Origin of the sequence: Bradyrhizobium sp. CCBAU 11434 (genome assembly GCF_028128895.1) — a bacterium.
Lineage (GTDB): Bacteria > Pseudomonadota > Alphaproteobacteria > Rhizobiales > Xanthobacteraceae > Bradyrhizobium > Bradyrhizobium zhengyangense.
On sequence record NZ_LBJX01000087.1, the window covers coordinates 1 to 103,599 of the forward strand.

Annotated in this window: 96 protein-coding genes and 1 pseudogene; 38 read left to right on the plus strand and 59 right to left on the minus strand. The window is 63.7% G+C overall.

The genetic code is table 11. From position 1 onward, the window contains the following. The first annotated feature begins 532 nt into the window (after nucleotides 1–532). The 4 genes from XI06_RS19905 to XI06_RS19920 all read left to right on the plus strand — a co-directional run bounded on the left by XI06_RS19905 (nucleotide 533) and on the right by XI06_RS19920 (nucleotide 4,525). Nucleotides 533–1,753, plus strand: coding sequence for an acyltransferase family protein (locus tag XI06_RS19905; protein WP_237866671.1), 1,221 nt, complete (start codon nucleotides 533–535; stop codon nucleotides 1,751–1,753). Nucleotides 1,754–2,052: 299 nt separating this feature from the next. Next, a complete protein-coding gene (gene trpS / locus XI06_RS19910; RefSeq protein ID WP_237866669.1) occupies nucleotides 2,053–3,054 on the plus strand; it encodes a tryptophan--tRNA ligase in 1,002 nt (333 codons plus the stop codon). An 80-nt stretch (nucleotides 3,055–3,134) separates the two neighbouring features. Beyond that, nucleotides 3,135–4,088 (plus strand): alpha/beta hydrolase, encoded by a 954-nt coding sequence (locus XI06_RS19915; protein ID WP_237866429.1) that lies wholly within the window; start codon nucleotides 3,135–3,137, stop codon nucleotides 4,086–4,088. A gap of 191 nt (nucleotides 4,089–4,279) precedes the next feature. Further along, the gene (locus XI06_RS19920; protein ID WP_271606243.1) at nucleotides 4,280–4,525 is read left to right on the plus strand and encodes a hypothetical protein; all 246 of its coding nucleotides are present in this window, start codon (nucleotides 4,280–4,282) and stop codon (nucleotides 4,523–4,525) included. Between the two features lie 87 nt (nucleotides 4,526–4,612). Here XI06_RS19920 and XI06_RS19925 read toward each other — a convergent pair whose 3' ends face one another. Continuing rightward, nucleotides 4,613–5,686: a TauD/TfdA family dioxygenase gene (locus tag XI06_RS19925; RefSeq protein ID WP_271606244.1), complete on the minus strand. Its 1,074-nt coding sequence runs from the start codon at nucleotides 5,684–5,686 to the stop codon at nucleotides 4,613–4,615. A gap of 1,098 nt (nucleotides 5,687–6,784) precedes the next feature. Here XI06_RS19925 and XI06_RS19930 point away from each other — a divergent pair. The 3 genes from XI06_RS19930 to XI06_RS19940 all read left to right on the plus strand — a co-directional run bounded on the left by XI06_RS19930 (nucleotide 6,785) and on the right by XI06_RS19940 (nucleotide 8,636). Then, nucleotides 6,785–7,480, plus strand: a complete 696-nt coding sequence (locus tag XI06_RS19930; RefSeq protein WP_271606245.1) for a helix-turn-helix transcriptional regulator — start codon at nucleotides 6,785–6,787, stop codon at nucleotides 7,478–7,480. Between the two features lie 60 nt (nucleotides 7,481–7,540). After that, a complete protein-coding gene (locus tag XI06_RS19935) occupies nucleotides 7,541–7,924 on the plus strand; it encodes a VOC family protein (RefSeq protein ID WP_237866433.1) in 384 nt (127 codons plus the stop codon). Between the two features lie 145 nt (nucleotides 7,925–8,069). Further along, complete coding sequence (locus XI06_RS19940) at nucleotides 8,070–8,636, plus strand: hypothetical protein (protein ID WP_271606289.1); 567 nt, start codon at nucleotides 8,070–8,072, stop codon at nucleotides 8,634–8,636. Between the two features lie 20 nt (nucleotides 8,637–8,656). Here the strand turns inward: XI06_RS19940 and XI06_RS19945 are convergent. Then, nucleotides 8,657–8,794, minus strand: a pseudogene (locus XI06_RS19945) (sulfite exporter TauE/SafE family protein); the annotation flags it as partial. Nucleotides 8,795–8,862: 68 nt separating this feature from the next. Between XI06_RS19945 and XI06_RS19950 the strand changes: the two are divergent. Both XI06_RS19950 and mdoH read left to right on the plus strand, forming a co-directional pair. Then, nucleotides 8,863–10,374 (plus strand): glucan biosynthesis protein G, encoded by a 1,512-nt coding sequence (locus XI06_RS19950; RefSeq protein WP_271606285.1) that lies wholly within the window; start codon nucleotides 8,863–8,865, stop codon nucleotides 10,372–10,374. Continuing rightward, on the plus strand, nucleotides 10,362–12,503 hold the full coding sequence (mdoH, locus tag XI06_RS19955; protein ID WP_237866435.1) for a glucans biosynthesis glucosyltransferase MdoH: 2,142 nt from the start codon (nucleotides 10,362–10,364) through the stop codon (nucleotides 12,501–12,503). Before XI06_RS19950 ends, mdoH begins: the two co-directional genes overlap by 13 nt. Before the next feature lie 39 nt (nucleotides 12,504–12,542). Here the strand turns inward: mdoH and XI06_RS19960 are convergent, their stop codons facing one another. The 5 genes from XI06_RS19960 to XI06_RS19980 are packed head-to-tail and all read right to left on the minus strand — an operon-like array spanning nucleotide 12,543 to nucleotide 16,110. After that, complete coding sequence (locus XI06_RS19960) at nucleotides 12,543–13,310, minus strand: sulfite exporter TauE/SafE family protein (protein ID WP_271606246.1); 768 nt, start codon at nucleotides 13,308–13,310, stop codon at nucleotides 12,543–12,545. Continuing rightward, nucleotides 13,307–14,560: a CCA tRNA nucleotidyltransferase gene (locus XI06_RS19965; RefSeq protein WP_271606247.1), complete on the minus strand. Its 1,254-nt coding sequence runs from the start codon at nucleotides 14,558–14,560 to the stop codon at nucleotides 13,307–13,309. Before XI06_RS19965 ends, XI06_RS19960 begins: the two co-directional genes overlap by 4 nt. Nucleotides 14,561–14,570: 10 nt before the next feature. After that, the gene (locus XI06_RS19970) at nucleotides 14,571–14,834 is read right to left on the minus strand and encodes a DUF6111 family protein (protein WP_271606248.1); all 264 of its coding nucleotides are present in this window, start codon (nucleotides 14,832–14,834) and stop codon (nucleotides 14,571–14,573) included. Further along, nucleotides 14,831–15,502, minus strand: a complete 672-nt coding sequence (locus XI06_RS19975; RefSeq protein WP_271606249.1) for a CoA pyrophosphatase — start codon at nucleotides 15,500–15,502, stop codon at nucleotides 14,831–14,833. Before XI06_RS19975 ends, XI06_RS19970 begins: the two co-directional genes overlap by 4 nt. Then, nucleotides 15,499–16,110 (minus strand): DUF1285 domain-containing protein, encoded by a 612-nt coding sequence (locus XI06_RS19980; protein WP_271606250.1) that lies wholly within the window; start codon nucleotides 16,108–16,110, stop codon nucleotides 15,499–15,501. Before XI06_RS19980 ends, XI06_RS19975 begins: the two co-directional genes overlap by 4 nt. A gap of 261 nt (nucleotides 16,111–16,371) precedes the next feature. Between XI06_RS19980 and XI06_RS19985 the strand changes: the two genes are divergently transcribed. The 6 genes from XI06_RS19985 (at nucleotide 16,372) to XI06_RS20010 (ending at nucleotide 26,181) form a co-directional block, all read left to right on the plus strand. Then, nucleotides 16,372–17,370, plus strand: coding sequence for an AAA family ATPase (locus XI06_RS19985; RefSeq protein WP_237866441.1), 999 nt, complete (start codon nucleotides 16,372–16,374; stop codon nucleotides 17,368–17,370). Further along, nucleotides 17,370–18,314, plus strand: a complete 945-nt coding sequence (locus XI06_RS19990; RefSeq protein ID WP_237866442.1) for a DUF58 domain-containing protein — start codon at nucleotides 17,370–17,372, stop codon at nucleotides 18,312–18,314. The genes XI06_RS19985 and XI06_RS19990 overlap by 1 nt, the downstream gene beginning before the upstream one ends. After that, complete coding sequence (locus tag XI06_RS19995; protein ID WP_237891719.1) at nucleotides 18,311–21,124, plus strand: DUF4159 domain-containing protein; 2,814 nt, start codon at nucleotides 18,311–18,313, stop codon at nucleotides 21,122–21,124. The genes XI06_RS19990 and XI06_RS19995 overlap by 4 nt, the downstream gene beginning before the upstream one ends. Before the next feature lie 7 nt (nucleotides 21,125–21,131). Further along, nucleotides 21,132–23,195, plus strand: a complete 2,064-nt coding sequence (locus tag XI06_RS20000) for a hypothetical protein (protein ID WP_271606251.1) — start codon at nucleotides 21,132–21,134, stop codon at nucleotides 23,193–23,195. A 157-nt stretch (nucleotides 23,196–23,352) separates the two neighbouring features. After that, nucleotides 23,353–23,763: a DUF2946 family protein gene (locus XI06_RS20005; protein ID WP_271606286.1), complete on the plus strand. Its 411-nt coding sequence runs from the start codon at nucleotides 23,353–23,355 to the stop codon at nucleotides 23,761–23,763. 150 nt (nucleotides 23,764–23,913) lie between these two features. Next, on the plus strand, nucleotides 23,914–26,181 hold the full coding sequence (locus XI06_RS20010; protein WP_271606252.1) for a TonB-dependent receptor: 2,268 nt from the start codon (nucleotides 23,914–23,916) through the stop codon (nucleotides 26,179–26,181). A 54-nt stretch (nucleotides 26,182–26,235) separates the two neighbouring features. Here XI06_RS20010 and XI06_RS20015 read toward each other — a convergent pair whose 3' ends face one another. The 4 genes from XI06_RS20015 to XI06_RS20030 all read right to left on the minus strand — a co-directional run bounded on the left by XI06_RS20015 (nucleotide 26,236) and on the right by XI06_RS20030 (nucleotide 30,633). Continuing rightward, entirely contained in the window at nucleotides 26,236–26,619 is a 384-nt protein-coding gene (locus XI06_RS20015) for a RidA family protein (RefSeq protein ID WP_271606253.1), read from the minus strand. 25 nt (nucleotides 26,620–26,644) lie between these two features. Continuing rightward, complete coding sequence (locus XI06_RS20020) at nucleotides 26,645–28,255, minus strand: N-acyl-D-amino-acid deacylase family protein (protein ID WP_271606254.1); 1,611 nt, start codon at nucleotides 28,253–28,255, stop codon at nucleotides 26,645–26,647. Between the two features lie 10 nt (nucleotides 28,256–28,265). Further along, nucleotides 28,266–29,585, minus strand: a complete 1,320-nt coding sequence (locus XI06_RS20025) for an MFS transporter (RefSeq protein WP_237870118.1) — start codon at nucleotides 29,583–29,585, stop codon at nucleotides 28,266–28,268. Between the two features lie 277 nt (nucleotides 29,586–29,862). Further along, nucleotides 29,863–30,633, minus strand: a complete 771-nt coding sequence (locus tag XI06_RS20030; RefSeq protein WP_271606255.1) for an IclR family transcriptional regulator — start codon at nucleotides 30,631–30,633, stop codon at nucleotides 29,863–29,865. A gap of 444 nt (nucleotides 30,634–31,077) precedes the next feature. Here XI06_RS20030 and XI06_RS20035 point away from each other — a divergent pair, with 444 nt between their 5' ends. After that, nucleotides 31,078–34,260, plus strand: coding sequence for a hypothetical protein (locus XI06_RS20035; protein WP_271606256.1), 3,183 nt, complete (start codon nucleotides 31,078–31,080; stop codon nucleotides 34,258–34,260). A 116-nt stretch (nucleotides 34,261–34,376) separates the two neighbouring features. Here XI06_RS20035 and XI06_RS20040 read toward each other — a convergent pair whose 3' ends face one another. Genes XI06_RS20040 through XI06_RS20060 form a run of 5 tightly spaced genes read right to left on the minus strand, consistent with a single transcriptional unit; the run spans nucleotide 34,377 to nucleotide 38,067 of the window. Continuing rightward, nucleotides 34,377–34,844 carry a DUF1801 domain-containing protein gene (locus tag XI06_RS20040; RefSeq protein ID WP_237866452.1) on the minus strand — a complete coding sequence of 156 codons (468 nt, stop codon included), beginning with the start codon at nucleotides 34,842–34,844 and terminating at the stop codon, nucleotides 34,377–34,379. A 27-nt stretch (nucleotides 34,845–34,871) separates the two neighbouring features. Continuing rightward, the gene (locus XI06_RS20045) at nucleotides 34,872–35,387 is read right to left on the minus strand and encodes a GNAT family N-acetyltransferase (protein ID WP_237866453.1); all 516 of its coding nucleotides are present in this window, start codon (nucleotides 35,385–35,387) and stop codon (nucleotides 34,872–34,874) included. 57 nt (nucleotides 35,388–35,444) lie between these two features. Further along, nucleotides 35,445–36,380 (minus strand): glycosyltransferase family 2 protein, encoded by a 936-nt coding sequence (locus tag XI06_RS20050; protein ID WP_237866454.1) that lies wholly within the window; start codon nucleotides 36,378–36,380, stop codon nucleotides 35,445–35,447. Continuing rightward, nucleotides 36,377–37,528, minus strand: coding sequence for a hypothetical protein (locus XI06_RS20055; RefSeq protein WP_271606257.1), 1,152 nt, complete (start codon nucleotides 37,526–37,528; stop codon nucleotides 36,377–36,379). Before XI06_RS20055 ends, XI06_RS20050 begins: the two co-directional genes overlap by 4 nt. 47 nt (nucleotides 37,529–37,575) lie before the next feature. Further along, on the minus strand, nucleotides 37,576–38,067 hold the full coding sequence (locus XI06_RS20060) for an NUDIX domain-containing protein (RefSeq protein WP_237866456.1): 492 nt from the start codon (nucleotides 38,065–38,067) through the stop codon (nucleotides 37,576–37,578). A 104-nt stretch (nucleotides 38,068–38,171) separates the two neighbouring features. Between XI06_RS20060 and XI06_RS20065 the strand changes: the two genes are divergently transcribed. After that, a complete protein-coding gene (locus tag XI06_RS20065; protein WP_271606258.1) occupies nucleotides 38,172–39,053 on the plus strand; it encodes a metallophosphoesterase family protein in 882 nt (293 codons plus the stop codon). Nucleotides 39,054–39,089: 36 nt separating this feature from the next. Here the strand turns inward: XI06_RS20065 and XI06_RS20070 are convergent, their stop codons facing one another. The 3 genes from XI06_RS20070 to XI06_RS20080 all read right to left on the minus strand — a co-directional run bounded on the left by XI06_RS20070 (nucleotide 39,090) and on the right by XI06_RS20080 (nucleotide 41,706). Further along, nucleotides 39,090–39,647 carry a hypothetical protein gene (locus XI06_RS20070; protein WP_271606259.1) on the minus strand — a complete coding sequence of 186 codons (558 nt, stop codon included), beginning with the start codon at nucleotides 39,645–39,647 and terminating at the stop codon, nucleotides 39,090–39,092. Between the two features lie 191 nt (nucleotides 39,648–39,838). After that, on the minus strand, nucleotides 39,839–40,048 hold the full coding sequence (locus tag XI06_RS20075; RefSeq protein ID WP_008137787.1) for a DUF4170 domain-containing protein: 210 nt from the start codon (nucleotides 40,046–40,048) through the stop codon (nucleotides 39,839–39,841). A 23-nt stretch (nucleotides 40,049–40,071) separates the two neighbouring features. Then, nucleotides 40,072–41,706, minus strand: a complete 1,635-nt coding sequence (locus XI06_RS20080; protein ID WP_271606260.1) for an isocitrate lyase — start codon at nucleotides 41,704–41,706, stop codon at nucleotides 40,072–40,074. Nucleotides 41,707–41,939: 233 nt separating this feature from the next. Between XI06_RS20080 and XI06_RS20085 the strand changes: the two genes are divergently transcribed. After that, complete coding sequence (locus XI06_RS20085; protein WP_237866460.1) at nucleotides 41,940–43,385, plus strand: helix-turn-helix domain-containing protein; 1,446 nt, start codon at nucleotides 41,940–41,942, stop codon at nucleotides 43,383–43,385. A 139-nt stretch (nucleotides 43,386–43,524) separates the two neighbouring features. On the opposite strand, the gene XI06_RS20090 is transcribed toward XI06_RS20085, so the two are convergent. Then, the gene (locus tag XI06_RS20090) at nucleotides 43,525–43,818 is read right to left on the minus strand and encodes an antibiotic biosynthesis monooxygenase (RefSeq protein ID WP_074120044.1); all 294 of its coding nucleotides are present in this window, start codon (nucleotides 43,816–43,818) and stop codon (nucleotides 43,525–43,527) included. A gap of 229 nt (nucleotides 43,819–44,047) precedes the next feature. Between XI06_RS20090 and XI06_RS20095 the strand changes: the two genes are divergently transcribed. After that, complete coding sequence (locus tag XI06_RS20095) at nucleotides 44,048–44,860, plus strand: hypothetical protein (RefSeq protein WP_237870097.1); 813 nt, start codon at nucleotides 44,048–44,050, stop codon at nucleotides 44,858–44,860. 175 nt (nucleotides 44,861–45,035) lie between these two features. Beyond that, nucleotides 45,036–45,404: a hypothetical protein gene (locus XI06_RS20100; protein ID WP_237866462.1), complete on the plus strand. Its 369-nt coding sequence runs from the start codon at nucleotides 45,036–45,038 to the stop codon at nucleotides 45,402–45,404. 13 nt (nucleotides 45,405–45,417) lie between these two features. Here the strand turns inward: XI06_RS20100 and XI06_RS20105 are convergent, their stop codons facing one another. The 3 genes from XI06_RS20105 to htpX all read right to left on the minus strand — a co-directional run bounded on the left by XI06_RS20105 (nucleotide 45,418) and on the right by htpX (nucleotide 47,598). After that, nucleotides 45,418–46,059, minus strand: a complete 642-nt coding sequence (locus XI06_RS20105; protein ID WP_237866463.1) for a tetratricopeptide repeat protein — start codon at nucleotides 46,057–46,059, stop codon at nucleotides 45,418–45,420. A 172-nt stretch (nucleotides 46,060–46,231) separates the two neighbouring features. Then, the gene (locus tag XI06_RS20110; RefSeq protein ID WP_271606261.1) at nucleotides 46,232–46,411 is read right to left on the minus strand and encodes a hypothetical protein; all 180 of its coding nucleotides are present in this window, start codon (nucleotides 46,409–46,411) and stop codon (nucleotides 46,232–46,234) included. A 254-nt stretch (nucleotides 46,412–46,665) separates the two neighbouring features. Continuing rightward, a complete protein-coding gene (gene htpX, locus XI06_RS20115) occupies nucleotides 46,666–47,598 on the minus strand; it encodes a zinc metalloprotease HtpX (protein WP_237891730.1) in 933 nt (310 codons plus the stop codon). Nucleotides 47,599–47,780: 182 nt separating this feature from the next. Between htpX and XI06_RS20120 the strand changes: the two genes are divergently transcribed. The 4 genes from XI06_RS20120 (at nucleotide 47,781) to XI06_RS20135 (ending at nucleotide 51,913) form a co-directional block, all read left to right on the plus strand. Next, the gene (locus XI06_RS20120; protein WP_237891731.1) at nucleotides 47,781–49,082 is read left to right on the plus strand and encodes a lytic murein transglycosylase; all 1,302 of its coding nucleotides are present in this window, start codon (nucleotides 47,781–47,783) and stop codon (nucleotides 49,080–49,082) included. Nucleotides 49,083–49,191: 109 nt separating this feature from the next. Then, nucleotides 49,192–49,695, plus strand: a complete 504-nt coding sequence (locus XI06_RS20125; protein WP_271606262.1) for a DUF1993 domain-containing protein — start codon at nucleotides 49,192–49,194, stop codon at nucleotides 49,693–49,695. A gap of 178 nt (nucleotides 49,696–49,873) precedes the next feature. Next, a complete protein-coding gene (locus XI06_RS20130) occupies nucleotides 49,874–50,974 on the plus strand; it encodes an alkene reductase (protein WP_271606263.1) in 1,101 nt (366 codons plus the stop codon). Between the two features lie 132 nt (nucleotides 50,975–51,106). Further along, complete coding sequence (locus XI06_RS20135) at nucleotides 51,107–51,913, plus strand: tetratricopeptide repeat protein (RefSeq protein WP_271606264.1); 807 nt, start codon at nucleotides 51,107–51,109, stop codon at nucleotides 51,911–51,913. Here the strand turns inward: XI06_RS20135 and XI06_RS20140 are convergent. The 8 genes from XI06_RS20140 to glpD all read right to left on the minus strand — a co-directional run bounded on the left by XI06_RS20140 (nucleotide 51,902) and on the right by glpD (nucleotide 60,479). Then, a complete protein-coding gene (locus tag XI06_RS20140) occupies nucleotides 51,902–52,612 on the minus strand; it encodes a hypothetical protein (protein WP_271606265.1) in 711 nt (236 codons plus the stop codon). The genes XI06_RS20135 and XI06_RS20140 overlap by 12 nt on opposite strands. A 168-nt stretch (nucleotides 52,613–52,780) precedes the next feature. Further along, nucleotides 52,781–54,562, minus strand: a complete 1,782-nt coding sequence (locus tag XI06_RS20145) for an ABC transporter substrate-binding protein (RefSeq protein WP_237866473.1) — start codon at nucleotides 54,560–54,562, stop codon at nucleotides 52,781–52,783. A gap of 75 nt (nucleotides 54,563–54,637) precedes the next feature. Then, nucleotides 54,638–54,967, minus strand: a complete 330-nt coding sequence (locus XI06_RS20150) for a DUF2160 domain-containing protein (protein ID WP_237866475.1) — start codon at nucleotides 54,965–54,967, stop codon at nucleotides 54,638–54,640. A 10-nt stretch (nucleotides 54,968–54,977) separates the two neighbouring features. Continuing rightward, on the minus strand, nucleotides 54,978–55,784 hold the full coding sequence (locus XI06_RS20155; protein ID WP_237866476.1) for a carbohydrate ABC transporter permease: 807 nt from the start codon (nucleotides 55,782–55,784) through the stop codon (nucleotides 54,978–54,980). Beyond that, entirely contained in the window at nucleotides 55,784–56,758 is a 975-nt protein-coding gene (locus XI06_RS20160; RefSeq protein WP_237866477.1) for a carbohydrate ABC transporter permease, read from the minus strand. Before XI06_RS20160 ends, XI06_RS20155 begins: the two co-directional genes overlap by 1 nt. Continuing rightward, nucleotides 56,758–57,843, minus strand: a complete 1,086-nt coding sequence (locus XI06_RS20165; protein WP_237870087.1) for an ABC transporter ATP-binding protein — start codon at nucleotides 57,841–57,843, stop codon at nucleotides 56,758–56,760. Before XI06_RS20165 ends, XI06_RS20160 begins: the two co-directional genes overlap by 1 nt. Nucleotides 57,844–57,855: 12 nt before the next feature. After that, nucleotides 57,856–58,932 (minus strand): ABC transporter ATP-binding protein, encoded by a 1,077-nt coding sequence (locus XI06_RS20170; protein ID WP_237891733.1) that lies wholly within the window; start codon nucleotides 58,930–58,932, stop codon nucleotides 57,856–57,858. Next, complete coding sequence (glpD, locus tag XI06_RS20175; protein ID WP_271606266.1) at nucleotides 58,929–60,479, minus strand: glycerol-3-phosphate dehydrogenase; 1,551 nt, start codon at nucleotides 60,477–60,479, stop codon at nucleotides 58,929–58,931. The genes XI06_RS20170 and glpD overlap by 4 nt, the downstream gene beginning before the upstream one ends. A 268-nt stretch (nucleotides 60,480–60,747) precedes the next feature. On the opposite strand from glpD, the gene XI06_RS20180 reads away from it, so the two are divergent. Then, a complete protein-coding gene (locus tag XI06_RS20180) occupies nucleotides 60,748–60,999 on the plus strand; it encodes a type II toxin-antitoxin system prevent-host-death family antitoxin (RefSeq protein ID WP_237866482.1) in 252 nt (83 codons plus the stop codon). Beyond that, complete coding sequence (locus tag XI06_RS20185) at nucleotides 60,999–61,415, plus strand: type II toxin-antitoxin system VapC family toxin (protein WP_271606267.1); 417 nt, start codon at nucleotides 60,999–61,001, stop codon at nucleotides 61,413–61,415. The genes XI06_RS20180 and XI06_RS20185 overlap by 1 nt, the downstream gene beginning before the upstream one ends. Before the next feature lie 4 nt (nucleotides 61,416–61,419). Here XI06_RS20185 and XI06_RS20190 read toward each other — a convergent pair whose 3' ends face one another. Together XI06_RS20190 and XI06_RS20195 are read right to left on the minus strand one after the other, a co-directional pair. Beyond that, entirely contained in the window at nucleotides 61,420–62,265 is an 846-nt protein-coding gene (locus XI06_RS20190) for a DeoR/GlpR family DNA-binding transcription regulator (protein WP_237866485.1), read from the minus strand. 107 nt (nucleotides 62,266–62,372) lie between these two features. Then, nucleotides 62,373–63,047 (minus strand): HAD family hydrolase, encoded by a 675-nt coding sequence (locus XI06_RS20195; RefSeq protein WP_237866487.1) that lies wholly within the window; start codon nucleotides 63,045–63,047, stop codon nucleotides 62,373–62,375. 155 nt (nucleotides 63,048–63,202) lie between these two features. On the opposite strand from XI06_RS20195, the gene XI06_RS20200 reads away from it, so the two are divergent. Beyond that, nucleotides 63,203–63,595: a nuclear transport factor 2 family protein gene (locus XI06_RS20200; protein WP_237866488.1), complete on the plus strand. Its 393-nt coding sequence runs from the start codon at nucleotides 63,203–63,205 to the stop codon at nucleotides 63,593–63,595. A gap of 124 nt (nucleotides 63,596–63,719) precedes the next feature. Here XI06_RS20200 and XI06_RS20205 read toward each other — a convergent pair whose 3' ends face one another. From XI06_RS20205 to XI06_RS20250, 10 genes are all read right to left on the minus strand, one after another. Continuing rightward, a complete protein-coding gene (locus XI06_RS20205) occupies nucleotides 63,720–63,911 on the minus strand; it encodes a hypothetical protein (RefSeq protein WP_237866489.1) in 192 nt (63 codons plus the stop codon). Between the two features lie 222 nt (nucleotides 63,912–64,133). Beyond that, the gene (locus XI06_RS20210) at nucleotides 64,134–64,544 is read right to left on the minus strand and encodes an acyl-CoA thioesterase (protein ID WP_237866490.1); all 411 of its coding nucleotides are present in this window, start codon (nucleotides 64,542–64,544) and stop codon (nucleotides 64,134–64,136) included. A gap of 7 nt (nucleotides 64,545–64,551) precedes the next feature. Continuing rightward, nucleotides 64,552–66,648 (minus strand): 3-hydroxyacyl-CoA dehydrogenase NAD-binding domain-containing protein, encoded by a 2,097-nt coding sequence (locus XI06_RS20215; RefSeq protein ID WP_271606268.1) that lies wholly within the window; start codon nucleotides 66,646–66,648, stop codon nucleotides 64,552–64,554. A 2-nt stretch (nucleotides 66,649–66,650) separates the two neighbouring features. Next, the gene (locus XI06_RS20220) at nucleotides 66,651–67,934 is read right to left on the minus strand and encodes an acetyl-CoA C-acetyltransferase (protein ID WP_271606269.1); all 1,284 of its coding nucleotides are present in this window, start codon (nucleotides 67,932–67,934) and stop codon (nucleotides 66,651–66,653) included. After that, on the minus strand, nucleotides 67,934–70,201 hold the full coding sequence (locus XI06_RS20225) for an acyl-CoA dehydrogenase (RefSeq protein ID WP_271606270.1): 2,268 nt from the start codon (nucleotides 70,199–70,201) through the stop codon (nucleotides 67,934–67,936). Before XI06_RS20225 ends, XI06_RS20220 begins: the two co-directional genes overlap by 1 nt. A 213-nt stretch (nucleotides 70,202–70,414) precedes the next feature. Next, on the minus strand, nucleotides 70,415–71,038 hold the full coding sequence (locus tag XI06_RS20230; RefSeq protein WP_237870079.1) for a flavin reductase family protein: 624 nt from the start codon (nucleotides 71,036–71,038) through the stop codon (nucleotides 70,415–70,417). A gap of 177 nt (nucleotides 71,039–71,215) precedes the next feature. Then, nucleotides 71,216–71,815, minus strand: coding sequence for a TetR/AcrR family transcriptional regulator (locus XI06_RS20235; RefSeq protein WP_237866495.1), 600 nt, complete (start codon nucleotides 71,813–71,815; stop codon nucleotides 71,216–71,218). Between the two features lie 33 nt (nucleotides 71,816–71,848). Then, complete coding sequence (locus tag XI06_RS20240) at nucleotides 71,849–74,986, minus strand: efflux RND transporter permease subunit (protein ID WP_271606271.1); 3,138 nt, start codon at nucleotides 74,984–74,986, stop codon at nucleotides 71,849–71,851. Nucleotides 74,987–75,207: 221 nt separating this feature from the next. Beyond that, nucleotides 75,208–76,314: an efflux RND transporter periplasmic adaptor subunit gene (locus XI06_RS20245; RefSeq protein ID WP_237891735.1), complete on the minus strand. Its 1,107-nt coding sequence runs from the start codon at nucleotides 76,312–76,314 to the stop codon at nucleotides 75,208–75,210. A 243-nt stretch (nucleotides 76,315–76,557) separates the two neighbouring features. Further along, nucleotides 76,558–77,889, minus strand: coding sequence for an MFS transporter (locus tag XI06_RS20250; RefSeq protein WP_237866499.1), 1,332 nt, complete (start codon nucleotides 77,887–77,889; stop codon nucleotides 76,558–76,560). A 78-nt stretch (nucleotides 77,890–77,967) separates the two neighbouring features. On the opposite strand from XI06_RS20250, the gene XI06_RS20255 reads away from it, so the two are divergent. Then, the gene (locus tag XI06_RS20255; protein ID WP_271606272.1) at nucleotides 77,968–78,411 is read left to right on the plus strand and encodes a ribosomal maturation YjgA family protein; all 444 of its coding nucleotides are present in this window, start codon (nucleotides 77,968–77,970) and stop codon (nucleotides 78,409–78,411) included. Here XI06_RS20255 and XI06_RS20260 read toward each other — a convergent pair. The 3 genes from XI06_RS20260 to XI06_RS20270 form a co-directional block, all read right to left on the minus strand. Continuing rightward, on the minus strand, nucleotides 78,396–79,556 hold the full coding sequence (locus XI06_RS20260; RefSeq protein ID WP_271606273.1) for a winged helix-turn-helix domain-containing protein: 1,161 nt from the start codon (nucleotides 79,554–79,556) through the stop codon (nucleotides 78,396–78,398). The genes XI06_RS20255 and XI06_RS20260 overlap by 16 nt on opposite strands. A gap of 115 nt (nucleotides 79,557–79,671) precedes the next feature. Next, nucleotides 79,672–79,926, minus strand: a complete 255-nt coding sequence (locus tag XI06_RS20265) for a hypothetical protein (protein WP_237891736.1) — start codon at nucleotides 79,924–79,926, stop codon at nucleotides 79,672–79,674. A 122-nt stretch (nucleotides 79,927–80,048) separates the two neighbouring features. Further along, nucleotides 80,049–80,306, minus strand: a complete 258-nt coding sequence (locus XI06_RS20270) for a hypothetical protein (RefSeq protein ID WP_237866535.1) — start codon at nucleotides 80,304–80,306, stop codon at nucleotides 80,049–80,051. A gap of 399 nt (nucleotides 80,307–80,705) precedes the next feature. Between XI06_RS20270 and XI06_RS20275 the strand changes: the two genes are divergently transcribed. Next, complete coding sequence (locus XI06_RS20275; protein WP_271606274.1) at nucleotides 80,706–81,347, plus strand: OmpA family protein; 642 nt, start codon at nucleotides 80,706–80,708, stop codon at nucleotides 81,345–81,347. Between the two features lie 63 nt (nucleotides 81,348–81,410). Here XI06_RS20275 and XI06_RS20280 read toward each other — a convergent pair whose 3' ends face one another. Beyond that, nucleotides 81,411–82,697, minus strand: coding sequence for a phospholipid carrier-dependent glycosyltransferase (locus XI06_RS20280; RefSeq protein ID WP_271606287.1), 1,287 nt, complete (start codon nucleotides 82,695–82,697; stop codon nucleotides 81,411–81,413). A gap of 191 nt (nucleotides 82,698–82,888) precedes the next feature. Here XI06_RS20280 and XI06_RS20285 point away from each other — a divergent pair, with 191 nt between their 5' ends. Both XI06_RS20285 and XI06_RS20290 read left to right on the plus strand, forming a co-directional pair. Continuing rightward, nucleotides 82,889–83,587 carry a FecR family protein gene (locus XI06_RS20285; RefSeq protein ID WP_237866505.1) on the plus strand — a complete coding sequence of 233 codons (699 nt, stop codon included), beginning with the start codon at nucleotides 82,889–82,891 and terminating at the stop codon, nucleotides 83,585–83,587. 2 nt (nucleotides 83,588–83,589) lie between these two features. Next, complete coding sequence (locus XI06_RS20290; RefSeq protein WP_271606275.1) at nucleotides 83,590–84,744, plus strand: hypothetical protein; 1,155 nt, start codon at nucleotides 83,590–83,592, stop codon at nucleotides 84,742–84,744. Between the two features lie 91 nt (nucleotides 84,745–84,835). Here XI06_RS20290 and XI06_RS20295 read toward each other — a convergent pair whose 3' ends face one another. The 3 genes from XI06_RS20295 to XI06_RS20305 form a co-directional block, all read right to left on the minus strand. Continuing rightward, the gene (locus XI06_RS20295) at nucleotides 84,836–85,324 is read right to left on the minus strand and encodes a VOC family protein (protein ID WP_237870073.1); all 489 of its coding nucleotides are present in this window, start codon (nucleotides 85,322–85,324) and stop codon (nucleotides 84,836–84,838) included. Between the two features lie 26 nt (nucleotides 85,325–85,350). Continuing rightward, nucleotides 85,351–85,779 (minus strand): VOC family protein, encoded by a 429-nt coding sequence (locus XI06_RS20300; protein ID WP_237866508.1) that lies wholly within the window; start codon nucleotides 85,777–85,779, stop codon nucleotides 85,351–85,353. Between the two features lie 124 nt (nucleotides 85,780–85,903). Beyond that, nucleotides 85,904–86,419 carry a cupin domain-containing protein gene (locus XI06_RS20305; RefSeq protein ID WP_028134790.1) on the minus strand — a complete coding sequence of 172 codons (516 nt, stop codon included), beginning with the start codon at nucleotides 86,417–86,419 and terminating at the stop codon, nucleotides 85,904–85,906. Nucleotides 86,420–86,548: 129 nt separating this feature from the next. Between XI06_RS20305 and XI06_RS20310 the strand changes: the two genes are divergently transcribed. Beyond that, on the plus strand, nucleotides 86,549–86,767 hold the full coding sequence (locus XI06_RS20310) for a CsbD family protein (protein WP_237866509.1): 219 nt from the start codon (nucleotides 86,549–86,551) through the stop codon (nucleotides 86,765–86,767). Nucleotides 86,768–86,884: 117 nt separating this feature from the next. On the opposite strand, the gene XI06_RS20315 is transcribed toward XI06_RS20310, so the two are convergent. The 5 genes from XI06_RS20315 to ggt form a co-directional block, all read right to left on the minus strand. Beyond that, nucleotides 86,885–87,349 carry an FKBP-type peptidyl-prolyl cis-trans isomerase gene (locus XI06_RS20315; protein ID WP_237866510.1) on the minus strand — a complete coding sequence of 155 codons (465 nt, stop codon included), beginning with the start codon at nucleotides 87,347–87,349 and terminating at the stop codon, nucleotides 86,885–86,887. A 60-nt stretch (nucleotides 87,350–87,409) separates the two neighbouring features. Continuing rightward, complete coding sequence (locus XI06_RS20320; protein WP_271606276.1) at nucleotides 87,410–89,701, minus strand: xanthine dehydrogenase family protein molybdopterin-binding subunit; 2,292 nt, start codon at nucleotides 89,699–89,701, stop codon at nucleotides 87,410–87,412. Nucleotides 89,702–89,703: 2 nt separating this feature from the next. Continuing rightward, nucleotides 89,704–90,720, minus strand: a complete 1,017-nt coding sequence (locus XI06_RS20325) for an FAD binding domain-containing protein (protein WP_271606277.1) — start codon at nucleotides 90,718–90,720, stop codon at nucleotides 89,704–89,706. A gap of 4 nt (nucleotides 90,721–90,724) precedes the next feature. Then, nucleotides 90,725–91,288 (minus strand): (2Fe-2S)-binding protein, encoded by a 564-nt coding sequence (locus tag XI06_RS20330; protein ID WP_377819136.1) that lies wholly within the window; start codon nucleotides 91,286–91,288, stop codon nucleotides 90,725–90,727. A 220-nt stretch (nucleotides 91,289–91,508) separates the two neighbouring features. Beyond that, nucleotides 91,509–93,095, minus strand: a complete 1,587-nt coding sequence (gene ggt / locus XI06_RS20335) for a gamma-glutamyltransferase (RefSeq protein WP_271606278.1) — start codon at nucleotides 93,093–93,095, stop codon at nucleotides 91,509–91,511. A 181-nt stretch (nucleotides 93,096–93,276) separates the two neighbouring features. Here ggt and trhO point away from each other — a divergent pair, with 181 nt between their 5' ends. Together trhO and XI06_RS20345 are read left to right on the plus strand one after the other, a co-directional pair. Then, complete coding sequence (gene trhO / locus XI06_RS20340) at nucleotides 93,277–94,044, plus strand: oxygen-dependent tRNA uridine(34) hydroxylase TrhO (RefSeq protein WP_271606288.1); 768 nt, start codon at nucleotides 93,277–93,279, stop codon at nucleotides 94,042–94,044. After that, a complete protein-coding gene (locus tag XI06_RS20345; RefSeq protein ID WP_271606279.1) occupies nucleotides 94,034–94,252 on the plus strand; it encodes a SlyX family protein in 219 nt (72 codons plus the stop codon). Before trhO ends, XI06_RS20345 begins: the two co-directional genes overlap by 11 nt. Before the next feature lie 12 nt (nucleotides 94,253–94,264). On the opposite strand, the gene XI06_RS20350 is transcribed toward XI06_RS20345, so the two are convergent. Together XI06_RS20350 and XI06_RS20355 are read right to left on the minus strand one after the other, a co-directional pair. After that, nucleotides 94,265–96,169, minus strand: a complete 1,905-nt coding sequence (locus XI06_RS20350; protein WP_237866522.1) for a diguanylate cyclase — start codon at nucleotides 96,167–96,169, stop codon at nucleotides 94,265–94,267. Between the two features lie 166 nt (nucleotides 96,170–96,335). After that, nucleotides 96,336–96,551 carry a hypothetical protein gene (locus XI06_RS20355; protein ID WP_237866523.1) on the minus strand — a complete coding sequence of 72 codons (216 nt, stop codon included), beginning with the start codon at nucleotides 96,549–96,551 and terminating at the stop codon, nucleotides 96,336–96,338. Nucleotides 96,552–96,662: 111 nt separating this feature from the next. Between XI06_RS20355 and hemE the strand changes: the two genes are divergently transcribed. Then, a complete protein-coding gene (hemE, locus tag XI06_RS20360; protein WP_271606280.1) occupies nucleotides 96,663–97,697 on the plus strand; it encodes a uroporphyrinogen decarboxylase in 1,035 nt (344 codons plus the stop codon). Nucleotides 97,698–97,834: 137 nt separating this feature from the next. On the opposite strand, the gene XI06_RS20365 is transcribed toward hemE, so the two are convergent. Then, nucleotides 97,835–98,554, minus strand: coding sequence for a dienelactone hydrolase family protein (locus XI06_RS20365; RefSeq protein ID WP_237866526.1), 720 nt, complete (start codon nucleotides 98,552–98,554; stop codon nucleotides 97,835–97,837). A 15-nt stretch (nucleotides 98,555–98,569) separates the two neighbouring features. Beyond that, nucleotides 98,570–99,547 carry a Bug family tripartite tricarboxylate transporter substrate binding protein gene (locus XI06_RS20370; RefSeq protein WP_377802771.1) on the minus strand — a complete coding sequence of 326 codons (978 nt, stop codon included), beginning with the start codon at nucleotides 99,545–99,547 and terminating at the stop codon, nucleotides 98,570–98,572. Nucleotides 99,548–99,706: 159 nt separating this feature from the next. On the opposite strand from XI06_RS20370, the gene XI06_RS20375 reads away from it, so the two are divergent. From XI06_RS20375 to XI06_RS20385, 3 genes are all read left to right on the plus strand, one after another. Further along, nucleotides 99,707–100,618, plus strand: a complete 912-nt coding sequence (locus XI06_RS20375; protein WP_271606282.1) for a LysR family transcriptional regulator — start codon at nucleotides 99,707–99,709, stop codon at nucleotides 100,616–100,618. Nucleotides 100,619–100,937: 319 nt separating this feature from the next. Beyond that, on the plus strand, nucleotides 100,938–101,891 hold the full coding sequence (locus XI06_RS20380) for an ABC transporter substrate-binding protein (protein ID WP_271606283.1): 954 nt from the start codon (nucleotides 100,938–100,940) through the stop codon (nucleotides 101,889–101,891). 304 nt (nucleotides 101,892–102,195) lie between these two features. Next, nucleotides 102,196–103,188 carry an ABC transporter substrate-binding protein gene (locus XI06_RS20385; protein WP_271606284.1) on the plus strand — a complete coding sequence of 331 codons (993 nt, stop codon included), beginning with the start codon at nucleotides 102,196–102,198 and terminating at the stop codon, nucleotides 103,186–103,188. Nucleotides 103,189–103,599: the final 411 nt, after the last annotated feature.

Genomic DNA, 103,599 nt, shown 5'->3' on the forward strand with positions numbered 1-103,599 from the left:
CGGCATCCATCAGTGCGCACATCGCGCATTGGTGCGCTCCGAACGCCCGCCCAAAAGCCTAATGCACTCTCCTGAACTGTCCTACGTCCGGACACGCAGGTCCAATCCTGTCGCCGTCACGTCTATCATCGAGCCCGACGCCGGCATTAAATCCCCATAGCGCTCGCTGCTTGGCCGGTGCTCAACTTCCCGCGACTTCGTGCCTTGGCGCTTTTTGGACGCCGGTCAGTTCGGCGTGCGGAGCCTCTTTGTCGCCGGCGTCCAAAAACCTGCACATGAGCGGACAACGCGCAGCTTTCCCATGGCTGATCCCGAATTTGATCCGGCGGTAGCCTCGGCGCCACCGTGAGAAACATCACACAGCGCGGAGGCGCGGTACGAAGCGTTCGCCAATATCTGCAAAGAATCCGAGCTTTTCGAACCATCGGCGGAGACAGCGTGACCAACGTCGCAGAGCCCGGTGAAGGGATCCAATATCTGCAACGGGATCGTTTCATGGATCGGAAGCACTCCCGTGAAGAACCATTTTGCATTGCTCGATCCGCTGCGCTTCGCCACCGCTCTCGGCGTCGCCGTTTTTCACCAGATGTTCTGGTCATGGGCCTGGGTTTCGATTGGCGTCCCGGGCTTCGAGCGCTACGTCGCCGCCGATGTCCTCTACCCGTCTGCCGCGCCCTTCACATGGTTCGGCTGGGTGGGCGTCGAAATCTTCTTCGTCATTTCCGGCTTCGTGATCGCCAATTCCGCGTGCAAGTCGTCGCCAGGCGAGTTTTTGCTCGGTCGTGCACTCAGGCTTTATCCGGCGGTTTGGGTTTGTGCCACCGCGACCCTTCTTGTTCTGCTTCTCTTCGGAAGCGGACCGGCATCCGAATTCATCCTGCCCTACATCGACGCCATGCTGATGGTGCCCAAGGGGGTCACAGGGCAGTGGCTTGACGGCGTCTACTGGACGCTGGCTGCCGAGACCGCGTTTTACGGCCTCGTGTACTGCGCGATGCTCACGAAGAAGGTCACGCTGCGGCACCTGGCTTGGGGTCTCACCATCTACAGCGCGATATTCAATGCTGTCGCGTTACTGGTGCTGTCGTGCACGACGCCGTCCGATTTGCCCTACCTCGTCATCCTGATGTTTCGGGTTCCGGCCGCGGCATTCCTGTTGAATCATGGCTGCTTCTTTGCGCTCGGCATCTGGCTGTTCATTTCTTCAAACAGAGAACTGACGAAGCTCGAGCGGGTCGCCGTTGCCGTCGCCTGTCTTTCGGGCGCCGCGGAGATCTACTATTTTGCGTCTTTCTTCCTGACCAGCATTCCCGCCATCGCGGACCAGTCTGCCCTGGTGCCGATCATGGTTTGGGCCGCCGCGGTGCTCCTCATCGCCGTGGCCGCGAACCGGAACAGGCGCGCTGCGGGTGTCGCCTCTCCTGAGGCGCCGGCCTATTGGCGAACGCTCGGACTGATCACCTATCCGCTCTATCTCAGCCACAACGTCGTCGGCACCGCGATCATTCGTGCCCTGGTCGATGCCGGGCTGGATGCCACCACGGCCGTGTGGGTCGAGCTGGGCATTCTTGTCCTGATCTGCTGGTTGATTTGCGCGAAGGTCGAGCCGGTCATCAGAGCTGCGATGACCAGAACGATCACATATTTCGGACAGCTTCCGGCAAGACTGCCGACATCGACGCGCCCGAGGTTTTCCCGGGGGCTGGGCCTTCGGCCGCCCGTGCCGGCAAAGATGATCGCTACGTTGCGATAGAAGATAGAATGCCGGAGCCATCGCGCCTTAGACCAGGCTCAGGACCCATTAGCAATGCGGGCGTAACGACCGCTCCGAGCCCTTTGCCGTCATTCACGCGGCACCATATGTTGACCCGTTTCCGCGCATAGCCTAGAGAAATTTTCATGAAACGCACGATGACCATTGTCAAACTTTGGTGGCTGGCCTGCTGACAGGGCGGCCGGACGTTTCATTGCATCTGGGGCCGCCGCAAGGGCGGCCTTTTTGTTTTGATGATCCCCCCATGCGGTGTCCCCCTCATCTCACAAGGACACCCCATGACCAGACCCGTTATTCTGACCGGCGACCGCACCACCGGCGCGCTGCACATTGGCCACTATGCCGGATCGTTGCGCAACCGTCTGCGGTTTCAAGACACCCACGAGCAGTTCCTGCTCCTGGCCGATACGCAAGCCCTGACCGACAATGCTCATGACCCCGACAAGGTGCGGCGCAGTGTGATGGAGGTGGCGCTGGACTACCTTGCCGTCGGGATCGACCCAGCCAAGACCACGATCTGCCTACAATCCCACCTGCCCGCGCTTGCCGAGCTGTCGATGCTCTATTTGAACTTCGTGACCGTCGCCCGGTTGGAGCGCAATCCCACGATCAAGGATGAGATCCGCAGCCGCGGCTTCGGGCGCGACATCCCGGCAGGCTTCCTGTGCTACCCTGCGGCGCAGGCGGCGGACATTACCGCGTTCAAGGCGACTGTAGTGCCGGTGGGCGAGGATCAGGCGCCGCTGATCGAACAGACCAACGATATCGTGCGCCGTATCAACACCGCCGCCGGACAGGCCATCCTGCTGGAAGCGCAGGCCGTCATTCCACAGGCGGGGCGTCTGCCGGGCGTGGACGGGAAAGCGAAGATGTCGAAATCCGGCGGCAATGCCATCGCTCTTTCGGCCTCGCCGGACGAGATCGCGGCGGCGGTGAAGGCGATGTTCACCGACCCGAACCATCTACGGGTCGAAGATCCCGGACGAGTGGAAGGCAACGTCGTCTTCACCTATCTGGATGCTTTCGATGAAGACCGCGCCGCGCTGGAAGGGCTGAAGGCGCAGTATCGGCGGGGAGGAACAGGCGACAGCAAGATCAAGCGTCGCCTCGACGACATCTTGCAGGCGCTAATCGGGCCGATCCGAGAACGAAGGGCGCAACTGGCCAAAGATCCCGCCTTTGTGCGCGACGTGATCCGCAGCGGTACGGAAAAGGCGCGGAGCCGGACCGAGGCAACGAAGCGGGAAGTTGTCGAAGGCCTCGGGCTGTTCATGTTGTAACCTGACATAGAAGCAGGCCGTCATTGGCTTTGATCAATGAGTCCTGACCCTAGCCTTCTGAACTCGGCGGGACGTATCGGATGAAGGTCACCAGAGAAATGGTGGATGAAGACTTGCGCGGCCGATATGCCTTTGGGCGGATCATCGCAAGCTTCGTTCACACGCGATGGTTCTCTCTGCTCGTGTTCCGCTTCTCTGCGGCGATCTTGCGGGGAAGCAACATCAGGGGACTTGTCAACGAAGAGCGACACATTCCAAGCAGGAATGGCGGGGCGCCTATTCGTGTGAGAATCTATCGGCCAACCGCGGCGATTGGGCCGCTGCCGATCATGCTCTATTTGCACGGTGGCGGTTACGTTCACGGGGTGCCCGAGCAATTCGGCTCGATCCTCAAGGACTTCATCGATACGGAGCCGTGCATCATCGTCGCGCCGGACTATCGAAAGGCCGCTCAATCCCCGTACCCGGCCGCATTCAATGACTGCTACGACACCTTGCTATGGATAAGGGATCATGCGGCCTCCCTCGGCGGAAGGACTGACAAATTCATCGTGTCGGGCCATAGCGCGGGCGGTGGGCTTGCAGCCGCCGTCTCGCTCAAGGCGACCGATACCGGCGACGCAAAAATCGCGTTTCAAATGCCGCTCTATCCAATGATCGATGACCGGCAGAATAGCGCATCTGTTGTTGGAAACGACGCACCCGTTTGGGATGAACGAGCCAACAGGCTGGCGTGGTCGCGCTATCTCGAGGGCGTGAAGACCATTACGCCCTACGCGGCTGCGGCACGCTGCACGGACTATACGAAGGTGCCGCCGACGATCACGTTTGTCGGCAGTCTCGAGCCATTTCGGGATGAAACGAAAATCTACGTCGAGAACCTTCGTCGGGCCAACATTCCGGTTGAGTTCGAAATGTTCGACGGCGCGTATCACGGTTTTGATATGATGGTGCCAGACGCTCCGATCAGCAAGCGCGCACATCGGTTCTTGATGGAAAACTTCCGGAAGTTTGCTCAGCGGTATTTCAATTAGACTTCAAAACGGTGGAGCGATGCTGCGTGGACAGACATCGCTTGAGGTCGCCAGGCAACATTTGCCAAATCGCACGACTGCTCACGCGGCCCCGCGATGCCGGGAATGTGACCCGTCGTAACGCCGTGATCCGTTGGGGCTTTGCGGTCGAAGGCTAATTAAGGGAGGCGAAGGCGTCTGGAGGAAAAGCGATGCGTTCCATTCTGGCTTTGAGCCTTTTGATCGCCCTGTGCGGCGTTGCCAACGCCGCGCCGGTGCACCATCCCCACCGCCATCCGGTTCGCGCTTCGAGCTATGCCTACGTGCCACCTCGGGAGACGCTCCGGGACCGGCCCGGCACGGCGGACTGCAACAAGCCTGAACCGTATTTCGGCGCTTGTCAGGGTTATGCGCCTGGCGAGAAGGAGCGCTTCCTCCAGAGCGTATTCAGCCCGTGAACGCTCGAAGCGGGGTAATCACGTCCATTTCGCTGGCGACCCCATTGGGACGAATGCCGTCGCGCGACGCACTTCTGACTTCGGCCCTCAATCCAGCGGAACGTTCAGACTTGTCCCTTTGACGATGATGCCGCCGCGGTTGCCGATCTCGATCGAGCCGTAGCGCTGCCTGAAGCAATCGGGCAGCGGCCGGTCGCCTTCCATGCTGAGCCACAGCCGCAACAGATGACGTTTCTGGCTGACCTCAGGCCAGTCGCGGAATCCGGTCCGATCGTGCAGCAGGGCATGATTGTAGACGAACTGCATGTCTCCCGGCTGCAGCCGCATGCCGAAATGCAGATCGGGATGGTTTGCAAGCGCGTCGAACAGATCGAGCGCCTCGACGTGATCAGGCGTCAGCCTCATCGCATCGGGAAAGCGCTGCGCACTGTCGATGTACTGGCGCTGGTAGAACCCGGTCAGGAATCCCGCGTGCCAGTTCAGCACCGGGATTTCGAGATATGGCTTTTCGTTCTCCGGCACCTCGCCGCGCCTGTCAGTCGCGATTCCGTCGAACAAGAGAGCAACAAGGTCGGGGCGTCTGGCAAACATCTCGTTGTAGATCGTCGACGTGCTGACAAGGAGAGAGTCCCCTCCCTCCATCGCCTCGCGGATGCATAGCAGCCCAACCACGTCGGACGAGTCGGTATGGAATGTTTGCCGTTCCGACGTCTGATAAATCCTGACGTTCGGATCCTTCGCGTCGGCACCGACGTCGCGGACATGACCGAGAATGTGGCCCGCTGCGTTCTGCGAACGCGCCGATCCCAAATGCGCACCCACCCCGCAGAAGATGGTCGCAGCAAACTCCTGGCTGTACTTCTCAACCGGCAGCCCGCGGATGACTTCGAAGCCGAGGCCAGTGAGCAGCGTTGTCTTGAGCTGTTCCAGGTGCGCGCCGAGTTGAGGCAACGGAAAGCTCTCCTTCGTGATCTCGGCGATCTTCCTGCTCCGCCCCAGATAGGATTCAGCCGCGTTCTCGAGCTCGGCGATCTCGCCGGCGTTGAGCGATACCAACCAACGACCGGGATTGGCCTTCATCTCGGCGCCCAGCCAGGCGGAGGGGATGTCGATCTTCCCCGGAGGGCGATTGATCGCGCGGGGTGCAGAGACATCGTTCATATGATTGGTTCCTGGGAAGTGTGGTCGTCAGACCGGGCGTCGAACAAGCGACGGTATTGTGCCGACCGCTTGTTTGCAACTTGGCGAGACCAGATGGCCGGACCTCGGTCATCATCGCAAGTCTCGCTACAGCCGCGAGCGCAGTCACCGCGATGCACCCGATGTGCGCTTCTCAACAATGCACCGGTGGACATCACTCGGTGTCACAAAAGGCCGAAAGCCGGCATTGCAATGGCGCGAGCGGAGCGACGATCTATCGGCCACCCATGTTGATTGCGCAGAAGCTTCTGCGTCCTCCGAATTGCCGCGTATCAGAATATTGTGATACAACCCTAAGTGTCGGGACGGCTGTTCCGTCCCCGATTTGGGAGGCACCTCATGAGATTCTCGTTAGGCTTCGCCGTGCCGTCAGTCGTCGCGACCTTGTCAACTGTCTTGCTGTGCAGCAGCGCGGCAATGTCGCAACCCACACCGAACTCCTCGCTTCCCGCCGTCTCGGTCGAAGCACCGAAGGCAAGACAAACCGTTGTGCCGAGGCCGGGGCCAACGACCGCGACATCCCATCACCGGACATCTGGCTCATCGACGGCTCAGAATCCGGCGTTCGCGCCGGGTACACCATTGGCAAGGCTTGCCAAGCTGGAGCGATCCGCCAGCAGCTGCAACGGTGGTTGCGAAACCAGCTATCGAGTCGGCAACGCCCCGTGGGTCGGATGCAGCTTCAGCAGCGGCTCTGAGCCGTTTACCTCTCATTTCTCGCCAACGTGCCGAGACACGCTGACCTACAATACCTACGCGCAGTGCGTCGAGACCAAGTCCTTCCTCGGCGCATCGCCCCGAGAGACCAGGTGGCTTTGCACCAGCCTGCTGGCCGGAGGCAAGCTGGCCGGCGAAAGGCAAGTCGCCGAAAGCCGCCGCTAGTCCACACCCGCAATCGGGAGCGCCGCCCGGAATGCCGGGCGGCCGCTTCTGGTCTGCCCCGCCGCGATCCCGTCAGCTGATATTGGCCGCAGCCCTCGGCGGCGTCACGGACGACGCCCAGCCGAGCTGGACGTCGATGCTGACAGAATCTGGCAGTAGCGCGTGATATCAGCCGGCATGTCGCGCGCTCAACGCCTTCTTGATGTGATCCAGCTCCTGGGCAGGCATCGTCGGCCGGTCGCGGCATGCCGGCTGGCCGAGGAACTGGGTGTCTCTCTCCGGACGATCTATCGGGACATCGAGACGCTGAAGGGCCAAGGCGCCCACATCGATGGCGAGGCCGGCATCGGCTATGTGCTGCGGCCGGGATTCATGTTGCCGCCGCTGATGTTCTCGGAAGAGGAGATCGAGGCGCTGGTGCTGGGCGGCCGGTGGGTTGCCGCACAGCCGGATGAGCCGCTCGGAAAGGCAGCCAAGAACGCGCTTGCGAAGATCGCCGCCGTATTGCCGGACGATCTGCAGCGGAGCCTGGAAACGTCAGGCCTGATGGTCGCTCGCCGCGATCCGGCGGCAGGCGACGCCGAATTGCCGATCATTCGCGCCGCCATCCGCACGGAGCGCAAATTGCGCATCGTCTACAGCGACGAACGGGACAACCGCACCAGCCGCACGATCTGGCCGATCGCGCTCGGATTCTTCGATCGGGTACGCATGGTGGCGGCCTGGTGCGAGAGCCGCGGCGACTACCGCCATTTCCGCACCGACCGGATCCTGTCGATCACGCTCACGGAGCGCCGCTACAAGCGACGCCGCACCGATTTGCTGCGGGAGTGGCGGCAGCGGGACAGCATTGGCGAGCAGCAACCATGCTGACAGAAACTGGCAGCACCTTCCTGTAAGCGTCGGCCATCGCCAGCTGAACAGGAGATGCAAATGGCCGACTTCAATCTCGTGGTGCTCTATGTCAACGATGCGCAAGCGAGCTCCACTTTCTATCAGACCCTGCTGGGGTGCCCCGTCGCGCAATCATCCCCCAAATTCGTGGTTCTTCCGCTCGGGAGCGGCGTCATGCTGGGCCTGTGGCAGCGGGACGCGGTCGTGCCGCCTTCCGCTTCGGAGGCCGGCTGCAACGAGATCTGCTCCAGCGAGATCTCCTGGGCGGTCGCGAACGCGGAGGCGGTGCGCGCGACCCACGACACATGGCTGACCCGCGGGGTGCGGATTGCGCAGCCTCCGACCGCCATGCCCTTCGGCGACACCTTCGTTGCGCTCGATCCCGACGGCCATCGCCTGCGCGTGCTGGCGACCGCCGCTTAAGGGCTGCACTGCTTCGCGTGAGAGGCTGAGCGAGGCACTGCCGCGCCCAGCCTCTCTGTAGCAGCGCCTCGGCGGGGACCCCCTATGCATGCCGATCGCCGAAGCACCAATTGCGCGGAGCGAAAAGGCTGACTAGGAAATTCGGATGAATTCCGAATCGACCCCCAGTTGGCCAGTCGTGGAGCCACCGCCCTTCCTTCCCGCGCCCCGTCGCCGGTGGCCGCTTGCGCTCGTCATTGCCGTAGTCCTTGCGCTCGCGGGGGCAGCGGCCGGTTATGTCTGGCTGAACGGGGGATTGTTCCTTCCCTCGGCGGGACGCGAGGCCGCGGATGCCGAGACCAGCGCCAATGACAAAGCTGTCATGACGGACCTGCTCGCCACGCAGCAAAAGACGGCTGACGATTTGGCCGCCATCGAAAAGGCCGTCGCCGATCAGCAAGAGCAGCTGAAGGCGATCGTCAATCAGCTTGCCAACCTGAGTTCGAAGATCGACGCGCTGAAGAGCCAGGCCCCGCAGCCAGCGGCCGCGCCGTTCCCGTCGCCGGGGCCTGTTACGTCGATGCCGCCAGCTGCAGCGCCCGCTGTCGCACCGGCTGCAGCAGCGCGCGTCGTCCCACGGCCAAAGAAGCCGCCGCGTGTCGCGACCCCGACGGGTCCGATCTCGGTCGGCGGAGCGCCGCTGAACGTTGCGCCCGATACGCCCGCGCGCTGACTGAGCAAGCCCATCTCAGCGATCAGCTGCTTCGCCGCCGCCGAGATCATCACCAGGCCGCCGGTGATCACCGCGACGTCGAGGATGGCTGCGTGGATGTGCACCGGCATCCGCTCGACCAAAGCCTTTGCCAGGAACGCGCCGGGGAGGCGGAGAGCCGCAGAACGAGGAATGGAACTCCGGGGAAATTGAGCCGTTTGCACTTGTTCCGAACCAGGAGACCAGTGTGAACCGCCGACAACTTCTTCGCGGATCGGCTGCAGTTTCAGCTGCAGCCATACTGCCGCGGGCCGCACACGCTCAGCCCAGCGCCGCCCCGCCCTTCAGCCCATCCTATGTGCGCGAGCTGGCGCGCGCGCTTGCGGCCAAGCCGTTCGCGGCTCCGGACGAGAAGCTGCCGGATGCACTGAAGAATCTCAACTACGACCAATACCGGTCTATTCGTTTCGCGCCCGAAAAGGCGCTATGGCGCGCAGAAAAGCTGCCATTCGAAGTTCAATTTTTCCACCGCGGCTTCTTCTACAAGAACAGGGTCGACATCTTTCAGGTGGTGGACAGGAGCGTCACACCGGTCTCGTACCGGCGCGATGACTTTTCGTTCGGCGAGGGCCTCGGACAATGGCCGGATGCGGACCTTGGATTCGCCGGCTTCCGCATCCACGCCCCGATCAACAAACCGGATTATTACGACGAACTCTGCGTATTCCTCGGCGCAAGCTACTTCCGGGCCGTTGCGAAAGGACAGACCTATGGTCTGTCGGCGCGGGGGCTCGCGATCGATACCGGCGAAAGCAAAGGCGAAGAGTTCCCGGTGTTCAAGGCCTTCTGGCTGGAGAAGCCGGCGCTGAATGCCTCCTCGATGGTGGTCCACGCGCTGCTCGACAGCAAGAGCGCGGCCGCAAGCTACCGTTTCACCATTCGGCCCGGCCAAACCACGGTTTTCGACGTCGAGATGGCGATCTATCCGCGGGTCGACCTCGAGCACGCCGGGCTCGGGCCGATGACCAGCATGTTCTTCTTCGGTCCGAACGATCGAAAGGATTTCGACGATTTCCGCCCCGCCGTTCACGACTCGGATGGACTTTCGATCTTCAACGGCAGAGGTGAACAACTCTGGCGACCGCTCAACAATCCGCACGATCTGCAGGTCAGCAGTTTTGCCGACGTCAATCCGGGCGGCTTCGGCCTCATGCAGCGGGAAAGGAATTATCTCGCTTATCAGGATCTGGAATCCAGTTTCGAAACGCGCCCGAGCCTCTGGTTCGAACCGATCGGCGATTGGGGCGAAGGGGCGGTAAAACTGTTCGAGATTCCGACCAAGGAGGAAGTCCACGACAATATCGCCGCGCTCTGGCAGCCGAAGCAGCCCCTGACGGCAAAGAGCGAACACATCTTTACCTATCGACTGCACTGGGGCACGGACGCGCCGAAGGCCGACGCGCTCGCACGATTTACCAGAACGGGAATCGGCAGTCGGGGAGATGACAGCAAGCTGTTCGTCCTGGAACTGATGGGCGACCGCCTCAAAGGCGTTGATCCCAAGGCCATCAAAGGGGTGGTGACCGCTGAAAAAGCCGACATCAGCAACATCGTCACGCAACCAAATCCCGTGACCGGCGGATGGCGCCTGAGCTTCCAATGTTCGGTCAAGGGGCAGGCGTCGATCGAGCTTCGTGCCTTCCTGGCGCAGAATGATGCACCGGTCTCCGAAGTATGGATCTATCGATGGACGCCCTGAAGCAATCGCAGGCGCCGCTGCGAAGCGCGCCCGCCCGCCCGTTCTTGCCGCAGGAACGCCCGCTCTCGATGCTGCCGTGTCGGCTCGACCGCGCGGCTGAAGTCAGGCAATCGCCGGTCCATAGCGGGGCCACGTTGATCGTTCGCCGTCTTTTCATCTTCGTCGGGACGGCCCTGCTGACGCTTGCAGGCGGCTACGGCATGTACGACGTGGTGAAGGTCGGCGGTGTGACATTTCTCGAGGCGCTGCTGCTTGGTCTGTTCCTCGTGCTGCTCGCCTGGGTCGCATTCTCCTTTATGTCCGCCCTCGCCGGATTTTTCGTGCTGCTGACGCGCCGGCAGCCCAATCTGCCGATCGACACGACAGGCCCGCTGCCTCACGTCACCTCGCGCACCGCGATGCTGCTGCCGACCTATAACGAGGATCCGCATCATGTCATGGCGCGGCTGCGCGCGATGTACGAATCCATCGACGCGACCGGATATGGCGAAAAATTCGATTGGTTCTTGCTGAGCGATACGACCGACCCGGACATCTGGATCAGCGAAGAGATGGCCTTCATCGAGCTACGCCGCGCCTGCGGCGGAGATCGGCTGTACTACCGGCGCCGCTCCGACAATACCGCGCGGAAGTCCGGCAACATCGCCGACTGGGTCACCAGGTTTGGCGCGGCCTATGATCACATGGTCGTCCTCGATGCGGACAGCCTGATGGAGGGTGATACGATCGTTCGCCTCGTCCACGCAATGGAACGCAACCCCTCTTGCGCGCTGATCCAGACACAGCCGGTCATCGTCAACGCCCGTACCCTGTTTAGCAGGCTGCAGCAATTTGCTGGGCGCGTATACGGCCCCCTCATCACGGCGGGCAATGCCTGGTGGCACGATGGCGACGGCAACTATTGGGGCCACAACGCCATCATCCGGCTCGAGGCCTTCGCTGCGGAGGCCGGACTGCCCGAACTGCGCGGTCGCAAACCTTTCGGCGGACACATCCTCAGCCATGATTTCGTCGAGGCCGCGTTGATGCACCGCGCCGGCTGGGCGATCTACATGGTCCCAGCCGTTCGCGGCAGCTTCGAAGAGGTCCCACCGTCGCTGCTGGACTTTGCGGGGAGAGATCGTCGCTGGTGCCAGGGTAACCTCCAGCATCTGGCGGTCCTGCCCACGCGCGGGCTGCACTGGGTCTCGAGGCTACATCTGCTCACCGGCATCGGATCCTACGTGACGGCGCCACTTTGGCTTCTGTTCCTGTTGGTCGGTCTGCTCATTTCGCTGCAGGCGCACTTCATCCGGCCGGAATACTTTCCGAAGGGCTTCAGTTTGTTTCCCACCTGGCCGCAACAGGACCCGGTGCTTGCGGCCTGGGTCTTTGCCGCGACAATGGGACTTCTGATCCTGCCGAAGCTGCTGGCTTATCTTGTGCTGATCAGCAATCGTGACGAGCGGGCCGGATTTGCAGGAAGCTTCCGTGTTCTGGCGGGAGTCGTTTGCGAGACATTTGTGGCGGCATTGCTTGCTCCCTGCATGATGATCCTCCAGACCAAGGCCGTCATGGAAATTCTCGCTGGTCGAGACGCGGGCTGGCAGGTGCAACGCCGAAGCGATGGACAGCTCGCCCGCGGTGAAGTCTATCGAAAGCTCGCCGGGCCTGCACTCTGCGGCTTGGTCCTGTCGCTGTGCGCCTATGCCGTCTCTTTGCCGCTGCTGCTCTGGATGTCGCCCGTGGTGCTGGGTCTGCTGCTTTCAATCCCGCTCGGGATCATGACGTCTTCGCGATTGAGCTCGCCCGGAGTCTTTGCCACGCCGGAGACCAACTATCCGCCTGCCGTGGTGCTCCGTGCGAACGAGCTTGCCGCATCCGAGCCCGCCGAAATGGCCGGAGCTCTGCAACAGCTCAAGCTTGACCCAAAGTTACTGGGCGAGCATTTGGACTCGCTTTCGCTTGCCAGCCCCCGCAGGTTCGGCCCCATCAACGTGCCGCTTGCGACTGCAACCGCCAAGGTCGAGGAATGCAAAAGCCTGGAGGACGCCGCGACATGGCTCGACAAGCGAGAACTACTCGCTGTTCTTGGCCATCCCACGCTGCTCAAGACAGTTCTTGAGATGCCCCCGGGCAAGCAAGATTAGCGATCCAAGCGCGAATGCCACCCAAGCCGCTATTGTCTGTCAGATCAGCTGCTTCGCCGCTGCCGAGATCATCACCAGCCCGCCGGTGATCACCGCGACGTCGAGGATCGCGGTGTGGATGTGCACCGGCATCCGCTCGACAAACGCTTTTGCCAGGAACGCGCCGGGGATGGCGATGCCGCCGATCAGCAGCGCGAAAGCGAGCACTTGCGCGGTGACGGCGCCGGCGAGGCCGAACACGGAGATCTTGATGAGGCCGGTGCCGAGCGAGATCATCGCGTCGGTCGCGATCACGGCGGCGCCTTCGAGGCCCGCGGCCATCAGCAGCGAGAGCAGGATCACGCCGGAGCCCGACGTGCCGCCGACCAGGACGCCGTAGCCGACCGATCCTGTCGCGAGGCCCGCATCTCCAATCTTGACCTGACGGCAGCGGAGCACGCGGCGCAGCGGCACGCTCAGGATCAGCATGGTGCCGATCACGATCGCGGCGCCGGCGTTGGTGAGGCGGGTGTAGCCGTAGGCGCCGAGCGCGGTCGTCACCGCCGCGCAGGCCAGCACGATCGCTGCACGGCGGCGATCGGCGTAACGGAGATAGGCAATTGCGCGGCTGGAATTGGTGAAGAGCGCCGAGATCGCGATGATCGGCACCACGGGCTCGGCGCCGACCAGGGGCACCAGCACCAGGGGCATCAGGGCGCCGGTGCCGTAGCCGGCGAGACCACCGATGATCGAAGCAAACAACGCCATCATCGCGACCAGCAGCAGCTGGAAAATCGAGATGTCGGCGAAGCCTGAGACGATGGTCAATTTTTCTCGCGAGTGGCGCGTGCTGTGGCTTGATCGGCGATGGCAGCGAGTGCGGCTTCCTCTAGTGGAAAATCCGCCGCAAGCCAAGCGTCCTCGGCGAGTGTCAACACGTGTCCGAGCGCAGGTCCTTCCGCCATGCCGCGCGCGATGAAGTCGACGGCCTTCAGCGGGAATTTCGGCGCGGTCCAGCGCTGCGGCAGCTCGGCGAGCTCGCGCCAGCGCGACGAATTCGCGTCAGCGCCGCTGCGCGCCCAGGCCAGCAACACGCGATCGTGATAGCGCTCGGGCCCCAGCCGGTAGAGCAGCCGCCGTGCACGCGCCTCGTCCATGGCGGCGAAGCGCCACCAACGATGGCCCATCGAATCAAGCGCCTTGGCTTCCGCGTTGGAGAGCCGGAGGCGCGTCGCAACACGCTTGGCGTCTTCAGTGACGGCGACGGAGAGCGCAGCGAGACGGCGCGTGCTGCTGGCCGTCAGGTCAAGCGTACCCTCGATGGCGATCATCGCTACCAGCGGCCCGGCATAGGCAACGCCGCCGATCATCGCCTGCAGCAGGCCAGCCTCGACCATCGCAAGCGCTGCGGCGGATGCGCCTTGCGCCACCAGCAATTTCAGCATTTCCATGCGCACCCGCTCGGCCGAGAGCGTGGCAAGGCCTGCGCGCCCACGGATGCAGGCGAGAGTGCCGTCGCGGTCGGGCTCGCCGGCGCCGAAGGCGGCGTGGATGCGGAAGAAGCGCAGGATGCGCAAATAATCCTCGGCGATGCGCTGGTCCGGCGCGCCGATGAAGCGAACGCGGCGCGCTTTCGCATCCGCGATGCCGCCAACATAGTCGTAGACGACGCCGCCGGCGTCGACCGACAGGCCGTTCATGGTGAAGTCGCGCCGCTCGGCGTCCTTCACCCAGTCGCGGCCGAAGGCAACCTTGGCCTTGCGGCCGAAGGTCTCGGTATCCTCGCGCAGCGTCGTAACTTCATAGGGCGCGCCGTCGATGACCAGCGTGACGGTGCCGTGGTCGATGCCGGTCGGCACACATTTGATGCCGGCAGCTTTCGCCCGCCGCACCACCTCCTCCGGCAGCGCCGTGGTGGCGATATCCATATCGCCCGGCGGCAGGCCGAGCAGCGCGTTGCGGACGGTGCCGCCGACCACGCGCGCCTCTTCGCCGTCAGCGTTGAGCAGTTGCAGGACGCGCGCGGTCCCGCCTGCAGTCAGCCAGGGCGCACCAGCAAGGATCGGCTCCGCGCTCATCGTCCGGCCCTTATCTTTCGGTGCCCGGCACGAGCCTGCCGTTCTCGACATGGGCGGGAATGTAGGTCGAGTTCGGCGCGGCGCCGGAGAAATGCGCAAGGCCAATCAGCCCGGCGATGACGAGCACGAGCGCCACCAGGATGAGGCGCGCGACGACGGTGATCGGCCAGGACGATTGCACGAACAGGCCGGACCTCGTGGCGGCCAGAAACAGCGCATAGACGGCAAAGGGAATGAGGAAGATTCCGATCTCGGTCAGAACCGGCCGGATCATGACGAATAGATCCGCTCATACAGCACACGCAGCATTCCGGCCGTGGCGCCCCAGATGTAGCGCTCCGCAAACGGCATCGCATAGTAAAACCGCTCCATGCCGCGGAATTCCTTGCTGTGGACCTGGTGATTGTCGGGATTCATCAGGAAGGATAGCGGCACTTCGAATGCGTCATCAACCTCGGAATGGTTGATCGTCAGTTGAAAACCGGGGCGCACCCTGGCGACCGTCGGCAGGATGCGGAAGCCGAACGCTGTGCCGTAGAGATCGAGATAGCCGATCGGGTCGACGAAATCCCTGCTCAACCCGACCTCCTCCTCGGCCTCGCGCAGCGCGGCATCGAGCGGGGAGGAATCGATCGCATCGATCTTGCCGCCGGGAAAGGCGATCTGGCCGGCGTGGTCGTTGAGATGCGCCGAGCGCTGCGTCAGGAGGATGGTCGGCTCGGGATGGTCGACCACCGCGATCAGCACCGCTGCGGGCCGCACCGGCTGCTCGCGCGCGACGATCTCCAGCATCTTGTCGGTGCCGGGATCGCCGGAAGCCGGGATGATGTTCGGATCGAACAGGCCGCGCGGCACGTCGAAGCTGAGCTTCGCCTTGGAGCGGGCGAAGAAATCCGGCGCGCGGAACGCGACTTGCCCGTTCTTCGCAATAGGCTTGTTCAAAGCGCGGCCCTCACCTGCTCCGCGTCGGCCATGGCGAAGAACTCGCCGGCCGACTCGACGCCAAACATCGGCTGGCCATCGACCATCCGCTCCTCGCCCATGTCAACCAGATCGTAATAGAGCGCGCGTGTGACCTTGGCCCAGAGATCGGCGCGGACATGCAAGTAAGGCGTCAGGCCGCCGTCGGCCGCCTGCTCGAAGCGCAGCCGGTGCGCGGCATCGCAGATGACCCAATCGTCGACATTGGTGCGGAAGCTCAGCACGCGATGGTTGTCCTCGTCGCGCTTCAGCATCTCGACCGCCATGAACGGCGCGTCGTCGACGACGATGCCGACCTTCTCCACGGGCGTGACGAGGAAATGCTTGTCGCCCTCCCGCTTCAAGATGGTGGAGAACAGGCGAACCAGCGCGTGACGGCCGATTGGCGTACCCATGTAGAACCAAGTACCATCGGAAGCGATTCGGATGTCGAGATCGCCGCAAAACGGCGGATTCCACAGATGCACCGGAGGCAGGCCCTTTTTGGCGCCTTCGGCATTGGCAGCACTTTTGGCGGCGGCAGTCAGCCCCTCAAGACCGCGATCGGCGCTCTGCCCTTGGTTCGCCATGGTTTGCCCTGACTTTGTCCGTTGGCACGATTGGTGCAGGTCTACGTTGTACGTAAGTCTACGGTTCCACCCCGGGTTCGTCCGGTGTGGAGGTCTCCACTTCGTGATGCCGTACATAACCCGAAGCCGATAAAGTGGGGATAGGTTAATTCAACGAATACATGGCGTTCCTGCAAGTCTAGCATAGGGGCCATGACGCAGATTGGTGCGATAAATTCGACGACGCAGAAAAGCCGCGTGGCAGGCTTGAGGAGCTAACGGATGGCAGAAAGTGTCGAGAAGCTCGAAGACGGCATCGTCCGTTCAGCCGAGCAGGTGTCCAGTCAGATTCGCGCAGCGAAGGATGCGATCGGGTCGGTGATCTTCGGCCAGGATCGTGTGGTTGAGAACACGCTCGTCACGATCCTTTCCGGCGGCCACGCGCTCTTGATCGGCGTGCCCGGCCTTGCCAAGACAAAACTGGTCGAGACGCTCGGCGTCACGCTCGGTCTCGATGCCAAGCGCATCCAGTTCACGCCTGACTTGATGCCGTCGGACATTCTCGGCGCCGAAGTGCTTGACGAGAGCACCGCGGGAAAACGCTCGTTCCGCTTCATCTCGGGTCCGGTGTTCGCGCAGCTTTTGATGGCCGACGAGATCAACCGCGCCAGCCCGCGCACGCAATCGGCGCTGCTGCAGGCGATGCAGGAGCAGCACATCACCGTCGCCGGCGCGCGCCACGATCTGCCGAAGCCGTTCCATGTGCTGGCGACGCAGAACCCGCTGGAGCAGGAAGGCACCTATCCGCTGCCCGAGGCGCAGCTCGATCGCTTCCTGATGGAGATCGACGTCGACTATCCCGATCGCGACGCCGAGCGCCGCATCCTGTTCGAAACGACCGGCGCCGAGGAGACGCTGGCGAAGGGATCGATGAATGCGGATGCGCTGATCACGGCGCAGCGGCTGGTGCGCCGCCTGCCGGTCGGCGATTCCGTGGTCGAAGCCATCCTCTCGCTGGTGCGCGCGGCGCGTCCGGGTCCTGACAGCGGCGAGGCCGGCAAGTTCATCGCCTGGGGCCCCGGCCCGCGCGCCAGCCAATCGCTGATGCTGGCCGTGCGCGCCCGTGCGCTGATCGACGGACGCCTCGCGCCCTCGATCGACGACGTGCTCGACCTCGCCGAGCCGGTGCTGAAGCACCGCATGGCGTTGACGTTCCAGGCACGCGCCGAAGGGCGGACGATTCCGGACGTGATCCGGCAATTGAAGACACGGATCGGTTGATGGCTGCAGAGACCGGGCACACGGCGAAGGAGATCATCGCAATCCGACGTGCAGATGGCGAAAGCCGCACGCTCGCAGCTTCCTTGCCGCGCCTGGTTCTCGAGGCCCGCCGCATCGCCGCCAACGTCATCCATGGTCTGCACGGCAGGCGCCGCGCCGGCTCCGGCGAAAATTTCTGGCAGTACCGCCGTTTCGTCTCGGGCGAGCCGTCGCAGAATGTCGACTGGCGGAGATCGGCGCGTGACGACCATCTCTACGTGCGCGAGCTCGAATGGGAGGCCTCGCACACGGTGTGGATCTGGCCTGATCGCTCGCCCTCGATGGCGTTCGCCTCGAAGACCGCGCGCGAATCCAAGCTGGAGCGCACGCTGATCGTCGCCTTCGCGCTGGCCGAGCTGCTCGTTGCAGGCGGCGAACGCGTCGGCATTCCCGGATTGATGGCACCGACCACGAGCCGCAGCGTCATCGACAAGATGGCGCAGGCGATGCTGCATGACGATGCCATCAGGCTGAGCCTGCCGCCGTCCTTCGTGCCCGCGGCGCTGGCCGAAACCATCGTGCTGTCGGATTTCTGGTCGCCGATATCAGAGATCAGGACGACGCTCGCCGGGCTGTCCGGCTCCGGCGCCCATGGCACCCTGGTGCAGATCGTCGATCCCGCCGAAGAGAGCTTCCCCTATTCCGGCCGCATCGAGTTCGTCGAACCGGAAGGCGCTGGCGTGATCACCGCCGGCCGCGCCGAGAGCTGGGCGCAGGATTACACCACGCGCCTTGCGCTGCACCGCGACCAGATCCGCGCCGAGACCAACAAGCTCGACTGGCTGTTCACGACCCATGCGACCGACCGCTCGGCCGCCGAGCTGCTGCTGTTCCTCCATGCCGGCATGCAGGTGAGCAAGTCGGGCGCCCGCGTCACCTCGATCAAGGCGGGGCCGGCCGCATGATGGGATTGCCGCTCGCCTTCACCGAACCGCTGCTCCTGATCGGGCTCGTCAGCCTCCCGGTGCTGTGGTGGCTGCTCCGCGTGATGCCGCCGCGGCCGCGCCGAATCGAGTTTCCGCCGACCCGCCTGCTGTTCGACATCGCGCCTCGCGAAGAGACGCCGGCACGGACACCATGGTGGCTGACGGCGCTGCGCCTGCTCGCCGCGGCGCTGGTGATCTTCGCCGCCGCCGGCCCGATCTGGAATCCGCAGGTTGGCCTTGGCGCCAGCAAGGCGCCGCTGATGATCATGCTCGACGACGGCTGGAGCGCCGCTTCGAACTGGGACACCAGGATCAGGGCCGCCGACGAGCTGATCGCCAATGCCGACAACGACCGCCGCGCGATCGCGCTGGTGCCGCTGTCGGAGCCGAACCGCGACATTACGCTGATGCCGGCGGGCGCGGCGCGCGTTGCGCTGCGGCAGATCGTGCCAAAGCCCTATTCGATCGAGCGCGTTGAAACCCTCACCGCGATCGATCGTTTCCTCAAGGCAACCGGCGATTGCGAGATTGCCTGGTTGTCTGACGGCGTCGACACCGGCCGCGGCGAGGAGTTCGTGGCTGGGCTCGGCAAGACCATAGGGGATCGCAGCTTGACGCTGTTCGAAGGCGGCACCTCTTCGCCGCTCGCGCTGGTCGCGGCGGAAAACGCGGCCGCGAAGATGACGGTGAAGGTGCTGCGCACCGACAGCGGCATTCTCGCCGGCACCGTGCGGGCCCTCGACCAGAAGGCCTCGCCGATCGGCGAGGCGCGCTTCACCTTCGGACCGCAGGACAAGGAAGTCGAAGCCGCATTCGACCTGCCGGTCGAGCTGCGCAACGATATCTCCAGGCTCGAGATTTCCGGCGAGCGTTCGGCGGGCGCGGTGCAGCTGCTCGACAAGCGCTGGCGCCGCCGCGCCATCGGCATCGTCTCGGGCTCGACCAGCGAGACCTCGCAGCCACTGTTGGCGCCGACCTTCTACCTGACGCGCGCGCTGGCGCCATTCGCCGACGTGCGGCTCGCCGACAAGGGCGCCCCGCAGCAGGGCATCACCCAGTTTTTGGACCAGAAGCTGCCGATGATCATCCTCGCCGACGTCGGCACCGTCGCGCCCGAACTGCGCGAGCGCCTCAACGCCTGGATCGACCAGGGTGGCGTGCTGGTGCGGTTTGCCGGGCCCCGCCTGGCGCAAGCCGAAGACGATCTCGTGCCGGTCAAGCTGCGCAAGGGCGGCCGCACGCTCGGCGGCAGCCTGACCTGGGAGAAGCCGCAGCATCTCGCCAGCTTCACTGCCGACGGACCGTTTGCCGGCATCGCCGTACCCAAGGACGTCACCGTGAGCCGGCAGGTGCTTGCCGAGCCCGATGCCGTGCTCGCCACCAAGAGCTGGGCCTCGCTCGAGGACGGCACGCCGCTCGTAACAGGCGAGCACCGCGGCAAGGGCATCGTCACCCTGTTCCATGTCAGCGCCGACATGCGCTGGTCGGATTTGCCGATGTCCGGCACCTTCGTCGAAATGCTCCGGCGTGTCGTCGACATGTCCGGCTACACCGCCAAGCCGGGCCCCGGCGTTGCCACCGAGACGACCGCCGAGACGCTGGCGCCGCTGCACATGCTCGATGGCTTCGGCGCCTTCGGGCCGCCGCCCGCCACCGCCAAGCCGCTGACGGCTGATTATCGCGACCGCGCCACGCCGGACCATCCGCCCGGCTACTACGGTCCGGCAGAAGGACCGCTCGCCGTGAACACGCTCGCCAGCGCCGACCGCATCGCAGCCCTCAACACCGCGCCCCTGAACGCAAGGCGCGCCACCTACACCAATGCCGAACCACGCGACCTGCGTGGCTGGCTGCTGTCGACCTCGCTGGCGCTGTTCCTGATCGACGCCCTGATCGTCGCGCTGCTCGGCGGCGGTCTTGCCGCATTGCTGCGCCGGCGTGCCGCACCCGCCATGATCCTGCTTGGCGTTCTGCTCGCCGGCATCGCGGTGCTGTCTCCGACGCCCTCGCGCGCCGACAGTGCGTCGGACGAGTTCGCGATGAAGTCGACGTCGCAGACCCGCCTCGCTTATGTCGTGACGGGCAATGCCGACGTCGATTCCATCGTCAAGGCCGGCCTGTCCGGCCTGACGCTGTTCCTGGCGCAGCGCACCGCGCTCGAGGCCGGCGATCCCGTCGGCGTCGATCCCGCGCGCGACGAGCTCGCCTTCTTCCCGCTGATCTACTGGCCGATCGTGCCGGGCCAGCCGAAGCCGCCGCAGGACGCCATCAACAAGATCGACGCCTATATGAAGCAGGGCGGCACCGTGATCTTCGACACCCGCGACGCGGTCGAAGCGCCACCCGGCGATAGCGGCGCCGCGCAGACGCCGGGCATGCAGGCGCTGCGCGAGATCCTGTCCTCGCTGGACGTGCCCGAGCTCGAGCCGGTGCCGCGCGAACACGTGCTGACCAAGACGTTCTATCTGCTGCGCGACTTCCCCGGCCGCTTCAATTCAGGCCAGACCTGGGTCGAGGCGCTGCCGCGCGAGGACGACGACGAGAGCGCACAACGTCCCGCGCGCGGCGGCGACGGCGTCTCGCCGATCATCATCACCTCCAACGACCTCGCCGGCGCCTGGGCACTCCGTCCCGACGGCCAGCCGATGCTGCCGCTCACGCCCGGCGAGCCGCGCCAGCGCGAATTCGCCTACCGCGCCGGCGTCAACATCGTGATGTACACGCTGACCGGCAATTACAAGGCCGACCAGGTGCACGCACCGGCCCTGATCGAACGGCTGGGGCAATAGGATCGATATGAATTACGGCATCGCGTTCACGCCGCTTGTCCCAGCGATCGTCCTCTGGATCGCGCTCGCTGCGATCGTCCTCATCGCCATCGTGCTGCTGGTGGCGCGGGCACGCGGCGCGGCCGTGCGCGTGGCGGCGCTGGCGCTGTTCCTGCTGGCCCTTTCAAATCCGTCCTTCACGCGCGAGGACCGCGATCCCCTCACCTCGGTCGCCGCCGTCGTCGTCGACAAGAGCCCGAGCCAGAATTTCGGCAAGCGCAACCAGGAAGCCGCCAAGGCGCAGGAGGCGCTGGTCGACGGCCTGAAGAAGATCAAGGGGCTGGAGGTGCGCATCGTCGAGGCCGGACAGGCCGACGGCGAGACCGACGGCACAAAACTGTTTGGCGCACTCGCCTCCGCGCTGTCGGACGTGCCGGTGGACCGCGTCGCCGGCGCCTTCCTGATCACCGACGGCCGCGTTCACGACATCCCGGCCAACGCCGCCGCGCTCGGCTTCCAGGCGCCGGTGCAGGCGCTCATCACCGGTCAGAAGGACGAGCGCGACCGCCGCATCGCGATCACGGCGGCACCACGCTTCGGCATCGTCGGCCAGAACCAGACCATCGGCTACAAGCTCGACGACCAGGGCGTCACCGGCGAGCGCGCCAAGGTCACGGTGCGCCGCGACGGCGAGGTCATCAACGAGCGCACGCTGACAAGCGGCCAGAGCGCAAGCGTCGACGTCGAGATCAAGCATGCCGGCCCGAACATCGTCGAGATCGAGGCCTCGCCCCTCGAAAGAGAATTGACCCCGGTCAACAACCGCGCCGTCGTCGCCATCGACGGCGTCCGCGACAAGCTGCGCGTGCTGCTGGTCTCCGGCGAGCCGCATTCCGGCGAGCGCACCTGGCGCAACCTGCTGAAGTCCGACGCCAGCGTCGACCTCGTGCATTTCACGATTCTGCGTCCGCCGGAGAAGCAGGACGGCACGCCGATCAACGAGCTATCGCTGATCGCATTTCCGACGCGCGAGCTGTTCCAGCAGCACATCAACGAATTCCAGCTGATCATCTTCGATCGCTACGCCCGCCAGGGCGTGCTGCCGATCCCCTATTTCGAGAACATGGCGCGCTATGTGCGCGCGGGCGGCGCCGTGCTGGTCTCGGCAGGCCCCGACTATGCCTCGACCAGCAGCATCTGGCGCACGCCGCTGGACTCGGTGCTGCCGGCCGAGCCGGTGGGCGTCACCGAGAAGCCGTTCTATGCCCATCTCTCCGACATCGGTAAGCGCCATCCCGTGACGCGCGGGCTGGAGGGCGCGGCATTCGAGCCGCCGCACTGGAGCCGCTTCTTCCGCACCGTCGAAACCCGCAATGCGGTCAACCCGCCTGTGATGACGGGTGCGGACGGCAAGCCGCTGCTGTTCTTGTCGCGCTTCGGCGAGGGCCGCGTTGCGCTCTTGCTGTCCGACCACATCTGGCTATGGGCGCGCGGTTACGAGGGCGGCGGTCCGCATCTCGATCTGCTCAGGCGGATGTCGCACTGGCTGATGAAGCAGCCCGATCTCGACGAGGAAGCGCTGCGCATGCAGGTGCAGGGCAAGGATCTCGTCGTGGTGCGCCAGACCATGGCCGACACCGTGCAGCCGGTGAGCGTGACGTCGCCTTCCGGCGTCTCCCATGATTTGACGCTCAGCCCCGGCGATCCCGGCGAGTGGCGCGCCAGCCTTCCGGCGAACGAGCTAGGCCTGTGGCAGGCGACCGACGGAACGCTGAAGGCGCTGATCAATGTCGGTCCGACCAATCCGAAGGAATTCTCGGAAGTCACCTCCACCACCGACACGCTGAAGCCGCTGACGCAGGCGACCGGCGGCAGCTCGTTGCGGATCGCGGATGGCGGCAGCGTCGAGCTGCCGCGCATCGTCCCGGTGCGCTCGGCGAGCGTCTTCGCCGGCGACGGCTGGATGGGCGTGCGGATGCGCGACGCCAGCATCGTGAAGGGCGTCGGCGTGCTGCCGATCTTCTCCGGCCTGATCGGCCTGCTGCTGCTGCTCGGTGCGTTTGCTGCGACCTGGGTCCGCGAAGGGCGGTGAGGCGCGACGATCGCGTTGCCCGAACGCCACATCGGATCGGCCGCCTGCGCGCGCCGGCCCCTCCCTCAGTTGACATCCGCTGACCGATCGGGCGATGTTACATTATAACATCGCAACGCCCGGTCGGCGCCTCGCGATGTGGGATGGTGTTTTCCAGATGAAGTGGTTCCGGTCGAATATCAGGCACGGTGCCCGGCTCGCGATATTCGCGATGCTGGTGCAGATAGTGCTGACCTTCGGCCACAGCCATTGGTTCGCACAAGCTGCACCGCTTGCTCAGTCCCAGCTGAGCGATCACGCCAAGACCATTGCCAAGACCATCGCATCGCCCGATAGCGCGGCGGTTCAGAAGCAGTCACCTGCAAATCCCGACCGCGAACAGCCGGGAGACGACAATTGCGCGATCTGCGCATTGGTCGCTATGGCTGGCACGGTCGTGTTCGCGACGCCGCCTCTGCTGCATTTGCCGCAGGCGGTCGAGCTGCTCTATCGCACCACCGATGCCGAATTCATCCATCTGGAATCGGCAAAGCACGCGTTCCAGCCGCGCGCCCCTCCCGCCTCCTGATCTCCATCGATTGAGCTGCCTTCGGCATCGGCCGCGCATGCGCGCCGATTGCGCTGGGCTATCCAAGATGATCCGTCGCGTGTCGACGGCGCGTGCCGCCTGCCTGTGCTCTGACGAGCTGCGACGGCGCGCGATCCGGAAATCAGGACAATGGTGTCTTCAAAAGCAATATTGGCGGGCTCAAGCCTCGCCGCACTCACGCTGTTTCATTCCGGCGATGCCGCCTTGGCGCAGACGACGGCCCCGATGACGACGCTGCCCAGCGTCGAGGTCGATGCGCCCAAGCAGACGCAGGCGCCGCGCCGTCCAAAAGTTCGTGTCGCCGTCGACAAGCGACATTCAACGTCGCAGGCCCGTCCACAGACCGAGGCGCCAGCCGCAGTCGAGGGCCAGAACAACCGGTTAGATGCCGCGCGCCAATCTGTGCTTCCACCAGGCGGGGCCACGACCCACACGCTCACGCGCCAGGCGATCGAGGCGCTGCCGCAGGGCAGCAATGCCTCGCTCGACAAGGTGCTGCTGCAATTTCCCGGCGTCACCCAGGACTCGGCGGCGAGCGGCGACCTGCATATCCGCAACGAGCACGCCAATCTGCAATATCGCATCAACGGCGTAATGCTGCCCGATGGCGTCGGCGCGTTCGGGCAGATCCTCGACACCGGCATCGTCGGTAGCCTCAGCCTGCTCACCGGCGCGCTGCCGGCGCAATATGGCCAGCGCACCGCAGGCGTGCTCGACATCCAGACCAAGGCCGACGCCTTCAACAATTCCGGCGTCGTCGGCGTCTATGGCGGTAGCAACGGCACCATCTCGACCAATATCGAATATGGCGGGACGGTCGGGCCAACGCAGTATTTCCTGTCGGGACGTTTCCTGCAGAACAATCTCGGCATCGAGAACCCGACCCCGTCAGTCAACGCGATCCACGACCGCACCAACCAGGAGAAGGGTTTCCTTTATCTGTCGACGATGATCGATCCAACGAGCCGCCTCACCTTCATGAGCGGCGTGTCAAACGCGACGTTCCAGATTCCGAACAATCCCGGGCAGGCACCCGCGAACACGGCGTTTGGCGTCTCGAATTTCGACTCGTCCCGGCTGAACGAGCACCAGAACGAATTCAACCAGTTCAACGTCGTCTCCTACCAGACCTCGAACGGCGAGTTCGACACACAAACATCGTACTTCAACCGTTACAGCCAACTCCATTTCTACCCCGATCCGATCGGCGACCTCGTCTTCAACGGCGTCTCCTCGGACGTCTATCGCCAGAGCGCGGTCAACGGCATCCAGCAGGACACCGCCTGGCGCATCGGCTATGCGCACACGCTGCGCTTCGGTCTTTCGGTGAGCGCGGAGCGAACGCTGGTGAACAGCGGGACCACGATGCTGCCGCTGGTCGATCCAAGCGATCCGACCGCGGGCACGATCGACGCGCCGTTCTCGGTGTTCGATTCCAGCGCCAAGACCGGCTGGCTGGTCGGAACCTATGTCCAGGACGAGTGGAAGATCACCAATAGCCTGACGCTCAATGCCGGCCTGCGCTTCGACCAGATGGTTCAATATGTCGATGCCAACCAGCTCAGCCCGCGCGTCAGCCTGACCTGGAAGCCGTTCGACGGCACCATTTTCCATGCCGGTTATGCGCGCAACTTCACCCCGCCCTCGCAGGTGATCGCCAGCCCCGTCAATCTTGCACTCGTGACCCCGCCCGGCGCGCCTGCCAACACGCAAACGCCGGAGGTCGGACAGAGCAGCCCGGTGCTGCCGGAGCGGTCGCACGTGTTCGACGTCGGCGTCACGCAGAAGATCCATGCGATCCCCGGCCTCGAGGTCGGCGCCGACGCCTATTACAAGAAGGCGCGCGACCTGCTCGACGATGGCCAGTTCGGCGCGGCCTATGTGCTGAGCGGCTTCAACTACGATCGCGGCGAGAATGTCGGCGTCGAGCTGAAATCGACCTACAGAAGCGGCAATTTCAGCGCCTATGCCAACCTCGCCTGGGCCAAGCAGATCGCGACCAATGTGGTCTCGAACCAGTATCTGTTCGGCGCGGACGAACTCGCTTATATCGACGGCCATTACATCTACACCGACCACGCCCAGATGCTGTCAGGATCCGCCGGCGCCTCCTATCTCTGGGAGGGCACGCGCTACAGCGTGTCGATGGTCTATGGCAGCGGCCTGCGCTCGGGCTTCGCCAACACCGATCACCTGCCCGGCTACACGCAGGTCAATCTCGGCCTGTCGCACGACTTCAACATCGTGGCGCCGAACAAGCCGACGACGGTGCGGTTCGACGTGGTCAACGTATTCGACACGATCTACCAGATCCGCGACGGCTCCGGCATCGGCGTGTTCGCTCCGCAATACGGACCGCGACGCGGCTTCTATGTCGGCGTCTCGCAGCGGTTCTAGCTGCGCGGCTTGCGTGCGTCGGGGCCTGCGGCCCCCGGCGCAGCAGGCGGCGGCTCACTTGCGATAGGCGACGCAGTCGATTTCCACCTTGCAATCCACCACCATGCTCGACACCACACAGGCGCGCGCGGGCGGATTGGCGCCGAAATATTCGGCGAAGACCTTGTTGAAGCTCTGGAAGTCCCGGGGGTCGTCGAGCCAGACGCCGCAACGGACGACATCCTTGGGCTCGTATCCAGCTTCAGCCAGGATCGCGAGCATGTTGCGGATCGCCTTGTGCGACTGCGGGATGATGCCGCCCTCGATCACCTCGCCGTTCTCCATCGGCGTCTGGCCGGAGACGTAGAGCCAGCCATCGGCTTGGACCGCTCGCGCAAACGGAAGGTGCTGGCCGCCGGTGCCGGTGCCGCCGGCCGCGCCGTATCGTTTCAACGTCATTGCATGGTGTCCTGCGTGTGATGGTTTAGGTCAGGGCACGGCCCGGCCGTGCGAAGGTGCTGCGCCCGTCCGCGACCACGGCCTCGCCGGCGACGAAGACCGCACGGATGCCTGCGGGCATTTCCGTCGGCGTCTCGAACGTCGCCTTGTCCATGATGGTCTCGTCGAACAGCGTGAGATCCGCGATCATGCCCGGCCGCAGGATGCCGCGGTCGGACAGGCCGAAGCGCTGGGCGGGCATCGCGGTCATCCGCCGTACGGCGTCTTCCAGCGTGAACCAGCCCTGCTCACGCGTCAGCCGGCCGGCGACGCGCGGAAAACTGCCATAGGCCCGCGGATGCGGCTTGGTACCGGGACGTGGGATGCCGTCGGAGCCGACCATGTGCAGGCGATGGGTGAAGGCCGCGCGCAGATCGGCCTCATCGAGCTGGAACATGATGATGCCGGTCTGGCCCTGGTCCTCCTCGATGAAGCGAACCATAAGATCGAACGGGGAGATGCCGAGCTCGCGCGCGGCATCGACCATCGACTTGCCCTCGAGCGGCTTCAACGCCGGATTTGCGGTGGCGGAAATGCGGACATTGTGCCAACCGATCAGCACGATCTTGGACTGCGCCGCATGCGGATCGGGATCGCCCTCCTCCACCAGCACGCGCAGCGCTTCGCGCTGGGCGGGATCGCGCAGCCGCGCAAGCAGCGCGTCGACGCCGCCTTCGAGCGCGGCCGGCGGCAGCAATTGCAGCATGTAGGAGCTGCCGGCGGGATAGGGATACATGTCGAAGGAGATGTCGATCCCCTCTGCGCGCGCGGCCTCCAGCCGGTCGAGCGCCTTCGGGATAGCGCCCCAGTTCGGCTTGCCCGCCGATTGCAGATGCGACAGCAGCCCCGCGGCACCTGAGGCGCGCAGGATCGCGATGAACTCGTCGATGGATTGCAAGAGGCCCGCTTCGTAGCTGCGGACATGCGCGGTGAGCAGCTTGCCATGCGCCCTGACGGTCTCTGCCAGCGCGTTGAGCTCGTTGGTATCGGCATAGGCGCTCGGCGGATAGACGAGGCCAAGCGACAGGCCGGCCGCCCCCTGATCGAGTTGCTGCGCGAGCAACGCCTGCATGGCCGCGATCTCCTCGATGCTCGCCGCGCGGCGCTCGTAGCCGAGCACGGCGAGACGGATCGCGGCGTGCCCGACCAGGGAGACGAGGTTGAGTCCCACGCCCGGCCCTTCCAGGGCTTGCCGGTAGCCGTCAAAGCTGTCGAAGACTTCGTTCGTCCTGACTTCGCCAGCGAGCCCCGAGAAATGCAAACGCAGCATCTCGGCGGAGCCGGCAGTTGCCGGATAGAGCGAGAAGCAGCAATTGCCGACCACGAGCGTGGTGACGCCCTGCAACACCTTCTCGGGCCTGTCGGGCTCGCGCAGACAAATCAGGTCGTCATGGCAATGCGCATCGATGAAGCCCGGCGCGAGATAGCATCCGCGCGCGTCGATGATGTCGGCCCCCTCCGCCGGCAGCGCGGCCCCGATCGCCGCGATGCGGCTGCCGCTGACGCGCAAATCCGCCTCGAACCACGGCGAGCCAGTGCCGTCGATCAGGCGCGCGTTGCGGATCAGCGTGTCCTTGCCGTTGGAAGTCCGGGGCATGCCCCTCTCCTCAGTGAACAGGCACGGCACCGGGCGGTGGTACCTCTTCGTAATCGGGGATCGATTCGATCCGGCCGAGCACCACGACATAGAAGAAGATGCCGATCAACAGCACCACGCCGGCGATCATGAAGGCACCGGCAAAGGATTGGGTCCAGTCCACCACGATGCCTGTGACGATCGGCGCGAGCACACCCATCATGTTGTTGGTGAAGTTAACAATGCCGCCGACACTTCCCGCACCGCCCTTAGGCGCGATCAGCGACACGATCGAGGAGCCGACGGGCGCTGCGGCCGAGAGACCCGAGATCGCGATCGACAACCACAGCAGCGCCCAGCCCGGCCTCACGGTGAACGCGGCGCCAATCACGGCGAGCCCCATCAGCATACCGACAATGATCACCGACTGGCGCACCCGCGTCGAGTCGTAGCCGCGCGCGATCAGATGATCGACCAGGAAGCCGCCGATCAACAGGTCCGACAAGGTCGCGAAGATCCAGGGGATGGTCGAATAGCCCGCGGCCGACATCAGGTTCATGTGCATGGTCTGGGCGAGATAGCCCGGCAGCCACGTGAGGAAGAGATAGAAAGTGTAGCCATAGGCGGAGAAGCCGATGGTCAGGCCCCAGACCTTGCGGTTGCGCAGGAGGTAGCCGAGCATGCGGCTCTGCCCCGCTGCAGCCGGGCCTTCCGGCGTTCCGCCGCCGGCGACGATGTAGTCATGCTCCGCCTTGGAGAGCTTCGGATCCTCGCTCGGATTGCGGTAGATGATGTAGTAGGCGATGAAATAGAGGAAGCTCAGCACCGCCGTGACGCCAAAACCCCAGCGCCAGCCGTAGAGAAAGATCACAAAGGCGACCAACGGCACGCCGATCACGTTGGAGAACTTTGCGGCGGAATCGAAGATCGCGGTCGAGCGCGCGCGTTCGTCGAGCGGAAACCAGTGGCCGGTTGCCTTCTGGCTGGCCGGAAACGCCGGCGCTTCCGCGACGCCGAGCAACAGGCGAGCGCCAGCGATGCCCCAGAGCCCGCTGGCGAGTGCGGTGATGGTGGCAGCGATGGCCCAGAGAAAGCTCGAGGCGCGGCCGACCATGGTGACGCCGAAGCGATCGAGCACCATGCCGCCGGGGACTTGCAGCAGCGAATAGGTCCAGAAGAACGCGCTGCCGAGCAAGCCGATGTCGGTGGCTGTGAGGCCGAGCTCCTTGGTGAGCTCCGGCGTCGCGGCCGAGAGGCCGACGCGATCGATGTAGTTGATGAGAATTCCAACGCCGAGGAGACAACCGATCAGCCAGCGTCGTCCAGGTACCTGTTGGGTTGCCTTCGCCATTTCGAATCCTCGCTTGGACACGCAGGATCGCGTCTTCCGCCCCAACATGGGACCGAGAGAACCTCGCCGCGCCTGCAATTATACTGTCTCTTATAGTGGACAATATTATCTTATAGCGACACGTTAGATATTGCAGCGGCATGATGTCAAGCCCGGACATTCTAGTCCCGCTCGGCACGACGCGCATTCACCGTGACGCGTTTCATTGGAACGCGCGACGACGACTCTCGAAAACGATGCGGATAAATCAGTCAGCGACGCTGACGGTCGGCTGAGTTCAGGAATGATCCGAGAGTTCCGTTGCGGTGGCGACCAGATCGTCGAGCAGCGCGGTCCTGCGCTCCTTCACCGAGTCAGCGGGAACGACGAAGCAAAGCGTCGCGGCCGCGACACCCTTCTTGTCGCGGATCGGCGCAGCAAGGCACGACGTAAAGCGATCGGACAGCGCCGTCGTCACACATTTGCCGTCGCGCCGCGCGCGTGCGACGTCCTTGATGAAATCATCGACGTCGAGCACGCGGCCATCAGGAAGACGAAAATCCTCTCTCGGCACGAACGCGCGAATCTCCGCCGGGCTCATGTGATCCAGCAGCAACCGGCCGGATGCCGTCCAGGGCAGCGGCACCTCGATGCCGACGTCCGTCGTGATCCGGAACAGGCCCGACCCGTCACGCGTGTCGACCACCACATATTTGCGGCCGCGCAGCGCGCAGAGCTGCGCGGTGGCACTGTGCTGGGTCGCGAGACGATCGAGCGCCTCGCGGCAGCGGCGATGCAGCGGATTGGCGTCCGCATAGGCGCGCCCGTAGAGATGCACCGCCTTGCCGAAATAGACCTGGCCGCCCTCGCCGACGCTCTCGAGCAGGTCCGCCTCGATCAGGCGATTCGCAATGGCATAGACGGTCGATCGCGGCGCGCCCATTTGTTTGGCGAGGTCGCTGAGCTTGGAGGGCGCGCGCAAATGCAGCAGCGCTTCCAGGAGATCGATGGTCCGATCAATCCCGTTCTGGCGTTCCGCGGGCGAGGCGCCCTTCTTCGATGCGGCCAAACTTCACAATCCTTCGTCAGCTTCGGTTTCCGGTTTTGCCACAAACCGCGCCAACGGTATAGCGCGTCCGCCTTTGCGCATTCGGAATTCAGCTTCAATGTTATCCAGTTCACAAAGCTGCAGCCGCTCAGCGACTGTTTTGCCGCAAGCGTGATCAACGCCCCTTCAAACCTGTGGTAGCATCTCCTCGTTAAGCTCTATTGGCGTGCAATTGTTTTGAGCACCATGGCAGGTTGTGATTTCAACACTGCCCGTGCCGAATTCGGCCAGCAACGATCGCATTGCTTGCGTTCAACCTGCCGGACAACTGACCCAATTTATTTGCGCGCAGGCGAGGTCAAGCGTCTGCAAGCCACAGCACCTTGAACTGCGGAATTTTCTCGAAGCCGCGCCTGCGCAAAACCAGAAGCGATCGCGAGACATTCAGTTTTAAGGAGTAGCAACATGGCCCTCAGCAGCACCAGCTTGACTGATATTGGACAAGGCGCCGGCAAGACCACCAATTTCTGGATACGATACGAGAATTCGCTGCCCGATCAGGCCAACGTCATCAACAACGCCAATTCCCTGCTCGGCAACATCAGTCCCTCGCTGAGCGTCATCGAGAACGAGTTCAACGTCACCACCGGCTGGTTCGGCACGCCCTCCTCCCAGTTCGGCACCGGCGCGCGGCAAGAGGTCCGCCTCGATCAGGCCGACTCTGCCCTTTCGGGTGGAGGCTTCTCCTTTCCCGGCGCCAGCAACAACGGCGTCGGCAATCCGATCAGCCTCGACTCGCAAAACCTGATGAGCGACGCGCCGCTGCCGGCGCAGCGCGTCGGCATGGTGTTCATTGCCGAGTGGGTCGAGGTGCTGATGGGCATCCGCGGCAACTGGAACGCCGGCGACAGCAGCGGCGAAGGCTTGTCGCATTGGTCGGCCATCACCCGCTTCCAGCAAGGCCATGACAATTACTACGGATCGTTCGTCGCGAACTGGCTGAACGGCGACGGCAACCCCAATCAGGGAACGATCCTGCCGAATCCGGCGCGCGGCGACTGGGTCACCACGACCTACACCGGCTCGACCGTGAGCGACGGCACGTTCGTCCACGGCGACGGCGATCCCGTCAGCTACGGCTGTGCGCTCGGCTTCATCTACTACCTCAACGTCCAGCTCGGCTTCAGCATCAACCAGATCATCGCGAACTACAATTCCAACCTCGCCAGCATCTATCACGCCCTGACCAGCGACAATTCCAATCCGTTCCCGATCTTCCTCGGTCTCGTCGAGAGCGTCTATCCACCCGGAGCGACCGCGTCGATTTCCGGTCCCAACCGAAACAATCCCTTCCCGATCGCCCGCGTCTCCTTCGGTGCCGGCAAGAACACATTCGGCAAGGACGAGACGCAGGACATCATCAACACGCAAGGAGGCTACGTTCCCAACGCCTTCACGATCTTTATCGAGGGTTTCAGCAAGAACTCGTTCCTGTTGCTCGGCATCACGGTCGGAAGTTTTGGCGGCTCGTTCCCAGGCCTCCCCGGCGTGGCGATCACGCCCAGTCCTACCGGCGTGCAGTTCGAGAGCGGCATCAACGACTTCACGCCGCAGCGTATCGAGATTCCCTACGATCTGCATATCGACACGCCGTTGCTGGGGCAGTTCCCCGCAAGCAACGAGACCGAATTCGACCTCACGGTCTCGCTGAACGCCTCTGCGACCGGACAGGTCAGCGGCTCGCAGGCCACGATGCAGTTCGAGCTGATTGCCGGCGCCGATCCTTACTTCACCAATTTGAACGCGGACCACAGCAACCTGCCCTATCTCAGCCAGGACCTGCGCGTCTTCACGGTCACCCCGGCGCTCAACGCGACGCCGATCCCCGGCGTGCCTGCGCTCGCAGACAGCGTCTCCGGCGCCTACACTTACATCCAGAACCTGCTGTCGCGCTGGAATTCCGCGGCCAACGGCTTCACCAATCCGAACGGTCCCGATCCGTTCACGACGATCCTGCCCGATCAGGGCGACGCCAACCAGGGCGACTCGTCCGTGAACCCGTTCACCGTGCAGATCAGCGGCACGTTCCCGCCCAATATCAGCATCGACAACAATTACAGCTTCGCCGTCGCGCGCGTGCGGCTGCGCGGCTCCGGGGGATCGCAGGCCAGCAATGTTCGGGTCTTCTTCAGGCTGTTTACCACCCAGACCAATGACACCGACTATGACGTCAACGGCGCCTACCTCTCCAACAATGATGCCGCCGGCAAGCCGGGGTCACCGAAGCTGGGCGCCGGCAACACCTCGATTCCGTTCTTCGCAACCAACAATTTTTCGAGCCAGACCGACTATTCGACCGGCCCCAACATTCAGCCGCTGACGATCCCCGACCATCAGGATCAGCTCTGGGCATATTACGGCTGCTTCCTCAATCTCTACGACAGTGGCAACGTCATCAACGGCGCGCAGGTGCAGACCTATCTGAACGGCACGCACCACTGCATCGTCGCCCAGATCGCCTTCGACGACGCGCCGATCCCCCAAGGCGTCTCGCCGCTGTCCTGGGACCAGCTGGCGCAGCGCAATCTCCAGGTCACGCGCTCCGACAATCCGGGCCCCGCGGCCGCGCATCGCATTCCGCAGACGTTTGACACGAAGCCAGGCCGCGTCGTCCGTCCGCCGCATGGGCCGAACACGATCTATCCGGACGAATTGATGATCGAATGGGGCAACGTCCCGACCGGCTCGGTCGCCTCGCTCTACTGGCCGCAGGTGCATGCCAGCGAGGTGCTGGCGCTCGCCAAGGCCTTCTACGGCGTCTCGCCGCTCGGCATGAGCGATGCCAATACGATCCGGATTCCGATCACACGCGGCGTCAGCTATGTGCCGATTCCGCCGGGCACCGGCGAAAATTTCGCCGGCCTCATTACCATCGACCTTCCCCAGGGCGTTCGCAGCGGACAGGTGTTCGACGTGACGGTCAAACGGCTCGGCACGCGCATCGGCAAGCCGCTGCCGCCGCCACCTCCACCTCCGCCGCCCGGCCCCAAGCTGCAGACCGCGCCGGCATTGCTGCATGCCGACGGCAAGACGGCACAGGTGGGAACCGCCAAGGGCAGCTCCAAACCCCATCGCACGCGGCCAACGGAGGTGGAGCGGCTGACGCAATGGCGCTACGTCGTCGGCACGTTCCAGATCCGCATTCCCGTGACCACGGGCGACAAGATCCTTCCCGCTGAAGAGACGACGCTTGCGATCATGAAATGGCGGCTGGAGCAGATGTCACCGTCCAATCGCTGGCACCCGGTGCTGGTACGTTACATCAAATACATCTCCGACCGCGTCGACGGCCTCGGCGGCAATGCGAGCGCCGTGCCGCCTTCGCTGACCTTCGTGCCGCCCTTGCCGAAGCGGCCGCATGAACCGGAGCGAGAGCGTTGCGGCAAGGTCTGCGAGGTTCTGTACGACTGTCACGGCGAGTTCACCGGCTTCATTCTCGAAGATTGCTGCGAGACGCATGTGTTCCACAGCCGAGCCAGAAACGTCGGCAGTCTTGCCGTGGAAGCCTGTCGCTACGGATTGACACTGTGCGTCTGGGTCGACGGCAAGGACCACGAGAAGATTCGCAAGCTCGCGATCAAGGCTTAGAGCTGGGGCGACGACGCGATCCCGGTCGATAGGATCGCATGACCGTGAGAGCGCAAGCTAATTCGAGAGAAAGCGCCGCGCACAAGGGCACACGCCTTTGGCGCGGCGCCGCCAGATCAGGACCCCTGCATGTAGCGAACGGGATTTTCGGGATCTGCTTCGAAGATGCCGGCAACCTCGGCGAACAGGGCCGATACGGCATCCTGCTTGAGATCGTCGAACCGCTCGAAACTGAAGTTATTGCCGCCCATGCGCAACTCGCCGAGTTTGCCGGCATAGCGGGATACGACCGGGGCGCCTTGCCTGGTTACCGTCACGTACACGCTGATGTAGTTCTTCTGGAGCGCAACACCTATCACCGGCCAATCCGTGCTTTTTCCAGACTTGATGGCGTAGCGAAACTTGCCATAGCCGATCATCTTCATGCGCATGCCCGCCTCGCCCGCCGGCGTTCCCTGATGGAAATGGCGCTTGAGCGCTGGCGCGACCGAGACGATGAGCTTGTGCAACGCGGTCAGATCGCGCTTTCGCTCGGGATCGAAATCGAGATAGGCCTGCAATGTATCGGCGGTGACGCGGAACATGTGAGCCTCGACCGGTGGTTGGGTAGGCTACCCCCGCGCCTTGCTCCAGTCCGGAGCAACGGCGCCCGAGACGCCTTCGAAGGCGCCGTCGACGAGCTCGAACACCAGGACACGCGCGGCATCGACCGGGCCCGGCATGGTGACGCGGCCCTTAGGGACCAGCTTGAAGCCCACACGGCTGTAATAGGGCTCGTCGCCGACCAGCAGCACGATGCGATGACCCTTGTCCCTGGCCTCGTTCAACGCCCGGTCCATCAGCATGCGGCCGATGCCGCGGCTGCGGAACGGCGGCTCGACGGTGAGCGGCCCGAGGAGCAGCGCCGGCGTCTCGCCGACCGTCACAGGCAATTGCCTGACGGAGCCGACCAGCAGCGTGCCGATGCGGGCGGTGAAGGAGACGTCGAGCAGGTGCTCGACATGCTCGCGGATGCGATAGGCGCTGAGAACGAAACGGCCGGGGCCGAAGGTGCGTTCGTGCAGCCGCTCGATCGCCTGGGCGTCGCCTGGAGCTTCGGGACGGATCGTGATTGAGAGATCGTTCATATTACGTTGCGGGATAGCATCTGCGCCTGTTGAGGTCCATGGGCGTCGCGCCCAACTTCAGTCGCTTTTCAGCGCCGGCTGGGACAAATAGGCCAACATCTTCATCTCCCGCCGGCCGCGCGTCACGGTATCGAGCACGAGCCCGGACGAGACCGACAGCATCGCCATGATCATCAGGCCCATCGACAGGATGGCAGTCGGAAAGCGTGGCACCAGTCCGGTCTCGATGAAAGTGATGACGATCGGGATCGCGAGGATGATCGCGACCAACGCCAGCAGGATTCCGATCACCGTGAAGAAGCGCAGCGGCCGCTCCGAGCGGTAGAGCTTGAGCATGGTGCCGAGAATGCGAAAGCCGTCGCGCCAGGTGTTGAGCTTCGAGAATGAGCCCTCGGGGCGGGCGTAATAGGGTGTCTCGACCTCGGCCACCGGCAGCGACAATTCCAGCGCGTAGACCGCAAGCTCGGTCTCGATCTCGAAACCGTCGGAGAGCACAGGGAAGGATTTGACGAAGCGGCGCGAAAAAACGCGGTAGCCGGACAGGATGTCCTTGAACTCCTGTCCGAAGGTGGATGACAGGAAGCCGGTCAGCATGCGGTTGCCGGTGCGATGGCCGAGACGGTAGGCCGCCTGCGACTGGTCGATGCGGAGCCCGACCACCATGTCGAGATGCCCGTCGAGCAGCTTGTCGATCATGGCGGGCGCGCTCGGCGCGTCGTAGGTGGCATCGCCGTCGACCAGCACGTAGATGTCGGCCTCGACGTCGGCGAACATACGGCGCACGACGTGGCCCTTGCCCTGCCGCCGCTCGCTACGGACGATCGCACCGGCCTCACGCGCGACGGAAGCGGTACGGTCGCGTGAGTTGTTGTCGTAGACATAGATCTCCGCGGCAGGCAGCGCGCTGCGGAAATTGGCGACGACAGTCGCAACCGCCGCCTCCTCGTTGTAGCAGGGCACCAGCACGGCGATGCGAGGTTGGGCCGATGTCATTGCGGTATCGCTCCGAGACTGGCCGGCTCATGCCGAGTCGATGCAGCCTCAGGCACAGCGGCAGGCTGCAGCAGCCGGGCAAACGACAGCGTCCACAGCGACAGCATCGCAATCGGCACGACATAGTACGGCGTGAAGATCGGATGGCTCATGAAGAAGCCGAGATTGACGACGAGGTTGCCCGCAACGACGAGCGCGGCCTGTCGCATATGCCCCTCGCCGGCCCGCAGCAGCCAGAGTGTCGCGCCGATCGCGAGCACGATCAGCACGAACTGCATGTCGCGCAAATACTGGCCGAACACGGCAAGATCGAACGCGGGCGCGACCACGTCGGCGCTGCCATAGGTCGTCGCCAGCGCGCTGCCGGCGTTGATGGCCTGCGCGACCAGCGTCGGCGCCATACCGACCAGCACGCCCGCACCGAAGGCAAGGCCCTGCACGAACGTTGCGAGGGAGCGCGTCCACAAAAAGGGAATGCCGAGGAACAGGAAATAGCCGGCGGCGAGCAGTGCGTTCGGCAGCCTGAAATTGACGGAGATGCCGAGCAGGAGACCTATCAACGCAATCAGCAGAACGCTGCGTTTGTCTCTGCTCAGCCAAACCGCAGTCAGGAAACCTGCAACAGCGCACACGGCCATGGTCGGCGCGATCGAATAGCTCGCCTTGGCCGGGTTGATCATGAGATAGACGGTAAGTGCGCCGAACAGGCCTGCGCCGACGACCGACGGCAGCGTCCGCGCCAGACCAATGCCTGTTAGCGCGAGGCCGCACACGACCAGGCTCGCGGCAATGTAGAGCGGCACCACCTGATGGCCTTCCGGAAACAGCGCCAGCAGGAAGCCCGTGCCCGGCGGATATTGCAGCACGATCTTGCCGCCCCGCATCGGATTGTGGCACGGCCAGCGGAGCTGATCCGTCCACTCGGGAAAGGCGATCTCCTTCATCTTGCCTTCGAAGTAGCGATCGTCGTCCCTCACCACATTGGTGTCGAGCCCGCCGGCGCCGAAGCGCTGAAACAGATGTGCCTGCCTGAGATAGCAGATGTCGTCGTAGACCCCACGCGCCTCGCTCCAGCGCGACATTGTCCAAATGTTGCTGGCGAGGATCGCAAGGCAGATCAGGCCGAAGACGAGTTTTGCAGCTTTCATCAGGTTTCCGTGGTGCCCGTGCGGACCCGTACTAGCATAGCCCGCCCTCAGCGCCACGTCGTCATCAGGGGCTTGCCATCGAGCACTTCCGCGATCCGCAGCCGCGTGCCGGGCGTTACCCCCTCCGGCAGCGCGGCAGCGTCGAAGAAGCCGCATTCGATGATCTCGCGGTTGGGCTCGGGCAACCGGTCCTGCCGGAAATGCCTGACGACGTAGACCGCGACATGGTCGCGGCGGGAGACATGGCTGTTCAGAAAGATGCCATGCAGCAGGGCCTCTCCGGTCAGGTCGATGTCGCCCTCCTCCTTGAGCTCGCGGCGCATCGCCTGTTCCATGGTCTCGCCAAAGTCGACCCCGCCGCCGGGCAGATACCAGCCGGAGACGTAGCTGTGCTTGACCAGAAACACCTTGTTGTCGGCATCGAGCACCACGGCGCGAACGCCCAGCGTCATGCCACGGACCACCAGGAAATAGGCGTGGAAGAACCGCCGCAGCAGCGGCTCGAATTTCCGTCGGATCCGGTACAGACGCTCTCCCATCAGTCTCTCAGGCTTTCCTCTTTCAGGCTTTCCTTGCACGTTGCCGGCGACCTTGCCATTACAGCATATGAATAGCGAGGCAATCGCGCGCGATGGCATCTTTCATGGCACCCTTCACGCTCGCCCATCTGTCCGACCCGCATCTGCCGCCGCTGCCGAAGCCGCAGCTGACCGAGCTCGCCGGCAAGCGCGTGCTCGGCTACGTCAACTGGACGCGCAACCGCCATAAATACCAGCGCCGCGAGGTGCTCGACGCGCTGGTTGCGGATGTGCAGGCGCAGGCGCCGGACCATATCGCGGTGACCGGCGATCTCGTCAACCTGGCGATGGAGGCGGAATTCGCACCGGCGCGCGCCTGGCTCGACAGTGTCGGCCCGCCCGACCGCGTCACCACAATTCCCGGCAATCACGATGCCTATGTCCGCGCGACCTATCACCGCTTCGGCGAGACCTTTGCGCCTTATCTCGCGGACGACGAGGGCCGCGTTGGCTTTCCCGGCGTGCGCCGGCGCGGGCCGGTTGCGCTGATCAGCCTCTCCAGCGCCGTGCCGACGCTGCCCTTGATGGCGACGGGCACGCTCGGGCGCGATCAGCTCGCTAATCTCGAACAGGTGCTCGTGCAGCTCGCGGCCGAAGACGTCTTCCGCGTGTTGCTGGTGCATCACCCCCTGAAGTCCGACGCGCGCCAGAAGCGGCTGACGGATTCGGTCGCGCTGCTGGCGCTGCTGAAGCGCCGGGGTGTCGAGCTGATCCTGCACGGGCACGACCACATTCATTCGACCATGTGGTTCGAAGGCCCTGATGGCAACATTCCCGCGATTGGCGTGCCATCGGCCTCCGCGCTCGCGCACGGGCGCTATCCCGCGGCGGCCTACAATTTGTTTGCGATCGAGAAGGACAATGCCGGCTGGCGCTGCGAGCAGATCGTGCGGAGCATCGATCATGGCCTGCAGATCCGGGAGATCAAACGCACGCGGGTGGTGTAGTTGGCTGTCATTCCCCGGGATGACGGTGGATAAAACTTACCAGCTCCGCAACACCGCGAGCACGGCGACACCGAACAACGCGGCGGCCCCGAGGATGAAGCCGAACAGGAACGGCCAGACGCGCGAGCGGCGCGGCGGCTGCTCCGCAGCTTCCTCCTTGGGCTCTGGCGGCACCACCATCGCATGCTCGCGCTCGATCATGCGGCGGGCGACGTAGTCGGTCACGGCGTCCACGATCACGGCGGTGTCGTGCGATTCGGCGAGCACGATGCGGCCGAACCGGGTGTCCTGGACGAAGCGGTATTGCCGCTTGTCGCGTCCCATCATGATATGGGCAACGACGTCGACCCAGAGTCTCGGCGTATCACCCTGGCTGATGCCGCGGTCGAACAGGTCGATCCTGTCAGGCACCTGGGCGAACAGCGGATCGAGCGCGTCGTTGAGGATCTCGAGCCGGGCCACCTCGGCGTCCCTGAGATCGACGACCACGCCGGTCCGATCGGCAGCCTCAATCCGCGCGCGCAACAGCGCATCGCGCAGCCGCACCGGACGCGGCTGGCCGGGATTGATACCGCTGGTCTCGGGCTCTGACATTGTCGTCCCTGTCCTCAACTCTCCCATTAACCTATCAGCAACCAACAGCCCCGCAAAGGGCCCATTATTCCAGATACTTACGGTGCCCACAGGCCGCTGATGTGTGCCAAAAACAGACGATCCCACCCGGCTTGCGCCGGATGGGACCTTCCGTCCTTGGACGTCTTCTTAAGTCGTTTATCAGCCAGCCGTCAGGCCGAGACCCGGGACGGCTCTTCCACGATCGAGAAACGGACGCCGGCCTTGTGGCGGTTCTCTTCCGAAACCGAGCGCCAGGCGTCTTCGGCTTCCTTGCGGGTCTTGAACGGACCCTGCACCTGGGCCGAGCCTTCGACGAGCTTGTGGAAGTTCATCGAGCCGAACTCGCCGCCGATCACCCAGAAATTGCTGCCTTTGGTCATTGTCAGTCTCCTGTCGAGGTGCGTTAGCCGAACTGGTTCATGGTGTTGTGGGCGCCGCCCGCCTTCAGGGCCGCTTCGCCCGCAAAGTATTCCTTGTGGTCGTCGCCGATGTCGGAGCCGGCCATGTTCTGGTGCTTGGCGCAGGCGATGCCCTGACGGATCTCCTGGCGCTGCACGTTCTTGACGTAGCCGAGCATACCCTGCTCGCCGAAATACTCGCGTGCGAGATTGTCGGTGGACAGCGCGGCCGTGTGGTAGGTCGGCAGCGTGATCAGGTGATGGAAGATGCCGGCGCGCTTGGCCGAATCCGCCTGGAAGGTGCGGATGCGCTCGTCGGCCTCGATGGCCAGCGGCGTATCGTCATATTCCGGCTTCATCAGCTCGGCGCGGCTGTACTTGCTGACATCCTTGCCGGCTTCCTTCATCGCGTCGTAGACCTGCTGACGGAAGTTGATGGTCCAGTTGAAGGACGGCGAGTTGTTGTAGGCGAGCTTGGCGTTCGGGATGACCTCGCGGATGCGGTCGACCATCTTGGCGATCTGCTCGATATGCGGCTTCTCGGTCTCGATCCACAGCAGGTCCGCGCCGTTCTGGAGCGAAGTGATGCTGTCGAGCACGCAGCGGTCCTCGCCCGTGCCGGCGCGGAACTGGTAGAGGTTCGAGGGCAGCCGCTTCGGACGCATCATCTTGCCGTTGCGGTTGATGATGACGTCGCCGTTCCTGGCATTCGCCGCCGTGACTTCCTCGCAGTCGAGGAAGCTGTTGTACTGGTCGCCGATATCACCGGGCTTGTGGCTGACAGCGATCTGCTGCGTGAGACCAGCACCGAGCGAGTCGGTGCGGGTGACGATGATGCCGTCTTCGACGCCGAGCTCGAGGAAGGCGTGGCGGCAGGCGCGGATCTTGGCGATGAACACCTCGTGCGGCACGGTGACCTTGCCATCCTGGTGACCGCACTGCTTCTCGTCCGAGACCTGGTTCTCGATCTGGAGCGCACAGGCGCCCGCTTCGATCATCTTCTTGGCGAGCAGATAGGTCGCCTCGGCGTTGCCGAAGCCGGCGTCGATGTCGGCGATGACGGGAACGACGTGGGTCTGGAAGTTGTCGATCTTCGCGATCAGCTCCTTCTCACGCGCGGTGTCGCCTTCCTTGCGCGCCTTGTCCAGGCTGCGGAAGATGTCGTTCAGCTCGCGGGAATCCGCCTGACGGAGGAAGGTGTAGAGCTCCTCGATCAGCGCCGGCACCGAGGTCTTCTCGTGCATCGACTGGTCGGGCAGCGGTCCGAATTCGGAGCGCAGGGCCGCGATCATCCAGCCGGACAGGTACAGGTATTTGCGATCGGTCCTGCCGCCGAAATGCTTCTTGATCGAGATCAGCTTCTGCTGGGCGATGAAGCCGTGCCAGCACCCCAGCGACTGGGTGTACTTGGTCGGATCGTTGTCATAGGCCGCCATGTCGGCCCGCATCAGCGCCGCGGTGTAGCGGGCAACGTCGAGGCCGGTCTTGAAACGGTTCTGCAGGCGCATGCGCGCGACGGCCTCGGCCGTCACCCCGTTCCAGGTCGGCTGGGTCTTGAGGAGCGCCTGGGCTGCGTCGATCTCGCTCTGATACGAGGCCGGGCCCTGAAGGGTGCTGATGCCGCGGGGCTGGTAGTTCATGTGCCTTATCCTTCTCGACGGATGACAAAACGAAGTGCTTCGTCATCGACATTTTTGACAATGCATTGCGAAATGCGTGTCACGAGATAAACGCGAGAAAGAGAAGTTCGTACAGAGGCCTTGTATTTGAATGGTGATGTCATGTAACATCAGAACATGTAATAGATGTTATTTTGTAAATCTTGTAATTTATAGGTCAGAAAGACTGACCTTGATGTCTCTGGAGGCCTGAAATGCCCGCTGAGTCCGGGAAAAAGCTGTTCGTCGGCCCCCGCTTCCGGCGGATCCGGCAACAATTGGGGCTGTCGCAGACCCAGATCGCCGAGGGACTCGGGATTTCGCCGAGCTACGTCAACCTGATCGAGCGGAACCAGCGCCCTGTGACAGCGCAGATCCTGCTGCGGCTGGCCGAGACCTACGACCTCGATTTGCGCGACCTCGCCACCGCCGACGAGGACCGCTTCTTCGCCGAACTGAACGAGATCTTCTCCGATCCGCTGTTCCGCCAGATCGACGTGCCCAAGCAGGAGCTGCGCGACCTCGCCGAGCTCTGCCCCGGCGTCACCCATGCACTGCAACGGCTCTATGCCGCCTATACCGAGGCGCGCCAGGGCGAGACTCTGGCGGCCGCGCAGATGGCCGACCGCGACGTCGGCACGCGCTATGAGGCCAATCCGGTCGAGCGCGTGCGCGAGCTGATCGAGGCCAATCGCAACTATTTTCCGGAGCTCGAGCAGGCCGCGGAAAACCTGCGCGACGAATTGAATGTGCCGGCCGAGGGGCTCTATGCCGCGCTTGTGGAGCGCCTGCGGGAAAAGCATTCGATCCAGACCCGCATCATGCCTGTCGACGTAATGCGCGAGACGCTCCGCCGTTTCGACCGCCACCGCCGCCAGTTGCTGATCTCGGAGCTGGTCGATCCGCCCGGCCGCGCCTTCCAGCTCGCCTTTCAGCTGGGCCTGGGCGAATGCGCGCAAGCCCTGGAGACCATCATCGGCCGCGCCGGACCGCTCGACGATGCGCCGCGGCGGCTGTTCCGCATCACACTCGGCAATTATTTTGCGGCAGCGGTGATGATGCCGTATCCGGCGTTCCTCGCCGCGGCCGAAGCACTGAACTACGACATTCACGTGCTGGCGCAGCGCTTCAATTCCGGCTTCGAGCAGGTCTGCCATCGCCTCACCACCTTGCAGCGGCCGAACGCGCGCGGCATTCCGTTCTTCCTCCTGCGTGTCGACAATGCCGGCAACGTCTCCAAGCGCTTCTCGTCCGGCACGTTCCCGTTCTCGAAATTCGGCGGCACCTGTCCTTTGTGGAACGTGCACTCGACCTTCGACACGCCGGATCGCCTGCTCAAGCAGGTGATCGAGCTCTCCGACGGCACGCGCTATTTCTCGATCGCACAGATGGTGCGCCGTCCCGTCGCGCCGCACCCGCTGCCACAGCCGCGCTTCGCCATCGGCCTCGGCTGCGAGATCCGTCATGCGTCACGCCTGGTCTATGCAGCCGGCATGGATCTGGAGAAAACGGAAGGCACGCCCATCGGCGTCAACTGCCGCCTCTGCGAGCGCGAAAACTGCGCCCAGCGCGCCGAGCCGCCGATCACGCGCACGCTGATTTTGGACGAGACGACGAGAAGGGTGTCGAGCTTCGCGTTCTCGAATGCAAGGGAGTTGTGAAGCTCAACTGTCATGCCCCGCGAAAGCGGGGGCATCCAGTACGCCGCGGCGCCTCGGTTCAACCACCACCGTCTCGGCGTACTGGATCGTCAAGCCGGGCGATGACAGTTGAGCGCGAGGCGAGCGCGAACCGCCACCCTCACGCCAGCGTATGCACGATCACCGGCCCGGCCGCGGCGCTCGCGTGCCCGGCCAGCAGCGAGCCCAGATCCTTCTCGATCCAGGCGATCGCGCGCTTGTTGGCCTCCTCGGCCTGCTCGAATTTGTCGAAGATGGAGATCGCGGTCACGGTGTCGTCGCCGGCATAGACCACGTAATAGGCCCTGAAGCCGTCGACGTCGCTGATGATCGGAACGGCACCGTCCTTGATGCGGCGAGCAAGCTCCTCGGCGCTTCCGCTCTTGGCCTTGGCCTGACGGATGGCGGCATACATGGCATCCTCCCTTCCGGGTATTGCTGTGGGCATGGTGCCCGGCATCGATCCTACGCCGAAGCGCGGAGCCGGGATACCCTGCTTGGTTAACCCTGCCCTAATCCGCCTGCGCGATCTGCAACCAAGGATTAAGCACGCCTCAACATCGCTGCCTTAGTCTCGCCCCACTCACTTTTCGCAAACAACGGCAGCTTATCCTGCCGCGTGAAGTGACATCAGGGGGTTCATCATGCGCATTGCGTTGCTGCTGACCGCGACCGTTGTCGGCGCGCTCTTTGCCAATCCGTCCAACGCCGGCTCGCTCGACGTTGCGTCGGCCGATGCCGCGAAGCCGCTGCCGCCCGGCTTTCAGAGCTATCGCGGCTACATGTTCGACGTGTCGGAGGCGTCCGATCGCAAGGACCTCGACAAGCTCACAGACAATCTGAAGCAGCAGATCGACGTCGTCGAGGCCGCCGGCCTCTCGCCGCGCGTGATGCGTTTCTTCCACACCGTTCCGATCATCGCGAGCGAGCTGGCTTGCCTGGACGAAGGCGCCGCGACCGCCTGCTACGGCCGGGTCACGCCGGACATCCAGCGCACCTCGCCCCGCACGCTGACGGTGTGGGACCATGACAAGCAGCGCTGGACCAATCCGAACGCCGTCGACCTCGCGGTCGATTCCGGGCTCGGCGTGATCATGATCCGGCCGGACATGATGCGCTACGAGAAAGAGGCCGTGTTGCTGCATGAAATGCTGCACGCCTATCACGCACGACTCTTGCCCGACGGCTACGCCAACAAGGGCGTGATCAGCTATTACGCCTATGCCAAGTCCAAGGATCTCCTGCCCAAGGAGGCCTACGCGATGAAGAATCACATGGAATTCTTTGCCGTGACCGCGAGCATTTTCCTGGCGGGAAAGAGCGATTACCAGGATCCGAAGACCCGCGCGGCGCTCAAGGAGAAGATGCCGGACTATTACAAATATCTGGTCGGCGTGTTCGGCTTCGACCCCGATCCGGCAGCGGCCTCGAGCGGACCGGTCGCCTCGCTGAAGTGAGTTCGGTCTGGCTCACCTGCGCCAACCTCAAGCCAAAAGCCGCGCGACATGCGCGGCTTTTTCGTTTTGGAAGGCCGGAAGCTGCGGATGACGCACGGGCGGCAATTGCCAAGGTGGGGGCTGATCTGCATAGTCCCGCCGCATCGATTGGACTGTTTCGAAGAGGATAGAAGACATGGCGGACGCCGACCTGGATGTCGTGATCCGGCAACTGGCCAGACAGCTGCAGACGGGCCTGATGACCCGCGCCAAGGAGCGGCGGGATCGCTTCAGCGGCCTCGCAGCCAAGGCCAAGAGCAAGGAGACCGGCGCCCGCTTCAAGATGATGGCCAAGGCCACCATGGAACAGGCCACGGCCGCCGCAAGGCGCCTGCAGATGTCCGCAGACAACGTCGCCGACAGCTACGCCCGCGCGATGCGGCTCGCCGCCAGCACGCAAGCCGAGGTGAAGGCGGAAAAGCCTGCCAAGGAAAAGCCCGTGAAAGACAAGCCGGCGAAGAAGGCCGCGAAGGCCAAGGCGGCAAAAGCAAAGAAAGCAAAATAGCCGGCCGGCGCTTTCACCGCCGCGGTGTCGAGACCTCGGTCGGCTCGGAACGGGTGAGCTCGGCGAGCTTGGCGCGCGCGGCGTCATGGGCCCGGCTGTCCTTGCCGGGAGGCAGCGCAAGGGCGGCTTCGAAATCGGCGCGGGCCTCGATGGCCTGGCCGCGCGCAAGGAATGCGAGGCCACGGTCGAGGCGGGCCTGCGCATCGCGGGGGTCGAGACGGACCGCCGTGCTGTAGCTCAGGATGGCGCGGTCGAGATCGCCTTTGGCGATGAGTGCACGGCCGCGCTCGCGATAGGGCGCCGCCGGCTTGGGATCGAGCGCGATCGCCTCGTCATAATCGGTGATCGCAAGCTCCGGCTCGCCGTTCTGCCGATATGCCTGCGCGCGGTCGCGGTAGAGCGAGGCGCGGTTGGGATTGAGCTGGATGGCCTCGTTGAAATCGGCGATCGCCCGGCCGTTGTCGCCGTGCCGTAGCGCGATCCGTCCACGTCCCTCATAGGCGAAGGCGATCAGGGAGCCGCGCAACGGCGAGAAGCCGATCACGGCCGAGCAGATGTCGGGCTCATCCTCGTCGCCGCAATTCACGACCGTATGCGTGGACAGGCCGATGGCCACGCCCAGGACGATCAATAATGGCAGGGCAACTCTGGTCATCTTCGACGGCGACCGGCAGGCCGGCCGCACATCCCCTTTCGAAGGAACACTCTGGGTCGGCTGTTAACACCCCCCGAGGCGGCCCTCTGTGCGCCAGATCACAATGGCAGCATAATGCATGACCGCGCAAGGCGGCCTCCCGCTCGCCTGCCGTCCCTTGGGCTAGGCCAATCTAGGCCAATTGGAGCACCCAGATGCAGCACTTCCAGACCACCAGACCAAGCAGGTAGCACGAGACCACCGTTACCGAGGCCAGTGACGTCAGGAGAAGCGCGCCTTCCATTCGTTCCAGAAAGCCTTCACGCGGCGCAATGTCGCGTTCGACCACACGCTCGATCTGCAACGGTACCATGCGAACCTCCGGCGATTTGCATGCGCAAATCTTGCCACTCGGCAAGCATTCCAACCTGTTGCTCCCCCAGCCAAGGCGAGCAGTGACAGGTCTGGCGCAACGGCCGACGGAGTGCAAGCTACATTTCGGATCGTGCGCAGCAACAATCGGCACCCTGACGATGATCACGCCAGACGCCGGCAATGCGACGTTGCATCAGAAATTTCTCGCTTGAATTGCAGCGCCGTGAGAATACGCCGGCGCTGCTCGCGAGCTCATCCCCACGGACCGCGCGAGGATGATCGGCCCCACGGGCCGTGCGGCGGATAGTTCTCGTTGGCGCCAACCGAGGGCGTCGCCTGCGTGCCGAGCTCGGCCGCGAGCTGCTGGAGCGCCGCGATGCGGTTCTGCGTCGAGGGATGGGTGGTGAAGAGATTGTCGATGCCGTGGCCCGACAGCGGGTTGATGATGAACATATGCGCGGTCGCCGGATTGCGCTCGGCATCATAATTCGGCACCTGATGCGCGGCACTCTCGATCTTCACCAGCGCCGAGGCAAGCCACATCGGCTGTCCCGCGATCCGCGCGCCAAGATTGTCGGCGGCATATTCGCGGGTGCGGCTGATGGCCATCTGCACCAGCATGGCTCCGAGCGGAGCGAGGATCATCATCAGGATCGAGCCGACGATGCCGGGACCGTTGTTGTCGCGATGGCCGCCGAAGAACATGCCGAACTGCGCCAGCATGGAGATCGCACCCGCGATGGTCGCGGTGATGGTCATCAGCAGTGTGTCGTGATTTTTGATATGCGCAAGCTCATGTGCGATCACGCCGGCGAGCTCCTCGCGGCTGAGCTGGTTCATCAGGCCGACGGTGACGGCGACGGCGGCGTTCTCGGGATTGCGGCCTGTCGCGAACGCGTTCGGCTGCGCCTCGTTCATCACGAACACCCGCGGCATCGGCAACCCAGCGCGGCCAGCAAGCTCGGCCACGAGCCCGACCAGCTCCGGCGCGCTTTGACGGTCGACCTCATGGGCGCCGTACATCGAGAGCACCATGCGGTCGGAGTTCCAGTAGGTGACGAGATTGGTCGCCGCTGCAATCACGAGCGCGATCATGGCGCCTGAGGCGCCGCCGATCAGATAGCCCACGCCCATGAACAAGGCGGTGAGGCCTGCGAGAAGCATTCCGGTACGTAGATAGTTCATGACCGTCTCCAGCGCCGGCCATGGCCGCCAAAGGCACTGCGGGCCGGCAGACATCAGGTAGGAACGACCCCTGCTGAAGCGCAAGGTTTCAAGGTGCGTCGCGGAGCCGCGGCACTGGCTTGAGCTCGATCATTCCATTAAACTTCGTCGAGAATCCAAGCCTCTCCCCTTTCGGAAACCTCATGCTCCTGACCCGATTTGCGATCGCGGCCCTTACCCTCGCCGCGCTCTCCCTTCCCGCCTCCGCCCAGTTCGCGCCGCCGCCCGCAAAGCCCGCGGCGCCCAGGGCGACTGCGCCGTCGCCACGCGCCGCCTCGTGCCACAACGGAGCGGGCTTCGATCGCTTCCTCGCCGAGGTGAAACAGCAAGCGGTCGCCGCAGGCGTGTCGCAACGAACGATATCGGAGGCTTCGCCCTACCTCGTCTACGACCAGGGCATCGTCAATCGCGACCGCGGCCAGCGCGTGTTCGGCCAGCTCTTCACCGAATTCGCCGGCCGCATGGCCGCGCCCTATCGCATGCAGAACGGCCAGCAGCACATCAAGCAGCACGCGGCCGCATTCGCGCGCGCCGAGAAGGAGTACGGCGTGCCGCCTGCGGTCATCGCCGCGTTCTGGGGTCTGGAGAGCGACTTCGGTGCCAACATGGGCAATCTGCCGACGCTGAAATCGCTGGTGTCGCTCGCCTATGACTGCCGGCGCTCGGAGATGTTCGTGAACGAGACCATCGCCGCGCTGAAGATCATCGATCGCGGCGATCTCACGCCCGACGAGATGATCGGCTCATGGGCCGGCGAGCTCGGCCAGACGCAATTCCTGCCGACGCATTATGTCAACTACGCCGTCGACTATGATGGCGACGGGCGGCGCGACCTCTTACGCAGCGGGGACGATGTGATCGGCTCGACCGCGAACTACATCGCCAATGGGTTGAAGTGGCGGCGCGGCGAGCCGTGGCTGGAAGAGATCAAGGTCCCGCAGAACCTGCCATGGGATCAGACCGACCTCAGCGTGCAGCTGCCGCGCTCGAAATGGGCACAGTTCGGCGTCACCTATCCCGACGGCCGGCCGCTGCCGAACGATAATCTTCCGGCTTCCGTGCTGCTGCCGATGGGACGCTTTGGGCCAGCCTTCATGGCCTACGCGAATTTCGCCGCCTATACCGAATGGAATAATTCGCTGATCTATTCGACCACCGCAGGCTATCTCGCCTCGCGCATCGCCGGCGCAGCGCCGATGCGCAAGCCTGCCGGGCAAGTGGCGCAATTGCCGTTCAACGAGCTCAAGCAATTGCAGCAGCTGCTGGTCCAGGCCGGCTTCAATGTCGGCAAGGTCGACGGCGTTCTCGGCCAGCAGAGCCGCGCGGCCGTCAAGGCGATGCAGATCAAATACGGCCTGCCGGCCGATTCCTGGCCGACCGTGGAGCTTCTGGCCCGCATGCGCGGCGGCACGGCACAGGCGCAGCCCCAGGCGACAGTGCGATAGAATTTTCGCACCGCACAAGCCATTTTCGCAATTGTATTATTCCATGAGGCTCCCATGTGAGTGGCTCAGGTTTTCCGCCTGAGATTCCCACCATCAAAGCGAGCATCACATGTCCTTCCATGACGCCGTCGTCCCCGCCTATTTGCAAATGCTGAACAGCTTGACGGGCTTGCTCACCAAGGCCGAGGCGCATTGCGCGGCCAAGAAGATCGACCCGAGCGTCATGCTCGGCTCCCGCCTGTTCCCGGACATGCTGCCGCTGTCGAAGCAGATCCAGCTGGCCAGCGATTTCGCTGCCAAGGGCTGCGCCCGGCTGACCCATGGCGAGCTGCCTTCGATGCCCGACACGGAAAAGACGTTTGAGGAGCTGAAGCAGCGGCTCGCGAAGACGATCGACTATGTGAAGTCGTTCAAGCCAGAGCAGTTCGAGGGCGCCGACAGCAAGGACGTGACCTTCCCGGCTGGCCCGGACCGGACCATGACGCTCAGGGGTCAGCAGTTCTTCAGCGCCGTCTCGCTGCCGAACTTCTATTTCCACGCCACGACCGCTCACGGCATCATGCGCCACAACGGCGTTGAGATCGGCAAACGCGATTTCCTCGGCGCGAACTGATTGCTGGATCGCACGGCCACGACAGCGGAAATCCGCTGCCACGGCCGAATTTGCGCATGAATCATGCTGCGCGGGCCCTGCCGCGCAGCTCGCCTGCACTTTCCGTATGGCTCATCCCTTGCGCCTGATGCCGCGATGCACAAGTGTTCCAGACCTCTTAACCTCTGGAAGCATCCCGATGAGCCGTTCGACCAAATTGTTTGAGACCTACAAGCTCGGCCCGATCACGCTGGCCAACCGCCTGGTGATGGCACCGCTGACGCGCAACCGCGCCTCGCCCGGCACCTTCGTCCCCTCCCCGCTCGCAGCTGAGTATTACGGCCAACGCGCTTCCGCAGGCCTGCTGATCACCGAAGCGAGCCAGGTCTCGCAGCAGGGCCAGGGCTACCAGGACACCCCCGGCATCTACAGCAAGGACCAGGTCGCCGGCTGGCGCAAGGTCACCGACAAGGTGCATGAGCGCGGCGGCAAGATCTTCATCCAGCTCTGGCATGTCGGCCGCATCTCGCATGTCGACCTCCAGGCGAATGGCGCAGCCCCGGTGGCGCCGAGCGCGATCCGCGCCAAGGGCAAGACGTTCGTGAACGGCACCTTTGCCGACGTCTCCGAGCCCCGTGCGCTCGAGCTCTCCGAAATTCCGGGAATCATCGACGATTTCAAGCGCGCCGCGAAGAATGCGCTGGAAGCCGGCTTCGACGGCGTCGAGATTCATGGCGCCAACGGCTATCTGCTCGAGCAGTTCGCCAAGGACGGCGCCAACAAGCGCACCGACGCCTATGGCGGCTCGATCGAGAACCGCGCCAGGTTGATGCTGGAAGTCTCCAAGGCCGTCGTGACTGAAGCCGGCGCCGACCGCACCGGCATCCGCATCTCGCCGGTGACGCCCGCCAACGACATCTCGGATTCGAACCCGCAAGCTCTGTACGACCATATCGTCGACGGCCTCAGCGCGCTGAAGCTTGTCTATCTCCACGTCGTCGAAGGTGCCACCGGCGGTCCGCGCGACGTCGCCCCGTTCGACTATGCGAGCATCCGCAAGCGCTTCGCTGGTGCCTACGTCGCCAACAACGGCTACGATTTCGATCTCGCCACCAAGGTGCTCGACGCAAACGCGGCCGATCTCATCGCTTTCGGCAAGCCGTTCATCTCCAACCCCGACCTGGTCGAGCGGCTGAAGACGGGCGCGGCGCTGAACGATTGGGACAAGAACACGTTCTACGGCGGCGGCGCCAAGGGATACACGGACTACCCGACGCTGGAGGCCGAGCCGGCGGAGTGATCGTCTCCCTCTCCCCGCTTGCGGGGATAGGTGAGAAAGACAAAAGGCCGGGATCACTCCCGGCCTTTTTTCCTTCGGTGCGCCCAGTCCCGCTATATTGCTGGACCCTCGCATCCTTGCTCTAATGCGGCGATGGAGGACACTGAGACACTCGTTCGCCGCGCGGCTGACGCGTTCAATGCGGGCAAGCCGGACGAGGCGCAGCGTCTATGCGAAAAAGGCCTTGCACGCGCGCCCGCCGATCCGGTGCTGCATCATCTGCTGGCCGCCGTGTTGTTCTCCAGAGGCGTCATCGCCCCGGCTCACGCACATATCGACGTCAGTCTGGCCAAGCGGCCCAACAATGCGCCGGCCCGACTGCTGGCCGCCCGCATCGCGCGCAGCGAAGGCCAGTTCGACGCCGCGCTCGGACATCTCGATGCCGCGATCGCCACCAGCCCGCAGCGCGAGATGTTCGTCGAGAAGGCCCGGACGCTCGATATGGCCGGACTGCGAGATCAGGCGCGCGGGGCGTGGCAGGCGATCCTCAAGGTCGTCCCCGGTCATCAGGAAGCGACGGCGCGGCTTGGACGGCTGGCGTGGGAAGACGGCGATCCCGCCACCGCCGCAAGCCTGCTCGCGCAAGCGGTCGCAGCGAGCGCGCCGGCTTCGGTGTGGTTCGATCTCGGCGTTGCGCGGCAGGATCTGCGCGATCACACCGGCGCTGCCACCGCCTACCGCAAGGCGCTCGACCTCAAGCCCGATCATGCCGAGGCCGCACTCAACCTCGGCATTGCCCTGCAGGAGGGTGGAGACGTCGACGCCGCCATGGGTGCCTTTGCCCAGGCCTATCGCTTGCGTCCACAGCTGTTCGGCTCGATCGCAATGGCGCTGACGTCGGCCTCGCACGGCCGTCTTTGGCTCGACGAGGACGGGCTGCGCCGCGCTCTAGCGCGTTAGCCGCCCGCGTTTTGCGCGAAACTGCTTCCGGTAGACGTTGGGCGCAGCCAGCACGTCGGCGACAACCTTCGCGTAGGATTGCCGATGCGCCTCGTCGAAGGACTCGAACATCAGCTCGGGCGCCTGCCGCGGAACGGCAAAGCATTGCGCGATCGGCGTGCCCTTTTCCAGGACACCTGAGAATTCGGGCTTGATCCAAACGGCCGGAAAATTGATGCCGCCGTCGTGGAAGCGATCGGCGTCGACCAGGCCCGACACCAGGCGAAACGGCAGATCATCCCGGTTGACGGGATGCGTCGCGAACAGCGACCAGCCGGGCTCGAGCTCGATGGTCCAGAAGCTGTTGAACTTGATGGCGGAGCGTCCGTTCGCGAAAGGCGCAGCAGCGAACTGCGCAGCGGGATGGAAGCTCAGAGGCGCGCGCGGATGCCCCGCCGTCTCCGGCTCGGGGATGTCCCAATCCCACGAAAACTCCCCTGACTCGATCCTGATGTCGCACGGCAGCGGAATCATGACTCCATAGGCCATCGCATCGACGAAGGGCGGGCACTGCTTGACCGTGCGGATGTCGCGGTCGTGGATGTCCGAATGCGCCGTCGCCGGCATTGCCCGCAGCCAGTCCGGCAAGGCGCTGCGCGCCGGAAAGGGCTGCAGCAGATGACCGGCCAGCTTTGGATCGCAACGGAAAATCATTCGCATGGTGAAGTCTCGCGTCTGAATCCGAGCCATCCAGGACCGGATCTTGGCCAATTCAGATCACCACCGCCGATAAGGCAATAGCCAATAAGACAAAAGGCCGGGATTGCTCCCGGCCTCCTGCTTTCATGGATAGCCGGGACGAGCCCGGCCATCATGATGTCTCGCGAATTACTTCGCTTCGGCGCGCTTCGGCGGCGAGGCCGGCCACGACTTGATCAGCGTGTCGTAGTCGACGGTTTCGCCCTTCGGCTTCTCGTTCGCGAGCTTGCGCTGCGGAGCGATGTTGCCGTCCTTGGCCGACTTGGCGAACCAGTACTCGGCGGTCTCCTTCTTGTTGAGCTTCGGACCGCAGGCACCCTGCACGCCCGACTTCTCGAGACGCTCCATGACCGAGTCCTGAGCGGCTGCCAGCGCATCCATCGCCGCCTGCGGCGTCTTCGCACCGGACGACGCATCACCGATGTTCTGCCACCAGAGCTGAGCGAGCTTCGGATAGTCAGGCACGTTGTTGCCGGTCGGGGTCCACTGCACGCGCGCGGGCGAGCGGTAGAACTCGATCAGGCCGCCGAGCTTCGGCGCGCGTTCCGTGAAGGACTTGTCCCAGATGTCGGATTCACGGATGAAGGTCAGACCGACATGGCTCTTCTTCAGCGACACCGTCTTGGAGACGATGAACTGGAGGTAGAGCCAGGCCGCCTTACGGCGATCGACCGGGGTCGACTTCAGCAAGGTCGCCGATCCCACGTCCTGGTAGCCGAGCTTCATGCCGTCCTTCCAGTACGAGCCGTGCGGCGACGGGGCCATACGCCACTTCGGCGTACCGTCCGCGTTCATCACCGGCAGGCCGGGCTTCACCATGTCGGCGGTGAAGGCGGTGTACCAGAAGATCTGCTGGGCGATATTGCCCTGCGACGGAACCGGACCGGACTCGGAGAAGGTCATGCCCTGTGCCTGCGGCGGAGCATACTTCTTCATCCAGTCGAGGTACTTCACGATCGAATAGACCGCCGCCGGACCGTTGACGTCGCCGCCGCGCTCGACGCTCGAGCCGACGGGACGGCAGCCTTCCATGCGGATGCCCCATTCGTCGACCGGCAGACCGTTCGGAATGCCCTTGTCGCCGTTACCGGCCATCGACAGCCAGGCGTCGGTGAAACGCCAGCCGAGCGACGGATCCTTCTTGCCGTAGTCCATGTGACCATAGACACGGACGCCGTTGACTTCCTTGATGTCGTTGGTGAAGAACTCGGCGATGTCTTCATAGGCCGACCAGTTCACGGGAACGCCGAGATCGTAGCCATACTTGGCCTTGAACTTGGCCTTGTAGTCGGGATTGGTGAACCAATCGTACCGGAACCAGTAGAGGTTCGCGAACTGCTGGTCGGGCAGCTGATAGAGGTGACCGTTCGGCGCGGTCGTGAACGACTTGCCGATGAAGTCGTTGACGTCGAGCATCGGGTCGGTGACGTCCTTGCCGTCCTTCGCCATCCAGTCGGTCAGGTCGACCGCCTGGCCATAGCGGAAGTGCGTTCCGATGAAGTCGGAGTCGTTGATCCAGCCGTCATAGACGTTCTTGCCCGACTGCATCTGGGTCTGGATCTTTTCGACGACGTCACCTTCCTGGATGATGTCGTGCTTGACCTTGATGCCGGTGATTTCCTCGAACGCCTTCGCCAGCGTACGAGATTCGTATTCGTGCGTGGTCAGCGTCTCGGAGACAACGTTGATCTCCATGCCCTTGAAGGGTTCAGCGGCCTTGATGAACCACTGCATTTCCTTCAGTGCGTCGTCCTTCGAGAGGGTCGACGGCTGGAATTCGCTGTCGATCCACTTCTTGGCGGCGGCTTCGTCCGCGCGTGCAGGCGCGGCGATCGTCACCGAAGCCGCGATCAGCGCAACCGCGCTGCTCATGGTCAGAAGACTGGCCTTGGTCGTTCTCAAGTGTCGCATTAGTTTCCTCCGGTTGAAGCGACAAACTAAAATCCAGGCCCGGGTAGACCCCGGATCTGCTCTTTCTCGCCTGCCTCAGACGGTGCGAAAAATCACCGCGCCTGAGACAAGCGAAATCACGGTTGCGAGCCACAGGCTCGTAATCTCAAATCCCTCCTCTCCGATCGGGACCGTTGCGATCGGGTCAGTGCCGACGAGACCGATCCACACCAGATGGATGACGGCAGCCACGATCAGCGAGATGAACAGCCGGTCGCCGCGCGTGGTCGGGATACGCAGAATCCCGACACGTTCGGCCTCGGGATAGGTGGCGGCGAGCCAGGTCATCACCGCCAGAGTGCAAGCCAGCGCCGCAAAGAAGATCGCGGTCGGCAGCGTCCAGGCCATCCATGCGATGGATTCCATCGTTGCCCCCTTACACCCGGCCGAGCGCGAAGCCGCGCGCAATGTAGTTGCGGACGAACCAGATCACGAGCGCGCCCGGAATGATGGTGAGCACGCCGGCCGCCGCCAGCAGGCCCCAATCCATGCCGGCCGCCGACACCGTGCGCGTCATCACTGCGGCAATCGGCTTGGCATTGACCGACGTCAGCGTGCGCGCCAGCAGCAATTCGACCCACGAGAACATGAAGCAGAAGAAGGCGGCGACGCCGATACCGCTTGCAATCAGCGGCACCAGGATCCGGACGAAGAAGCGCGGGAAGGAATAGCCGTCGAGGAAGGCCGTCTCGTCGATCTCGCGCGGCACGCCGGAGACGAAGCCCTCGAGTATCCACACCGCCAGCGGCACGTTGAAGATGCAGTGCGCGAGCGCAACCGCCCATGGCGTATCGAACAGGCCGATCGCCGAATAGAGGTTGAAGAACGGCAGCGCATAGACCGCCGCCGGCGCCATGCGGTTCGACAGCAGCCAGAAGAACAGATGCTTGTCGCCGAGGAAGCGATAGCGCGAGAACGCATAGGCCGCAGGCAACGCCACCGAGATCGAGATCAGGGTGTTGATAACGACGTATTCCAGCGAATTTATATAGCCGGAATACCAGCTCTCGTCAGTGAAGATGCGCCTGTAGTGCTGCAGCGTCGGGGCGTGCGGCCACAGCGTCATCGTCGAGATAATCTCGCCGTTGGTCTTGAAGCTCATGTTGACGAGCCAGTAGATCGGCAACAGCAGGAAGATCAGGAACAGCCCCATGATGAGGCGGCGGCCGGGAATCGAATGCATCAGGCCACTCCTTCCTTCGGCGTGAGTGCGGGCGCGGGCTGGAGCGCGCCTGCGGGCTTGGGCTCCGCCGCCGGCTCCTTCGCCGTCTGTGCCTTACGCTCGACGCCGGCATTGGTCATGACGGTGTAGAAGATCCAGCAGACGATCAGGATGATCAGGTTGTAGACCAGCGACAGCGCGGCAGCCTTGCCGAGATCGAACTGGCCCAGCGCGATCTTGACCAGCTCGATCGACACGAAAGTGGTCGAGTTGCCGGGTCCGCCGCCGGTGACGACGAAAGGCTCGGTGTAGATCATGAAGCTGTCCATGAAGCGCAGCAGCACCGCGATCAAGAGCACGCGGTTCATCTTCGGCAGCTGGATCGCCTTGAACACGGCCCAGCGCGAGGCGCCATCGATCTGGGCGGCCTGGTAATAGGCCTCGGGAATCGACTTCAGGCCGGCGTAGCAGAGCAGCGCGACGAGGCTGGTCCAGTGCCAGACGTCCATCACGATGACGGTGACCCAGGCGTCGACTGCATCGGACACGTAGTTGTAGTCGATGCCCATCGCGTTGAGCGTATAGCCGAGCAGGCCGATGTCGGGCCGGCCGAAGATCTGCCAGATCGTGCCGACCACGTTCCACGGAATCAGCAGCGGCAGCGCGAGGGTGACGAGGCAGGCCGCGACCGTCCAGCCCTGCCGCGGCATCGACAGCGCGACGACGATGCCGAGCGGCACCTCGATCGCAAGGATCACCAGCGAGAAGAACAGATTGCGCCCGAGCGAGGCCAGGAAACGGCCGCCGAGATCGGTCGAGGGATCGAGCAACTCCTTGAACCAGCCGACGCCGTTCCAGAAGAACTGGTTGTTGCCGAAGGTGTCCTGCATCGAATAGTTCACCACGGTCATCAGCGGCAGCACCGCCGAGAACGCGACGACCAGGAACACCGGCAGCACCAGGAACCAGGCTTTTTGGTTGACGGTCTTGTCCATCAGGCGGCTCCTTCCACCAGAAGGCTGTCGGCATAGACGTGGACGTGTGCCGGATCGAATTTCAGCCCGGCATTGCCATCGGAGCCGGTGAAGCCCGCCGGCGCACGCGCCGCGATCCTGGCCTCGCCGAGGCGCACACGCGCGAAACGGATGCGGCCGAGGTCGTCGATGCGCTCGATCCTTGCGCTGAGCAGGCCGGGGGCCGGCGCAACCGCGTCGACGAATTCCGGACGCACGCCAATCTCGATCTTGGCGCCAGCGGGCAGGTTGTCGTAGCTGCGGTTCAGCGCAATGACATGGCCATCGACCTTGGCCTCGCGCCCCTTCACTTCGGCCGGCAGGATGTTCATGCCGGGGGAGCCGATGAAATAGCCGACGAAGGTGTGAGCGGGCTTGTCGAACAGCTCGGCCGGCGTGCCGCTCTGCACCACGCGGCCGTCATGCATGACGACGACGGTGTCGGCGAAGGTCAGCGCCTCGGTCTGGTCGTGGGTGACGTAGATCATCGTGAGATCGAGCTCGCGATGCAGCGCCTTCAGCTTGGAGCGGAGCTGCCATTTCAATTCGGGATCGATCACCGTCAGCGGCTCGTCGAACAGCACGGCGGCGACGTCGGAGCGGACGAGGCCGCGGCCGAGCGAGATCTTCTGCTTGGCGTCGGCGGTGAGCCGCGTCGCCTTGCGGTTCAGATAGGGTTCGAGGTCGAGCAGGCGGCCGATCTCGGCGACGCGCCTGTCGATCTCGGCCTTCGGCACGCCACGGTTCTTCAGCGGAAACGCCAGGTTCTGCCCCACCGTCATGGTGTCGTAGATCACCGGGAACTGGAACACCTGGGCGATGTTGCGCTTCTGCGTTGACAGCGGTGTGATGTCCTGGCCGTCGAACAGGATTTTCCCGCGCGAGGGCGTGATGATGCCGGAGATCACGTTGAGCAGCGTGGTCTTGCCGCAGCCGGAGGGCCCAAGCAGCGCATAGGCGCCGCCCTGCCGCCAGGTCATGGTGACCGGCTTCAGCGCAAAGGTTTCCTGCGGCGCGTCATTGCCGCCGTAGGAGTGAGCGAGATCGACGAGGTCAATGCGGGCCATGGCGCATCTCCCTCAGGAACCGGGTGCCGCGACGAGGCGATCAGCCGCGTCGAAGACAAAAACATCATTGGGATCGAGCACGGCATCAATGGTCTGGCCGGGCTCGAACTCGTGCACACCGTGCAACACCGCAACCCAGTTCGATCCGTCGCGGGTCAAGTGCACAAAACTCTCCGAACCGGTGATCTCGGTCACCGTGACAGTGGCATGGAAGGCGTGGCGGTCAGTCTCGCCATTGGCGAGCGCAAGCTGGTGGGCGCGAAAACCGACGCGGTAGGCGCCATCGGCGAGCGAGGAATAGAGGCCGGACGCCGGCGCGGCGATGCCTCCCGCATATTGCACGGAGCCGTTCTTCTTCTCGATGCCGACGAGGTTGAGCGGCGGATCGGAAAAGACCTGCGCGACCCGCAGCGTCTGGGGACGGCGGTAGACGCCGGGCGTCTCGCCGATCTGGAGCGCCTTGCCTTCCCACATGCACACCGTGTTGCCGCCGAGCAGCAGCGCCTCGGTCGGCTCGGTCGTGGCATAGACGAAGATCGCGCCTGATGCCTCGAAGATGCGCGGCAGCTCGGCGCGCAGCTCTTCACGCAGCTTGTAGTCGAGATTGGCGAGCGGCTCGTCGAGCAGCACGAGATCGGCACCCTTTACCAGCGCGCGCGCCATGGCGGTGCGCTGCTGCTGACCGCCGGAGAGTTGGAGCGGCGTTCGCTTCAGGAACGGCTCGAGCCGCAACAGCCTGGCGGCTTCCGCCACGCGCGTCTCGATCTCCGCGCGGGGCTTGCCCTGCACGCGCAGCGGCGAGGCAATGTTCTCGTAGACTGTCAGCGAGGGGTAGTTGATGAACTGCTGATACACCATTGCGACCGAACGCTGGCGCACGTCGATGCCAGTGACGTCCTTGCCGTTGACCAGCACCTTGCCCGTGGTCGGTTTGTCGAGGCCGGCGAGCAACCGCATGATCGAGGTCTTGCCAGACAGCGTCGGCCCGAGCAGCACGTTGAGCGTGCCGCTCTCGAGAGTCAGCGAGACGTCGCGGATATGCTCGATACCGTCGACGGTCCGGGTCACGTGCTCGAGTGTCACACTCATGAGCGTCCTCCTGCTTCCAGCAGAGGACTTTGCGATACAATGTGCGTGCTGATCCAGTCGTCCAGTGCGGCAATCTCGTCGGCAGACAGCCGCAGACCGAGCTTGGAGCGGCGCCAAACGATATCTTCGGCGGTCACCGCCCATTCGTTGATCATCAGGTAGCGAACCTCACGTTCGGTCAGGGTTGCGCCGAAGGCCTGGCCGAGATCGGCCGCCGATTTGGCGTCGCCCAGCAGCTTGATGGCGCGGGTACCGTAGGCGCGCGCGAGACGACGCGCATGCTCATGGCTCAGGAAGGGATAGCCGCGCTGGAGCTCGGCGATCAGACCATCGACGGCAGAGACGTCCATGTCCCCGCCCGGCAGCGGCCATTTGCCGGTCCAGCCTTCGCGCGCCTTCGCACTGCGAAGATAGGGCGCGAGCCGCTCCAGCGCCTCTTCGGCAAGGCGGCGGTAGGTCGTGATCTTGCCGCCATAGATCGACAGCAGCGGCGAGCCGCCGGGCGTGTCGAGCTCGAACACATAGTCGCGGGTCGCGGCCTTGGCTTCGCTGGCGCCGTCGTCATAAAGCGGTCGCACGCCGGAATAGGTCCAGACCACGTCTTCCGATGTCACGGGCTTGGCGAGATACTCGCTGGCGGCCTTGCAGAGATACTCGATCTCCTCCGGCGTCGCCTTCACCTTGGAGGGATCGCCGTCATAATCGCGGTCGGTGGTGCCGATCAGCGTGAAGTCGTCCTGATAGGGGATGACGAAGATGATGCGGCCATCGGCGTTCTGGAACATGTAGGCGCGATCGTGGTCGTAGAGTTTCTTGACCACGATGTGCGAGCCCTGCACCAGGCGCACCTTGGCTTTCGCGTTGACGCCGGCACCGCGGCCGAGCACGTCCTCGACCCAGGGGCCACCGGCATTGACCAGGGCACGCGCCTGGACCTGCGAGCGCGCGCCGGTCAGCGTGTCGACCATGCTGACGGTCCAGACGCCGTCGGACTGCTTGATTTCAGTCGCACGGGTGCGGGTACGGATCTCGGCGCCCTTGTCGGCGGCGTCTCGCGCATTGAGCACAACCAGGCGGGCGTCATCGACGAAGCAGTCGGAATATTCGAATGCGCGGCCGTAGCGATTCGGGATCAGCGGCTTGCCGACCTCGTCGCGCCTGAGATCGAGCGAACGGGTCGCCGGCAGCAGATGCCGACCGCCGATGTGATCGTAGAGGAAGAGGCCAAGGCGCAGCAGCCAGGCCGGGCGAAGGCCGGCGTGATGCGGCAAAACGAAACGCAGGGGACGGATGATGTGGGGCGCGATGCCCCAGAGAATCTCGCGCTCGATCAGCGCTTCGCGGACCAGGCGGAACTCGTAATATTCGAGATAGCGCAGGCCGCCATGCACCAGCTTGGTCGACCAGGACGACGTCCCGCTCGCCAGATCGTTCATTTCGCACAGGAAAACAGTGTTGCCGCGGCCCACGGCATCGCGCGCGATGCCGCAACCGTTAACACCGCCTCCAATGATGGCGAGGTCGAAAATACGCTCCAACAGACGCATCCCCCGGAAACCGCTCGTTCAGTCGCGCGGCAGCTTTCGTTTTTGATTAGATCACACCGCAAAACGAAAGCAAGACGAAAGAGAGACGAAAGAAAGCGAAAATGGAACTTTTCACCGGTCAAGATGGCGCAAAAATCGGCAGGTAGATGGGCGATTTCCCGGGCATCGGGCGCGATTGAACGGCAGGCGCCGCCTACAGCCTTGAATGTAGCAACATATCTACATATCTTTGCGCACGTGTGATGCGTCCTCAATTGGAGTGCTGACGATGGTGACCACCCTCACCAGCCGAGAATTCAATCAGGACACCAGCGGTGCAAAAAAAGCTGCGTCGCAAGGACCTGTCTTCATTACAGATCGCGGTCGCCCGGCCCATGTGCTTCTGACGATCGAGGATTATTTGCGTCTGAGCGGCGGACACATGAGCCTTGCCGAGGCTCTGGCGCAAACCAGTGCGGACTTTGACTTCAATCCGCCTCGCGTATCCGGCGAAATCTTCAAGCCCGCCGATCTCGACTGATGTTTCTGCTCGACACCAATGTCATTTCCGAGCTCCGACGACCGGATAAAGCCAATCCCAATGTCGTCGTCTGGGCCAATGCTGTTGCTGCAACGAACTTCTTCGTGTCCGCCATCTCGATTCTCGAAATCGAACTTGGTGCACGCCTGATCGCGCGCAAGGACGCAGCACAAGGTGCCGTCCTGCGCGCCTGGATCGATGGTCAGATTCTGGCTCGCTTCGAAGGGCGAATCCTGGCGATTGATACGCCAGTCGCGCAGCGCTGTGCGCAACTTCACGTTCCCAACCCGCGGGCTGAACGCGACGCTCTCATCGCAGCGACCGCGCTTGTTCACGGCCTGACGGTTGTCACGCGCAATGTGGAAGATTTCGAACCTACGGGCGTGCCTCTGCTCAACCCGTGGGACGCGGGCTGAGCCGCTAGCGCAGCCTCACCACCGGCGCGGCTTCAGGCGCCGCATCCTGGACTTCGGCCTGGCTCTCGTCGATGTCAGCGCCCTTCGGCATCGCTTCCACCACCTCGATGCCCTTGCTGTGGCAGATGGTGGCGAGGCGCTCGGGCAGCTCCTGGTCGGTCACGAAGGTCTGGATCTGGGTCATGTGGGCGATGCGGACCGGCGCGCTGCGGCGAAGCTTGGTGGAATCGGCGACCAGCATGACGCTGCGGGCGTTGGCGATGATGGCCTGGGCCACCTGCACCTCGCGATAGTCGAAGTCGAGCAGCGCGCCCTCCTCGTCGATCGCGGAGGCGCCGATGATGGCGTAGTCGACCTTGAACTGGCCGATCAGCTGCGTCGCGGTCGAGCCGACCACGGCGCCATCGGCGCGCCGCACCGTGCCGCCGGCGACCACGACCTCGATGCGGGGATGGCGATAGAGCAGCATCGCGACATTGAGGTTGTTGGTGATGACCAGCAGATCCTCGTGCGAGGTCAGCGCGCTCGCCACCTCCTCGGTCGTGGTGCCGATGTTGATGAAGAGCGAGCAGCCGTTCGGGATCAGCGAGGCGGCGGCCGCGCCAATCGCCTTCTTCTCGTCGGCGGCAACGAAGCGGCGCGCCTCATAGGCGAGGTTTTCCACGCCGGAGGCGATGATGGCGCCGCCGTGGATACGGGTGAGCGATCGGCGCTCGCAGAGATCATTGAGGTCCTTGCGGATGGTCTGCGCCGACACTTCGAACCGGCGCGCCAGCTCCTCGACCATGACGCGGCCGGAGGCGCGGGCGATGTTGAGGATTTCGGCTTGGCGATGGGTCAATCCGGTCACAGCAATGGCCTCACGTCAGAATGATGCATGGTGCGGCTTCTCGCGGGCGCGGTCAATGCGCATGCCGATCACGGTTAGTGGATGAAGATCTCTTACCAGGCCATCTCTTACCAGTTCATGGCGCGCGCGAGCCGCCCGAGCAGCGTGGGATCGTCGAAAGCGCTTGCTGAGGCGATCGCGCCTGCGCCGACAAGGTCAGCATCGCTGAGGCTGGTCCGGATCCCGACGGTCGGGATACCGGCGGCGGTGGCCGACTGCACGCCGGAGCGCGAATCCTCGAACGCGATCGAGGCTGCAGCGCTGGCGCCGACGAAGCGCAACCCCTCCTGATAGGGCAGCGGATGCGGCTTGCCGTACGGCAATTCATCACCAATCACGAGTGTCTTGAAGCGATGCGTGATGCCGAGACCGGAGAGCAACAGCTCGGCATTGAGACGCGGCGCATTGGTGACGGCGACCATGGGAACGCCGGCGCCATCCGCGCGGTCGAGCAGCGCCATCAGACCCGGCAACGGTTCGATCTGCCCTGCGACCAGGTCGCGAAACACTTCTTCCTTCTCACCGAGAATCTCGGCGCGGCGCTCCAATGTCTCGTCAGGCAGGAAGCGTTCGCCGATCGACACGTTGGCGAAGCCCTGCAGCTCCTTCGAGAAGCGCGCGTGGTCGAAGACATGCCCGCGCGGCCCCAGCACCTGGTTGAACGCCTTCAAGTGCAGCGGGTCGGTGTTGGCGAGCGTGCCGTCGATGTCGAACAGCAATGCCCTTCCAAGAGTTTCGATCATGTCAGCCCTTTCCCGAATGCGCGGCGCATCAATGCCGAACACGTATCAATAGAGCCTCGCGCGCGCAATGACGCAGGCGCATGGCGACCACGCGCCACTCGACAAAGTCGCACTCGGCTGCAACAGTGGGCGCAAGATCAAGACCGGAGGATGTAATGACACTGAATCGCGATCATGCTGCCACGACGGACCATGAGGCGGTGGCAAAGAACGTCGAGGCCTTTCGCCTCGCCCAGATCGCGGCCGATCCAAAGGCGCTCAGCGCGCTGTGCGCGGACGATCTGAGCTACAGCCATTCCAACGGCTTCCTCGAGGACAAGGCGGCCTTCGTCGCCAATGCCACAGACGGCAAGACGAAATTCCTGTCGATTGCGTACAAGGATCCGACCATCAAGATCGTCGGCCCTGCCGCGATCGTGCGCTTCCACTGGATGGCCGAGATGGTGACCGACGGAAAGAAAGTGGCAAACAGCCTTCACATCCTGATGAACTGGCAGAAACAGGGCGACGCGTGGAGGCTGTTGTCACGCTCCGCGACAAAGTTGTGATCGTCGGCGTCATTCGAGAACGCGCAGGGCGCGGAATCTGCATGGCGCGGAATCTATTGATCGGCAATTTCTGCAGCGTGATCAATTCCGGGCTCGCGTTGCGCGCCGGAACGACCAGCAGCCATTACGCCGCCTCCCTCACATCGCCATTCACCAGTTTGCGCGCAGCGCGTTCGGCTTCGCGGGCGTTACGGAAGAGTTGGCCTTCGAGGCGATTGAATTGGTGGGACGAGGCGAAGAAGCAGTAGCCGCCCTGACCGCGAACGACGATGCCCGCGGTCTCTGAATTAACTTCGATGATGTAGCTGTCCGGCATGGCCCGTAGAGTCCTCAATGCGGGCAAATAACGACGGTTCTGCCCAAAGGTTCCTGAGGGCAAATCGGCCGTTTCCACCCCGAATCGACGGGCTATTGAGTACGCCTGAACGTCATCCGTTTTGTGACCCGTTCTTGGCAAAGAAGCGACGCGTTGACTCATCAGTGCCGCGTTTCGCGAGCCTGCAAGTCTTCGTGAAATGGGACGATACGCCGCGCGCGGTTACGTCGCGATCGGCGGATCGTTGCGCTGGATCACTTGCGGATGGCCGTTATCGTCGATCGAGACATAGGTGAAATTGCCGTCGGTCACGAGGATCGGTTGCAGCTCGCGCCGCCGCAGCGCCCAGGCTTCGAGATGGACGGTCATCGAGGTGCGGCCGACCCGCACGAGAGTGGCGTAGACGGAAACGAGATCGCCGACATAAACCGCTTTGCGAAAATTCATCGCCTCGATCGCAACCGTGACGGTGCGCGACTTCGCGACCTTCGAGGCGAACACGCCGCCGCCGACATCCATCTGGCTGAGCAGCCAGCCGCCGAAAATGTCGCCATTGGCATTGGTGTCAGCGGGCATCGCCAGCGTGCGAATGCAGAGATCGCCGCTCGGCTCGGTGTCAGACTTTTCAGTCATAAGCGTCTCACTTGAAATTGTCCCAGCCCGGATCGGGCGCGAAGCGCTCGCCGAATCGCTCGGCCAGCGCGCGCAAGGTGGATACAATATTTTCCACGCCGCGCGTGCGCGCATAGTTCAGGGGACCGCCGCGGAACGGGGCATAACCCGTGCCGAAGATCATCGCGCCGTCGACCGCATCGCCATCGTCGACAATGCCTTCCCGCAGCGCTGCGACGCAGACATTGGACATCGGAAGCACCAGGCGGTCGATCATCTGGTCGGTCACGCGCGGACCGGTCTCGGGCAATGGCGCCTTCTCCGCCTTGCCATCCTTCCAGGTGTAAAATCCCTTGCCGGACTTGCGGCCGAGCTCGCCCTTGGCAACCTTCTCGCGCAGCCAGGCCGGCGTCGGCGGCAGCAAATCGCCGAACTTGGCGCGCAGCATATCGCCGACATCGAGGCAGATATCGAGCCCCACCTGGTCGGCCAGCTCGATCGGTCCCATCGGCATGCCAAACTGTTCGGCCGCGGCGTCGATCAGGCGCTGGTCGGTCTTCTCGTCGAGCATCACCATGGCTTCCAGCATGTAGGGCGTCAGTGCACGGTTGACGAGGAAGCCCGGCGAACTCTTCACGGCGAGCGGCAGGCGGTCGATCGCGCCGACGAAGGCGAGCGCTTCCTTCAGCACCTGTGCGTCGTTGCCGTCATGGCTGACGACCTCGACCAGCTGCAGCCGCGACACCGGATTGAAGAAATGCAGGCCGACCAGGCGCTCCGGCCGCGCCAGGGTGGTGCGCAAATCCTGAAGCGGGATGCTCGACGTGTTGGTCGCCAGGATCGCGCCCGGCTTCATCCTGGGCTCGAGACCGGCATAGACTTTCTGCTTGAGCTCGAGCTTTTCCGGCACCGCCTCGATGATGAGATCGGCATTACGGACGCCCTCCCCGTCCATATCAGGGATCAGGCGATCGAGCGCGTCGCGCACCTCAGTCGGCTTGCGGATGATCTTGCCGTAGAGCTCGGCGGCGCGCTTCACCGCGCCCGCGATCGGCTCGGCCTTCATGTCGGCGAGCGAGACGCGCAAGCCTTGCCCGGCTACCCAAGCCGCGATGTCGCCGCCCATGGCGCCGGCGCCGATGACGTGGACGTGCTTGACAGTGTTGCCACTGCCAGCCGCCTTCTTCATCTGCTCGCGCAGGAAGAATACGCGGATCAGATTCTGCGCGGTCGGCGTCACCATCAGCTTGGCGAAGGAGGCCTGCTCCGCCTTCAGCATCGCGGCCTTGCTGCCGCCATGCGCCTCCCAGAGATCGATCAGCGCGTAAGGTGCCGGATAATGTTCGCGTGGCGCCGCCTTCGCCGCCTCGGTGCGCATGCGCTTGGCGAGCAGCCCGCGCACGGCGCCGAGATTGGCCGCGCGGGTGAGCAGGCTGGGCTTAGCCCGCTTCAGCCGGCCGAACAGCACGTCCTTCACGGCGCCCCTGACGTGACGCTCCTGCGTCACGCTGTCGACGAGGCCGAGCGCCTTGGCCCGGCGCGCGTCGATAGTGCGGCCGGTCAGCATCAGCGCCATCGACTGGGTAGGGTTGACCAGCGCGGTGAAGCGCGCGGTGCCGCCGAGGCCGGGATGCAGGCCCAACATCACCTCCGGAAAGCCGAACCGCGCGCCATCGATGGCGATGCGCGACTGGCAGGCGAGCGCGACCTCGAGCCCGCCACCGAGGCAGAAACCGTGAATGACCGCAACGGTCGGCAGCTTGAGCGCTTCCAGATGATCGACCACCGCATGCGCAGCGCGAATCCGCGCTTCGACCATCTCCGGATCGGACGCACCGCGGAATTCGTTGACGTCGGCGCCGGCGATGAAGCCGGACGATTTTGCCGAGCGGATCACAAGACCGGCGGGACGCTCAGTCTCGATCGCGGCGAGGGCTGCGTCGAACTCCTCCATCACGTCGGCAGACAGCGTATTGGCGCTGGAATCGGCGCGGTCGAACAGCAGCCAGGCGACGCCATCGGCATCGCGCGTCAGCTTGAAGTGCTTGTAGGGACCATCTGCTGCAGGCGGGGGCCCGAGCGAGAGCACGCGATCGCCAAGCGCGGTCATGATTTTTGAATCCATGGTCACACCGCCTCGATCAGCATGGCGCCGCCGAGCCCGCCGCCGATGCACTCGGTCGCAATCCCGCGCCGCGTGCCGAGCCGCTTCATGGCATTGACGAGATGCAGCACGATGCGGTTGCCTGACGTGCCGACGGGATGGCCAAGCGAGATTGCGCCGCCATCAACGTTGAGCTTTTCACAATCGATCTCGCCGGCGGCGCCGTCGAGCCTGAGAATCGCGCGGCAGAACTTTTCGTCGTTCCAGGCGGCGAGGCAACCGAGCACTTGCGTGGCAAAGGCCTCGTTCAATTCCCAGGTCTCAACATCCTGGAGCGTAAGATTGTTGCGGGTCAGGAGCGGCGTCGCCGACATCACGGGACCGAGCCCCATGATGCTCGGGTCGAGCGCGGCCCAATTGCTGTCGACGATCGCAGCCTTCGGCGTCAGCTTGTGCTTCGCCACCGCGGCGTCGGAGGCCAGGATTACCCAGGACGCACCGTCGGTGATCTGCGAGGAATTTCCGGCGGTGACCTGGCCCCAGGGGCGTTCGAACACCGGCCTCAGTTTCGCGAGCGACTCGGCCGTCGAGTCCGGCCGCACGCCGTCGTCATGATCGAAGAACTTGCCGTCGCGGGAGAACGCGGTCTCGACCTCGCCTTTCAGATAGCCCTCGGCCTGCGCATGCGCGAGCCGGCGGTGGCTCTCGGCCGCATAGGCGTCCGACTGTGCGCGGGTGATGCCGAAGAGATGGCCGACGACCTCGGCGGTCTGGCCCATGTTCAGATCGGTGACGGGATCGGTCAACCCGCGCTCAAGGCCGATGATCGGCTTGAGATAGCGCGGCCGCAGCTTGAACGCGGCGGCGAGCTTCGCGGCTACGCCTTTGGCCGTGGCGAGGCCAGCGAACCAACGCACGCCGGAATTCGGCCAGACCAGCGGCGCGTGGCTGAGCGCCTCGGTGCCGCCAGCCAAGATCATGTCGGCATGGCCCTCGCGGATGTAGCGATAGGCCGTGTCGATCGATTGCATGCCGGAGCCGCAGTTGATCTGCATGGTGAAGGCAACCATGTCTTCGCCCATGCCAAGCCGGAGCGCGGCGACGCGCGCCGGGTTCATTTCGTCGGCAATGACGTTGACGCAGCCGAGAATGACCTGGTCAAAGTCGCTGGGCGCAAACGGCTGGCGCGCCAAAAGCGGCCGGCCGCATTGCACGGCGAGATCGACAGGCGTGAACGGGCCGGGCCCGGAGCGCGCTTTCAAAAACGGCGTCCGGCTGCCGTCGACGATGAATACCGGTCGTGCCATCAGCTCGCCGCCCTCTGTTCTCCGAGTTCCTGGAAGAACTGATGCACGTCGCCGGTTTTCCTGTAAATCGGCGACAGCGCCTCCGGCGCAAAATCGTCGACCTCGATAACTCCTGCGACGGCTGCATGAGCGGAAGCGAGCTGCTCGCCTTCGGCCTGCGTGATCACGCCCTTCGTCACCGCCTCCTTCCAGTCCCGCACATGCGCGGCGCGCATGCGCTTGGCAATGGCGTCGGTCGCCGCGACCAGCTTGAACGCGCGCTCCAGCCGGGCGAAGCCGCTGTCGTCGTCGACATGGGCGAGATCCGGCGTGAGACGCTCGCGTGCGGTCGACGGCTCCAGCACGATGCCAGCGCATTGGTGCACGATTCGGTCGGAGGGGCCGAGCACGCGGGCGCCGAAGGGCTGGACCACGAGCTTGAGGATGACGGCAACGAGGCGGTTCGGCAGATTGGCGAGGATCTCCGCGAGCCTGATCTCGATCGTCTTGAAGCCGGTCGCCATGCACCATTCCAGCGCGGCAAAATCCTCCTTCTGCCGGCCCTCATCCTGCCAGCGCTTGAGCGCGGCCGACAGCAGGTACAGCTCGGAAAGGATGTCGCCGAAACGCGCAGACAGCATCTCCTTGCGCTTGAGCGCGCCGCCGAGCGTCAAGAGCGCCATGTCGGCGCAGAGCGCAAACGCCGCGGAGTAACGCGAGAGCTGGCGATAGAACGGCGTCGCATCCCCCGCGTCGGGCGCGAGCGCGAAGGCGCCAAAGCTCCAGCTCCGGCCGAAGGCGCGGAACAGCGTCTGAAAGCTGTGACCGACATGCTTCCAGAACGCCTTGTCGAATGCGGTAAGCCCGCGCTCGCGGTCGGTGTCCGCAAGCGCGTTCATCTCGTCGAGCAGATAGGGATGGGCGCGGATCGCGCCCTGCCCGAATATGATGAGGTTGCGCGTGAGGATGTTGGCGCCCTCTACCGTGATGCCCACGGGCACGGCGCGATGCAGATTACCGATATAGTTTTGCGGCCCGTCGATCACGGCCTTGCCACCATGGATGTCCATGGCATCGTCGATCGCGATGCGCATCCGCTCGGTCGCGTGCAGCTTCATGATGCCGGAGATCACGGCGGGATGGACACCCGCATTCAGCGCCGCGCAGGTGAGCCGCCGCGCCGCGTCGAGCTCGTAGGCGGTGGCGACGATGCGCGCGAGCGGCTCCTCGACACCCTCGAACTTGGAGATGGAGATGCCGAACTGCTCGCGGATGCGGGCGTAAGCACCGGTCGTGCGCGCCGCATAGGCGGCACCGGCTGCCGAGAGCGACGGCAGCGAGATGCCGCGGCCGGCGGCAAGCGCCGTCATCAGCATCTTCCAGCCCTGGCCCAGCCGCTCCTCACCGCCGATGACATAGTCGAGCGGAATGAAGACGTCGCGGCCCCAGTTCGGACCGTTCTGGAAGACCTGCATCGACGGCAGATGGCGGTGGCCAATCTGGACACCGGGCAGATTTGTCGGGATCAGCGCGACGGTGATGCCGAGCTCTTCCTGGTTTCCGACCAGATGATCGGGATCATAGGCCTTGAAGGCGAGACCCAGCAACGTCGCGACGGGGCCAAGCGTGATGTAGCGCTTGTGCCAGTTCAGCCTGAGGCCCGTCACTTCGCGGCCCTCGAACACACCTTTGCAGATGATGCCGGTGTCGACCATCGAGGCGGCATCGGAGCCCGCCTCCGGGCTGGTGAGGCCGAAGCAGGGAATGTCGCGGCCGTCGGCAAGCCGCGGCAGCCAGCGCTCCTGCTGCTCTTTCGTTCCGAAGCGCATCAGGAGCTCGCCGGGGCCGAGCGAGTTGGGCACCATCACGGTGACGGCGGCGGCGATCGAGCGGGTCGAGATTTTGCGCACCACTTCCGAATGGGCATAGGGCGAGAATCCGAGGCCGCCGAATTCCTTCGGGATGATCATGCCGAAGAATTTCTCGCGCTTGATGAACGCCCAGGCGTCCTGCGGCAGGTCGCGCCACTCCCAAAAGATCTTCCACTCGTCGAGCATGGCGCAGAGCTCATCGACGGGACCGTTGAGGAAGGCCCGCTCCTCGGCGGTCAATGTCGCCTGCGGGATCTTGAGGAGCTTCGACCAGTCGGGGTTGCCCGTGAAGAGGTCAGCGTCCCACCAGACGTCGCCGGCCTCCAGCGCCTCACGCTCGGTGTCGGACATCGCCGGCAGCACGCCGCGGGCCCAGGAGAAGATCGGCTTGGTGAAGGTGTCGCGGCGGAAGCTCATGGCGGACCTCATGCAACGGCGCGGTGACAGGGCATTTTAGCGGAAAATGGCCGCGAGGCGTGAAGACTTCGCCTGCAAAAGGATGCGAATTGACGCGGCCGGGCGGCCGCCCCCGGGGACCATAACGGTCGGGGCGCGCGGGCAGTTCCGGGAGGGGGGAAGCGTCATTCCGGGGCTCGCGCCTCACGGCGCGCCCCGGAATGACGGAGTGCCTTAATCCGGCCGGACCATCTCGAACATGTTTTCCGGCTGAATCTCGAAATAGTCGCCGCGGCGCCCCGCGCGCATGATCGGGCGGGCTGCCGCGGTCTGGTAGACGCCGTCCTTGATCATGGCCTTGTCGATGTGGACGGCGACGACCTCGCCGAGGGTCAGCCAGGCATTCGCCTCCCTGCCGTCGGCACCCTTGAGGCGGATGATATCGGACACCTTGCACTCGAAGGCGACCGGGCTCTCGCCGACGCGCGGCACGTTGACGAGCTTGCCCGGGACTGCGGTCAACCCTGCGAGCTTGAACTCATCGACTTCGGGCGCGACATGCGCGGCGGTGGCGTTCATTTGCTTGGCAAGATCCTTGGTGGCGAGATTCCAGACGAACTCGCCCGTCTGCTGAATGTTCTCGACCGAGTCTTTCCAGTGGGTGGAGGAGAAGCCGATGATCGGCGGCACATAAGCGAACGCGTTGAAGAAGCTGTAGGGCGCCAGATTGACGTGGCCCTTGGCGTCGCGCGAGGAGATCCAGCCGATCGGCCGCGGCGCGATGATGGCATTGAAGGGATCGTGCTTGAGGCCGTGGCCCTTGGAGGGTTCGTAGAAATGCAGGTCTTTCTCGGTCACGCGCTGCTTCCTTTCGTCATTGCGAGCGCAGCGAAGCAATCCAGAATCCCTCCGCGGAGACAATCTGGATTGCTTCGCTGCGCTCGCAATGACGGAATTTGTTGATCCGTCGTCGCACACCGCCAGCCGGTCAGTCCGGCGCGGTCAGCTTGCTTATATGGGAAAAGCTCCGCCCCGTCAGTGGCGCGGGGACAGACCGGCGATGACAAAATCGATCATCTGGTCGATGGTCGGGCCCGGCTTGTTGTCGGCCTGGGCGATCATCTGGGGGTGGAAGAACCGGATCATCGCGGTGCAGGTGCAGAGCGCGGCGAGCGGCAGATCGGGCGCCTCGAAATCGCCTGAGGCCACGCCTTGGGCAATCACCGCGCCGATGGCCTCGGTGACGCGATGGATATGGGCCACGCAAACCTCCCAATCCTCCTCCATCGCGATCTCGACCATCTCGTGCAGCTTGGAATCGCCGACATAACGCTCGGTGTTCATGCGATGGACGGTGGTGAGCAGCTCACGAAAGCGCTCCTTGACCGGACCGGGCTTGGCCACGATCCGCTGCGCCTCGAGCTCGACCTCGCCCATCAGGCTCTGCGCCACCGCCTGGTGGATCGCCTTCTTCGATTCGAAGAAGCGATAGACATTGGCGGGGCTCATCCGGAGCTCTTTGGCGATGTCCCCGACCGTGGTCTTTTGATAACCGATCTGGCGGAACAGCCGCTCGGCCACCTCGAGAATACGATCCCGGGTGTCGCCTTCGATATGTTCCGCAACCAATGTCATGTGTCAGGACTCGTCCATCGCTAGTCTTCTCATTTATTCAGCCGCCTCAGCAAGCGGAATTGCGTGCTGGTCATCGCTCCCATGCTGCGGCGCGGCAGGCTGTTCCGGCGTGCCGGCTTCGTCCAGGCTCTTCCTGAACCACAGGGCATAGAGGCCCGGCAGGTACAGCAGCGTCAGGAAGGTCGCGACAAACAGGCCGCCCATGATGGTGATCGCCATCGGGCCCCAGAAGGCCGAACGCGACAGCGGTATCATGGCGAGGATGGCGGCAAGCGCCGTCAGCACCACCGGACGGGCGCGGCGGACGGTCGCCTCCACGATCGCCTCGCGGCGGGTCAGGCCGTGCGAGACGTCGGTCTCGATCTGGTCGACCAGGATGACCGTGTTGCGCATGATCATGCCGGCGAGCGCGATCAGGCCGAGCAGCGCCACGAAGCCGAACGGCTGGTTGGCGACATTCAGACCGAGCGAGGCACCGACGATGCCGAGCGGCGCGGTGAGGAATACCAGCGTCAGGCGCGAGAAGCTCTGCAACTGGATCATCAGCAGCGTCAGCATCACCATGACCATCACCGGGAAGAGGATGAAGATCGAGGCATTGCCCTTGGCGGATTCCTCGAAGGCGCCACCCGGCTCGATGCGGTAGGCCGGCTCGAGGCTGTCCTTGATCGCCTGAAGCTTCGGCGTGATCTGGTTGGTGACGTCAGGCGCCTGCACGCCGTCGACGACGTCGGAGCGCACGGTGATCGCCATGTCGCGGTTGCGCCGCCACATGATCGGTTCCTCGTGGGCATATTCGATCTTGGCGATCTGCTGCAGCGGCACGGCAACGCCGTTCTTCGAGGTGATGGTGAGATCGCCGACCCCGCCGAGGTCGAGACGTTCGGACGGAATCGCACGGGCGACCACGCCGACCTTCTCGATGCCGTCACGCACGGTCGTGACCTGCGCGCCGGAGATCAGCATCGACAGCGCCTGCGAGACGTCCTGCGGGGTCAGGCCCATGGCACGGGCACGGTCCTGATCGACGACGAGCTTGAGGTAGGGCGACTGCTCGTTCCAGTCGAGCTGGACGTCCTTGACGTTCTTGTTCTCGCGCATGACGTCGCGAACCTGATAGGCGATCTCGCGCACCTTGTTCGCGTCAGGCCCGATCACGCGGAACTGCACTGGGAAGCCGACGGGGGGGCCGAAATTGAAGCGGTCGACGCGCACACGCGCCTCCGTCAGCATGCCATCGGCAACCGCACCCTCGATCTTGGCCTTGACCCGTTCGCGCGCCTCGACGCCCTTGGCGACGATGACGATCTCGGCGAAGGACTCGTTCGGCAGCTGCGGGTTGAGGCCGAGCCAGAAGCGCGGCGAGCCCTGGCCGACATAAGACGTATAGGTCTCGATATCCTTGTCGTCCTTCAGAAGCGTCTCGGCCTTCTTCACGGCCTTCTCGGTAACGTTGAAGGCCGTGCCCTCGGGCAGGCGCAACTGGAGGAACAGCTCGGGCCGTTCCGACAGCGGGAAGAACTGCTGCTGGACATGACCGAAGCCGACGATGGAAGCGACGAACACGCCGACGGTCGCGACCACCACGGTGATGCGATGATTGACGCACCATTGCACGATGGCGCGCAAGCCGCGGTACATCCGGGTCTCGTAAACCGCATGCGGATCGTGATTGTGATGCACCTTTATCTCCGGCAGCAGCTTGACGCCGATATAGGGCGTGAAGATCACCGCCACGAACCAGGAGGCGACCAGCGCGATCGCCACGATCCAGAAGATGCTGCCGGCATATTCGCCGACCGCCGAATTGGCAAAGCCGATGGGGAGGAAGCCAGCGGCCGTGACCAGCGTACCCGTGAGCATCGGAAACGCGGTGGATTCCCAGGCAAAGGACGCCGCACGCATGCGGTCCCAGCCCTGCTCCATCTTCACCACCATCATCTCGACCGCGATGATGGCATCATCCACGAGAAGTCCGAGCGCGATGATCAGCGCACCGAGCGAGATGCGGTGCAGATCGAGCGACATCGAATTCATGACTATGAAGACGATACCGAGCACCAAGGGCACGGACATCGCGACCACGATACCGGTACGCCAGCCGAGCGCTAGGAACGAGACGAACAGCACGATCGCGAGCGCTTCCATGAAGGAGTGCACGAACTCGCCGACGGCGTGCTCGACCACCTTGGGCTGATCGGCGATCAGCGAGACATCGATGCCCTGCGGCACCGCCTTCATGAAATCTGCGGTCGCCTTCTCGACGTCCTTGCCGAGCTCGAGGATGTTGGCGCCCTTGGCCGTGACGACGCCGATGCCGATTGCGGCCTTACCTTCCTGGCGCACGACGAAGCTCGGCGGATCGACATAGCCGTGCGTGACGGTGGCGATGTCGCCGAGGCGGAACACGCGGCCGTTGCTCTCGACCGGCGTCTCGGCCACGGCCTTGGCGCCGTCGAGCGCGCCGGTGACACGCAGCGGCACGCGCTGCGACGAGGTCTCGACCGTACCGGCCGGCGTCACGTTGTTCTGCTTGGCCAGCGAATCGAACAGCGCCTGCGGCGTGATGCCGAGGGTGGCGAGCTTGGCATGCGAAAACTCGACGTAGATGCGCTCATCCTGATTGCCGTACATATCGACCTTGGTGACGCCAGGCACCTTAAGGAGGCGCTGGCGAAAACCTTCGGCGACCTTCTTGAGCTGGGCGTAGTCGGCGCCGTCGCCGGTCATCATGTAGAGGATGGAATCGACGTCGGAGAACTCGTCGTTGACGACGGGTCCGAGAATCCCTGCGGGCAGCTGGCCCTGAACGTCGACCAGCTTCTTGCGCAGCAGATAAAAGAGATACGGCACGTCCTTCGGCGGCGTGGAATCGCGGAAGGTGACCTGGAGCGCGGTGAAGCCGGGCTTGGAATAGGTCTGCACCTTCTCGAAATAAGGCAGCTCCTGGATCTTCTTCTCGATGGGATCGGCGACCTGGGCCTGCATCTCCTGTGCGGTCGCGCCCGGCCAAAGCACGGAAACGTTGACGACCTTCACCGTGAAGAACGGATCTTCGGCGCGGCCGAGCTTCTGATAGGAGAAGAAGCCGGCGACGCCGAGCACGAGCATCAGGAACAGGACCAGCGTCGGATGGCTGACGGCCCAGGCCGAAAGGTTGAAGCGCTTCATCGCACTCTCCGGAAAATCGATCCAATTGCCAAAACGACAGCCGCTCTGTTCAAACCGTCGTCGCGAGGCAGCGAAGCAATCCAGGGGGCTGGGCAGGTTCTGGATCGCTTCGCCGCTTCAGCCTTTGCGTAGGGGCAAAGGCAGAAGCTCACCTCACACGACGTAGCTCGCTTCTCCTGTCATTCCGGGGCGCCCGCAGGGCGATCCCGGAACAACGGTAGTTAGAAAGACAGCGCCGACACGACCCGCACCTTCTGGCCGGGATCGAGCTTCTGCACGCCGAGTGTGACGATCTTGGCGCCCTCGTCGACACCCCCAGTGATGATGACGTCGTTGCTGTCGTACGCCTTCACCGCAACCGGCTTCAGCGAAACCGCGCCGTTGTCGTCGACGACGAAGAAGGACGACTTGCCGCCTTCGTTGAACAGCGCCGACAGCGGCAGCCGCGCGACGCGCTCGGTGGCGGCGTCCGACAGCGTCAGCGTCGCCGTCATGCCGAGCGCGACCTTGTCGCCGGCCTCGGGCAGCGAGAATTTTGCGAGATAGGTGCGCGTGGCCGGATCGGCAGCAGGCGCAATCTCGCGCAGCTTCGCGGCGTATTTCTTGTCCGGCTCCGACCAAAGAGTGACGCTGGCGACGCCCGACTTGGCGCGTCCGACCAGCGTCTCAGGGATCGCGACGACCGCTTCCTTTTCGGCAAAGCGGGCGACACGGATCGAAGCCTGGCCCGCGGCGACCACCTGGCCGGGCTCGATCAGCGTCGCGGTGACGACGCCACGGGCGTCGGCGTTGAGCGTCGCGTAGGAAAGGGAATTCTTGGTCAACTCGACCGAGCGGATGGCACGGTCAAGGCGCGCACGGGCTTCGTCAGCTGCGGCGCGGCTCGAATCCATCGCAGCGTCCGTGGTCCAGCCCTTGGCTTTCAGATCCTTGGCGCGCTGCTCGGCTGCGGCAGCCTGGGCAAGCACACCGGTCGCAGCGGTCTGCTCGGCGACCGCCTGCTCGGCCTGGAGCTTCAGATCGACCTCGTCGAGGGTGGCGAGTGCCTGGCCGACTTCCACGGTCTGGCCGACCTCAACAAGGCGTTTCGCGACCTTGCCGGCGACGCGAAAGCCGAGGTCGCTCTCGATCCGGGGCTTGATGGTGCCGACGAAGCTGCGCTCCGGGGTCTCGGCATCATAATGCGCTGTGGCGACCAGAACCGGCCGCGGCGGCTCGGCTTTTTGCGCCACGGAATCGTTGCATCCGGCCAGCGCCGCGGCCATCAGGGCCAGCGACATACCTGCCAAGAGCCTGGAATAGCTGGACAAAACCGACCGAACGAACATCGGGGGACACTCCTGCGTCTGCGATGAGAGGAATGTCGAATAATCACTGATAAAAGTCAATAATCGTCAGTCATCAGGAATGCGTGATCGTTAAGGGGTGGTAAGGATCAGAAGGAGATTACCAGGAAGGTGCTATCGTAGGGTGGCCAAAGGGTAGCGTGTCCATGCCCTTGGGCCTATCGGAAGAGATCGTGGGCACGGCGCGCGAAGAGCGCGCCTTTCTCCCACCCTACGAGACTGCCCTTACCGCCCCTGGTCGGCGAATTCGTGCTTGGTCTCGTGGCCGCCGATGAAGACCAGGATGCCGGCGAGGAGCGGCAGCACGGCAAGCACCAACAGGCCGGTCGAGGTCTGCCCTGTTGCTTCCTTGACCCAGCCGATCAGGTAGGGGCCGCCGAAGCCTGCGAGATTGCCGATCGAATTGATCAGCGCGATGGCGCCGGCAGCTGCCGTGCCTGACAGCCAGGCGGTCGGCAAGGTCCAGAACACGCCGAAGACGCAGAACACGCCGATCGCGGCGAAGGTCAGCGCCACCATCGTCATTGTGGGATCGGTGAGATAGCTGGAGATGGCGAGCGCGATCGCGATCAGGATCATGGGCACGCCGACATGTATCACGCGCTCGCGCGTTGAGTCCGAATGCCGGGCCCATAGGATCATGGCGATCGTACCGAACACATAGGGGATTGCGGTCACGAAGCCGGTCTGGGCGTTGGTGAGGCCGAACGCCTTGACGATCTGCGGCAGCCAGAACTGCATGCCATAGAGCGCGCCGACGAAGCCGAAATAGATCAGGCTGAGTGCGATCACCTTCGGCGAGGACAGGGCTTCACCGAGCGAGAAGTGCTTCACCGCCTGCTTGGCCGCGATCTCCGAATCGAGCTTCGCCTTGAGCCAGGCCTTCTGCTCGGCCGAGAGCCAGTCCGCCTTCTCCGGCTTGTCGGTGAGGTAGAACCAGGTGACGATGCCGAGCAGCATCGAGGGGATCCCCTCGAGAATGAACAGCCACTGCCAGCCCTTCAGTCCCATGACGCCGTCGAGCCCGAGCAGGAGGCCCGAGATCGGCGCGCCGATCACGGTCGAAACAGGAACGGCGATCGCGAAGGCCGCAAGGAAACGACCGCGATATTCGGCCGGATACCAGTAGGTGAGATAGAGGATGATGCCGGGGAAGAAGCCGGCTTCCGCCACGCCGAGCAGGAAGCGTAGGACGTAGAAGCTGGTCACGCCGCTCACCAGCGCCATCAGCGCCGAAATGATGCCCCAGGTCACCATGATACGGGCGATCCAGCGGCTGGCGCCGAACTTTTCCAGCGCGAGGTTGCTCGGCACCTCGAAGATGAAATAGCCGATGAAGAAGATGCCGGCGCCCCAGGAGAAGATCAGCGGGGTGAACTTCAGCTCGGCGTTCATGGTCAGCGCGGCGAAGCCGAGATTGACGCGATCGAGATAGGAGAAAAAGTAGGCCAGCACCAGGAACGGAATCAGGCGCCAGGAGATGGCGCGGATCGTCGAGGTCTCGATTTCGCTCTTGGTGATACCGGCCGAACCGGCATAAGTCGTGGTCTGGCTCATCGCTTCCCCCGGGGTTGTTGCTTTTGTGGGCTGATTGCGGTTTTCAGCATCGCGGACAAAGAGTCAATGGAGCAAGCAATGCACGGGACGCAACCGGCCAACACCGTTGCACCGCTCCAGGCATCGCTGATGCGCGCCGCCCTGGCGCTGGTCGTGATCGCCTGCGGCCTCTCCTTGCGCTGGTACGGCTTTCAGCTAGGCCTGCCCGCCTTCATGGTGAAATACGGCGGCTCGCTGTTGTGGGCGACGATGGTGTTTCTGTTGGTCGGGGTTTTGCTGCCGCAGCTGACGCGGACGCAGCTTGCGGCGATCGCGTTGGTGATCGCGATCGCGGTCGAGTTTTCGCGGCTGGTGCACACGCCGTGGCTCGATGCGTTCCGGCTGACAACGGCCGGCGCGTTGTTGTTGGGACGGATTTTCTCGCTGTGGAATGTGCTGGCGTATGCGATTGGGATCGCGTGCGGCGTTTGGATCGATCGGCTGGTCGCGCGGCGCGGTCTTGCAACTCACTCATCAAGCTGAAACCGCTCGAAGCGATCCAGCTCTTCCTCGATCTTCCGCTTCAGCTCCTTGCGCCCCGCCGTCTTCTTGCCCTGCCCGACCCAAGTCCATTTCTGCATCAGCACCTTCTTCGCCTGCCGGTCGGTCTTGAGATCGAGCGCGGCGACGATCTCGTCGCCGACCAGCACGGGCAGCGCGAAATAGCCGAGCTTGCGCTTGGCCTTCGGCACATAGGCCTCGAACAAATGATTGTAGCCGAAGATGAGATTGGTGCGCTTGCGCTGGATGATCAGCGGATCGAATGGCGAGAGGATGTGGACGAGGTCGGACGATATTTCGGCAGGCTCGAGCGTCGCTGGTGCGGTCCAATGCTCCTGCTTGCCGGCGCCTTCGATCGCGACCGGCACGAGCTCGCCGCGGCGGACGCGCGAGGCGACCAGGCTTGCGACCGCCTTCTTGCTCGGCGCATCGAGATGGCAGATCGAATCGAGGCTGACGACGCCTTGCGAGCGCAGCGCACGATCGAGCAGATAGGCCGTGATCTCCTTCGCTGAAGCCGGCTTCGGCAATTTGTCCCAGCCGAAATGACGCGTCATCAGATCATAGGTCTTCAGCATGCCCTGGCGCGCGCTGATGGTCGCGACGCCGGTATAGAAGGCCAGCTGAAGCGCCCGCTTCGAGGGTTTTCGGCTCTGCCAGAGATGCTCCTTCTCGATGAGCACGTCGTCCTCGATGTCGCGGATGGTCAGCGCACCCACGCGCAACAGCCGCATCACCTTGCGGGTGTCAGCCAGCGTCACCGAGGCATACCAATTGTGCCCCTCGCGCTTGTGCTCGCGCATCGCCGGCAGGAAGAAGCGAAAATCGTTCGACGGAACGTAGGACAGCGCATGGGTCCAGTATTCGAACACGCTTTTGTCGACGCTCTGCGCCTGACGCAGATCGGCGCGGCGATAGGACGGAATGCGGCTGAACAGGATATGGTGATGGCAGCGCTCGATCACGTTGATGGTGTCGATCTGCACATAGCCAAGATGGGCGACCGCGTCCGTGACGGCCTGGGCGCCCTCGCCGAACGGTGCGCGCGTGTCGAGCCGCTGGGCCCTCAGCCAGATCTGCCGGGCCAGTGTCGTCGGTATCAGAAGGGGTTTTGGTGCGCGGGGCATTGCGAGAGGCAATGTAGCGGGATTCGCACCAAGAGAAAGAACAGGAAAAACAACCCGGCATACGAAAGCCGCGCTGCCATCTGCTGACAGCGCGGCTTGATGGTAGGGCCGAGGCCTACTTCATCATCATCGCCTTCTGCGCCTTCATGTAATGCATGCAGGCGCCCTTCATCTTGCCCATGCTCATGTCCGTGTTGGCCATGGCCATTTCCTTGTTCATGGCCATCTTGGCGGGCGTGTCGGCGGTGCCGGTCATCGCGGCCGTCGATTTCATCATGTTATCGCCGGTGCACGCCATCATCGCGGCGGAGGCGGGCGAAACGGAGAGAGCGAACGCGACAAAGGCTGCGGCGGTGAGCAAGGTCCTCATCGAAAAGTCTCCTCAAGTAAAACGAAACCGGCGTCATGCCGGCATTCGCAAATACGTATTCTCTCGTGAGAACGTTTCGTGGAGAAGACAATTTTCTTGCTGCAACGCAAAGCAGGCCGACATTAGCGACCGTCCTTGGGCGCCTTGACCCGGTCGTTGGGCCGGTCGCTGAGGCTGCCGGTGGCGATGTCGGGCTCGCAGGAGGCTCTGCCCCGCCCCTCCGCCTGACAGCGATAGACGCTGCCGGTCAGGCGATCGACCAGCCACATCGTCTCGTCTGTCGGAGCTTCGAGGCCGATATAGCGAGAGGCCAACCCAGTGATCAGCGTCGAGAGCAGGATCGCCACCGCGATCATCGCCGCACCGATATAGATCGGCATGGCGCTGAGAAACACGGTCCGATCCGGCGGGCCATTACGATAGAACTGGTAGTCACTCGGCCTCGGCACTGGACGGAACTCGGCTCCCTCATCTACGATTGTCGAGTGACGTTGCTTGCTAGGCGCGCATCTGGCCGAAAACTCGTCCGCGGGCGGACCATGCCGCGACCGCTTTGCGACGACCGGTGTACACGGGTTTCAGCAATGCTCTGCCTCAGTCCCCCTAGGTCGGGGCGGAAGCGCAGCTCAGGCTCCTTAAGAGAGCCAGCTTATTAAGAGAGTCAGCTTAACCCGAAAGCTCCCGCCCACGAATGTGACGAAGATCACATCGAAGCCTTTGAACCTTCCCTATGCTCACAGCATCAAATCGCCATCAGGCGTCACAGCGAGGATACGACAATGACCCATTTCAATAAGTCTTTTGGACTGAAGGCGATCACGCTCACGGCCGCGCTGTCGCTGACTGCGGGCCTGGCTTTCGCCGGCGACAACAACGTTTCGTCCAGCCAGATCCTGGATGCGTTGAAGCCGAAGCCGATCACCCGCGGCCTCTCCGTCGGTCCGCAGGCCGATCCGACGGCGCAGGCCAAGGAAGCGACCTTCCTGAACACCGTGCGCAACCGGCAGACCCGTTCGCTCTCGATGGGCGAACGTGACCAGATCGCCGAGCTCGCGTCGACCAAGCCGAACATCGATCTGGAGATCCAGTTCGACTACAACTCGGCCGACATCGCCAAGACGTCTGTGCCGTCGGTGCAGGCCCTCGGCAAGGCGCTGTCCGACCCGTCGCTGAAGGGCTCGACCTTCGTGGTCGCCGGCCACACCGATGCGATCGGCACCGAGGAGTACAATCAGGGCCTCTCGGAGCGTCGCGCCGACACCATCAAGAAGTACCTGGTGCAGAACTACGGTCTCAACGGCAGCGACCTGGTCACCGTCGGCTATGGCAAGACCAAGCTGAAGGACGCCGCCAACGGCGCCGACCCGATCAACCGCCGCGTTCAGGTCGTGAACATGGACACCAAGACCGCGTCCAAATGATCTGAGAAGCGATCGCAACAGCCGACAAACCGCCTGCCGCGTGTGGCAGGCGGTTTTCTGTCGTCAGATCCAGCTCTGAAACAACATCAGGTGGTTGAACGTCTGCATCGATGTGCCGATGAAGGCCGCCGAGATCGGCAGCATCACCGCGAAGCCGATCGCGACCATGCCCACATAGGCCCACAGCAGCCAGTGCGGCAGCCCCTCTCGGCGCAGCGCATAGACCAGCGCGAGCGAGGCAACCGTTGCGGCCGGCAGATAGTAGTAGATGAAGCCCAGCGTGCGTGGGAGCAAAGCCCAGGCGAGCCAGCAGCCGAAATAGAACGCCGCGATCAGGAACGCATCCCAACGACGCGCGATAATGAGATCGCGCAATACAACGGCAAGCGCGAGCAGCGCCGGCCACGCCACCAGCGGATTGCCGAGGAAGACGATCGCTGCAACGTTGTCGTCCGCTGTCTTGTCGAACAGGAACCACACCGGGCGCGCCAGCAACGGCCAGGACGGCCAGGAGCTCATATAGGTGTGGCCGGCGATCGCAGTGGTGGTGTTGTCGGCGAAGATCCGGCGCTGCGCCTCGATCAGATCGGATAGCGACAGGCCGTAGAGCGGAACGAAGGCGGCGAAATACGTCACGGCCGGCAACAGCGCAAAGCACAGTGCGGCATGATGCGCCCTGAATGTGGGCCAGAGGTCAGGGCGGTACCAATCGGTTGGTCTCGCATCGGCAAACAGAGTATGCCAACCCTGCATCAGGCGGACCACCGCAACGATCGCGATGCAGACAGCGAGCGGAAACAAGCCGCTCCATTTGCAGGCAGCTGCAAAACCGAACAACGCCCCTGCGATCGCGAACAGCGCCTGTGGACGCTCTCGTCGAAAGCCGTGCATGAAGGCAGCGATGGCGAGCAAGCCAAGACCCAGCGCAAAGATGTCGAGCATCGCGATGCGCGCCTGCACATAGAGCATCTGGTTGAAGGCCGCGATCAGCGCCGTCGCAATCGCGGGTCCTTGCGACCCGAACAGTGCGAGCCCGCAGAGATAGATCGCGACAACGGCGAGCGCGCCGAACAAGGTCGCCGGATAGCGCCAGCCGAGCGCGTTGTCGCCGAATGCCGCGATCGATGCCGCGATCAGCTCTTTCGCAAGCGGCGGATGCATCGGATTGAGCATCGGCTGTGGCGCAGTGAAGCCCAGCATCTGCCGCGCTGCCGGCACGTAATGAACCTCGTCGAACACGAACTTGTCCGGCGTCGTCAGCCCGATCAGCAGCGCGAAATGCGCGGCTAGGAAGATCGCGACAGCGATCACTGCGCTTCGCGACAATCCAGGAACTGGATATGCTTCCAGCGACTGCGATAGGGCTATTTTGCGTGGCAAATCTGCGTCACCGCGAATAAAAAATAACTCAGGCGATCCATTGAACGCATTCTGCCGCAACTGTCACTAAGCTAACGCTCGTCTCGCGCGGCCTGTGATAATTCTGCCACAACACAAGCGCGCGCGATCCAGTACGATCAGGGACCTCGATCGGTTACGATATGAATTTGCGTTTTCTGCTTTTCCCAACACTGCTGTCGGCTGCACTTTGCGCTGCGCCTTCTGTGCAGGCCCAGACGCGCGTCGGCGAAGCCGTCCTCGTCCAGAACGAAGTGGTGCGTGTGGCCGCGAGCACGACGCCGATCAATGTCGGCGATAGCATGCTGCGCGATGAAACCGTGCGCACCGGTGCGGACAGCGCGGCGCGCTTTGTCATGGCCGACAGCACCAACCTGTCGCTGGGGCCGAGTGCGACGCTGAAGCTCGACCGCACCGTCTTCAACGACGAGCACAGCTATCGCGACGTCGCCATCCGAATGGCGACCGGCGCATTCCGCTTCGTCACCGGACATTCGGAGAAGACCGCCTACAAGATCACGACGCCGCTCGCGACCATCGGCGTTCGCGGCACGATCCTCGACATCCTCTCGCAACGCGGCCGCTCGGTCGTCGTCCTTCAAGAGGGAGCGGCAAGCGTCTGCACGCTGAGCTTCCAGTGCATTCAGCTCACCCAGCCGGGCGACACCGCGATCATCACCTCGACCGGCGGCAAAGTCACGATCACCAAGACCAACTCGCCGCCCTGGACGTTCGCAGCCAACTGCGCCGCCAATGCCGGGCTGTGCACCGTCAACCAATATGCCGATGCGTCGCCGACCACACCCGCCGTCCATGACGATGGCATGCTGTGCGGGCGCTGACGATGGCAAAGCCCGGCTTCAAACGCCTCGTCCTGGCCTATACACTCGGCGCCGCCGCCGCGCTCACGCTGTTCGCGCTCAACGCCCGTCCAGCGACAGCCGCGACCTTCTGCGAATCCGAGTGCGGCAGTCCGACCCCCTCCCCGTCACCGACATATTCGCCGTCCCCGACGCCAGGCGCATCGCCCTCCCCGAGTCCGTCTCCGTCACCAAGCCCATCTCCGTCGCCGAGCCAGGCTCCGTCGCCGACCCCAACGCCGACCGGCTCCGATTCCAGCGGCAACTCGGTCAACGGACTCGCCAACCAGCGCTTCAATCAGATGATCACCAACCGCGTGCTCGGCACGGTGCTGCTTGGCGTCAACGAGCAGGTCAATTGCAGCGACTGCATCAGCGCGTTCGGCTCGGCCGGCTCGTTCTCGGCCGGCATCCACGGCCGCAAGGAACTGACGCCCAACCTGTCGCTGCTTGCCGGCATCGCCTACACGCAATACAGCGAGGGCGGCTATCACATCACCAGCGCACCGATCGGCGCCTTTGCGCTGCGTTATGACTTCACCGATTGGGGCTCGTCGCGTCCGTTCTTCGACGTCGGCACGATCCTGACGCCGTGGGAGAAAGCGCGCTACACCCGCAGTTACAATACCAGCCTGGGTCCGGTGAGCGTGACGAGTTCAACGGACGCCTCCAATTATGCGGTCTTTGGCCGCGCCGGCTGGATCAGTCGCCTGTCATCGCGCGACGAGGTCGCAGCCTCCATCGAGGTCTGGCAGCTCTGGCAGCGTGTGTCCGGCTATGCCGACAACACGGTCGCGTTCAATCCGTTCGACGCCACCATTGCAACAGGCACCGACCGCACCAGCCTGGTCAAGATCGGCGGCCAGTGGACCCATCTCTTCGCCGGCAATATCGAGACCAACATCAACGGCGGCTGGGTGCAGTCGTTCGCCAGCCATAGCGGCATCGTCGCCACCGTGACCGGCGACGGCATGGTGGTGCCGACGATGGGCAACCAGGGCTGGTTCGAATATGGCGGCCGCCTCGGCTTCCGTGTGCAGAAGGGCTGGGTCGTGGATCTCTTCGCCAACGGCACATTGGGCCCGCAGCCGGTGGGCAATACGATCCATGGCGGCGTAGGGCTGCGGATCAATTATTAGCTGGCGCGGTTCGCGCGAGCAGCCCAAACCTCCGCTGTCATGCCCGGCTTCGCGGGCGATGACACTTGTCGTGTAGGAACGGCACTGGCCGTCACGCCGCAGACTTGCCCTCGAACGCTCGCCGCAGGACCTCCACGTCCAGCTTCACCATCTTCATCATGGCTTGCCAAGCGCGGGCGGCGGCAGCCTTGTCAGGGCTCGACAGGTACTCGAACATCACCTTCGGCACCACCTGCCAGGCCACGCCCCAGCGATCCCTGAGCCAGCCGCACTGCTCTTCCTTGGCGCCATGAGCGAGGAACGCATTCCAGACGCTGTCGACCTCAGCCTGGTCGTCGCAATGGATCATCAGCGAGATCGCGTGCGTGTATTCCATCTTCATGCCGCCGTTGAGCGCGACCAGCGGCTGCCCGGCCACCGTGAACTCGACGACCAGCACCGAGCCCTCCTTGCCGGATGGGCCGTCCGAAACGTTGTGCTGAACGTGCGTGATCTCCGAATTCGGAACGAGCGAGACGTAGAACTTGGCGGCCTCCACGGCATCGCCGTTGAACCACATGCAGGGCACGAGCTTGGACATTGCGACTGCTCCTCTTCAGGCTTCGATCAGGCGTTCGCCATGGCGGGCTTCGCGGGGACGGCTGCCATGTCCAGCCAGTTCACGCCCCACATATGGCCATCCGGATCCTCAAAGCTGCGGCCATACATGAAGTCGTATTCGTCGACAGGGCTTGGATCGGCCACGCCGCCAGCAGCCTTGGCTCTACCGACGATATCGTCGACCTCGTTACGGCTCTCAGCGGACAGGCAGAACAGCGCCTGGTTCGAGGTCTTCGCATCCGCGATCGGCTTCGGCGTGAAATGACGGAATTTATCGTGGGTCGTCAGCATGACGTAGATGGTCTCGGAAAAGACCATGCAGCTAGCCGTGTCATCGCTGAATTGCGGGTTCCTGGTCGCTCCGATCGCCTCGTAAAAGGCGGTCGCACGCTTGAGGTCGGTCACCGGCAGATTGAGAAAAATCATCCTGGGCATCGGAAGCTCCTTGGGGGTTCTGCCCAAGGACGGATGGCTGGGCGGCCATCCGACAGCGCTTCCGGATATTTTTTAGACCGTGCCTGCGGGGTCTGGTCGTACCGAACCCGTGTGGTCCTCGATGTTACTTCTTCTCGTTCGGATCCCGATGCACGGGGTCGATCCACAGCACGGTCTCGGGCTTCTCGACCGGTTCGATGTCGAGATTGATCGCAACCGCCTCGCCATCGCTGCGCACCAGCACGCATTCCAGCACCTCGTCGGGGCTGGCGTTGATCTCCTGATGCGGCACGTAGGGCGGCACAAAGATGAAATCGCCGGGGCCGGCCTCGGCGGTGAACTGCAGGCTCTCGCCCCAGCGCATCCGCGCCTTGCCCTTCACCACGTAAATGACGCTCTCGAGATGGCCGTGGTGATGCGCGCCGGTCTTGGCGTCGGGCTTGATGCTGACGGTGCCGGCCCACAATTTCTGCGCACCGACGCGGGCGAAATTGATCGCGGCCGCACGGTCCATGCCGGCGGTCGACGGCACGTTGGTATCGAGTTGATTGCCGGGAATGACGCGCACGCCGTCATGTTTCCAGCGATCATCGTGGTGATCGTGGTCATGGTGAGAATGGCTGTGGTCATGGCCGGTCATTGATCTTGCTTTCTGCTGGTTCTGTGCGCGCGAAACTAACTAAAGCCGGCCTATCAAGCCATACAAAAATCGGAACTCTCATAGCTGCCCAGCGTTGTCATTGCGAGCAATCTGGAAGGAGAGAGTTTCATGGGTAGCACCAGCGACAAGATCAAGGGCAACGCCAACGAAGTCATTGGCAAGGCGAAGCAGGGCATCGGCGAAGCCACCGGTTCCGAGCGTCTTCAGGGAGAAGGCGCGGTCCAGGAAGTCAAGGGCAAGGGCCAGAAGGCCATGGGCGATGCCAAGGATGCAGCAAAGGAAGCGATCGATCGCGCCGCTGCGGCGGCCCGTCGCACCACCGAGTAAACTGCGTTGGACTGAAAGCGAAAAGACCGGCCGAAAGGCCGGTCTTTTTGTTTAGGCCGGTCTTTTTGTTTAGCAAGTCATTCCGGGGCGCGATGCGAACCCGGGACGGCTGCGCCGTTATTTCACGCCGAGCAATTCCACATCGAACATCAGCGTCGCGTTCGGCGGGATGACGCCGCCGGCGCCGCGCGCGCCATAGCCGAGCTGTGGCGGGATGATCAGCGTGCGCTTGCCGCCGACCTTCATCGTGGCAACACCCTCATCCCAGCCGGCGATGACGCGGCCCTTGCCGATCGGGAATTCGAAGGGCTCGTTACGATCGACGGACGAGTCGAATTTCTTGCCCTTCTGGCCGTTTTCATAGAGCCAGCCGGTATAGTGCATCACGCAAATCTGGCCGGGCTTCGGCGAGGCGCCGGTGCCGACGACGCTATCGGTGATCTGCAATCCTGAAGCTGTGGTCATGGTCTTTCCTGCGGTCTGGGCCGAGGCCGTGGTGGAAACGAATGTCGACACAGCGCCGATCGACGTGATCGCGAATGCCGACATGATGGCGAGGAGCACGCGCTGGAAACGCTGCATAAGGCACCTTCCGTTTGAGGCGGGAGGTGTCTAGCGCAACGCCGATGCCGTTTCCACCCCTTAAACTTCGATATTTTCCAGCCGCACAGGGAGCTTGCGGATACGCTGGCCGGTGGCGTGATAGATGGCATTGCAGATCGCCGCATTGGTGCCGACATTGGCGAGTTCGCCGAGCCCCTTTGCGCCGGCCGGGTTGATGTAATCATCCTGTTCGGAGAGCAAGATCACCTCGACGCCGGGGACATCTGCATTCACGGGCACGAGATAGTCGGCAAAGTTGTCGTTGACGTAACGTGCGGTGCGCTCGTCGATCTCGGTGGCTTCGAGCAGCGCCGAGGACATGCCCCAGATCAGGCCGCCCATCAGCTGACTGCGGGCCGTGCGCGGATTCATGATGCGGCCAGCCGCAAACGCTCCGACCAGGCGGGGCGCGCGGATCTCGTGCGTGAAGCGGTTGACTCTGACCTCGACGAATTCGGCGCCAAAGGCATAGGCAATCTTGTCCTTCATGGCCGCACCGCCGACGAGCCGCGCGTGCCCGCTGTGCATCGCCTTGAAGGAATCCAGCGGCGCGCCTTCCGGCTTCCACTCACCATATTCCTCGACCACGCCGGCACCGAGAGCGTCGAACGCTTTCTCCAGATCGAGCGGGCGATCGCTCCTGGCCGCCTCTGTCGATGGGGTCTGCCCCATGCCGACCGTTTCCTTGGCCTTGTCCGCGAGGCTCTCGTTCGGCATCAGCGCCTTGAACAGCCGCTGACGAACCTGGTCACACACCATCATCACAGCGGAGCAGGTGCTGGCCGTCGAATTCGATCCGCCTGCAACGGGGCCCGGCGGCAGGTCGCTGTCGCCAATGAAGACCGCGACCTTCTCCAGCGGCACACCAAGCCGCTCGGCGGCCGTCTGCGCAAGGATCGTATAGGCGCCCGTGCCGATCTCGTGGCCGGCGATCTCGACGCGGGTACGGCCGTCGCGCTGCAGGCGAACGCGCGCTGCCGCGGGAGCCATCTGCGTCGGATAGCAAGTGGCCGCGCAGCCGTAGCCGATCAGCCAATCACCATCGGACATCGATTTCGGCGCCGCTGAGCGCTGCGCCCAGCCGAAAGCCTTTGCGGCTTCATCGAAACACGCCATCAGCGAGCGCGATGTGTAGGGTTTGCCGCCGATCGGCTCATTGGTCGTGTCGTTGATGCGGCGGAGCTCGACCGGATCCATGTTCAGCTTCACAGCCAGCTCATCCATCGCGCTCTCCAGTGCAAACAGATAGGGCACCTCCGGCGGCGAGCGCATGAAGCCGGGCGTGTTGCGGTCGGCGCGCACGATCGACACGAGACTGTCGACATTCGGGCAGGCATAGAGCCGCGTCGTGGTCTTGGTACCGCCGACGCAATAGGGGTCGGCGCGCGAGGAGACCTCCGCGCCTTCATGTCTGAGCGCGACCAGCTTGCCGGTCCGGCTCGCGCCGAGCTTGATCTCGTGGCGGGTCTCGGCGCGATAGGTGGCAATGGTAAAGCCTTGGTCGCGGGTCGGGACCAGCTTGATCGGCCGGTTCAGCCGCTTCGCGATGCCGGCAATGATCGCAGTTCTCGGTGTCATCGAACCGCGCGAGCCAAAGCCGCCGCCGACATAGGGATTGACCACCCGCACCTTGTCGGCATCAATGCCGAGCTGTTCGGCGACGCCGTTCTTCAAGCCGTAGACATATTGGCTGGGTTCATAGATGACGAGAGTGTCGCCCATCCAGGCACAGCTCGTCGAAAACAGCTCCATCGGATTGTGGTGCTGCGTCGGCGTCTCGTAGGACGCAGTGAGCTGGACCTCGGCCTCGTCGAACGCCTTGGCAAAGTCGCCGACCTTCGGGTCTTCCTTGAATTGCGCGTTCTGGCCTTTCGCCGCAGCTTTCGTCGTTCCCTGCGAGTCGAAGCTCGCACTCGGGGTTACGGCTGAGTAGTTGACCTTGACGCGATTGGCGGCCTCGCGCGCAGCCTCGTAGCTCTCGGCTATAACCACCGCGATGATCTCGCCGTCATGGGCGATGTCGGCCGATTTTAACGGCTGAATCGTGGTTCCGGCATAGCCGCCATTGCTGAAGAGTTTTGACTCCTTCAGTTTTGGCGCGTTCTCGTGCGTGACGATGTCGATCACACCGCGGACACGCTTGGCATCTTCAAGGTCGAAACTGTTGATGCGGCCCTTGGCAATCGCGCTGGTGACGAGGAACGCATAGGCCGGATTGTCCAGCGGCATGTCGGACCCGTAGGTCGCCCGCCCCGTGACTTTTGCAACCGCATCATAGCGCGGTACCGGCTTGCCCATATTCGCTTTCGGCTCGGGAGCGGCAGCGGTCATGGTCATATCTCCATCATTACGGCCTGTTGCAGCGCGCGCGTCACCACGCGCTTGCCGAGCGCAATCTTGAAGCCGTTGTGCTGGCGTCCCCTGGCGTCAGCGAATGCAGCATCGGCGGCGCGCTGCGCCAGACCGTCATCGAATTTTTGCCCCTTGAGCTGCGCCTCCGCCTCGCGGGCGCGCCACGGCACGGTAGCGACGCCGCCGAGCGCCACCCGCGCGTCCCGGATCGTCCCGTCCTGCACGTCCAGCGCCACCGCAGCGGAGGACAGCGCGAACTCATAGGACTGTCGGTCGCGCGCCTTCAGGTAAACCGAGCGCGGCCAGCGGCCGGGAATAAGAAAGGCCGAGATCAGCTCGCCGGGCTGAAGCGTAGTCTCGATCTCGGGCGAATTACCCGGCGCCTTGTGCAGCTCCGCAAACGGCATGCTGCGAGTCCCGGATCTGCCGGTAACCTCGACCGTGGCATCCAGCGCGATCAGCGCCTGGGCGAAATCGCCGGGGTAGGTCGCGATGCACTGATCGGAGATGCCGAGCACCGCATGCATGCGGTTGACGCCGTCCATGGCCGCGCAGCCGGAGCCGGGATTGCGCTTGTTGCAATTCTCATAGGAGACGTCGCGAAAATAGCTGCAACGCGTCCGCTGCATCACGTTGCCGCCGAGTGTCGCCATGTTGCGCAGCTGGGCGCTGGCCGCGAGCTTCAGGGAATTAACGATGACCGGATAGTTTCGCAGGATCTCGCCATGCTCCGCGACATCGGACATCTTTGCGAGCGCGCCGAGCCGCAGGTTCTCGCTGCCAGGCTCGATCGCCGACCAGCCTTGCGCGAGCGGATTGATGTCGATGATCGCGGTGGGCCGCATCACGTCGAGCTTCATCAGATCGATCAGCGTGGTGCCGCCGGCGAGCGGCTGGGCTGAGGCCTGCGTTAACGGCTTGCTGGCGGCCGCAGCGGCGCTTAGCGCCTGCACGGCCATATCAGGGTCTGTGGCCCTCTGGTAGGAAAATGGTCGCATGCGCCTAGCCTTTCACGATCTCGGGCGCGGCCTGCTTCACCGCAGCGATGATGTTGGGATAGGCGGCACAGCGGCAGATATTTCCGCTCATGTATTCGCGGATGTCGGCATCGGTGCCCGCATGTCCCTCCTTGACGCAGGCAATCGCCGACATGATCTGGCCCGGTGTGCAATAGCCGCATTGGAACGCGTCATTATCAACGAAGGCCTGCTGCATCGGGTGCAGACGGTCGTTGGTGGCAAGGCCTTCGACGGTCGTGATCTCCTGTCCTTCAGCGGCCAGCGCGAGCGTCAGGCACGACACCACGCGGCGATCGCCGATCAGCACCGTGCAGGCACCGCACTGGCCGTGGTCGCAACCTTTCTTGCTGCCGGTAAGCTTGAGATGTTCGCGAAGCGCGTCGAGCACCGTGGTACGTGCATCGAGGCTCAGGCGCTTGTCCTGGCCGTTCACGCGCAGCGTGACGTCAACGGGAAGCGCCGGATCCTGCACCGCAGGCGCTCGTGCCTCCTGCGCGGTCGCGCGCGCGGTCAGCGGAACAAGCGCGCTGCCGGCAGCACCTGCCATGAAGGCGCGCCTGTCGAATCCAGATGATTGGGAACTTGAGATATCGGACATGGACGGCCTCCGCCGCTTCGAAAACAAAGCAGCGCACGCCTGCGCCGCTCACCGCCCACCAACTTGGGGCCATGAGCTCCGTTCCGAACGGGAAAGGGCGACGCTGCCGATGCCGCGTCGCCCTCCGTCAACTTTTCCTGATCTTGTCGCGAGGAACCTCGCGCGACGCTCAATAGCCGAGCGCGCAGCCGTCCTTGCGTGGGTCGGAACCGCCGGTCAGCGTGCCCTTGTCCCAATCGATCCAGATCGCCTGGGCGCCGCCGAGCGGGCCGACCACGCTGGTGGTCTTGTGGCCGAGCTTCTTGAGGCCCTCGACGATGTCAGCGGGCACGCTGTCTTCGAGCTGATACTGGCCCTCGTAATGCAGGCCGCGCGGCATGTCGATTGCTTCCTGTACGTCGCAGCCATAGTCGAGGATGTTGGTCAGCAGATGGGTCTGCCCGGTCGGCTGGTACTGGCCGCCCATCACCGCGAACGACATCGTGGAACGGCCGCCCTTGGTGAGCAGGCCCGGCATGATCGTGTGCAGCGGACGCTTGCCGCCTTCGATGCAATTGGGATGGCCTGGCTGGATCCGGAAGCCGCCGGCGCGGTTCTGGAACAGCACACCCGTCTTGTTGGAAACGATGGCCGAGCCGAAGGAATGCGCGACCGAATTGATGAACGAGCAGACGTTGCGGTCCTTGTCCACCACCGTGATGTAGATGGTCGAGGGATTCATCGGCGGCGCGACATTGGGGAGGTCCAACATGCCGTCCATGCGGATCTTGCTGATATACTCTTCGGCAAAGCCCTTCTCGAGCATCTCGGCGACGTTGATCTTCATGTGGTCGGGAGAGGCAACATGCATCTCGCGGTTCATGTAGGCGATGCGCGCAGCTTCCGCCTCGAGATGGAAGCGCTCGACGCTCACGGGCGCGTACTTGGTCAGGTCGAAGCGCGACAGGATGTTGAGCATCAACAGCGCGGTGACGCCAGGGCCGTTCGGCGGGCACTGCCAGACGTCGTAGCCCTTGTACATGGTGCCGATCGGGGTTGTCGTTTCGGTGATATGGGCGGCGAAATCGTCGAGCGTGTGCAGGCCGCCGATGCCGCGCAGGGTCTCGACCATATCCTCCGCGATCGCACCCTTGTAGAAGGCGTCGCGGCCATCCTTGGCGATCGCGCGCAGCGTCTTGCCGAGCTCGGCCTGGCGGATGACGTCGCCGGCGACCGGCGGCTTGCCGCCAGGCAGCAGGTAGCGCACCGTGTTGGTACCGTTCTTCAGCTTCTCGAACTGGTTCTTCCAGTCGAAGGCGATGCGGGGCGCGACGACGTAGCCTTCCTCCGCCGCCTTGATCGCGGGCTGGAGCAGCCGGTCGAAGCCGAACTTGCCGTGGTCGCGCAGCACGGTGGCGAAGGCGTCGATCACTCCGGGAATGGACACCGCATGCGCGGAGGTCAGCGGTACCGAGGTCATCTTGCGCTCGAGATACCAGTCGGCGTTGGCGGCCTTCGGCGCGCGGCCGGAGCCGTTATAGGCGATGATCTTGCCCTCGCCGCGCGGCTGGATCAGCGCGAAGCAATCGCCGCCGATGCCGGTCGACTGCGGCTCGATCACGCCAAGCAGGGCAGAACCCGCCACCGCCGCATCCACAGCCGTGCCGCCCTCGCGCAGCACCTCGATCGCGGCAAGGGATGCCTGCGGATGCGAGGTCGCCACCATCGCGTTGGTGGCGTGGACCGTGGATCTGCCGGGGAAATGGAAGTTTCTCATCGAAGTTTTGCTCTCTCAGACCGTGGGCGCGCGCCGCGCCGTCTCGGAAAAACCGGGCCTTCATGACACATTCCAGGGCGTCCGGGCAATGCTGGCATACCAGGGAAATGGCTGCCATTCGCCGGGAATAGAGCTGTTCGTTGCGGGTTTTCTGGGCGCCTGCCGCCTGCTAAACGGGCGCATGATTTACAAGGTCTGCGCCTTCTACCAATTCGCCGCCCTGCCCGACTACCGCGAGCTGCGCGAGCCGCTGCGCGCGTTCTGTGCCGGCCTGTCCCTCAAGGGCAGCGTGCTGCTGGCCCAGGAGGGCATCAACGGCACCATCGCCGGGGCGCCCGACGCGATTGACGCCTTCGCCCATGAGCTCGCACATGGGCCGATGTTCGGCGGTCGGCTGAACAATCTCGAACTGAAGTGCTCGACTGCCGAAGCGATGCCGTTTGGCCGGCTCAAGGTGCGGCTGAAGAAGGAGATCGTCACGCTTGGCGATACAGCCGCCGATCCGACAAGGCAGGTCGGCATTTATGTCGATGCTGCGGAATGGAATGCGCTGATCGCCTCGCCCGATACGCTGGTGCTCGACACCCGCAACGCCTTTGAGGTGGCGATGGGGACATTCGAGGGCGCGGTCGACCCTGACATCAAGAGTTTTGGCCAGTTCAAGGACTTTGCCGCGCAAAAGCTCGATCCCGCCAAGCATCGCAAGATCGCGATGTTCTGCACCGGCGGCATCCGCTGCGAGAAGGCGAGCGCGCATCTGCTCGCGCGGGGCTTTGCCGAGGTCTATCACCTCAAGGGTGGCATCCTGAAATATCTGGAAAAGGTGCCAGAGGCGCAGAGCCGCTGGCGTGGCGAATGTTTTGTGTTCGACGAGCGCGTCGCGCTTGGCCACGGCCTGCAAGAAATTGGTCTGCGCGAACGGGACAAGGACGTCGCACGTGACGAATGACATCAAGACGCTCACTGAGCGCATCGACGCCCTGGAGATGCGCCTCGCCTATCAGGACGACACCATCGAGACGCTGAACCAGACCATCACCGCGCAATGGAAGCAGATCGATGTGCTGACGCGGAAGGTCGCAGAGCTCGGCGAGCGGTTGCAGGAAGCCGAGACCAATGCGCCGGGCCCCGCCAACGAGCGCCCGCCGCATTATTGAGCTGACGCCCGCCTACTGGCCAGATGCCTTGCGCAGCAGGTTCGCGACCTCGCCCGACATCATCAGGCGATCGCGGCCGGCATCCTTGGCGGCGTAGAGTGCGCGGTCGGCGGCCTCCACCAGCGAGCTCGTGCCCGCGGTCCGCTCCACCGCAGGCCGGCAAGCCGCGCCGCCAACCGAGACGGTGACGCAGGGCCCTGCCGGATTGGAGGCATGAACCAGGCCGGCATCGTGGATGGCGTTGCGGATCCGCTCACCGAGCCGGGCGCAGCCGGCGGCATCGGTGTTCGGCAGCAACATGGCGAATTCCTCGCCGCCGTAGCGGGCTGCGAGATCGCCGACCCGTTGCACCTCGGCCGCGATGGTTTTTGCCACCACGCGCAGGCAAGCGTCGCCCGCGGGATGGCCATATTCGTCGTTGTAGGCCTTGAAGTGATCGACGTCGATCATCAAGAGGCCAAGGCTGGAGCGATCACGATATGCGCGCGCCCATTCCTCCTTCAGCCGCTCGTCGAAGCGGCGGCGATTGGCCAGCCCGGTGAGGCTGTCCTCGATCGCGAGGGTCTCGAGCCTTGTCTCCAGATTCTTCTGCTCGGTGATGTCGCGCGAGATCGCGACCACACCGTCGACACTACCGTTCTCCTTGCGCGTCACGCGCATGGTCGATTCCAGCCAGACCTCGGACTTCTGCCGATGCGTGTTGCGGTAAGTGACGCGCGCTTCTTCCGCGTCGCCACGCTTCATGGCATCGACGATGGCCTGGACGTGCGGGCGGTCTTCCGGATGGATTCCCGCGAGCGCCTCCGTGCCGATCAGCTGGTTGGGTCGCCAGCCGACGACGCGGTTGGACGACGGCGAAACATAGCGCAGCCGCTCGTCGAGCCCGATGCGGGTGACCATGTCGCTGGAGCCTTCCGCGAGCAGGCGGAAATGCGCCTCCTTCTCGATCAGGGCCGCCGCCATGCGCTGGCCGCGCTGCAACTGCCGCACCAACACGGCGCCGATGATCGCGATCAGCATCACCAGCGCGAGCACGTACAGCATGCGCGAGATCGCCGCAGCCCGCCACGGCGCGAGCAATTCGTCCTTGTCGACGGTTGCGAGCAGCACGAGCGGATAACGGCCGGAGCGCTTGAAGAAGCTGACGCGCTCGGCCCCATCCAGCGGCGAGGTGAAATGATAGGCGCCGCTCGGCCGCTGCAGGCTGGCGTCGCGGAACAGCGGCGTATCGCCGACATTGCGGCCGACGAACTTTTCGTTGTTCGGATTGCGCGCGATGATCGAGCCGTCGCCGTACATCAGCGTCACGGAGCTGTTGCGGCCGATCTCGAACTGCTCGTAGAAGTGCGACAGGTACCGCGAGCCGATGGCAGCGAGCACCACGCCGCCGAAGCTGCCGTCCGCCTTGTTGAACCGCCGCGACAGGGTCACGACCCACTCGCCGTCGACAAGGCTCTTCACGGGGTGGCCAATATAGGCCTCGCGCTTGGGCGAGAGCTGGTGGTGACGGAAGAAGGCGTCGTCGCTGAGCGTCGAGGCGATCGTCCCGGGCGAAGTCAGCCAGTTGCCCTTGTCGTCGATGATGGCGAGGCTATGGACCCGGTCGATCGCCTTCTTGCGCGCCTCGAGCAGGTTGCGCAGCTTGCCGATCGTGGCGGGATCGGCGCCATCCATCTCGAGACGGCTGACGACGCCGACGACGCCGGAATCCAGGAGATCGAGGCTGTCCTCGGCATGCTGCGTCAACGAGCGGGCGACGTTCGCCATCTCGGTTTCGGCGCCCTTGAGCACCTGATCGCGCGCGGCCCATTCACGCCAGCCGCTGACGCCGAGGATCGCGACGCAGGTGAGCACGACGAACGCCGCCGCGCGCAACGGCAAGCGGCTCCATCCGGCTCTCTGTGAGGCGAGGTTCATGCGGCAGAAATCTCCGATCGCCGGAAACTCTGCCGCTTCTGTTATTGAACCCTGAAGCGCTGACAGGGATTCGCATTCATCTACGGGTTTTTCCGTACTCCTACGGACCGGGGTTTCCGCAGATCACTAACAAGGTCTTAGCAAGCCTATCGGAAACTGGCGGTCCCTAGCTGAAGATCGCCTTGACCTTGTCCCACAGCGAGGGATTGTCGGCGTCAGCATCGGCCTTCGAGGGCGTCGGCTGCGCGGCGCTGACGGGATCGGAGGCGGGGAAGGTATCCTCCAACCCGGTGTCGAGCTTGGCGTGGCGATCGGCCGCGAGGGCTTCGCGCAAGTCCTCGGCGTGCTTGTCATGCGGCGCGGGATCGAATGTCTGGGCCATGGAATTCCTCCTCCATTGGCGGGTCAACGCGGCGCATTTGCGCTGGTTCCCCTGTTCCGCTTCTGCCCGCGGCGGTGTATCAGGAACCTCAACTCTGCATCAGGACCATTCGTGCCCCAGTCTGCGACAAAGCCCTTCATCGACGTGCTCTCCGGCCAGCGGCAAGCCGTCCCGCCCCTGTGGATGATGCGGCAGGCGGGCCGCTATCTGCCCGAATATCGCGAGGTGCGTGCCAAGGCGGGCGGCTTCCTCGATCTCTGCTTCAATCCGGAGCTTGCCGCCGAAGTCACGCTGCAGCCGATACGAAGGTTCGGCTTCGATGCGGCGATCATCTTCTCCGACATCCTGGTGATCCCCTATGCGCTCGGTCGCTCGGTGCGCTTCGAGGTCGGCGAAGGTCCGCGGCTCGAGCCGCTCGACGATCCCGCCAAGGTCGCAACGCTCGCCGCGCGGGCCGACTTCGGCACGCTGCAGCCGGTGTTCGAGGCGCTCAAGATCGTGCGCGCCGCGCTTGATCCGAAGATCGCGCTGATCGGCTTCTGCGGCGCGCCGTGGACGGTTGCGACCTACATGGTCGCGGGCCACGGCACGCCCGACCAGGCGCCGGCGCGGATGATGGCCTACCGGCATCCCGAGGCGTTCGCGAAGATCATCGACGTCCTCGTCGAGAACTCGATCCACTATCTGCTGGCGCAACTCGAGGCCGGCGCCAACGCCTTGCAGATCTTCGACACCTGGGCCGGCGTGCTGCCGCCGGCCGAATTCGCGCGCTGGTCGACCGAGCCGACGCGCCGCATCGTCGAAGGCGTCCGCGCCAAGGTACCTGACGCGAAGATCATCGGCTTCCCCCGCGGGGCCGGCGCGCAGCTGCCTGGTTATGTCGAGGCCACCGGTGTCAACGCCGTCAGCATGGACTGGACCGCCGAGCCCGCCTTCATCCGCGAGCGCGTGCAGAGCAAGGTCGCCGTGCAGGGCAATCTCGATCCGCTGGTGCTGATCACGGGCGGCGCGGCACTCGACCACGCAATCGACGACGTGCTGGCGAACTTTGCCCAAGGACGCTTCATCTTCAATCTCGGCCACGGCATCCAGCCGGAGACGCCGATCGCCCATGTCGAGCAGATGATCAAACGCGTGCGGGGGTGAAAACAAAAGCCGCGGAAACAACCCCATGCACAGTACAAATCATTGAAGAATTTTGCACCGCGCCTATTTTGTATTTTCCGAATATCGTTTGACGCGTCGGGCAAAACAGGTGTACGATGGCATCATCCCGCCGATCGTCATTTCGCAGGCTGCCAGCGACCGGGCGACGCCAGACCTTTGAGAATCTCTCGGGCACGCCTCATTGAAAAATCATATGCTGCCCGATCGAAGCACGGACTTCCCCGCATCATGTAGCCGTGGCGCACGTCGGGAAGGATGTGTACGTCGACGTTTTCCATGCGCATCGCTACGTCGCGATACGCCTCCAGCACCTCGATCGGCGCGCGGTCGTCCTTGTCGCCCCAAATCAGACAAACCTGCTGGCGAACCCCGACAAGCTCGTCAAGATAATCCAGCATCTGAGATCCGTGGCAGCAGATACCGGCAGCATAGCCAAGCCGCTTGGGTCCGAGAATCGCATACGGACCGCCGTAGCAAAATCCCATAACCGCCGCCTGGCCATTGAACTCAGGGATTGTGCCGAGGTGTCTCAAGGTGTCGATCATATCCTCTTCGCCGACCTTGATTTGCTCCAGGCGCGGCTGCGCGCGCTGCGCCGCGCGCGGGTCGCTTCGGGACAGCGGACCGGCAATCGAACGCCAGAACAGATCCGGCACTGCTACGATGAAGCCGTATCCCGCCAGCTCGTCGGCGATTGCGATCATGTCGGCATCCACGCCGTGAATGGCGCAAGCCAGCACAATTGCAGCAACCGCCGTTTCAGTCTCGGGCGCGACCAGATAACAATCGAACGCGCCGCCGCCTTTCGCGCGGACCTTTCCGAACCTTCCATGCATGCAAGACTTCCCGCGCTACTCCGGTCGGATCTTCGCGAGGCTGATCACTTTGGCCCACTTCTCGGTTTCAGCGGCCATCAGCTTGCCGAAATCGGCGGGCGAACCGCCCAGTTCCGTCGCATCAAGGGTGCGCAGGCGCATCCTGAAACCGGGATCGGCCAGAGCGGCATTGGCTTCCATGTTGAGCCTGTCGATCATCGCGGCCGGGGTGCCTTTCGGCGCACCGATGCCGAACACCGAACTCGCTTCATAGCCGGGCACGAACTCGCCGATAGCCGGCACATCCGGCAACGCCTGGGATCGCGCCGCTGTCGTTATCCCGAGTGCGCGTAGCTTGCCGCTTCCGATGTATCCAATCGATGGCGCCAGGTTGACAAAGACGACCTGCACCTGCCCGCCGAGCAGATCCGTAATTGCGGGCGCCACGCCTCGATAGGGCACATGTTGAAGATCGAGCCCGCCGGCGGCCTGCTTGAACAGCTCCGCGGCGATATGCGTGATCCCGCCGACGCCGCCCGAACCATACGAGAGCCTGCCCGGATTGGCCTTGGCATAGGCGATGAACTCCGGAATCGTATGGGCAGGAACCGACGGGTGTATGACCATCACCAGGGCGCCGCGGGTCAGACCGACGACCGGCGCGATATCCTGCAGGAAATTGAAATCGAGATTTTCATAAAGCGTGGCATTGATCGCGTTGGGAGAGCCGACCAGCAGGAGTGTGTAGCCGTCGGGAGGCGCGCGCACGACCGCCTCGGTGGCGAGATTGCTCCCTGCTCCCGGCCGGTTCTCGACGATGAATTGCTGGCCGAGCCGCTCCGACCACCACTCCCCGAGCAGGCGCGCGAGAATGTCGTTTGGGCCGCCGGCAGCAAAGCCGACCATGATCCGGACCGGCCGGGCGGGATAAGTCTGCGCCCAGGCCGGGCCTGAGAGCAGCGCCGGTGCGGCCACTCCCGCTGCAAAGCATAGAAATCGACGTCGGGAGGGAATCATAGGCTTTGCTCCGTCGAACCGGCACCCGCGCGGGCTCTCGTCGACGGCCGAGGATAGTTGATGCTGTCATAAGCGCATAAGGCTATTGTCTGATGAGGTCATCTCAAAACGGAAATGGGTGCTCCCATGCAGATGAGCGATCGCATCGGAAAGCGAATGAAGCTGCAGGACCTGCATGTGCTGATGACGGTTGTGCAGGCCGGCAGCATGGGCAAGGCGGCGCTCATGCTCAACACGACCCAGCCCAACGTTTCGAGATCGATCGCGGAACTGGAGCATGCGTTTGGCGTCCGCTTGCTGGATCGCCACCGGCGCGGAATCGAGCCGACCGAGTGCGGTCGCGCCCTGATCGATTGCGGCGCAGCCGCCTTCGACGAACTGCGCCGGGGCGTGAAGAGCATCGAATTCCTGGCCGACCCCACCGCTGGAGAAGTGCGGATCGGGAGCACGGCCTTCCTGGCGGCGAGCTTCGTTTCCGCGCTCGTCGACCGGCTCTCCCGGCGTCATCCGCGGATCAAGTTTGAGCTCGTAACCGGCTACATCGAGACATTGCACCGCGAGTTGAGCGAACGCAAAGTCGATCTGCTGTTCGTGCGGAGCAGCGGCTCGATGACCGACGAGCGATTGCATTTCGAGTTTCTTTTTGAAGATCGCTACGTCATCGCGGCAGGCGCGAAAAATCCATGGACGCGTCGGCGCAATATCCAGCTCCCGGATCTGGCGGAGGAGCGTTGGGTGCTTCCGCCGCGGGAGAGCGTGATCGGCTCCATCCTCACGCAAGCCTTTCTTGCCCGAGGCCTCGCGTATCCCCAGGCAACGGTGGTCACCGATTCCCCCCATATGCGGGTCAGCTTGCTGGAAACGGGGCGGTTCATCACGGTTTTTCCAGCTTCGGCGCTGAAATTTCTCGCCAGGGAGGCAGCGCTCAAGGTCTTGCCCATCGAACTGCCGGCGGCCCGCCGACCGAACGGGATGGTCACCATCAAGGACCGCGCCGTCAGCCCGGTCGTGCAGCTCGTCATCGACAGCGCCCGTGAGCTCGCAAAGCCGATGGCGAAGCCGAAGTGACGGACCAGATGTCTGCTTGTGGGACCCGCGGCGGACCTTCCTCAAGCATTGCGGAATGGACCGGTTTTGACCCTGGCTGTGTGAAAAGCCACGAGTCGGTTACGATTCCTCCGTTTCCTGATGGGGGATACGGATGGGACGCTTCGTTGAAGGCGCGGACAGATCTCAGCTGACGCTCTTGCCGGAATGTCTGGAGGATTGGGTAGCGACCACGGCAGCGTGCCGACCTATCCGTTTGCACACACCCAAGACCCGATTCAGACATCGTGTCGCACGTGATGCATCTTTGTGGTAGCGTCAAGCTGATACGGGAGGCAAGATGAGGCGGCGCGAGTTCATCGGTCTCGTCAGCGGTGCGGCTTTTTGGCCGCTTGCGACGCGCGCGCAGCTGCCGAGACAGATGGCGCGCATCGGCGTGCTTCTCATCAGTGGCCCAGAGCTCATGGGGCCATTTCGCGAGTCGCTCCACGAGCTTGGTTATGCCGAGGGGAAGAATATCCAGATTGAGGTCCGATCGGCGCAAAATCAACTCGCTCGCCTCCCCGAACTTGCAACCCAACTGGTTCGCAACCAAGTCGACGTGATCGTCGCAATACAAACCCCGGCCGTCTATGCGGCCAAGAACGCTACTCGCGACATTCCCATCGTTATGATGGCAGGCGACCCGATCGGGACGGGGCTGATCAGTAACCTTGCGAGGCCGGGCGGCAATCTCACCGGATTGTCCGGGGCCGCCGCCGAGCTGGCGGCCAAGAGCCTCGAATTGATCCCCCAGATGATTCCAGCGGCGCGCCACGTGGGCGTTCTGGGCAATGCAAATGATCCGTTCATGAAGCCCTTTCTTGAGGACATCGAGCAGGCCGCCCCCAAAGTACGCCTTGAAGTCCATCAGATCATCGTTCGCAGCAGCAGCGAGTTGGACGACGCCTTCGCAGCACTCGCCCGCGCGCAAGCAGACGCCGTCATGATTCAGGGCAGCCTCTCGGACAAACTGGCAGTCGATCTGGCACTAAAATACCGGATGCCATCTCTCTCGACCCAAAACTCTGCAGTGCAGGCGGGACTCTTGATGTCATACACCGCGGATCTGACGGAGCGAGGCCAAGAGATCGCGCGGTATGTAGACAAAATCCTCAAAGGTACTATGCCAGGCGATCTTCCGGTACAGCAGCCGACCAGGTACGAGTTGGCAATCAACCTCAAGACCGCCAAGGCACTGGGCCTCACCGTACCCCCGGTGCTACTTGCGCGTGCCGACAAAGTGATCGAATAAGGCTGAGCCCGCTGTGGTACAGCGTCAGCTCATGGCCCGTTGCTCACCCTCGCCCTGACAGCCGCAACGTCCACTCACCGGAGCCGAGTCGACCAAGCTGAAGCAGCCTGTCGAGGGCGGCGTGTGACCCTAAGGCGGCATTGATCACCGTAAGCCGGGTGGCGCGCAGTCACTCCCTATGGTGTGATAAGTGGGAGAGATCACCCAATGTTTTCTGTGGCTGGCAGCAACTTCGAACCAGCGATTGGCAGAGCGCTGACGATGTTGACTCTTTGCGACCGATCAAAGCAGAACGAGGTGTCAAATGAGGAGGCGCAACTTTATCGGGGGAGCGGGTTTGGTTCTGTTGACCCGTGCCTCCAGAGCACAGCGATCGGCAACTCCAAGACGGATCGCCATCGTGGCACCCTGGCACTCGATTGAGGAGCTCAAGAGAAACCCAGTTTATCGCGCATTTCTTGATGAGCTTGCGCGCTTAGGGTTTATCGAGGGAGAGAACTTGATCGTTGACCGCTACTCGGGAGACGCCAAGCTGGACAGCTATCCTGAGTTGGCCCGAACAGTCGTGAAGGACAATCCAGAGGCAATCTTGACCGGCGCAGGTCCGATGACCCTCGCCTTGAAATCAGCGACGCAAAGCATTCCGATAGTCACGATCATAGGAGACCCGGTGGCTTGGGGACTTGCGGAAACTCTGGCGCGACCGGGTGCAAATGTGACCGGCGTTACCGTTGATGCTGGGATAGAACTTCATGGAAAGCGTCTAGACCTTTTACGAGAGACAAGAGCTGCGCCGTCGAGAGTAGCATACCTTGCGTCTTCGTCAGCGTGGCAGCAGCCTCAGGGCGCCATGGTCCGAGAGGCTGCGCAATCTATCCAACTTTCCGTAGCGCACGTGGATTTGGGGAGTAATTTGAATGATGCCTCCTATGAGGCAGCTTTCGCATCGATAAATTGGACTAACTCAGATGTGCTGCTGGTTTCGGATGAACCAGAGCATCTATCCCATAGCAAAACTCTAGTTGGATTAGCGACGAACGTTCGAGTCCCGGCCTGCTATCCCTTCCATGATCTCGTCGTGGCCGGTGGCCTCATGGCATACTATCGGGATTTGATCGATGCATTTCGGCAACTCGCGGCCCAAATGAAGCAAGTGTTATCGGGACAGAACCCAGCAGAGATACCGTTCCGGCAACCGACCATTTTTCGGTTGTCGATTAATACGAAGGCCGCTCTGAAAATTGGTCTGGTTCTGCCGCAGACGGTACTCGTCAGCGCCGATGAGGTGATTGAATAGATTTTTTTTGTTGCGACGCATGAGTCCGCAAGTGTGCAGGTTTTTGGACGCCGGCGACAAAGAGGCTCCGCACGCCGAACTGACCGGCGTCCAAAAAGCGCCAAGGCACGAAGTCGCGGGAAGTTGAGCACCGGGTAAGCAGCGAGCGCTATGGGGATTTAATGCCGGCGTCGGGCTCGATGATAGACGTGACGGCGACAGGATTTGACCTGCGTGTCCGGACGTAGGGCAGTTCAGGAGAGTGCATTAGGCTTTTGGGCGGGCGTTCGGAGCGCACCAATGCGCGATGTGCGCACGGATGGATGCCGCTGGGTTGAGCGAGATCGCCGCCAGCATTTAGCCAGCGCATCGGAGCAGGACAACAGCAACGCTCACAGGAGGTCTTGGTCATGACGTGTCGATCCTGATCAG

Excerpts from the sequence above, each read along its gene's own strand:
- trpS (WP_237866669.1), top strand. The coding sequence starts at position 2,053 with ATGACCAGACCCGTTATTCTGACCGGCGACCGCACCACCGGCGCGCTG.
- XI06_RS19915 (WP_237866429.1), top strand. The coding sequence starts at position 3,135 with ATGAAGGTCACCAGAGAAATGGTGGATGAAGACTTGCGCGGCCGATAT.
- XI06_RS19920 (WP_271606243.1), top strand. The coding sequence starts at position 4,280 with ATGCGTTCCATTCTGGCTTTGAGCCTTTTGATCGCCCTGTGCGGCGTT.
- XI06_RS19925 (WP_271606244.1), bottom strand. The coding sequence starts at position 5,686 with ATGAACGATGTCTCTGCACCCCGCGCGATCAATCGCCCTCCGGGGAAG.
- XI06_RS19930 (WP_271606245.1), top strand. The coding sequence starts at position 6,785 with ATGTCGCGCGCTCAACGCCTTCTTGATGTGATCCAGCTCCTGGGCAGG.
- XI06_RS19935 (WP_237866433.1), top strand. The coding sequence starts at position 7,541 with ATGGCCGACTTCAATCTCGTGGTGCTCTATGTCAACGATGCGCAAGCG.
- XI06_RS19940 (WP_271606289.1), top strand. The coding sequence starts at position 8,070 with ATGAATTCCGAATCGACCCCCAGTTGGCCAGTCGTGGAGCCACCGCCC.
- mdoH (WP_237866435.1), top strand. The coding sequence starts at position 10,362 with ATGGACGCCCTGAAGCAATCGCAGGCGCCGCTGCGAAGCGCGCCCGCC.
- XI06_RS19965 (WP_271606247.1), bottom strand. The coding sequence starts at position 14,560 with ATGAGCGCGGAGCCGATCCTTGCTGGTGCGCCCTGGCTGACTGCAGGC.
- XI06_RS19970 (WP_271606248.1), bottom strand. The coding sequence starts at position 14,834 with ATGATCCGGCCGGTTCTGACCGAGATCGGAATCTTCCTCATTCCCTTT.
- XI06_RS19980 (WP_271606250.1), bottom strand. The coding sequence starts at position 16,110 with ATGGCGAACCAAGGGCAGAGCGCCGATCGCGGTCTTGAGGGGCTGACT.
- XI06_RS19985 (WP_237866441.1), top strand. The coding sequence starts at position 16,372 with ATGGCAGAAAGTGTCGAGAAGCTCGAAGACGGCATCGTCCGTTCAGCC.
- XI06_RS19990 (WP_237866442.1), top strand. The coding sequence starts at position 17,370 with ATGGCTGCAGAGACCGGGCACACGGCGAAGGAGATCATCGCAATCCGA.
- XI06_RS19995 (WP_237891719.1), top strand. The coding sequence starts at position 18,311 with ATGATGGGATTGCCGCTCGCCTTCACCGAACCGCTGCTCCTGATCGGG.
- XI06_RS20000 (WP_271606251.1), top strand. The coding sequence starts at position 21,132 with ATGAATTACGGCATCGCGTTCACGCCGCTTGTCCCAGCGATCGTCCTC.
- XI06_RS20005 (WP_271606286.1), top strand. The coding sequence starts at position 23,353 with ATGAAGTGGTTCCGGTCGAATATCAGGCACGGTGCCCGGCTCGCGATA.
- XI06_RS20010 (WP_271606252.1), top strand. The coding sequence starts at position 23,914 with ATGGTGTCTTCAAAAGCAATATTGGCGGGCTCAAGCCTCGCCGCACTC.
- XI06_RS20015 (WP_271606253.1), bottom strand. The coding sequence starts at position 26,619 with ATGACGTTGAAACGATACGGCGCGGCCGGCGGCACCGGCACCGGCGGC.
- XI06_RS20020 (WP_271606254.1), bottom strand. The coding sequence starts at position 28,255 with ATGCCCCGGACTTCCAACGGCAAGGACACGCTGATCCGCAACGCGCGC.
- XI06_RS20025 (WP_237870118.1), bottom strand. The coding sequence starts at position 29,585 with ATGGCGAAGGCAACCCAACAGGTACCTGGACGACGCTGGCTGATCGGT.
- XI06_RS20035 (WP_271606256.1), top strand. The coding sequence starts at position 31,078 with ATGGCCCTCAGCAGCACCAGCTTGACTGATATTGGACAAGGCGCCGGC.
- XI06_RS20040 (WP_237866452.1), bottom strand. The coding sequence starts at position 34,844 with ATGTTCCGCGTCACCGCCGATACATTGCAGGCCTATCTCGATTTCGAT.
- XI06_RS20045 (WP_237866453.1), bottom strand. The coding sequence starts at position 35,387 with ATGAACGATCTCTCAATCACGATCCGTCCCGAAGCTCCAGGCGACGCC.
- XI06_RS20050 (WP_237866454.1), bottom strand. The coding sequence starts at position 36,380 with ATGACATCGGCCCAACCTCGCATCGCCGTGCTGGTGCCCTGCTACAAC.
- XI06_RS20055 (WP_271606257.1), bottom strand. The coding sequence starts at position 37,528 with ATGAAAGCTGCAAAACTCGTCTTCGGCCTGATCTGCCTTGCGATCCTC.
- XI06_RS20060 (WP_237866456.1), bottom strand. The coding sequence starts at position 38,067 with ATGGGAGAGCGTCTGTACCGGATCCGACGGAAATTCGAGCCGCTGCTG.
- XI06_RS20065 (WP_271606258.1), top strand. The coding sequence starts at position 38,172 with ATGGCACCCTTCACGCTCGCCCATCTGTCCGACCCGCATCTGCCGCCG.
- XI06_RS20070 (WP_271606259.1), bottom strand. The coding sequence starts at position 39,647 with ATGTCAGAGCCCGAGACCAGCGGTATCAATCCCGGCCAGCCGCGTCCG.
- XI06_RS20075 (WP_008137787.1), bottom strand. The coding sequence starts at position 40,048 with ATGACCAAAGGCAGCAATTTCTGGGTGATCGGCGGCGAGTTCGGCTCG.
- XI06_RS20080 (WP_271606260.1), bottom strand. The coding sequence starts at position 41,706 with ATGAACTACCAGCCCCGCGGCATCAGCACCCTTCAGGGCCCGGCCTCG.
- XI06_RS20085 (WP_237866460.1), top strand. The coding sequence starts at position 41,940 with ATGCCCGCTGAGTCCGGGAAAAAGCTGTTCGTCGGCCCCCGCTTCCGG.
- XI06_RS20090 (WP_074120044.1), bottom strand. The coding sequence starts at position 43,818 with ATGTATGCCGCCATCCGTCAGGCCAAGGCCAAGAGCGGAAGCGCCGAG.
- XI06_RS20095 (WP_237870097.1), top strand. The coding sequence starts at position 44,048 with ATGCGCATTGCGTTGCTGCTGACCGCGACCGTTGTCGGCGCGCTCTTT.
- XI06_RS20100 (WP_237866462.1), top strand. The coding sequence starts at position 45,036 with ATGGCGGACGCCGACCTGGATGTCGTGATCCGGCAACTGGCCAGACAG.
- XI06_RS20105 (WP_237866463.1), bottom strand. The coding sequence starts at position 46,059 with ATGACCAGAGTTGCCCTGCCATTATTGATCGTCCTGGGCGTGGCCATC.
- XI06_RS20110 (WP_271606261.1), bottom strand. The coding sequence starts at position 46,411 with ATGGTACCGTTGCAGATCGAGCGTGTGGTCGAACGCGACATTGCGCCG.
- htpX (WP_237891730.1), bottom strand. The coding sequence starts at position 47,598 with ATGAACTATCTACGTACCGGAATGCTTCTCGCAGGCCTCACCGCCTTG.
- XI06_RS20120 (WP_237891731.1), top strand. The coding sequence starts at position 47,781 with ATGCTCCTGACCCGATTTGCGATCGCGGCCCTTACCCTCGCCGCGCTC.
- XI06_RS20125 (WP_271606262.1), top strand. The coding sequence starts at position 49,192 with ATGTCCTTCCATGACGCCGTCGTCCCCGCCTATTTGCAAATGCTGAAC.
- XI06_RS20130 (WP_271606263.1), top strand. The coding sequence starts at position 49,874 with ATGAGCCGTTCGACCAAATTGTTTGAGACCTACAAGCTCGGCCCGATC.
- XI06_RS20135 (WP_271606264.1), top strand. The coding sequence starts at position 51,107 with ATGGAGGACACTGAGACACTCGTTCGCCGCGCGGCTGACGCGTTCAAT.
- XI06_RS20140 (WP_271606265.1), bottom strand. The coding sequence starts at position 52,612 with ATGCGAATGATTTTCCGTTGCGATCCAAAGCTGGCCGGTCATCTGCTG.
- XI06_RS20145 (WP_237866473.1), bottom strand. The coding sequence starts at position 54,562 with ATGCGACACTTGAGAACGACCAAGGCCAGTCTTCTGACCATGAGCAGC.
- XI06_RS20150 (WP_237866475.1), bottom strand. The coding sequence starts at position 54,967 with ATGGAATCCATCGCATGGATGGCCTGGACGCTGCCGACCGCGATCTTC.
- XI06_RS20155 (WP_237866476.1), bottom strand. The coding sequence starts at position 55,784 with ATGCATTCGATTCCCGGCCGCCGCCTCATCATGGGGCTGTTCCTGATC.
- XI06_RS20160 (WP_237866477.1), bottom strand. The coding sequence starts at position 56,758 with ATGGACAAGACCGTCAACCAAAAAGCCTGGTTCCTGGTGCTGCCGGTG.
- XI06_RS20165 (WP_237870087.1), bottom strand. The coding sequence starts at position 57,843 with ATGGCCCGCATTGACCTCGTCGATCTCGCTCACTCCTACGGCGGCAAT.
- XI06_RS20170 (WP_237891733.1), bottom strand. The coding sequence starts at position 58,932 with ATGAGTGTGACACTCGAGCACGTGACCCGGACCGTCGACGGTATCGAG.
- glpD (WP_271606266.1), bottom strand. The coding sequence starts at position 60,479 with ATGCGTCTGTTGGAGCGTATTTTCGACCTCGCCATCATTGGAGGCGGT.
- XI06_RS20180 (WP_237866482.1), top strand. The coding sequence starts at position 60,748 with ATGGTGACCACCCTCACCAGCCGAGAATTCAATCAGGACACCAGCGGT.
- XI06_RS20185 (WP_271606267.1), top strand. The coding sequence starts at position 60,999 with ATGTTTCTGCTCGACACCAATGTCATTTCCGAGCTCCGACGACCGGAT.
- XI06_RS20195 (WP_237866487.1), bottom strand. The coding sequence starts at position 63,047 with ATGATCGAAACTCTTGGAAGGGCATTGCTGTTCGACATCGACGGCACG.
- XI06_RS20200 (WP_237866488.1), top strand. The coding sequence starts at position 63,203 with ATGACACTGAATCGCGATCATGCTGCCACGACGGACCATGAGGCGGTG.
- XI06_RS20205 (WP_237866489.1), bottom strand. The coding sequence starts at position 63,911 with ATGCCGGACAGCTACATCATCGAAGTTAATTCAGAGACCGCGGGCATC.
- XI06_RS20210 (WP_237866490.1), bottom strand. The coding sequence starts at position 64,544 with ATGACTGAAAAGTCTGACACCGAGCCGAGCGGCGATCTCTGCATTCGC.
- XI06_RS20215 (WP_271606268.1), bottom strand. The coding sequence starts at position 66,648 with ATGGATTCAAAAATCATGACCGCGCTTGGCGATCGCGTGCTCTCGCTC.
- XI06_RS20220 (WP_271606269.1), bottom strand. The coding sequence starts at position 67,934 with ATGGCACGACCGGTATTCATCGTCGACGGCAGCCGGACGCCGTTTTTG.
- XI06_RS20225 (WP_271606270.1), bottom strand. The coding sequence starts at position 70,201 with ATGAGCTTCCGCCGCGACACCTTCACCAAGCCGATCTTCTCCTGGGCC.
- XI06_RS20235 (WP_237866495.1), bottom strand. The coding sequence starts at position 71,815 with ATGACATTGGTTGCGGAACATATCGAAGGCGACACCCGGGATCGTATT.
- XI06_RS20240 (WP_271606271.1), bottom strand. The coding sequence starts at position 74,986 with ATGAAGCGCTTCAACCTTTCGGCCTGGGCCGTCAGCCATCCGACGCTG.
- XI06_RS20245 (WP_237891735.1), bottom strand. The coding sequence starts at position 76,314 with ATGTTCGTTCGGTCGGTTTTGTCCAGCTATTCCAGGCTCTTGGCAGGT.
- XI06_RS20250 (WP_237866499.1), bottom strand. The coding sequence starts at position 77,889 with ATGAGCCAGACCACGACTTATGCCGGTTCGGCCGGTATCACCAAGAGC.
- XI06_RS20255 (WP_271606272.1), top strand. The coding sequence starts at position 77,968 with ATGCACGGGACGCAACCGGCCAACACCGTTGCACCGCTCCAGGCATCG.
- XI06_RS20260 (WP_271606273.1), bottom strand. The coding sequence starts at position 79,556 with ATGCCCCGCGCACCAAAACCCCTTCTGATACCGACGACACTGGCCCGG.
- XI06_RS20265 (WP_237891736.1), bottom strand. The coding sequence starts at position 79,926 with ATGAGGACCTTGCTCACCGCCGCAGCCTTTGTCGCGTTCGCTCTCTCC.
- XI06_RS20270 (WP_237866535.1), bottom strand. The coding sequence starts at position 80,306 with ATGCCGATCTATATCGGTGCGGCGATGATCGCGGTGGCGATCCTGCTC.
- XI06_RS20275 (WP_271606274.1), top strand. The coding sequence starts at position 80,706 with ATGACCCATTTCAATAAGTCTTTTGGACTGAAGGCGATCACGCTCACG.
- XI06_RS20285 (WP_237866505.1), top strand. The coding sequence starts at position 82,889 with ATGAATTTGCGTTTTCTGCTTTTCCCAACACTGCTGTCGGCTGCACTT.
- XI06_RS20290 (WP_271606275.1), top strand. The coding sequence starts at position 83,590 with ATGGCAAAGCCCGGCTTCAAACGCCTCGTCCTGGCCTATACACTCGGC.
- XI06_RS20295 (WP_237870073.1), bottom strand. The coding sequence starts at position 85,324 with ATGTCCAAGCTCGTGCCCTGCATGTGGTTCAACGGCGATGCCGTGGAG.
- XI06_RS20300 (WP_237866508.1), bottom strand. The coding sequence starts at position 85,779 with ATGCCCAGGATGATTTTTCTCAATCTGCCGGTGACCGACCTCAAGCGT.
- XI06_RS20305 (WP_028134790.1), bottom strand. The coding sequence starts at position 86,419 with ATGACCGGCCATGACCACAGCCATTCTCACCATGACCACGATCACCAC.
- XI06_RS20310 (WP_237866509.1), top strand. The coding sequence starts at position 86,549 with ATGGGTAGCACCAGCGACAAGATCAAGGGCAACGCCAACGAAGTCATT.
- XI06_RS20315 (WP_237866510.1), bottom strand. The coding sequence starts at position 87,349 with ATGCAGCGTTTCCAGCGCGTGCTCCTCGCCATCATGTCGGCATTCGCG.
- XI06_RS20320 (WP_271606276.1), bottom strand. The coding sequence starts at position 89,701 with ATGACCGCTGCCGCTCCCGAGCCGAAAGCGAATATGGGCAAGCCGGTA.
- XI06_RS20325 (WP_271606277.1), bottom strand. The coding sequence starts at position 90,720 with ATGCGACCATTTTCCTACCAGAGGGCCACAGACCCTGATATGGCCGTG.
- XI06_RS20330 (WP_377819136.1), bottom strand. The coding sequence starts at position 91,288 with ATGGCAGGTGCTGCCGGCAGCGCGCTTGTTCCGCTGACCGCGCGCGCG.
- ggt (WP_271606278.1), bottom strand. The coding sequence starts at position 93,095 with ATGAGAAACTTCCATTTCCCCGGCAGATCCACGGTCCACGCCACCAAC.
- trhO (WP_271606288.1), top strand. The coding sequence starts at position 93,277 with ATGATTTACAAGGTCTGCGCCTTCTACCAATTCGCCGCCCTGCCCGAC.
- XI06_RS20350 (WP_237866522.1), bottom strand. The coding sequence starts at position 96,169 with ATGAACCTCGCCTCACAGAGAGCCGGATGGAGCCGCTTGCCGTTGCGC.
- XI06_RS20355 (WP_237866523.1), bottom strand. The coding sequence starts at position 96,551 with ATGGCCCAGACATTCGATCCCGCGCCGCATGACAAGCACGCCGAGGAC.
- XI06_RS20365 (WP_237866526.1), bottom strand. The coding sequence starts at position 98,554 with ATGCATGGAAGGTTCGGAAAGGTCCGCGCGAAAGGCGGCGGCGCGTTC.
- XI06_RS20375 (WP_271606282.1), top strand. The coding sequence starts at position 99,707 with ATGAAGCTGCAGGACCTGCATGTGCTGATGACGGTTGTGCAGGCCGGC.
- XI06_RS20380 (WP_271606283.1), top strand. The coding sequence starts at position 100,938 with ATGAGGCGGCGCGAGTTCATCGGTCTCGTCAGCGGTGCGGCTTTTTGG.
- XI06_RS20385 (WP_271606284.1), top strand. The coding sequence starts at position 102,196 with ATGAGGAGGCGCAACTTTATCGGGGGAGCGGGTTTGGTTCTGTTGACC.